The sequence below is a fragment of the Sorangium sp. So ce448 genome (assembly GCF_051520915.1).
In the GTDB taxonomy this organism is placed as follows: domain Bacteria; phylum Myxococcota_A; class Polyangia; order Polyangiales; family Polyangiaceae; genus Sorangium; species Sorangium cellulosum_B.
Genome location: NZ_CP150343.1, coordinates 3,510,993 through 3,626,335 on the forward strand (window position 1 = coordinate 3,510,993; position 115,343 = coordinate 3,626,335).

74 protein-coding genes and 1 pseudogene (1 of these 75 only partly in view) are annotated in these 115,343 nt (G+C 70.7%); 39 read left to right on the forward strand and 36 right to left on the reverse strand.

Going from position 1 to position 115,343, the window contains the following annotated elements; all coding sequences use genetic code 11:
• Positions 1-103 precede the first annotated feature (103 nt).
• From WMF45_RS13610 to WMF45_RS13620, 3 genes are read right to left on the reverse strand one after another with little or no spacing between them, the layout of a single operon-like run.
• On the reverse strand, positions 104-850 hold the full coding sequence (locus WMF45_RS13610; protein ID WP_437717332.1) for a hypothetical protein: 747 nt from the start codon (positions 848-850) through the stop codon (positions 104-106).
• Entirely contained in the window at positions 847-1,416 is a 570-nt protein-coding gene (locus WMF45_RS13615) for an RNA polymerase sigma factor (RefSeq protein ID WP_437717333.1), read from the reverse strand. The genes WMF45_RS13610 and WMF45_RS13615 overlap by 4 nt, the downstream gene beginning before the upstream one ends.
• Positions 1,417-1,451: 35 nt before the next feature.
• Complete coding sequence (locus WMF45_RS13620; RefSeq protein ID WP_437717334.1) at positions 1,452-2,543, reverse strand: hypothetical protein; 1,092 nt, start codon at positions 2,541-2,543, stop codon at positions 1,452-1,454.
• Positions 2,544-2,772: 229 nt separating this feature from the next.
• Here WMF45_RS13620 and WMF45_RS13625 point away from each other — a divergent pair, with 229 nt between their 5' ends.
• The 3 genes from WMF45_RS13625 (at position 2,773) to WMF45_RS13635 (ending at position 8,503) form a co-directional block, all read left to right on the forward strand.
• A complete protein-coding gene (locus WMF45_RS13625; RefSeq protein WP_437717335.1) occupies positions 2,773-4,962 on the forward strand; it encodes a substrate-binding domain-containing protein in 2,190 nt (729 codons plus the stop codon).
• 258 nt (positions 4,963-5,220) lie between these two features.
• Positions 5,221-7,998, forward strand: a complete 2,778-nt coding sequence (locus WMF45_RS13630) for a protein kinase domain-containing protein (protein ID WP_437717336.1) — start codon at positions 5,221-5,223, stop codon at positions 7,996-7,998.
• Positions 7,999-8,176: 178 nt separating this feature from the next.
• Complete coding sequence (locus WMF45_RS13635) at positions 8,177-8,503, forward strand: hypothetical protein (protein ID WP_437717337.1); 327 nt, start codon at positions 8,177-8,179, stop codon at positions 8,501-8,503.
• A gap of 940 nt (positions 8,504-9,443) precedes the next feature.
• On the opposite strand, the gene WMF45_RS13640 is transcribed toward WMF45_RS13635, so the two are convergent.
• Positions 9,444-11,393, reverse strand: coding sequence for a hypothetical protein (locus WMF45_RS13640; protein WP_437717338.1), 1,950 nt, complete (start codon positions 11,391-11,393; stop codon positions 9,444-9,446).
• A gap of 835 nt (positions 11,394-12,228) precedes the next feature.
• Here WMF45_RS13640 and tnpA (WMF45_RS13645) point away from each other — a divergent pair.
• From tnpA (WMF45_RS13645) to WMF45_RS13655, 3 genes and pseudogenes are all read left to right on the forward strand, one after another.
• A pseudogene (gene tnpA, locus WMF45_RS13645) lies at positions 12,229-12,465 on the forward strand (IS66 family insertion sequence element accessory protein TnpA); the annotation flags it as partial.
• Positions 12,466-12,697: 232 nt separating this feature from the next.
• Positions 12,698-16,669: a metallophosphoesterase gene (locus WMF45_RS13650; RefSeq protein WP_437717339.1), complete on the forward strand. Its 3,972-nt coding sequence runs from the start codon at positions 12,698-12,700 to the stop codon at positions 16,667-16,669.
• 74 nt (positions 16,670-16,743) lie between these two features.
• Positions 16,744-16,887: a Mu transposase domain-containing protein gene (locus WMF45_RS13655; RefSeq protein ID WP_437719534.1), complete on the forward strand. Its 144-nt coding sequence runs from the start codon at positions 16,744-16,746 to the stop codon at positions 16,885-16,887.
• A gap of 61 nt (positions 16,888-16,948) precedes the next feature.
• Here the strand turns inward: WMF45_RS13655 and WMF45_RS13660 are convergent, their stop codons facing one another.
• The 4 genes from WMF45_RS13660 to tnpA (WMF45_RS13675) form a co-directional block, all read right to left on the reverse strand.
• Positions 16,949-17,797: a hypothetical protein gene (locus WMF45_RS13660; RefSeq protein WP_437717340.1), complete on the reverse strand. Its 849-nt coding sequence runs from the start codon at positions 17,795-17,797 to the stop codon at positions 16,949-16,951.
• A gap of 1,315 nt (positions 17,798-19,112) precedes the next feature.
• Positions 19,113-20,795, reverse strand: coding sequence for an IS66 family transposase (gene tnpC / locus WMF45_RS13665; RefSeq protein ID WP_437709625.1), 1,683 nt, complete (start codon positions 20,793-20,795; stop codon positions 19,113-19,115).
• Between the two features lie 42 nt (positions 20,796-20,837).
• Positions 20,838-21,209: an IS66 family insertion sequence element accessory protein TnpB gene (gene tnpB / locus WMF45_RS13670; RefSeq protein WP_437709627.1), complete on the reverse strand. Its 372-nt coding sequence runs from the start codon at positions 21,207-21,209 to the stop codon at positions 20,838-20,840.
• The gene (gene tnpA, locus WMF45_RS13675; protein ID WP_437709629.1) at positions 21,206-21,547 is read right to left on the reverse strand and encodes an IS66 family insertion sequence element accessory protein TnpA; all 342 of its coding nucleotides are present in this window, start codon (positions 21,545-21,547) and stop codon (positions 21,206-21,208) included. The genes tnpB and tnpA (WMF45_RS13675) overlap by 4 nt, the downstream gene beginning before the upstream one ends.
• A gap of 649 nt (positions 21,548-22,196) precedes the next feature.
• Here tnpA (WMF45_RS13675) and WMF45_RS13680 point away from each other — a divergent pair.
• The 4 genes from WMF45_RS13680 to WMF45_RS13695 all read left to right on the forward strand — a co-directional run bounded on the left by WMF45_RS13680 (position 22,197) and on the right by WMF45_RS13695 (position 24,428).
• On the forward strand, positions 22,197-22,736 hold the full coding sequence (locus WMF45_RS13680) for a hypothetical protein (RefSeq protein WP_437717341.1): 540 nt from the start codon (positions 22,197-22,199) through the stop codon (positions 22,734-22,736).
• Positions 22,733-23,500: a hypothetical protein gene (locus tag WMF45_RS13685; RefSeq protein WP_437717342.1), complete on the forward strand. Its 768-nt coding sequence runs from the start codon at positions 22,733-22,735 to the stop codon at positions 23,498-23,500. The genes WMF45_RS13680 and WMF45_RS13685 overlap by 4 nt, the downstream gene beginning before the upstream one ends.
• Positions 23,497-24,060 carry a hypothetical protein gene (locus WMF45_RS13690; protein WP_437717343.1) on the forward strand — a complete coding sequence of 188 codons (564 nt, stop codon included), beginning with the start codon at positions 23,497-23,499 and terminating at the stop codon, positions 24,058-24,060. The genes WMF45_RS13685 and WMF45_RS13690 overlap by 4 nt, the downstream gene beginning before the upstream one ends.
• A gap of 218 nt (positions 24,061-24,278) precedes the next feature.
• On the forward strand, positions 24,279-24,428 hold the full coding sequence (locus WMF45_RS13695; protein WP_437553442.1) for a hypothetical protein: 150 nt from the start codon (positions 24,279-24,281) through the stop codon (positions 24,426-24,428).
• Between the two features lie 175 nt (positions 24,429-24,603).
• On the opposite strand, the gene WMF45_RS13700 is transcribed toward WMF45_RS13695, so the two are convergent.
• Positions 24,604-25,629, reverse strand: coding sequence for a hypothetical protein (locus WMF45_RS13700; RefSeq protein WP_437717344.1), 1,026 nt, complete (start codon positions 25,627-25,629; stop codon positions 24,604-24,606).
• Here WMF45_RS13700 and WMF45_RS13705 point away from each other — a divergent pair, their 5' ends adjacent.
• Entirely contained in the window at positions 25,630-25,800 is a 171-nt protein-coding gene (locus WMF45_RS13705; protein WP_437717345.1) for a hypothetical protein, read from the forward strand.
• 386 nt (positions 25,801-26,186) lie between these two features.
• Here WMF45_RS13705 and WMF45_RS13710 read toward each other — a convergent pair whose 3' ends face one another.
• Positions 26,187-27,827: a hypothetical protein gene (locus WMF45_RS13710; protein WP_437719535.1), complete on the reverse strand. Its 1,641-nt coding sequence runs from the start codon at positions 27,825-27,827 to the stop codon at positions 26,187-26,189.
• A 20-nt stretch (positions 27,828-27,847) separates the two neighbouring features.
• On the reverse strand, positions 27,848-28,960 hold the full coding sequence (locus tag WMF45_RS13715) for a hypothetical protein (protein ID WP_437717346.1): 1,113 nt from the start codon (positions 28,958-28,960) through the stop codon (positions 27,848-27,850).
• Positions 28,961-29,192: 232 nt separating this feature from the next.
• Here WMF45_RS13715 and WMF45_RS13720 point away from each other — a divergent pair, with 232 nt between their 5' ends.
• The 6 genes from WMF45_RS13720 to WMF45_RS13745 all read left to right on the forward strand — a co-directional run bounded on the left by WMF45_RS13720 (position 29,193) and on the right by WMF45_RS13745 (position 34,503).
• Positions 29,193-30,272: an RNA polymerase sigma factor gene (locus WMF45_RS13720; RefSeq protein WP_437719536.1), complete on the forward strand. Its 1,080-nt coding sequence runs from the start codon at positions 29,193-29,195 to the stop codon at positions 30,270-30,272.
• A 119-nt stretch (positions 30,273-30,391) separates the two neighbouring features.
• Positions 30,392-31,264 carry a helix-turn-helix transcriptional regulator gene (locus WMF45_RS13725; protein ID WP_437717347.1) on the forward strand — a complete coding sequence of 291 codons (873 nt, stop codon included), beginning with the start codon at positions 30,392-30,394 and terminating at the stop codon, positions 31,262-31,264.
• A 57-nt stretch (positions 31,265-31,321) separates the two neighbouring features.
• Complete coding sequence (locus WMF45_RS13730) at positions 31,322-31,882, forward strand: sigma-70 family RNA polymerase sigma factor (protein ID WP_437717348.1); 561 nt, start codon at positions 31,322-31,324, stop codon at positions 31,880-31,882.
• Entirely contained in the window at positions 31,879-32,091 is a 213-nt protein-coding gene (locus tag WMF45_RS13735) for a hypothetical protein (RefSeq protein WP_437296997.1), read from the forward strand. The genes WMF45_RS13730 and WMF45_RS13735 overlap by 4 nt, the downstream gene beginning before the upstream one ends.
• A gap of 1,706 nt (positions 32,092-33,797) precedes the next feature.
• Complete coding sequence (locus tag WMF45_RS13740) at positions 33,798-34,166, forward strand: hypothetical protein (protein WP_437717349.1); 369 nt, start codon at positions 33,798-33,800, stop codon at positions 34,164-34,166.
• 172 nt (positions 34,167-34,338) lie between these two features.
• Complete coding sequence (locus tag WMF45_RS13745; RefSeq protein WP_437717350.1) at positions 34,339-34,503, forward strand: hypothetical protein; 165 nt, start codon at positions 34,339-34,341, stop codon at positions 34,501-34,503.
• A gap of 169 nt (positions 34,504-34,672) precedes the next feature.
• Here the strand turns inward: WMF45_RS13745 and WMF45_RS13750 are convergent, their stop codons facing one another.
• On the reverse strand, positions 34,673-34,912 hold the full coding sequence (locus WMF45_RS13750) for a hypothetical protein (RefSeq protein ID WP_437717351.1): 240 nt from the start codon (positions 34,910-34,912) through the stop codon (positions 34,673-34,675).
• A 212-nt stretch (positions 34,913-35,124) separates the two neighbouring features.
• On the opposite strand from WMF45_RS13750, the gene WMF45_RS13755 reads away from it, so the two are divergent.
• The 6 genes from WMF45_RS13755 to WMF45_RS13780 all read left to right on the forward strand — a co-directional run bounded on the left by WMF45_RS13755 (position 35,125) and on the right by WMF45_RS13780 (position 41,851).
• The gene (locus WMF45_RS13755; protein WP_437717352.1) at positions 35,125-35,343 is read left to right on the forward strand and encodes a hypothetical protein; all 219 of its coding nucleotides are present in this window, start codon (positions 35,125-35,127) and stop codon (positions 35,341-35,343) included.
• A complete protein-coding gene (locus WMF45_RS13760) occupies positions 35,340-35,876 on the forward strand; it encodes a hypothetical protein (RefSeq protein ID WP_437717353.1) in 537 nt (178 codons plus the stop codon). Before WMF45_RS13755 ends, WMF45_RS13760 begins: the two co-directional genes overlap by 4 nt.
• A gap of 277 nt (positions 35,877-36,153) precedes the next feature.
• The gene (locus tag WMF45_RS13765; RefSeq protein ID WP_437717354.1) at positions 36,154-36,798 is read left to right on the forward strand and encodes a hypothetical protein; all 645 of its coding nucleotides are present in this window, start codon (positions 36,154-36,156) and stop codon (positions 36,796-36,798) included.
• An 888-nt stretch (positions 36,799-37,686) separates the two neighbouring features.
• Positions 37,687-37,941, forward strand: a complete 255-nt coding sequence (locus WMF45_RS13770; RefSeq protein WP_437717355.1) for a hypothetical protein — start codon at positions 37,687-37,689, stop codon at positions 37,939-37,941.
• A 107-nt stretch (positions 37,942-38,048) separates the two neighbouring features.
• The gene (gene fxsT / locus WMF45_RS13775; protein WP_437717356.1) at positions 38,049-41,456 is read left to right on the forward strand and encodes an FxSxx-COOH system tetratricopeptide repeat protein; all 3,408 of its coding nucleotides are present in this window, start codon (positions 38,049-38,051) and stop codon (positions 41,454-41,456) included.
• Between the two features lie 8 nt (positions 41,457-41,464).
• Positions 41,465-41,851: a hypothetical protein gene (locus tag WMF45_RS13780; RefSeq protein WP_437717357.1), complete on the forward strand. Its 387-nt coding sequence runs from the start codon at positions 41,465-41,467 to the stop codon at positions 41,849-41,851.
• A gap of 502 nt (positions 41,852-42,353) precedes the next feature.
• Here WMF45_RS13780 and WMF45_RS13785 read toward each other — a convergent pair.
• Both WMF45_RS13785 and WMF45_RS13790 read right to left on the reverse strand, forming a co-directional pair.
• Positions 42,354-42,512 (reverse strand): hypothetical protein, encoded by a 159-nt coding sequence (locus tag WMF45_RS13785; protein ID WP_437717358.1) that lies wholly within the window; start codon positions 42,510-42,512, stop codon positions 42,354-42,356.
• Positions 42,513-42,689: 177 nt separating this feature from the next.
• Complete coding sequence (locus tag WMF45_RS13790) at positions 42,690-42,818, reverse strand: hypothetical protein (protein ID WP_437717359.1); 129 nt, start codon at positions 42,816-42,818, stop codon at positions 42,690-42,692.
• A 287-nt stretch (positions 42,819-43,105) separates the two neighbouring features.
• Here WMF45_RS13790 and WMF45_RS13795 point away from each other — a divergent pair, with 287 nt between their 5' ends.
• The gene (locus WMF45_RS13795) at positions 43,106-46,159 is read left to right on the forward strand and encodes an HD domain-containing protein (protein WP_437717360.1); all 3,054 of its coding nucleotides are present in this window, start codon (positions 43,106-43,108) and stop codon (positions 46,157-46,159) included.
• Between the two features lie 291 nt (positions 46,160-46,450).
• Here the strand turns inward: WMF45_RS13795 and WMF45_RS13800 are convergent, their stop codons facing one another.
• Positions 46,451-48,145 carry a recombinase family protein gene (locus tag WMF45_RS13800; protein WP_437717361.1) on the reverse strand — a complete coding sequence of 565 codons (1,695 nt, stop codon included), beginning with the start codon at positions 48,143-48,145 and terminating at the stop codon, positions 46,451-46,453.
• Between the two features lie 172 nt (positions 48,146-48,317).
• Here WMF45_RS13800 and WMF45_RS13805 point away from each other — a divergent pair, with 172 nt between their 5' ends.
• Both WMF45_RS13805 and WMF45_RS13810 read left to right on the forward strand, forming a co-directional pair.
• The gene (locus tag WMF45_RS13805; protein WP_437717362.1) at positions 48,318-49,826 is read left to right on the forward strand and encodes a hypothetical protein; all 1,509 of its coding nucleotides are present in this window, start codon (positions 48,318-48,320) and stop codon (positions 49,824-49,826) included.
• Positions 49,827-49,923: 97 nt separating this feature from the next.
• A complete protein-coding gene (locus WMF45_RS13810) occupies positions 49,924-50,643 on the forward strand; it encodes a hypothetical protein (RefSeq protein ID WP_437717363.1) in 720 nt (239 codons plus the stop codon).
• A 102-nt stretch (positions 50,644-50,745) separates the two neighbouring features.
• On the opposite strand, the gene WMF45_RS13815 is transcribed toward WMF45_RS13810, so the two are convergent.
• On the reverse strand, positions 50,746-52,050 hold the full coding sequence (locus WMF45_RS13815) for an ammonium transporter (RefSeq protein WP_437719537.1): 1,305 nt from the start codon (positions 52,048-52,050) through the stop codon (positions 50,746-50,748).
• A 230-nt stretch (positions 52,051-52,280) separates the two neighbouring features.
• Positions 52,281-53,933, reverse strand: coding sequence for a 4-alpha-glucanotransferase (locus WMF45_RS13820; protein WP_437717364.1), 1,653 nt, complete (start codon positions 53,931-53,933; stop codon positions 52,281-52,283).
• Between the two features lie 297 nt (positions 53,934-54,230).
• Between WMF45_RS13820 and glgX the strand changes: the two genes are divergently transcribed.
• Together glgX and WMF45_RS13830 are read left to right on the forward strand one after the other, a co-directional pair.
• Positions 54,231-56,579 (forward strand): glycogen debranching protein GlgX, encoded by a 2,349-nt coding sequence (gene glgX / locus WMF45_RS13825; RefSeq protein ID WP_437717365.1) that lies wholly within the window; start codon positions 54,231-54,233, stop codon positions 56,577-56,579.
• A 252-nt stretch (positions 56,580-56,831) separates the two neighbouring features.
• Positions 56,832-58,400: a serine/threonine-protein kinase gene (locus WMF45_RS13830; protein WP_437717366.1), complete on the forward strand. Its 1,569-nt coding sequence runs from the start codon at positions 56,832-56,834 to the stop codon at positions 58,398-58,400.
• Positions 58,401-58,484: 84 nt separating this feature from the next.
• Here the strand turns inward: WMF45_RS13830 and WMF45_RS13835 are convergent, their stop codons facing one another.
• The gene (locus WMF45_RS13835) at positions 58,485-59,135 is read right to left on the reverse strand and encodes a winged helix-turn-helix transcriptional regulator (protein WP_437717367.1); all 651 of its coding nucleotides are present in this window, start codon (positions 59,133-59,135) and stop codon (positions 58,485-58,487) included.
• 98 nt (positions 59,136-59,233) lie between these two features.
• On the opposite strand from WMF45_RS13835, the gene WMF45_RS13840 reads away from it, so the two are divergent.
• Positions 59,234-59,488 carry a hypothetical protein gene (locus tag WMF45_RS13840; protein ID WP_437717368.1) on the forward strand — a complete coding sequence of 85 codons (255 nt, stop codon included), beginning with the start codon at positions 59,234-59,236 and terminating at the stop codon, positions 59,486-59,488.
• On the opposite strand, the gene WMF45_RS13845 is transcribed toward WMF45_RS13840, so the two are convergent.
• The 13 genes from WMF45_RS13845 to WMF45_RS13905 all read right to left on the reverse strand — a co-directional run bounded on the left by WMF45_RS13845 (position 59,476) and on the right by WMF45_RS13905 (position 88,539).
• The gene (locus tag WMF45_RS13845) at positions 59,476-60,450 is read right to left on the reverse strand and encodes a hypothetical protein (RefSeq protein ID WP_437717369.1); all 975 of its coding nucleotides are present in this window, start codon (positions 60,448-60,450) and stop codon (positions 59,476-59,478) included. The two genes, WMF45_RS13840 and WMF45_RS13845, sit on opposite strands and share 13 nt — an antisense overlap.
• A 369-nt stretch (positions 60,451-60,819) precedes the next feature.
• Positions 60,820-61,458 carry a glutathione S-transferase family protein gene (locus tag WMF45_RS13850; RefSeq protein WP_437717370.1) on the reverse strand — a complete coding sequence of 213 codons (639 nt, stop codon included), beginning with the start codon at positions 61,456-61,458 and terminating at the stop codon, positions 60,820-60,822.
• Between the two features lie 50 nt (positions 61,459-61,508).
• Positions 61,509-63,152 (reverse strand): cyclic peptide export ABC transporter, encoded by a 1,644-nt coding sequence (locus WMF45_RS13855; RefSeq protein WP_437717371.1) that lies wholly within the window; start codon positions 63,150-63,152, stop codon positions 61,509-61,511.
• Entirely contained in the window at positions 63,149-65,530 is a 2,382-nt protein-coding gene (hypF, locus tag WMF45_RS13860) for a carbamoyltransferase HypF (RefSeq protein ID WP_437717372.1), read from the reverse strand. The genes WMF45_RS13855 and hypF overlap by 4 nt, the downstream gene beginning before the upstream one ends.
• Positions 65,502-66,530 (reverse strand): hydrogenase expression/formation protein HypE, encoded by a 1,029-nt coding sequence (gene hypE, locus WMF45_RS13865; protein ID WP_437552224.1) that lies wholly within the window; start codon positions 66,528-66,530, stop codon positions 65,502-65,504. Before hypE ends, hypF begins: the two co-directional genes overlap by 29 nt.
• A gap of 87 nt (positions 66,531-66,617) precedes the next feature.
• Positions 66,618-67,208, reverse strand: a complete 591-nt coding sequence (locus WMF45_RS13870) for a cysteine hydrolase family protein (protein ID WP_437329113.1) — start codon at positions 67,206-67,208, stop codon at positions 66,618-66,620.
• Between the two features lie 106 nt (positions 67,209-67,314).
• Positions 67,315-79,848: an amino acid adenylation domain-containing protein gene (locus WMF45_RS13875; protein ID WP_437717373.1), complete on the reverse strand. Its 12,534-nt coding sequence runs from the start codon at positions 79,846-79,848 to the stop codon at positions 67,315-67,317.
• 46 nt (positions 79,849-79,894) lie between these two features.
• A complete protein-coding gene (sbnB, locus tag WMF45_RS13880; protein WP_437717374.1) occupies positions 79,895-80,896 on the reverse strand; it encodes a 2,3-diaminopropionate biosynthesis protein SbnB in 1,002 nt (333 codons plus the stop codon).
• 3 nt (positions 80,897-80,899) lie between these two features.
• Positions 80,900-81,865: a 2,3-diaminopropionate biosynthesis protein SbnA gene (sbnA, locus tag WMF45_RS13885; protein WP_437717375.1), complete on the reverse strand. Its 966-nt coding sequence runs from the start codon at positions 81,863-81,865 to the stop codon at positions 80,900-80,902.
• Positions 81,866-81,966: 101 nt separating this feature from the next.
• Positions 81,967-83,970, reverse strand: coding sequence for a carbamoyltransferase family protein (locus WMF45_RS13890; RefSeq protein ID WP_437717376.1), 2,004 nt, complete (start codon positions 83,968-83,970; stop codon positions 81,967-81,969).
• Entirely contained in the window at positions 83,964-85,205 is a 1,242-nt protein-coding gene (locus WMF45_RS13895) for an acyl-CoA dehydrogenase family protein (RefSeq protein ID WP_437717377.1), read from the reverse strand. The genes WMF45_RS13890 and WMF45_RS13895 overlap by 7 nt, the downstream gene beginning before the upstream one ends.
• 163 nt (positions 85,206-85,368) lie before the next feature.
• Positions 85,369-87,342 carry a carbamoyltransferase C-terminal domain-containing protein gene (locus WMF45_RS13900; RefSeq protein WP_437717378.1) on the reverse strand — a complete coding sequence of 658 codons (1,974 nt, stop codon included), beginning with the start codon at positions 87,340-87,342 and terminating at the stop codon, positions 85,369-85,371.
• A gap of 132 nt (positions 87,343-87,474) precedes the next feature.
• On the reverse strand, positions 87,475-88,539 hold the full coding sequence (locus WMF45_RS13905; RefSeq protein WP_437717379.1) for a sigma 54-interacting transcriptional regulator: 1,065 nt from the start codon (positions 88,537-88,539) through the stop codon (positions 87,475-87,477).
• A 598-nt stretch (positions 88,540-89,137) separates the two neighbouring features.
• Between WMF45_RS13905 and treY the strand changes: the two genes are divergently transcribed.
• From treY to WMF45_RS13945, 8 genes are all read left to right on the forward strand, one after another.
• The gene (gene treY / locus WMF45_RS13910; RefSeq protein ID WP_437717380.1) at positions 89,138-92,326 is read left to right on the forward strand and encodes a malto-oligosyltrehalose synthase; all 3,189 of its coding nucleotides are present in this window, start codon (positions 89,138-89,140) and stop codon (positions 92,324-92,326) included.
• A gap of 1 nt (position 92,327) precedes the next feature.
• The gene (gene treZ, locus WMF45_RS13915; protein ID WP_437717381.1) at positions 92,328-94,172 is read left to right on the forward strand and encodes a malto-oligosyltrehalose trehalohydrolase; all 1,845 of its coding nucleotides are present in this window, start codon (positions 92,328-92,330) and stop codon (positions 94,170-94,172) included.
• The gene (tsaA, locus tag WMF45_RS13920) at positions 94,166-94,975 is read left to right on the forward strand and encodes a tRNA (N6-threonylcarbamoyladenosine(37)-N6)-methyltransferase TrmO (RefSeq protein ID WP_437717382.1); all 810 of its coding nucleotides are present in this window, start codon (positions 94,166-94,168) and stop codon (positions 94,973-94,975) included. The genes treZ and tsaA overlap by 7 nt, the downstream gene beginning before the upstream one ends.
• A gap of 231 nt (positions 94,976-95,206) precedes the next feature.
• On the forward strand, positions 95,207-97,594 hold the full coding sequence (locus WMF45_RS13925; protein WP_437717383.1) for a PAS domain S-box protein: 2,388 nt from the start codon (positions 95,207-95,209) through the stop codon (positions 97,592-97,594).
• A 137-nt stretch (positions 97,595-97,731) separates the two neighbouring features.
• Positions 97,732-101,283: an HAD-IC family P-type ATPase gene (locus WMF45_RS13930; RefSeq protein ID WP_437717384.1), complete on the forward strand. Its 3,552-nt coding sequence runs from the start codon at positions 97,732-97,734 to the stop codon at positions 101,281-101,283.
• Positions 101,280-101,564, forward strand: a complete 285-nt coding sequence (locus tag WMF45_RS13935; protein WP_437717385.1) for a hypothetical protein — start codon at positions 101,280-101,282, stop codon at positions 101,562-101,564. The genes WMF45_RS13930 and WMF45_RS13935 overlap by 4 nt, the downstream gene beginning before the upstream one ends.
• Complete coding sequence (locus WMF45_RS13940; RefSeq protein WP_437717386.1) at positions 101,561-102,175, forward strand: HMA2 domain-containing protein; 615 nt, start codon at positions 101,561-101,563, stop codon at positions 102,173-102,175. Before WMF45_RS13935 ends, WMF45_RS13940 begins: the two co-directional genes overlap by 4 nt.
• Before the next feature lie 912 nt (positions 102,176-103,087).
• Entirely contained in the window at positions 103,088-104,404 is a 1,317-nt protein-coding gene (locus tag WMF45_RS13945; protein ID WP_437717387.1) for a collagen-like protein, read from the forward strand.
• A 221-nt stretch (positions 104,405-104,625) separates the two neighbouring features.
• On the opposite strand, the gene carB is transcribed toward WMF45_RS13945, so the two are convergent.
• The 5 genes from carB to WMF45_RS13970 all read right to left on the reverse strand — a co-directional run bounded on the left by carB (position 104,626) and on the right by WMF45_RS13970 (position 113,061).
• Positions 104,626-107,892: a carbamoyl-phosphate synthase (glutamine-hydrolyzing) large subunit gene (gene carB, locus WMF45_RS13950; RefSeq protein WP_437717388.1), complete on the reverse strand. Its 3,267-nt coding sequence runs from the start codon at positions 107,890-107,892 to the stop codon at positions 104,626-104,628.
• Between the two features lie 3 nt (positions 107,893-107,895).
• The gene (gene carA / locus WMF45_RS13955) at positions 107,896-109,062 is read right to left on the reverse strand and encodes a glutamine-hydrolyzing carbamoyl-phosphate synthase small subunit (protein ID WP_437717389.1); all 1,167 of its coding nucleotides are present in this window, start codon (positions 109,060-109,062) and stop codon (positions 107,896-107,898) included.
• Between the two features lie 357 nt (positions 109,063-109,419).
• A complete protein-coding gene (locus tag WMF45_RS13960) occupies positions 109,420-111,138 on the reverse strand; it encodes a carbamoyltransferase family protein (protein WP_437717390.1) in 1,719 nt (572 codons plus the stop codon).
• Between the two features lie 172 nt (positions 111,139-111,310).
• Positions 111,311-112,528 (reverse strand): molybdopterin molybdotransferase MoeA, encoded by a 1,218-nt coding sequence (locus WMF45_RS13965; RefSeq protein ID WP_437717391.1) that lies wholly within the window; start codon positions 112,526-112,528, stop codon positions 111,311-111,313.
• A complete protein-coding gene (locus WMF45_RS13970; RefSeq protein ID WP_437717392.1) occupies positions 112,525-113,061 on the reverse strand; it encodes a MogA/MoaB family molybdenum cofactor biosynthesis protein in 537 nt (178 codons plus the stop codon). The genes WMF45_RS13965 and WMF45_RS13970 overlap by 4 nt, the downstream gene beginning before the upstream one ends.
• Before the next feature lie 254 nt (positions 113,062-113,315).
• Between WMF45_RS13970 and WMF45_RS13975 the strand changes: the two genes are divergently transcribed.
• Together WMF45_RS13975 and WMF45_RS13980 are read left to right on the forward strand one after the other, a co-directional pair.
• Entirely contained in the window at positions 113,316-114,269 is a 954-nt protein-coding gene (locus WMF45_RS13975; RefSeq protein WP_437717393.1) for a prolipoprotein diacylglyceryl transferase, read from the forward strand.
• A 537-nt stretch (positions 114,270-114,806) separates the two neighbouring features.
• On the forward strand, positions 114,807-115,343 hold the 5' portion of the coding sequence (locus WMF45_RS13980; protein WP_437717394.1) for an RNA recognition motif domain-containing protein. It continues 408 nt past the right edge of the window; 537 of the gene's 945 nt are visible here — the first part of the coding sequence; its start codon is at positions 114,807-114,809; its stop codon lies beyond the right edge, outside the window.

Sequence of the window (115,343 nt, forward strand, 5' to 3'; positions counted from 1 at the left end):
CGATGTCGTCGCCGCCGGCGCAGGCGAGGTGTTCCCCGCTCGTGTGCTCGAACGTGTGTGGAGTTTGCTGGTCTTGCTGGCGGAGCCGCTGTCGTGGAGGCAATCACCGAGCCGCGCCGACGATCCGGCGCAGCGGGTCGGCGAAGGAGCTCGATGGGTACCGCGCGAAGAACGCCCCCGCGCGCGCCCGGGCCTCGTCGGCGCGCCCGAGGCGCACCAGCGCGCGGATCGCGATGAACTCCCGCTCTTCCGCGAGCCGCCCCTTCGGGAACTCGGCCTGGTGCCTCTCCAGCGCGGCGAGGGCGGCCTCCGGATCCTGCGCGAGCGCCGCTCTGGACGCGTCGACGAGGTTGGACTCCCGGACCAGGTCGTCGCCGTCCGCCGCGGCGGCCGCCTCCGGCGCCGGCGCCGCCGGTCGGAGGCTCCGCGGCGCCTCGCGGCGGAGGGCGGAGGGGGTCGGGCGCGGCGCCTCGGCCGCCGGTGACCCGGCCGCCGGCGCTTCGGCCGCCACGCGGCCTTCCGCGCGGGAGAGCAGCCGCTCCAGCGGCAGATCGGTGAGCACCGGAGGCGGCGTGATCGGCGCGGCGGCGCTCGGGGCCTCGCCCAGGACAGCGTGGAGCCCTGCCCCGCCCACCCCGATGCCCGCCGCGAGGATGATCCCCTTGATCCACGCCGGCACCGTCGCGCCGGCGGCCGCGCCCGCGGCCGCCTCGAGCGGCGCCACCCGGGCCGCGGTGCGCGCGAGCTCGGCGGAGGTCATCGGTCGGATCGGCGCGGCGGCGCGCAGCAGCTCGCGTGCGCCGGGCGGGGCGCCTCCTCCTTCCTGGTTCCATCGCTTCGGATCGCTCATCTGGCCCCCCTGCGCGCGCGCTCGGCCTCGGACTTCTTCAGGAGCGTCGCGAACTCCTTCCGCGCCGCGTGGAGCCGCGAGTAGACGGTCCCGACGGGGACGCCGACCAGGCGCGCGATCTCGTCGCACGGCATCTCTTCGATCTCGAACATGACGAACACGGCGCGGCGATCGAGATCCATGGCCTCGAGGATGCCCTCCAGCTGCTGACGCGCCTCGCGGCTGGAGGTGATCTCTTCCGGGCCGCGCGCGGAGTCCGGCACGTCGTCCACCACCTCGCCGAGCCGCTCGCGGCGCGTGTGGGCGCGGCGGCGGTGAGACGAGGCGACGCGGCGGGAGATGGCGAAGAGCCAGGTCGTGATCGGGCAAGCCCAGTCGAAGGACGGGAGCCGCTGCTGGACGACGACGAAGACGTCCTGGAAGGCATCCTCCAGGTCAGGGTGCTGGATGCCGAACCGCTGGAGGGTCGCCCAGACGAAGTTGCCGTGCTCCGCGTGCAGGGCGACGAGGCTCCGCGGCGGCTGCTTGGCGTCGCGCAGGACGTCGGCTCGTAAGCACTGCTCCACGGAGAACTGAATGCCGGCAGCCCGGGGCTCCTTCATCAAAATGTGAGGCCGACCCCCCCGAACACCGCGGCGGCGAGCGCGGCCTGCTCCAGGCCCGTCGGCAGCCCGCCCTCGAGCTGGAAATCGTACCGTGTCAATGGAACGAAGAGGTCGATGCCTGTCTCGATCCGCAGCGGCCCGAGGACACGGACGCCGAGCCGCGTGCCGGCCCCGAGGCTGAGCCACGCGCGGGAGCCGACGTCGGTCGGCAGGATCGTCTGGGGGACCTCGTCGTCCCCCTGGATGACGGCGTAGATGGCGCCCGCCACCGCCCGGCCGCAGAGCCCGAAGGCGACCGAGCGGCTCCGGACCATTTCGATGCACGCGCCGAGCCAGCCCGCCGTGAGCCCGAAGGCGAACGTCCGCTGGGCCGCGTGCTGCTCCGGGAGCCACAGCGCGCCTGTCTCGAGCGTCCACCGCGGCAGGATCGACCACTCGCCCGACAGGGCGACGCCGAACCCGGGCGAGGGGACGATGCCCGTGGAGGCGAACCCGCGCCAGGAGATCGAGAGCCGGGGCGGCGGCGGGCCCTCGGCCGGGGGCGGCGTCTCCTCGGCCTCCGCCGGCCAGGGGAACGGCGGCTCCGGGGCCCGCTCCGCCGCCGGAGGGCGCGCGGGCAGCGGCGGGGGACGCGGCGCCTCGGGGGCCTGCGGGGGGCGCGGCGCCTCGGCGGTCGGGGGGGCGAGGCCGGCCTCGGGATCGGTCGCGAGCAGGATGTGCACCGCCGCGGCGGCCACGATCCCGTCGCAGCTTTGCCGGTCGTCGGAGAGCTCGCGGACCGTCGGCGGGGCGCCGTCGCACAGCTCGGTCCGGATCGTGGCCGACCAGGCCCCGGGCTGCCCCTGCACCACGGCCTCGATCGAGGCGGCCTTGCCCGTCGTGACGAGCTCCCGCCCGAGACGCCGCGAGATCTCGGCGCGGAACCGGGACGCCGACGGGCACCGCCCCTCCGCGCCCGCGAGGCGCACCCAGGACACGTCCGCGGCCGCGCGATCGCACTCCGCCCGCGCGCACGGTACGCCGGTGAGCGTGAGCGCCGCGCAGGCGCCCAGCGCCGAGACGAGCGCTCGTGCGGCCGGCGCGCTCACCGTCCGCTCCCTTCCTCTCGCCCGATCGATCCCTCTCCGGGGAAAGACGCGGGCTCGTACGGGGGGCGCGCCATGACGGCGAGAAGGGTTCGATCGAGGGCCAAACGGATCGGCGATGCTGTACACCCGGACGATTCGAGAGTCACAGGAATTTCTGGCGGGCGGCGGTGAACGCCGTCGGTGAGCGAGACGGAGATCCGGTATTCATCCATTCGCGAGCCCGCAGCCCATGCACTCCCGCCCGACCACCATCGGCGTCCTCACGCCCTTCCTCGACGGCTTCTATTTCACGTCGGTCCTCAGGGGGATCCACCAGGCGGCGCAGGAGCGCGGCCATCGTGTCTTGGTGGTGCGCGGCACGCCGGCGTACGTCCAGGCGCCCTCGCTCGCCCGGGACCAGGTGGACGGGTGGATCGTCGTGCTCGCCACGGATGGCATCGAGCGCCTCGCGCAGGCGGGTCTCCCGCTCGTCACGGTCAGCTCCTGCGCCCCCGAGGCGGGCTGTCCTACCGTCATGCCGGACAACCGCGAGGGCGTCCGGAGCGCGGTGCGCCACCTGATCGAGCACGGACACCGTCGTATCGCGTTCGTCGGTTGCATGGATCAGGACGACATCCGCGCGCGCTTCGACGGGTACATGGAGACGCTCATCGAGAGCGGGATCCCCTTCGATCCCGGCCTCGTCTTCGACGCCGAGAACAACTGGCACTCCGGCGGCCAGCGCGCCGCAGAGGCGCTCATCGCGCGCAGGGGAGAGCTCACGGCCGCGGTCGTCGCCACGGACAAGAACGCGCTCGGGATGATGTCGGCCCTCCAGGCCGCCGGATACCGCATCCCCGACGATCTGGCGATCATCGGCTTCGACGACATCACCGATGCGCAGTGGTCGACCCCTCCGCTGACGACCGTGCGCCAGCGCTTCGACGCACTCGGAGCGCTCGCGTACGAGCTCGTGCTGGCGCGGCTCGCAGGCCAGGTCGTGCCGTCCGGGCCCGTGCTCGCGCCAACCACGTTCGTCAGGCGGCGGACGTGCGGGTGCGACCCGCTCCTTGGCTTGCTCCACAGGAAGGGCGCGGCGCCCGACGACGACCCCGGCTCCATCGAGCGGCAGATGGTCGAGCTGCTCCTCCGCCTGCCGCTGCCTCCCGAGACGCCCCCGACGGCCGTTTGGCCCGGCGTCTCCGCCGTGATCGCTGGATATGCCGCGGCGCTCGAGGGCGCCGCGCCCCCGCCCGCGGCCGAGATCGACGAGGCCTGTCAGCAGGCCGTCCGCCTCACGCCTGACGTGGAGAGCCTCATGGGGATCGCCCGCCTCCTCGGCCGATCCGGAAAGCGACGCCGCGCGCGCCTGGACAGGGAAGCAGCGGAGTCCGCGGAGGAGCGAGCCGAGGAGTTCCAGGAGCGGCTGCGCCTCTCGCTCATGCTGGCTCGCGTCGAGACGGAGCGGCAGTTCGTCGACGAGCTCGGGGCGCTCACGCGGTCCGATCACGAGGTGAGCCTCGCGCTGCTCGGCGGCACCCAGGAAGACTCGCGCTCGCTCTCCTGGCTCGACTCGACCGCCGCCGTCTGGGGCTGCCTCGCGCTCTGGGAAGACCCGGCGACCCGCGCGCGCCTCGTCATCGCCGGCGCCTACAGCCGCGATGGCAGCCCGACTCCCTCGCTCGGCGCCGTCTGCGCGCGGGAGGATTTCCCGCCCGCCGAGCGCTTGCCAGCGTCGACCGCCGGCGGCCCGTTCATGGTGACGCTCCTGCCGATCCGCACGCTCCGCCACGACTGGGGGGTCCTCGCGATCGTCGGCCCGAGCTCGATCGAGGTCGCCGGCGACGAGGGCACCATCGCCATCTGGGGGGCGCTCCTCGGCGCCGCCCTCGAGCGGGACGCGCTCGTGCAGTCGCTCTCCGAGCAGCACGCGAGCCTCCAGGAGGCTTATCAGCGCGAGCGCACCCTCTCGGCCGCGGTGCGCGAGCTCGGCTGCCCGCTCATCCCGCTCCTGCCCGGCGTGCTGCTCGTCCCGCTCGTCGGCGAGCTCGACGGAGATCGCGCCCGGCAGATGCTCGAGCGGGTGGTCGATGGGGTGGGCCGACACGGGGCGCGCTGCGTGCTGCTCGATATCACGGGCGTCCCGAGCATCGACGCCCAGGTGGCCCACGCGCTCGGGCAGACGCAGCGCGCGGCCTCCCTGCTCGGCGCCCGCGTCCACCTCGTCGGCGTGCGGCCCGAGCTCGCGATGCGCCTCGTCGCCCTCGATATCCACCTCGGCGATCTGTCCAGCCACCAGTCGCTGGCGTCGGCGCTCGAGGACCTCGCGTCGATAGGAGTCCCAGCGCTCCGCACGAGACGGAATGACGCGGCGGAAGCGACGCCGCGTTCGTCGCGCAACGCGACCTCGGATACGGGGCGTCGCGGAGGAGCGGAGTGACGCTCCGCGCGTCGCGCTGAGCGCGCGCGCAGCGCCATGGACCGCCTTACCCACTGCGCGCCGCCCGCGCTGGTCTCGTCTGGGGCTGAGCACGTCTCGAACGTGCATGTCGTCTCCCACGGTGCCTGTCGAGCGCGCGACATGTGCGGGACATCGCGAGAGGTTGCGAGATGTTGCGAGCTCTTCGACGATGTGCCGTGTCTACCTGGGCCCCGCCCGCGCTGGACAGGAGATCCGCCGCCGGGCGATACTCGACTCATGCGCGTCGGCGACGTCGTCGGGGAGCGGTTCGAGCTGCTCGCGCTCGCCGGCTCCGGCGGCATGGGGGAGGTTTACCGGGCGCTCGATCGGGTGTCCGGCGCCACCGTCGCTCTCAAGGTGGTGCTCGGGGCGGGCGCGCACGAGGCGCGGTTCGACCGGGAGGCAAGGTTCCTGTCGGAGCTCTCGCACCCTGGGATCGTGCGGCACGTGGCCCACGGGAGGACTTCCTCGGGGAGGTCCTATCTCGCCATGGAATGGCTCGAAGGAGAGGACCTCTCGCGGCGCCTCCCGCGCGGCCGCCTGACCGTCGAAGAGACGCTGACGCTCGGCGTGAAGGCCGCCGAGGCGCTGGCGGAGGCGCACGCCCGCGAGATCGTCCACCGCGATCTCAAGCCGAGCAATCTGTTCCTCGTGGGCGGCCAGATCGAGCAGGTGAAGATCCTGGACTTCGGGATCGCGCGGCGGCTCGACGCGACGCCGATGACGCTGACGGGGGTCACCGTCGGGACGCCGGCGTACATGGCCCCGGAGCAGGCGCGCGTCGGGCACAGCGCGCTCACGCCGCGCGCCGACGTGTTCGCCCTCGGCTGCGTGCTCTTCGAGTGTCTCGTGGGCGCCCCCGTGTTCGTCGGCGAGAACCTCCCCGCGATCCTCGCGAAGATCCTGTTCGGCGAGGTCCCCTCGATACGCTCGCTCCGCCCCGAGGTCCCCGCCCAGCTCGACGCGATCGTCCACCTGATGCTCGCGAAGGACCCGGCGGAGCGCATCGCCGACGGCGCGACCGCCGCCGTGATCCTGAGCACCCTGCGGGCCGCCGGGGCCTCGGCGCGCGGGGCCGAGTTCGAGCGCCCCGAGGCGCTCACCTCGAGGGAGCGGCGGCTGCTCTCCGTGCTGGTCGTGGGGAGGGAGGCCACGCCGGCCACGGCCGACACCGCGCCGCTCGATCAGACGCTCGATGTGACCGTGGGGGCGCAGCTGCGGAAGGTCGTGGAGGCGCACGGAGGGCACATGGAAGCGCTCGCCGACGGCTCCGCCGTGGTCGCCATCGTCGCGGGCAGGGACGCGACCGACCAGGCGTCGCGGGCGGCGCGCTGCGCGCTGGCGCTCCGGAAGGTGGCCCCGACCCGGCCGATGGCGCTCTCGACGGGCCGGGCGCAGCTGGCGAGGCAGCGGCCGGTGGGGGAGGCGATCGACAGGGCCGCGCGGCTGCTCGACGCGTGCGAGGCGAGGCGGGCCCACGCGCGGCAGCCCGACCCGCGCGGGCCGTCCATCGCGATCGACGACGTGACGGCGCGGCTGCTCGGCGCGCGGTTCGAGGTGTCCGGCGAGGGCGAGCGGAGGGAGCTGCACGGCGAGCGCGACGTCGCGGGGAGCGCCGGGACGCTGCTCGGCAAGGCGTGCGCGTTCGTCGGGCGGGAGCGCGAGCTGCTCACGCTGACGACGCTCTTCACCGAGTGCGCCGAGGCGCCGATCGCCCGCGCCGTCCTCGTGACGGCGCCCCCCGGCATCGGCAAATCCAGGATCGCCCACGAGTTCACGCGCGCGGTCCGCGCGCACGACGAGCACGTCGAGATCTGGACCGCGTGCGGCGATCCGCTGCGCGTGGGCTCCGCGTTCGGCCTGCTCGGGCAGGCGATCCGCTGCGCGTGCCGCATCCAGGACGGCGAGGCCGCCGCGGTCCGCAAGCAGAAGCTCCTCGGGCGCGTGGCGCGGCACGTCCCCGGCCCCGATCGCGAGCGCGTGGCCGTGTTCCTCGGGGAGATCGCCGGCGTCGAGCTCGAGGGCGAGGAGAGCGCGCTGCTCTCCGCGGCCCGGGGGGACGCGGAGACGATGGGGCGGCAGATGCGCCGCGCCTGGGAGGACTTCCTCGCCGCCGAGACGTCGGCGCGCCCCGTCGTGCTCGTGCTCGAGGACCTGCACTGGGGCGATCTGCCGACCGTGCGCTTCGTCGACGCGGCGCTCGGCTCGCTCGGCGAGCAGCCGTTCTTCGTGCTCGGGCTCGCGCGCCCCGAGGTCCACGAGATGTTCCCGGCGCTCTGGAGCGGGCGCGCGCTCAACGTGATCCACCTGACGCGGCTGCCGCGGAAGGCCTGCGAGCGCCTGGTCCGCCACGCGCTCGGCGACGACGTGGACGCGGAGACCGTGGCGCGCCTCGTGGCGCACGCGGATGGCCACGCGTTCTACCTCGAGGAGCTGATCCGCGCCGTGGCCGAGGGGATGGACGACGCGCTGCCAGAGACGGTGCTGGCGATGGTCCAGGCGCGGCTCGGGGCGCTGGACGGCGAGGCGCGCAAGGTGCTGCGCGCGGCGAGCGTGTTCGGCGACGTCTTCTGCAAGGGGGAAACAATTCGGAGACGCAAAAATAATCACAAGCAATTTCAATGTGTTGATGGCTGTGCCCGGCAGGGGCTGCCCGCAAGCGCTGCAGGTCGGAGACGGCGCGCACGGGGCGGGAAATGGCGCGCCGGTGCGGTCTTGGGGCGAGCGGGTCGTCGGGGGCATGCGTCCGGCCAGGGGCAATCCCGGGGCAGGGTTGCTGCCGCTGCGCAGCGGCGTGAGGTTGCATCCCCGGATGCCCTTTGGCCGGCGCCGGGAGCATACGGCGCAGCGCGTGGCGCAGACGGGGACTTCCGGTGGAACCCGCCGGGGCGGCGCCCGGCGCCTGCGCCTGGAGAGGACCCGCCCGACAGCGCGCCGGTCACGTACGCGCTGCTGGTCGAGCTGCTGTGGCGCTTGACCGAGCGCGACGCGTGGGTCACCGATCGGCGGCGGTGAGCGACTGCGTATAGCCCTCCCGCTTCCGGCGCCATGCCGAAGGCGATCGGCAACGACGAGGCGCAGACGCTTCAGCCTACTCGCCGCAGCGATCTCGGTGGTGACCATGAAGACGAAGCCCCACGAAGACGCCCGCGCTCCGGGTCGTCGATGGGGCGCTGAACGAGGAGGAGCAACAATGAGCACGCGGAACCCTCCGCACGACTGCGACGTACTGATCCCTGACGGCATCGAGAGCGAACTCCACTGGACGCAAGCCGGCGCGCACCGGCACGTCTGCATCAAGCACGCGTACCGCGCGGGCTACGACGCAGCCGTCAAGGCGGTGCAAGGAGATCGACGCCGGTCGTCGTGGCGCGACACGCGCGAGACCCAGCGCTGCGTGGAAGGCAACGCGGCTCCGGTCGAGGACATCGAGCAGCTCCCGCAAACCCAAGGCGATGGACGGCATCGCTGCGCTATCTGCGCTTGGTGTCGTGGTTGGCGCGACGGTGTGCGTGCCTGAGATCAAGTGACCAGCGCGGCACGACGGCATGACCCGGGATAAGCTGACCACCATGGTCACCGCCCACGGCGCTGCGGGCAGCACGACGCGGCGGGCTCCGGGCTCTTCGACGCCATCTATCGCCTCGTCGCGGAACAACGAGCCACGGGTCGGCCGGCTCCACCGGCGCTAGGATCCCAAGGATGAGTCGCCCGATCCTGAGCCTCGACTCCGGTCCGTTCCGCTATGCGAACGACGAGAGGCTCCGCGCGCTCCGCCTCGCTGGCTTCGACTTGCGCGTGTCTGCCTTCGCGTTTGCCGAGAGCTGGGCGACGGCGCTCCGTAAGCTGAGGGACCGGAAAGACAGGGATCCCGAAGCTGAGCTGCGGCGTTTCTCAAATGCTGCCCCTAGACTCCAGCGACGCTCGCGCGAAGAGACGCCGATCGAGCCGTCGCTGGACGCATCTGGCCGCCGGCAGGATCATCGTGACCAAGGACCTGAACTTCATCAACGCTGTGGACGCCAGCGGAACGCACCTTGCGCCGTGGGTGTGCACGGACGAGCAGATTTTGATAGCGCCGCCACGTGGGCTCCCGATTGGTCCTGATGCTGCCGACCGTGCTTCCGGCTTCGTTCGTCTCCGCGCCGTCGGAGGTACGGTCCCGGCGCGCTGACCCGCGCCAGAGGGTCGGCAGCGCCGGCCGACCCGATGCGCGTCCGCTGCGCGCCTCAAGGAGCAAGAAGGACGATGGCGCGCTCATGCACCCGATGGCCATCGCCGACCCGGTACTCGGATCCCGCGCCCGAGGGCTCCGTCCTCCCATCGCTTGTGCGACGCGGCCGCCGGGGCACGCCGGGGGCGATAAAGTGGCGCGGCCGCCGCCCGGCGACGTCGAGCGCTGCGAGCGAACCCTTGAGCGTCCGGGCACCCGTACGTCGGCTCACAACGAAGTAGCGTGATCACTCTCTCGTGCCTCGCTTGTCTGCCTGTCGTACGTGCACGTTGGCTGGACCGCCCCACTTCACTATTGTTTGTGCGGCTTTGCCGCGCTGCACATCGATGAAACTAGATGGGGGCACGGGAAAGGCCAAGTACTCGCCCAAATCGTTCAACTGCGAGCGCATCCCCGATGCGCCCCCATCCTTGTGCTCAACAAAGTGCCAGTCGATGCATGCGTTGCTAATAAACGCCGCAACTCCGTCGAGTTCCTGCAAAGGTTTCCCTGTCTCCTCATCTAGAATTCTCAGTCGACCCAAGAACGCCAGCCAAGTTCCCTGCCCATCACCATATTGGAGCGACGCGTCGTGCAGGGCATCGAGTTCGACTCGCCGACCATCATCTTGGACCCGACGTGCAAAGTCAGCCAGACGCCCACATCCAGAGGAAACTGATTTTGCCGCTATTGCCAGTCCCACTCCGTCCTTGGCAGGCAGCGGTTCAAGCTGTGCGCGACACCCAGGTCGCAGCAAAAACTGAAACAAGCTCAGCGCGAAAGCCGCAATGGATCGCCATAGGCTGCGATGCGTATCCGTCACAACGTATGCAGTCCAAGTAGACTCATTACGCTCCGCGAGTAGTCGCGCCAGATGGGCGATCAGCTCTAGCCGAGGAAGCCCCGACGTGTATACGTCCACAAGGCTGCAACCCGCATTCGCTCTCTTCGATGGTGTCAGGAGGAAGTTGGCGTCCTGCCAAGCATCGCGGGATTCGAGCCAGTGTTTGACTTCAGCAACCCAACCGATTCCCGCATCCGGAATCTGTAGCCGAACGAAGTGTTTTCGCTGTCTAGGTTCGGAGTTTGGCCAATCTGAGGGTTGATGTGCTAGGCCTTCGAGGCGAGCCTGGAGCGTGTCGTTTGACCGTGATCGCCACCAGTTCTTAAAATCCTTCAGATGTGACAGCACGCGCTCGCTTGCCGTGGGTGACGCAAAGAACACATCGGCATAAAACCGATCCAGCGCATCGACCAAGCCAACAACTGCGCTAGCTGGCTCGTGCTCCGCATCAAGGAAACCAATATCCGAAAACCCCCTTAGCTCGCGAACAGCGGTTGCAACCGGAATAGGAGAAGTTGCAATCTCCCCACCAATCATGCTGTGTAGTCTGGTATACGTGAGCTGACGGGCGCGCGTAAACGCCCACATGAGCTTGCCCCAGCTACGCTCTGAGCTATGTGCTAAGAGGCGCGAAAGCAGCAGTAGCGAAGTGGATCGAATCGACGATGCGGGCCAATGTGATACTCGCCAGGCTCCGATGGCAACGTGGGCTCGATAGAAGTCTCGCCGTCTGATGACCTCTTCGACCGGCCCCCGCACCTCCGCATCTACCTGTCTTAAGAAATCCCTTTCACAAGAGTGGTCAGAATCTAGCGCATACATCAGCCCCCGCTCTGTCGCAAAAGTACCGAAGAGGTGACCGTAGTTCGCGAGCAACGCCCAAGCCTGCGCAATCTCGAGACCAGACAGGGAATTCTTCCCATGAGATAGACCGAAGTTGCTGCTGCCAAGACCAAGGCCAGGCTGGCGCTGCTTTATCTGTAGCAACGTTTTAACCAGTAGACGGACGTAATCCCATCGGCTGGCCGGCAGTCGAGCAAGAGGCGCAAGTGAGCCCAAATGCACGACTCCGGTAGCATGCTGTTCGATCTCCGGATGTTTCTGAAGCAGCAAACCGGCGAATCCCTTCGCAGCCTCCTCGACCCCCTCGGCCTCCCACTCGATCTGCTTTCGATGCAGTAAGGTGGTTAAGTCCTTGATCGCGTCCTCGCGGTCACCGGAACGCCGTGGGACCAAAAGCCTGGACATCGCATCAATCAGTTCGGGGTTCCGCCGAAGGCGGTTCGGCACCGAAATCAGTTCGCGCGCAAGCGCGAGAGCAGTGCTTTTTTGCGTCCTACTGGATTTGCTCATTGGGTCCGTAATGCGTCGAGGTCGGTCGGAATCTCTCTACTGTTACGAAGAACGTGCTCGCGTGGCAAGAGCTCGAGGCTCGGGTAGGAAAAAATCGTGTAATTTCAACGGATTATCAGGGACCTCTCGTCGCTGCCGACGAATCTTCCGGCCCAGACCACCGGGATCTGCACCTTTGATCGGTAGGCCAACGTCGGCCTTGGTTACTGGAGAGTCGCGGAAAGTTGTCTGGCCTTCATTCTGCTTAGGCATTCCGCACGACAAGCACGCTCTCCGGGCACAGGACGGCTCGGCTAACACTCTGCTCTGCCTGCCCTCCCGCGCCACCTCGCTCCAGTCGATCTCGAACCGCGCCAGGCACTCCAGCAGCCGATCCGCATCGTTGCCGTTATTCTCCTTCGCCCGCCACTTAACCGCCCGACCATCGCCATGGGCGTGGTTACTTGAAGCGCTCGCCGGGGTCTACGAGAGTGGAAGCGGGGCAACGTCAGCCCGCGGCCCGGGTGGGCCTGGGCTGGTGCCCCGCGTGGCGTCTGCTCGCGCCGAAGCTTGAGGCCCGCGTCGGATTCAGGATGCCTCGGCGTCTCCGGCTGCCGGAGCGACGAGCGACGCTCTCGTCCAGGCGTCGGGTAGCAGTTCATCGAGCCGGTCGCGCGGACAGCCCGCTCGCAGCTTGCCGGCCCATGCCGCCGTTGGAGGGCGCTGCGGCCGGCCTGCCGATGACGTCGCCAGAACTCCCCGGCGGCGCGCAGGTAGCGCCCGACCAAGGCCAGCATAACCAGTCCGTCGGGGCCGGTTACCTGCCCCCATCGCGAAGTAGGAAGCGAGAGCGGAGTGGGCCGAGCGGGTGGAGCGATGGGACCGGAGCACGCTGAGTGCCGAGAAGTTCGCGCGGCGCGAAGGGTACAAGTCGACGCAGCTGTACTGGTGGCGTTGGAAGCTGCGGGCTGACAGGTCCTCGCCGTCGCCGTCGCCGTCGCCGTCGCCGTCGCCGTCGAGGAGACGTCGTGCTGATGCTGCCGCCGTCGGTGCGTGCTACGTTGCAGCCGAGCCCTTCTGTCACCTGAGGTGAGCGTGGCGACTCGGCCTTGACATCCTCGGATCGTTCTGCCTTCCCCCGTCGCCGACCGAATGAGCTGGAGCGTGGAGACCGAGGATCGGCTGAGCTCCTCCCCCCTACGTACGGGGCAGCTGCATCGCTCGCCGGCCGGGCCTCCGGGCAGGCGGCATCCTGCGCTGGCCACGTCGGAGCATGGTAGGCTCGCCATGCCACCGCCTGCGAGCGGCGTCGGAAGGAGCTCTTCGTGGCGCGTTTCAACTGGCTTCACCTGTCCGATCTCCATTATGGTATGTCCGAGCAGCTCTCGCACTGGCCGAACGTACGTGAGATCCTCTATCGCGATCTGGCTACGATCCACGAGCACTCCGGCCCCTGGCATCTCCTCCTCTTCACTGGAGACCTGACGCAGCAGGGCTCGCGCGGTGAGTTTGGCCGCCTTGACGCCCTCCTTGACGACCTGCTCAGCTATCTGCGCAAGCTCGGCTCGGAGCCGGTGCTCCTCGCGGTCCCTGGCAATCACGACCTGGTGAGGCCGAGATCGATCGCTCCCGCCGTGAAGGCCCTGAAGCGCTGGGCCGAGGAGGACGACATTCGCGCCGATTTCTGGAAAGGCGAGGACAGCGACTACCGGAAGGTCGTCGTCGAGGCGTTCGCGCCGTTCGCGGAGTTCTGGCGCAGGCGTTCCGAGCGGCTCCCGGTGGCGGTGACGCACGGCATTCTGCCGGGCGACTTCTCCACGACGATCGAGCGAGAAGGCGTGCGCCTGGGCGTCGTCGGGCTGAACTCGAGCTTCCTGCAGCTGACCGGCGAGAGTTACGAGAAGAAGCTCGATCTCGACATCCGCCAGCTCCACGCGGCGTGCGGGGGCGACACGACCAAGTGGCTCGAGGACAAGAGAGAGGTGCTTCTCCTGACGCACCATCCGGTCGGCTGGCTGCACGATGAGCGCCGCTTCACGAGCGACATCGCGCCGCCGGGCCGGTTCACCGCGCACCTCTTCGGGCACATGCATGAGCCTCAGAGCGAGCTGTCCTCGCGCGACGGCTCCCCCTTCCAATGCCGGCTCCAGGGAGCCTCCCTGTTCGGCCTTGAGAAGCTCAGCAACGGCGGCGAACAGCGCATCTACGGCTACAGCGCAGGCCGGCTCGAGATCCACGAGGAGGCGACCGCTCTGCGTCACTGGCCGAGGCGGGCGATGCGGAAGAGCCTGGGGCACTACCGGCTGCAGGCGGACCCCGCGATGGAGCTCTCGGACGACGGATCGATGGAGCTCCGTCTGAAGGAATCGGCCCCTGCGAAGCGCGGCGGCGCGACCAGGGCCGCCGCGCCCAACGCGTTCGACGAGCTCCTCGGGTCCTACCGGCGGAGGCTCCAGCCCATCTACGAACGATGGCCCCGGGAGCCAGCGTTCCGCGCCGCGACGCCCGATCTGGTGGCGGCCGCGGACGTTAGGTTCGAGGACGCGTATCACCCGCTGCGACTCGGCGAGGCCGGAGACGGAGGACAGAAGCGATCCGACGCCGCCGACGAGCTGCGCAACCTCATCAACAGCAAGCCACGGATCCTGGTCGAGGGTGCAGGAGGCACCGGCAAAACGACCTGGCTGCGCTGGGTGTTCCAGACGCTCCTCAGGACGGAGAGCACCCTGCCCATCATGGTGGTCCTGCACCGCCTCGGCATGCAGTGGCAGAGGCCTGACTGCGTGGGCGAGCCGCGCTCGCTCGACGCTTTCATCGACGACTGCGGCGCGCAGTACGGCGTCGAGGGGTGGAAGGGCCGCTGGAGAGAGCTCCTCGGCGAGCGAGGGGCTCCCGCGCCGATCCTCCTCCTCGATGGATGGGACGAGCTCGGCCACCTCGGGGGTGAGCTCAACGGCAAGCTCTCCGGGTTTCTGAGCCAGTATCCGCGCGTCCGGGTGATCGTGACGAGCCGCGGCTACGGAGAGGGCGTCCCCTCCGAGGCGGACGGCTTCGAGCGGCTCGAGCTGAGTCCGCTGTCAACCCAGGATATTCGCGGGTTCGCCCACAGGTTCTTCGAGTCCTTCGGCATGTCCGGCGAGCGCAACGCGAGCACCGAGACAGCGTGCTTCTTGCAAGCGCTCCGCGACTCCCCGGCGGCGGCGGAGCTCGCGAGGACGCCGCTCCTGCTAACGCTGATGCTTCAGGTCAACCAAGCGCATGCGCTCCCCGACAAACGGCACCTGCTCTACGAGCTGTGCATCGATCGCCTACTCAACGCCTTGCCGGACCGCAAGATCGCCGACGGCGCCGTCCACCTCCGGTCCCAGTGGCGCCCCGCGGACAAGGAGGAACGAAAGTGGGTCGTCGCCGCGCTCGCCGCGAACCTCAAGAGTCTGAGCGATAGCGACGGGGGCGCGCCCGCGGCAATCGCCTGCTCGATAGAGCAGATGGAGGCCCTCTTACCCGGCGCGTGGCCGGCAGACGCCGGAGCGGCGAGTTCGCAGCAGGAGAGGCGGCGCGAGTTCCTCGCCTGGCTCGCGGGGCCGGCCGGGCTGCTCCTGCACCAGGCAGGGACCCTCTCTTTCACGCACCTCTGCTTTCAAGAGTACCTCACCGCATGGCACCTGAACCAGAGCATCGAAGGAGACGAGGATCGGGTGCGCGCGTTCTTGGAAATGTCCGAGCACCCCGACGCGTGGGAGACGCTGCTTCTCTGGGCCTCCATGCTCCATGGAACGAACCAGGAGAGGAGCCGACCGCTCCTCGCCGCCCTCCTGGACAATGCTGTCCTGCATGACAGGCGCTCGCTCGCAGGGATGATGCTCGCCAACGGCGTGGGGGACGAGAGAGCGTTTCGACGCTGGCTCGACGATTTCGTGTTCCGTGCCAGCTCCACGCAGACCTCCACGCTGAACCTGTGCATGACGGCCTGGGCAGGTAGCCGGCAGCACACGTGGAGGAGCGCCCTCAAGGCGCGCCTTAGCGAGGAGGCTGAGCGGGGTCACCTCCTGGCTCGAATTCGCATCCATCAGACCGCGCGGCGCTGCAGGATCGACCTCGACACGCCCCCACCGCAGGAAGGGACGGTCGCCCGGGATGTGATGGAGGTGTTCCGGACGGGCGTCGTGGCCACGGCGCGCGCGGTCCCGGCGTGCAGGATCCTATGCGAGGTTGACCCGGAGGTCATGGGGTTGAACAGGCAACCCGAGATCTTGCTGCTCCATGCGCTGTGGCCATCGGTCCGCCGGACAGCGGCGCGGCACCTCCTGCTCGCCGCGGCGGCGGGAGCGGATCGGCGCGGCCTGCGCTGCCTCGCCTCGTATGTACTGCATCCGCCTGAGCCGAGCCCTACGCTGGACGCGGTGCAGCGTCATTTCATCGGGCTGCTCGCAGGCGTCGAGAGCGTCGCTGCCAAGTACTCTGACGAGGAGAACGAAGCGACCAAGGGCATAGGCGCGCTGAGGAAAGTCATGGGAGACGTGTTCGCCGAAGCGCGAGCCCAAGGGAAGCCAATGCAGCCCTGGAGCTCCAGATCAGGATTCAGCTTGCGTACCCTCGCGGGGTCGCTGCTCCGCGAGGGCCCCGCGATCTTCGTGCAGACGTACGGACGAAGACCCAGCCCCAGGCCGCTCGACCTCACTGTCCAGGTCATGGAAACATTCAACGACAGGGCGGCGGCACGGCAGCTGGAGCTCGATCCGGAAGAGCCCTGGTTCGCTGGCTACCAGCGCCTCGTCGGAGCCCAGGGGTTCATGTCGACCAAGGTAGAGCTCATCTCGGGTGAGCTCGGGGCTGCGCTACCGACGCTGCTCGGCTCCGCGTACCAGCTCTCGAAGGACCCCGCTGACTCCGCCAAGCTCATGAGCTTCGATGCCCTTACGAGGGCGATCACACCGCACTACGATTCGCTCTGGCCTGCGTTCGCCAGGCATGTGGCGAGACGGTCGAGCGAGGAGGACAGGGCGCTGCTCACCGAGCTCGCCGCTCGACCGGAGATGCGGGAGCCGCCGCTTTCCTGGATCCTTAAGTATGTCGTTCGAGGCGACGTTCCCCTGAACGACGGCTCGGAGGTCACCCTGGACGAGCTGTCCGTGGAGCTCGGGTATCCAACGCTGCCCTATCTCGAGGAGATGCCGGATTTGCCGGATACCGACCCCGATCAGGCGAAGACGACACGCAGGTATGTCACGTGGGTGGATCGGGTGACTGGGGTGGCGCGCCGCGCCAAGTCGTGGGTAGATGACGACGATAGCTAGAGTTAATCTCGCGAGGACGTGACCCAAGGCGGCGCGCTGTCCTAGCAACACGCGCTTCTGCTCGGCACGGCGGAATAGTCCCCCCGCTTTCCTTCGACGGCAACCGCTACTCGGTCCCTTCTGAGGCCGCGGACACGACGCTGCGGCTGGTCGCGACCGACGTCGAGGCGCGCCTGATCGACGGCAACCGCGTCGTCGGGCAGCACGCGTGCTCGTGAGCGAAAGGTCAGGTCATCGCAGCGCCCAAGCACCGCGCCGCTCTGCTGGCAAATACCCGAATCATGCACTTCCTGGTGGGGCCAGTTTGATATCCGGGAGCATCGCCACCGTTTCCCCACCTGAAGCGAAGCAAATTACCGGGAACTCGCCTCCTTTGGGCCACCAGTTCTCAAGGATCGCAACGAGATGCGGAAGGTTTTTTTGCACTGCTCGAGTCACAACGTCGCGCTGCTTACCGACGATCAGAACGGGGAGGCCACGCTTTGCGGCTGCGGAGGCAATCATCGCTTCGATGGAGGCGGTTGTCTCGCCGCTCGACAGTGCCACGCTTCGCCCCGTTGGGTCGCGCACGTCGGCGACGAGGACCACGACATCCGCCTTTCCGGCCTCTACACTTTCCTCTCTGGCTCGGTAAATTCCGTACTCGCTTTGCTGGAGGATTTCCGCTCGGAGGCGTTGGGCGCCGGCTTCGTAGCCCGTTCCGAGCTCCGCGACTTTGATGCCACCGGCCGCAAAGCACATCACGAGGATCCTGCCCGTGTCGGGCGACCATGCTCGCAGATCGCGAGCGATCAGAGGAGCGCGCTCTTCGGCGAGCTGAGCAAAGTCATCGCGGCTCGTTGTGAAGATGACGGTCGGTCGTTGTCCGTTGCGGGCTCCAGACGCAATAAGTGCGTCGAGTTCCGCATCGCTTTTGACGCGGCTGGAGACGATCCGACCTAGCGGATCGCTGGGATCCGCGACGACAACGACGACATCGTCTCCATGAGTCGAGCGAGCTGCCTCGTGCGAGCGCCGGATCTCGTCTTCGTGCCGTTGCATCAATGACATGCGCTTCGCATCCGCCGTGGCTGGGGTGCCCTTTGCGCCTGACTGCGCCTTGGCTGCTCGTCTCTGGTTCCGATTCATCGCACGTCCTCCGTGGCGGCTCGAGCGAGCGCCTAGTCCGTCGACTCCCAGAGTTTGAGGCGCCCGTCAAGCGGGTAGCGATGGCCGGTGCAAACAGAATGCGGCCGCCAGCATCCATCCGCGATCGCAGTGTGTGCCACGCGGGACCTCGCCGGGCGTGCGCTGTCGCGGCGGGCTACCCTTCGCGCCGGACGAAGTACCGCTCGATGGCGTCGAGGATCTGGGATGCGGCCGTGAACGGGCTCGTCCAGCGTTGCCTGGCGTACGCGGAGAGGGTCTCGGCTGGTCGGCGGCCAGCAGGAGCTCACGGTGGCGCACGAGCAGCTCGTCGGGCGCCCGAAGCAGATGGCGCGCTTCGAGCTGCGCATCCAAGCTCGGTCCAACGACGCCGCGGAGCCTGCTAAGAGCGGCTGCGGATCCAGGATGAAGCGCCGCACATACGCCGAGTCCAGGTACTTCGCCGCTTGGCGCCAGGCGACCCCATGCATGAGCTTGCGGAGCGCGTCCCGGGGCGTGTCCTTCGCGTCGGGTCGGTACCGGCAGCGCTTCAGCGCGCTCCAGGTGCTGATGATGACGGCCTGCTCCACTTCGGCGTGGTCCCGCTTCGGGATGCCGGCGACCGCGGCGAGGATGATGCTGCGCTCGGCAAGGATCGCCTGCATCGTCGGCTTCTTTCTGGGATGTCGTGCGACAGGCGGGCGGCCAGCCCCCGTCCGCGGCTTCCGCGGGTCGGTGCCGCGGCCTGGTCAAGCGCGGAGCGGCCGCAGCGTCGGCGAGGACGCCGGGGAGCTCGGGGCTGTCGATGCCCTGGCCAGCGCGGAGCGCCCACGCAGGGCGAGGCCACGTCGGGTGCTCGTGGCTGGCCGTTCGTCGACCAGCTGGTTGGCGAACACTCCCGCCGCGTAGCCGCCTGCGCACCTGCGCACCACCACCGCGGCGAAGCCCTCGAGCAGTGGGTATGCGTTCTGTAGACCCCATCCTCGCGTGGTGCGCGCCGTCGCCGTAGATTCGCGGCGCGATGCGAGAGCAAGAGCGGCCTGCGAGGAAGGGTGGCTGGACCCAGCAGCGAGCGGAGGAAGCGGCGGTCGACGCCGAGGTCGCCGCCCGCGTGCACGTCGCCCGCAAGCGCGCCGCGGCGAAGCCACGTGCCACCGATGCCTCGGCCGAGTCGTCGACAAGGCGCCGGAAGCCACGCGTCGACCGCGCGAGCATCGACGAGGCGTCGCCAGCGCGCCAAAGCCGGCGAGCGGCGCGCCCGGCGGGCGGCAAGGTGGCGTCCGTGCCCGCCACATCGGACGGCGACGCTGAGCTGCGATCAGCTGGGCGCCGCGGCCGGCGCCCGGGGCCACGGACTGGCCGCGAGCCGCTGCCGAGCGTCGGCGTTCTCGAGGGTCTGCTTCCAGGACTTGGGAGCGAGCTCGATGATCCGCTCAGGCGGCCAGGTGGGCAGCAGGATCAGCACGTCGCGCAAGTAGGCCCAGGGCTCGATACCGTGCAGCGCACAGGAGGCGATGAGCGACACGATGGTGGCGTTCCACTCGGCACCGTCCTTGCTGCCCACGAAGATCCAGTTCTTCCTGCCCACGGCCTCACGGCGGAGCTCAAGCTCGCTCCGGTTGTTGTCCAGGCGGAGCCGACCATCCTCGAGGAAGCGATTGAGCGCGGTCCATTGGTTGAGCGCATAGCCGATGGCGCCAGCGATGGGGCTCCTCGGCAGGACGAGCAGGTCCTCTGTCTCAAGCCACACGCGGAAGGCCACGAGCACGGGCTCGGCATCCGTTCGGCGCTGCTCGGTTCGACGGCTCGGAGGCAGCTCCTTCGTCGCCTTGTCGATCGCGTAGAGCTTGCGAATGAAGCCGATGGCTACCGTCGCGCGCTCCCGGTCGGAGGTCATCGCCTCGAAGAACTTCCGCCGGCAATGCGCCCAGCAACCGACCTCGGTCACCTGCTCGGTGCGGAAGAGCTGCTCGTAGACATTCGAGGCGTCGGCCTGGACATAGCCCTTGTAGCCGCGAAGGAACTCCTTCGGGCCATCCTGGTTGTGGTGCGGCGTGAATCGGAACAGGACGTGCTCTCGGTCCGCCACCAAGACCCAGAAGTGGCCCCGCCGGCACTTGTCCTTTGCTTGCACGAGCACGCCGGTGGCATCGATGGCGATACAGTGCGCGTTCAGGGCGTCCTTGGCCATCGCCCCGACAAGGATCGCGAGCTTGTTGGCGCACGATTCGACCCAGCCGCACAGCGTCGAGCGCGAGAGGTGAAGGCCCCAGCGCTCGAACATCTTCTCCAGCCGGTGAAGCGGCAAGTGATCCGCGTACTTGCTCACCAGCACGTGCGCGAGCAAACCCGGACCGGCGAGGCTGCGCGGAACAGGGCTGTCGGGGACGTCGGCGATCGTGATGCCTTGCTCGGGCTCACCTTTGACCGCGAACTTCGGCCTCACGATCTGCAGCCGCACGAAGCTCGCGGGCCGCCACTCGAGCGTCTCCGATACCTCCTCGCCGATGCGGACAAGCGCGGTTGCGCGCTCGTCCTGCGCCTCCGGCGGCAACAGCTCGATCCGCTCGACCGGCAGATGCTCGGGCAGGCGTTGCCGCCCGTGCGGGCGGGCTTGACGCCCCTTGTCCCCGCTTCCGGAGGAGCCGTTCGGCGCCGCGCCATCGCGCCCGTCTGGCGAGCCGGTCGCGCCCGCGTCCGGCTGCGCACCGGCGCCCGCGAGCATCTGCAAGATCGCGTCGAAGGCGAGCTGCATCTGCGCTGGGTCGACGTGCTCGGCCTTCTGGCCGAAGATGTGCCGGCGAAACCGCTCCAGCTCGATGCTGGCGAGCTCGTAGAGCTTGCGGTACTCGTCCCGCTCGTGGGCAGCGCGTGCGAGCTTGTCCTTGAGCTCGCGAATCTGCTCTTCGACCGGCTTGCTCACGGCGCTGTAAGTACTCGTGAGCTCCTGCTTTTTGAAGGGGCTTGTTGAGGAAAATTTCCGCCGCTCGATGCAATGCAACCGTGGGTGCTACCCGGGAGCGTGCGAAGCTGTCAGGTGGGATCAGAGCGCCGGAGGCGATGCGGTCTCGGCGAACGGGACCGCTCTCCGCAACTTCGAAGGCGCAAGGGCGATGCCTTCAAGGATCTTCGCGAGCTCGGCGGCGTCGATGATGACGCTCGTGGCTCCCGGAGTGACGGCACGCGGGGCTCGGAATGCCCCGCGCTCAAGCCTTTTGTAAAGTAGACAGTACCCGCTGCGGTCCCACCAAAGGGCCTTGCAGCGGTCGGCCGCCCGGTTGAAAAAGAGGAACAGGGCTCCGGAGAGCGGGTCCTGTCGCAGCACCTCGCGCACGACGGCAGCGAGACCATCGAACGAGCGCCGCAGATCGAGCGGCTCGGTGGCAACGTAGATCGAGACGCGGCCAGGGATCATCGCGCCCCCCCGAGCGCACGAACAACGCGCGCCAGCGTAACCTCGTCGAACGACGGCGGGACGCGGACGACCGCGCCGTCGGGCAGGACGACCTCAAGCGGTGCGCCCGAGGAGAGCGCCGTCGCCTCCGGGGAGGCTACCACCACCGGGAGGAATGAAGGCAGCTTCGCCGCGTCTGGGCGCTGCCGGCACTCGCTCCGCTTCATCCCCAGTCGGCGGCTCCAGGAGTAGAGCGTCCCGGCGTTGACGCCCTCCTGCTCCGCGAACACGCGGGCTGAGTGCCCGCTCTTGTGCCAGCGCGTCACTCGATCGCGCCAGGTGCTTCTGCTTTCGTCCATCGACACCTCCGGCGCAGGGTTTTACGCAGCGTTTGGGCCTCAGGACAGCATGCAGGTCGCCGAACGGATACAGCAGTGGCGAGGGCCGCGGAATGGTCGGGGCTGCGGGGCCTGCGGAGCCCTATCGGCCGATTCGTAGCCGGTCTCGTGGCCGCCCGCCGATGGCGCTGCGACGTGCGGTGCTCGCGGCCGGCACGGACGCGAGCGCGACGTCGTGCGGCTCCAGGCGCGTGAGCGCTAGCGCGTCGTCATCGTTGACCGTGCAGGCCATCGCCAGGCGCCGCGCTCGCGGGCAGCGCGGCCGCGCGAGCGACGTCGCATGGTGCCACGCGCGTGGGCGTCACGGCGCGCGGTCACCGCTGCCTGGGCACGGTGCCGCGCTGGGTCGGGCTTGCAGCCGACATCGTGCAGCGCGGGGCGCGTGGCCGGTCGCCCGCACCCGCGGCGGCGCGGCCAGGCAGCTGGCGCCAGCACGTCGACACGCGCTGGCGCCGCACGGGTAGCTGCTCGCTGGCGCACGCTCTGGACGGTACGACCCCTGGCCAGTGTAGTGTGCTCGCCTAGATTCCGTTTGACGCCGATCCTCTGATCAGAAGAATGCCCCGCGTCGGCACGTTGCTTACGAGTTGCGGAAGACGGGAAGGGGACGATGGGCACAAGAAGGCGGCGGATCCCATGGGCGATCCTGATCATCCCGCTGCTCGTCGTCGTACCGACGCAAGGAGACGCCTCCGAGCTGAGCGCTGGTGTGAGTCTCGGGTGGCTCCAGGCCGGTACCGTTCCGCGCCTCGCGGTGGGGCCGCACGCGGGCATATCTTGGCCCATCCAGCGAGACATCCTGTTCACGGTGCACGACCTGTGCACGATCCTACCCCCGATCCAGGAGGACGGGCTCGGGATCTACAACCAGACCTCGGTGGACATCGGGTACGCGTGGAAGGACGGCAACGTCAGCGCGGGGCCGTCTGTCGCGTTCTACCTCATGCCGGCGTGCGGCGTCACCCTGTGCGGACGCGTCGGTGGCTTGGCCGTGGGCGGCCACGCGCAGACCAACACGTACGTCGCCGGACCGCTGGGGGTGTCGGCGAGCGTCAACGTGGATTGGGTCGGTCGGGGCAGTCTGGTGCTCCCGGGCTATGTGTCCGTCGTCATTGTTGCTGGTCCTGTGCTTCGATGGAGTGAGAAATGAACGTGAGAAAAGTTCTATTTTTGATCTTGACTATCGCGGTTTGGGCGCTGGCGGCGTGCAACATGACGTTCGGCGACTGCTATCCTGTCGGGGAAGGAACTTCGGGTGCAGGGGCCGGTCCGGGCTCCGAGCCACGCCCCGTCTTCACCTCCTCCGCATCCGGTGACTTCGGGGCCGACCCCCAAGGCGGCGGCGAGCGCAAGATCGCGTGCAACGAGTGGGAGCTCGAAGACGAAGAGGAGAGACCGAGCGACAGCTCGGAGACCCCAACGACATACCGCCCGGAGAGCCCGCCAGACGCGTGCCCCGGAGCCGGCGATGTAGCGGGAGCCGGAGCGACCTTCTTGAGCTGTAGCGGTGCATGCAGCTCGAAGTGTCCGAAGCCTGGGATGGCCCACTTCGTCTGGGTAGATTTCGATTCGTCGTTCTTTACGTTTGTTACCATTGTCGAGGATGACGGCCGGGGGAAGGCGGGCGGGTGGCAACAGGCCAAGACAAACCTGAATTTCAAGCACGTATTTTCAGGCGGCACCACCGAGTGGTCCTGCGCTGTCACCATCAAAATGCCGATCCGGACTGAGTTTATGGGGAAAATCGATCCACTTCGTGCAGCCAGCCTCAGCGAAGAGATCACGGAGGATGTTGCCAACGTCATGGACTACAACCTGCCGCCAGGGATCTTTTGCACAAGATTTGCCACTCAGGCAAAAGCCGCGTTCAAATCCAAGTACCCGCTACTCGGCGCGTCGGTGACGAGTCCATGAAGACAACTCGCTCCGAGCTGCTCGACGTTATCTACCGATTCTACCCGCGGGGTGTGCAACAAATCATGCGCATCTATGTGCCTCCGGGCGAGCCCGTCTACGAGGACACGGAGGAGCACGGCCGCCTGGTGGAAGCCGCAAACCGCGGGCGAGCGGAGTACCCGAGGTGGGAAGCGATGATCCACCGTATGTACGAACGATACGACCTTCAAAACGAGTCGCTCAACCTGTTTGCGGGGGGGATCGACCCGGCGTACTCGGCCCGCATCTATCGCCCCAAGGACTTCGAGCCCGCTCCTTCGCTCAGCAGCAGGGCTTCGCTCAGCTTCCACGTGAGCCTTCTCGGGCCTTATTATGGAATCCACAGCAGGGGCGAGCCCGACGAGATACCGGCGGCGGTCGCAGAAGAGATCGAGGCCACCTACCCCGGCTACCAGCCGATCCCGCCGGAGCTCGGGAACGAAGTGGTGCCGGATGTGGACATGGACGGGGTGATGATGGGCGAGGCGACGATCTACGTGTGCCTCTTCTCGGACGTCTGGACTTGGGTGGATCCGTAACCACAGCCCCGGGCGGCTGCCGTCCACGTGACCGCATTCGGCGCCACGGTTTGCGGAGCGGCCGCGCGCGTCGAGGTCGACGCCCGCGGGCGCGCGATGACGCCGGCGTCGACCATGGCGCCGGAGCAGATAGCGGGGCCGCGGCGTCAAGGAATATCGCGGCGTGGTCCGCACCTTCCGGCGGACCGGCGGCGGTGGTTGATGAAAAGGATGGGTGCATGATGAAAAGAGCGTGTTCTCCCGGGTGCGGCGCGGGGGCTGTCTACTTCAGCGCGGAGCCCCGGGATTGGGTGTGGGTCGCCGTGGCCCTGCTCGTGCTCGTCGGCATGGGCGCGGCGCTCGTCCTCGGCTTCACGCGCCGTCGCTGAAGCGGTAGGCCGCCCGCACCCCGGAGGGGCCCGCTCCCTTGTCCTTCCGGTCGGCAGTGGCCGTCGCCGCAATCGGCTGGAGCGCGGCGATGGTTCCCGCGATCACGCCATGGCGGATCGCCCGAGGCGTATGCGCTTCACACCGTTTGCAGGGTTCGCCTGAAGTGTCGTGATCCTATTCAGGGAAACGCAGCGTCTCGACCCGGGTGCCGTCCTCCCCTCGGATCTCTTCACCAGACCAATCCCAGCTCACGCCGCCCTTGCCCGGCGGTCCCAGCTCGTACGTGACTCGCTCGAGCGTGAGCTGGTCCTCGTCGAGGTAGGCGATGCCGATCGAGTCGCCGCCGCGGCCGGGTCCGCCGTAGCCGCCGTCGCCGCCTCGGCCTCCCTCGCCGCCGCCACACGACCATGTGCCGTCCCCCACCGCCCCGCCCGGTGCGCCTCGGCCTCCTTCGCCGCCTCGCTCTGGCGCCCCTCCGTCCCCACCCGGCCCGGCGTCGAGCGTCTTGAGCAGGCTGTCCCGCACCGTCAGCTTGGCATGAAGCACGGCGATGCCGATGGTGGGCTGGCCGTTCCCGCCCCCTCGGCCGCCTCGACCGCCGCAACCCCCCGCGCCTCCGGAGCCGCCGCCGGCGCCTCCCTTGGAGGCCACGTCGCACACGGCGAGTCCGCCGCGACGCCCGCCGCCTCCGCCGCCGCCCTGGCCCGGCATGCCGCGGATGCCCTCGGCTGCCCTGTCGCCCTCCCATCCGGTCTCAGTGAGCCGCCCGATGCCCTCGCCAGGTGCGCCGATGGCGCCCCACCTGCCGCTGTTCCCGCTGACGCCGCTGTCGCAACCAACGTCTTCGCGGTTGCCGCGTCCTCCTTGCCCAGCGTGGCCGGGGTCCGGCGCGGGTGCGGGCTCGCCATCCTCCCCATCTCCAGCGCCGTCGACGCGCCCGTCGCCTCCCTTGCCACCCACGCTCGGGATCCCTCCCTCACACGGGTTCACCACCGCGGGCCCGCCGGCGACGGTGGCTGCCGTGCAGGCATCCCCGCCGTAGATGCCGTGCGGCCCGTCGGGTGCCTGATTCAGCCCGGGCCACCTCTCGCCAGGGCGACCCCCGTTTCCATAGGATGTGCCGATCTCGCTCCGGGTGAGCTCCACCGCGGTACCCGACCGAACGAGCATCCCGATATAGGTTTCGCTCAGGAGGGTCACATGGTCGATCCTCGAGACTCCATCTGCCGCCCCGGTGTCGCCGGCGCCCGCCGGCTCGACGGTCAGAACAATGGCGAATGGCCTCTCGCGGGCGATGAGGCCGGTCTTGATATTCTCCTTAAAGCGTTCAAATGTTTGGCAATTAAGGCCTCCGTAGAGGTCCACACCTGACGGTAGGACGACGGCTTCTTCGAAGGTGTCGTTGCACGCGAACACCCTTCCTCGGCCGATGCGTGCAAGATCAATCGCGCGCCGGAGAGAGCCAACCGGCTTGACCTTGGTGCCCGGATTCGCATCATCACCGCCATAGAAAAAAGTGTTGACAAATATCCCACAGCCGTCCTCGAACCGATCGGCCGCAAGGTGTTCGAGACAGACGGATTCCGGCGGCGGTTCGTCTTGGCACGACGATGTGAGCGCACACGGCGGTCCACCGGCATCGATGGGGCCTGGCGCGCTCTCGCAGGCAATCGCAGCGAGAGAGAGAGCAAGGAGCGGGACAATCGCGCGTTTTGATGTCATCGGCATTCCTCGACCGCTGCGTCGCGATGGGCGACTCAACGGGGCGGCTCGCTCGGTGCACCGAAAGGATAGAGATGACCGTATGGGCCGGTCGCGCCTCGCCCCACCTCGTCATCCATACTGGCGTTGCCTGCGGGGCCGCCTCTTCCGGGCTGTCCAACCTCGAAGATCGTGCCGGGCAGGATGGACAGATGGGGGACCACGTACGCGATTCCGATGGCAGCGCCGCCGAGCCCACCGCCGGCATCACCGCCGCGGCCACCGTCCCCGCCGAGGCCGCCCTCGCACGCGCTCCACATGTTGGTTCCAGTCAAGCCCTGGCCACCGTGCCCGCCAAACCGCCCGATGCCGCCTGGTTGGCCCGTTCCGCCGACCCCGCCGTTGCCGCCATTGCCCGCGACAACCTTCGTGGCGTCGAGTTCCAACTCCGAGTCCTCCAGCGCAACGATGGCGATGCTCGCGCCGCCATAGCCGCCGCCCCGACCTCCCTCGCCGCCGCAACCCCCGCTTCCGCCCGAGCCGCCTGCCGCACCGCTTTGCGGGCGGCCTACAGGGCACGCAAGCATGGGTCCGCGCGATTTGCTCCCGCCACCGCCGCCCCCCCCTTGGCCGGCGCCGCCCTTCTTCCCATCCCTACCCTGGACGCCGACCCATCCGTGGATGTCGAGGTTGCCTTCGCCTACCGCACCGTCGGCGCGGCCACTGCTGGCACCGAGCGCGCCGTCTGTCCCCCTCGTGCACGGACGGCTGCCCGCGCCGGCCCCGGCAAGGCCTTTGCCATCCGGATTCTCCCCGGGCTCCGGCTTGCCTGGCGCGCCATCGCGGCCGACGTCAAGCCCGCCGTCGCCGCCGTATCCGCCCGTCGACTCGATGCCGTCGTCGCAGAAGTTGACAACCGGCAGGGCGCCCACGGCGGCGTCCGCGGTACACGCGGACACGCCAGCGTTCCCCTCCACGCCATCCATCGCTCGATAGCTCGGCGCGTCCTTGCCCGGCTCCCCATCCTTGCCGTCGCCCGCGATGACATCGCTCGACACCACCTTCGCCTTGGCCCCCTGGCTCAAGATCATCGCGATCGACGACTTCCCATCGCGCGCGGAGGCGTCGGCCGCCACGGCGCGCACGCCGAAGATCACGGACGTCGCGTCGTCCCCTGCGATGACCGCGTCGTTCCCCCCGAGGACCCGCAGAGGGATCCCCCCCGGTGGAGCGATGATCGTCGGGTGATCCGGTCCGTCGAACGACCCCTCATACGACCAGTCGCCGCCGTCACACCGGCGGGCGCCCCAGATGTCGACCCCCGAGGGCAGCGTGATCGCCTCCTCGAACGACCCGCCGCACGCGTACACGCGCCGGGTCGGCTCCTCGTCGTGGCCTCGTCCGTGCGCGGCGAGCCCGATCGCGTGTTGCAGGGTCTTCACCGGCGCGTCCTTCGTTCCGGGGTGCCTGTCGTCACCCGACGACGCGCTGACGAACACCCCGCAGTCGTCCAGCGCCGGCGCGGTACCAGGCGCTCCTGCGCAGGGGTCGGGCGGAGGCTCCGGATCGGGGGCGCAGTCCAGCCCTTCCCAGCAAGCATCGGAATAACGGCACGCGGTCGACGCGCCCGCGCTCCACGCGCACAGCACCACGGCGAAAACGGAAGCTCGAGCGCTTCGGCCGCCCTGCGAACGCATCTCCACCGCCCCGCCTGACCTCACCACCGTCCCTCGATCCTCACGCCGGTCTCGCGCCCGGTCGCCACGGGCGAGACGTGGATCCGCTCCTGAGCCGGCGAGCGCCCCAGGAAGGAGAAGTCGGTGAAGAAGGACGCGGCCGTCGCTGCGCCGAGGACACCCCCCGTGATGAGCAGGGCCGTGCCCAAGCCGTCGGAGAGGTTGCGCTCGTCGAGGAGGCGGCGCAGGGCGCCGCACGAGGAGCGCTGGGACGCTTGCCAGCACATCGACGAGCTGGACGTCCGACCACGCGTGAGCCCGTCGCGTTGCTCGCTCGCGTCACCATCCAGCGTGCTGGCCCTGATCATCAGGACGGCGCCCGCCGACAGGGTGGCCGTCGTGGCGGTGATTCCCGCGATACGCAGCGTCCCCGGCCAGGAAGCCCACGGGCTGGGGGCCTGCGCGCGCACGACGGGTGAAGAGCGCCTGGTCTTCGGCGTTTCCTTCGGTGACCCCGGCGCGCTCTCCGGAGCTTGGCTCACCGCCATACGCGCCAGCGGCATTCTGACGTTGTACGCCGTTGCGGCCACAGCCCCGAACTCATGGAACCCATCCAGGCGGCCCGGGGCGCTGGCCCGCACGATGCGCTGGCCGGGCTCCAAGAACAGCTTGTACGTCCGCGCGACCCGGCCTACCCACTTGCCGTCGACGAGCACCTCGGCATCCGGCGGATCGACCGAGAGCACGAGTGTCGCGACGTGCGATGTTGCCTCGCGCTCTCCTTTCTCGAATCGCAGCTGAAGCGCGAGCGGCAGCGCCGTGCGCTGCTCGAGGCTAAAGGCCAGGTGCTCGGCGGCATCGCGGTACTTGCGCAGCGCGAGCTCGCAGAGGCCAAGCTCGCCGGCGAGCTCCGCGCGCTCTCGCTCCGTGCTGGACGCCGGGTCTGCTGCCTCGAAGGCGGCCTTGTAGGATGCGTATGCCTCGGTCCACTGCCCGGCGTTGCGCGCCCTGCGACCGCGGCGAACATGGTCCTTCACCGTTGCGCCGTCACGTGGTCCTGACTCCGGATAGGCGTCCTCTGCGCTGGCCGAGCTCGCAGCGCCGGTTGCGGCGAGGAGCGCAGAGAAGAGCAGAGCGCGTGCGGAACATCGCATGGTTGGACGGTACTCGCGCCAGCCGCGCGGCGTCAACGGGAGCGAATCGATGCAAAGTGACCCTGGCAGTGGCAAATTGCGTTCGGGTGCGGCAATGCGATCGCCTGTTCGCGGCAGCGTAGCAAAGACTCGAGCACCTGAACGCATGTATCAGTGCTACCTGGTGCTACCAAAGTTGCCGCTCCTTGCACTTTCCTGCACCGTTTCGAGCGGCTCAGGGATGCTACCTACCGTGGGCAAGCCAGCGACCCATCTCCTCAGCTTCAACCGCTTCCGGCGCCTGGCCAGGCTTCACGGCGTGCCGGCGCGCGACGCCGAGGACGTCGCGCAGAACGCGCTGCTGCGGGGATTGGAAGTGGCGAGGCGGGTCGAGCTGAGCGGCGATCCGGCGCGGTACTTCGTCACGATCGCCCTCAACGAGGCACGGAAGCACAGACGGAACGAGCGCCGCCGCGGAGAGGTGCTGACGTCGTTCGAGGAGCGCGATCCCCGAGACGAATGCCCCACGCCGGAGGAACTGCTGCGCTTGCGACAGCAGGAAGAGCTGGCCCGGGACTTGCTCGACCGGGTCGGCCCCAAGGACCGGGATCTCTTGGTCAAGCACGAGCTGGAGGGGACACCGCTCTCCACGATCGCCGCCGAGCTGAACGTCCCGTTGGATACGGTGAGGGCGCAGCACCGCCGGGCTTGGGATCGACTCGTTGCGGCTTTCAAGCGGTGGACGGCCCAGCAACCCGCGCACGGTAGGGACGAGAGCGCCTGCGTCCCGCTGGTGCTCGGGCTGGACCGCCGTGCGTCGTGGACGGCCTGGCTGCGCCGGCTGGGCGTAAGGATCGTCATGCAGGGTGCGTTCGTCGTGTTGACCGGCGCGCTCCTCTCGGCGGTGCCGCCGCTGCCCAGCGCGGAATCGTGGCTGCACCCGGCGGCATTCCGCGCACCGGGGCGCGCGCCCGCACCAGACGACGTCACGGCGCAAGGCTCACGTGCCAGCGCGCATTCCGCTGCCGCGCCCGCCGCGCACGAGAGCTCGTCGCCGGCGGCAACAGGCAGCGTGCGCGCTGAGGCTGTGGCGAGCAGCACGCCCGCGCCCTCTGTGGCGACAGCACCTCGTATCTCGTCCCCGGGGCGCCCCGTGTGGCCAGCGGTCACCGCACGCGAGATGCGCCTGATCAGCCAGGCCCGAAGGGCCATTGAGGACAACGACGGAGAGGGCGATCACGAGGCGCGCCTGCTGCTCGAAGCCCATGCGCGGGAGTTTCCGCGCGGTCGGCTCGCAGCGGAGCGCGAAGCGCTGTTCAGGCACATTCGCTGAATCGTCAGCCGTCGATCGACGGCGAGCTGATGGTGACGCTGATGGTGTCTTCAGACCGGACAGCACAGGGCCGAGATCTGTCTTGCGTAGGAATGCTTACGTCCAGGAGGAGAATTGCTATGGAGGACATGCTGGGGGCGATGTGGCTCGTGTCGCCGCTCGGGCTCGCGATGATCGCGTGCGTCGCGATCGGCTTCGCGGTCACCGCGCGCGAAGCGCTGGGACGAGAGCGCGGGCTTCGCGAGGCGCGCGAGCACGCGCATGATGACGAGGAGGCAGCCCTCACCGATGCGAAGGAGCAGGCCGTGGGGGACCGGGATCGATACCGGCGCCTTCTGGACTGTCACGTCGACGCGGCGCTCGCGGAGCTGAGAGACGCCCGAGGGCGCCCCGTCCCCTGGCCGGGAAGGGTCCTCGAGTCGTTCTGCGCGACGACGCCTTCGTGGAGGAGAAAGCTGGCCGAAAGCACGGGGTTGGAACCGAGGGAGGTGGAGCGGCTGATGAGGAGCGACCTTCCCATGACGCCCGGCCTCGCGCGGCAGCTGGAGACCTTCACCGGCACGCCGGCGCGGTACTGGGAGCGCCTGTGGCAGCTGCACGACGACTACCGGACGGACGCAGAGGAGACCGTGGTGATCCAGGTCGGCGAGCCCGTCACCAAGCGCGAGAGCTCGGCGCGTCCCGCGTCGTCGCCGGCGCCGCCGATACCTCCCCGCGCGCTCGACGTTCCTCCGCCTGTGGTGCCGTCGCCCGAGCTCGCGGCCATGAGCCCGCGCGCGAAGCTCCCGCCGCCGCCGCAGTTGCGCCTTAGGTCGCCGCTCCCTGTCCGCGCCGCCACGGGGACTGAGCCCGCCCGGCGCGCTGCCACGCTGACGAGCTTCCCGCTACAGCGTGACGAAGGCGGGCCGGGTTCCGCGAACATTTCCGATTGGGAGGACCTAGAGCGCTCTCCGCTGAACACGACACTTCCGGGAGTAGGGAGCCATGGGTGAGCGCAGCCGTGCCTCGCATTCATCATAGGGTGCGATTTCGCAAGGGGGGGTAAAGTCATGGATTGTCCGGATGAAGGAAAGCGCGCTGCGGCGTACGCGCGCTTGTTTTGCCCGATGCTGGTTCGTGCGGTGTTGCTCTGGTTGGAGAGGATGGGGGTCCCTCAGTGCCAGCGTGGCGACGTCGCGGGCCAGGTCTGGCTCAACGCCTGCGAGAGCTGGCCCAGGTTCGATCCGAAACGCGGCAGGCCGGAGCGCTGGTTGAACGCGATCACCGTACACGTTGCCTCCCACTACCACGAGCGTGCGCGAACGCGGAGGGAGGAATTGGTCAGTTCGATCGAGGTGCTTGATCCAGCGCCGGATGCTGCTGCTGTGATGGAGTCCGACAACGTCAGGGCCAGCACCATGGATGCAGTGAATGAGCTCGATCCGGTGCTGCGACTCGTTCTCGTGGCACACGATTTGGGCGGAGTTTCGATGGCCCAGATCGCCCAAGATGCCGGGCTGCCCCTCTCGACGCTTTACAGGCGACGCGCACGGGCCATGGGTGAGTTGCGTAATATCCTTATGCTTCGGGAAGCCGGCGAGATCTCTTCGCGGGGAGTGGGACTGCAATGAGCGTCAAGGGCCTGGTTGTTCACTTCCGGCGCGACCTGGATGACGACGAGGCGGAGCGAATGATCGACGCTATGATGATGCTGAAGGGCGTCGCCAAGGTATCATCTGTCAAGGCCGGTTACGAAGACGAACTGAACCGGCAGCGGGTCAAGCGAGAACTGCTGAGCAAGATTGATGGGCTTCTGAGAGATGACGAGGTCCCGATCTAGCTGCCGACGAACCCGCGTCGTCGTGGTGTCGACGCAAAAGGCCCGCGGTGCCGCCATCGGGCCGCGCTCGCGGGCGACGCTGGCGCCCGGACGACGTCGTGCCGCTCCAGGCGTGCGCCTCTGATCACGATGCGCGAGCCGAGCGCGGCGAATCGGCATCGTGTGGGTTTTACGCGCACATGCAAGGGGTCGCGCTGGATTCCATTCCCACAAGAGATGGTGTTCACCGTGCGCAGTTGAAGCCGAGCGGACGCGAGGGAGCTCGGCGAGCCTGCGACGTCGACCGGCAGCCCCATGGTCTCGTACGCGATCGACGGGTGCAGGGCCCCAACGTGGCGCCGGCGTTCAGCGTCGCCATGCGCGGCCCGGATCGGCGCGCGTGGACGTCCGCGTGCGAGGCGCCCTGGGAGACATTTTCTCGGGAGACAGTCGGAGGCGCCAAGCTGGCCGATCGCGCGCGCCATCGTCCGGTCTGCCCGGTCTGACGTGAAGGGCCGCCGCTGGCGCTTGGCCTCGCGCCCGTCACGGGCGCGGGGAGCGTGGGCGGCGTCACGGAGGCGCGCGCCGACCGCCGCGACGCCGGCCCGCTGGCGTGGCGATGTCGCCGTCCGTGCGCCAGCGTTGTCCGCCTCCGGCTCGGCGTGACGCCGTGGGCAGGACGGCGCTCGACGGCGTTGGCGGAGTGTTGGCGACCACGCGGCTGGAGCTACACGACGTCGCCGATGCGTGGCCGTGCCGCGCGCGGGCGGCTCGTCGGAGCGCGCCGTGGGGCAGGTCGCGGTCACCGCACGCTGACGGCCGAACGCCTGGGGCTGCGCACGATGCCGCCCGTGCAGCAGCGTCGCCCGCCAGCGCGGCCCGACCGCGCGTCGGGGGCCGCCAGAGCGCGAGGGTAGCTGCTCCTGCCATATACAAACCTCGGTTGTTGTGCGTTTCGGGTTCGGGACGGAGCCTGAACGAGAGCCCGTGAGGAGGCCCGAAATGGTAATTCTGACGATCCGGTATCTCGTCGCGAGTTACCGGGATCTGGTCAGGTGTGGAAACCGCTCTGGTGACGCGCAGTTAGACCGGTTCGAGGGAGCGCCCGAGGGGCCAATTTGGGGGGGTCGCGAAGGGGTCGATTTGGTAATTTTGCGCGGGGTCGGCTGAGGGCCTCCGGCGAGCCGCCCACCTCCGTTTTGTTGCGTACGCGTGCCACAGGGCGACGCGCGACGGGCACGACCGCGGGGCGGAATGACGCGGGGCGCGAACTCGGCGCACGAGGCCGAGGAGCTCGTCCAGGCGGGAGGCTGGCGCAGGCGCCAGGCGGAGCTCGCCCAGGTGGATGCCAGCGCGGCTCGCGACCGCGGCGCCGGGCGAGCTGGCCCCGCTCGACGGCCGGGCCGTGGGACCGGCCGGGGGGGTCACCCAGCACACCGAGGTCACGTGATCGGGCCCCAGCGAATGCCAGTCAGGTCACAATGCCACGTGAGAACCGGCGTCCTCTTGGTCGCACGCTACATCAGACTTTAATGCCGTCGTCCTCCCCAGGAGCCGACTCTGGTACTGTGCTTTAACGCTCTTTAAAGTTGAACGGAAAATGAAGGCTTCGCTCTGGCAGGTTTGTGGTTCGGTGCTTTTGTAGACGCATGAGCTCGCGGCGCTGGTACGAGCTCGCGTGCGGAGTTGTCCGCGCGCCGAGCCACGTCCTGGAAGAGTGTTTCCAGATGAACAAGCAGACCCGGTGCCACCTGCGTGCGATCGCACGGCTGCACCCCGAGATCGGCAACCTCTGTGATCTGCTTGAAGCGCCCAGGAACGCCGTGCGAAGGATCGCGCACGCGCCGGGGGCGGCGGCGCAGTGGGAGCGCGCGGAGCAGGTGCTCGGTGAGCTCGTGGAGAAGCGCCGGGCGACCGCGCCGCGCCGGTCGAGGCTGGAGGCTGTGCGCCTGGAGGCGCTGAAGCGAATGGGACCGCCGATGGAGGGGGGAGGAAAACTCGAAAGCAGCCTGCGAGCCGCGTGGGAGGCCGCGGAGCGCGGGACGCCCGCGGTGCCAAGCCCACGTCCGGGCGATCAGCAGGCTCGTCTACGGTGAGGGGCTGCCCGGCGGGAAGCGTGCCGGTCGAGCACATGAAGCGGCGTCGCGTTGGACTTTCGCCGCGTACCTCTCCCGTGCATGCGCTACCGCGCCCGCTCGCCGATCCTATTCAGGGAGCGGGCGACGCTGGCGCACGGGCGACGTCGTGCAGCTCCAGGTGCGTCAAGGAGTGCTGTCACAGCGCCGGTATGGCGCCGCGCTCGGCCGGCTGGACGAGGCCGACGGCGCAACGCGCGCCGACGTCCGCCTCGATCTCTGCGACGGCGTCGCGCTCGCCCGGGGTGGGCGACGGTGGCCCCCCGAGCTCATGCTCGAGGATCTCGTTGCCGGCTAGTACTACAGCCGCACGTCGCGGGCTCTCCGCGGATTTCGATGGGCGGGCGGGCGATCGTGACGCTTGGCTCGTCCGCACACAAGTGAAGCCCAGCACGTTCGGCGTTCACCGACGTGCGGCTGTACTACTAGAACGCCGACCATGTTGAAAATCGTCTAATTTCGACATGTTATCCAGCCTCGTGGATAAGCCGCTGGGCCGCCACAAGATTCTGGATGGCTGCGGCGCGCCGGAGGTCGAACAGATTTCTCCTGGTGCCGATGTAGCGCGCGCTGTACCCCTTCCGCGCCGCGATGTGGGCGAGCGCATGCTCCACAGCTGTCCGCTCCAGGAGCACGGCGCGTCCTGGCCCGGTCTGCTGCAACCTCCGGAACTTGCTCTCCAGAGCTTCATCCTCGGCGATGGACACGGTCCGCCTCGCCCTGACGCAGCTTGCGTGCACTTGGCTCGGAGGGGGCACGCACCACACTCGTCAGGATTGAACTCGACCGTATCGCTCGGTTGGAACACCTCGATCTGCGCGGCTGGACACGTGATTGTCTTGGCGCGCAGATCGATCTTGAAGTCGCGCTTGCTGAATAACTCGGGGCTGCGAGCCCGGGGCTCGGAGAGCGGCAGGCGGTGAGCTACGGCCTGCGGCGAGAGTACGGCGGCGTCTGGCAGACGCCGGGCCGCGTGCACGACGATGCCCACAAGGATTGGTCGCAGCTCTGGGCGCCGGTGCACCGCAAAGCGACCCGAGACGGCGACGAGGTCGACCTGCTGGACGAGCTCGCGCGGGGCTCGGAACTGCTTCTCGGCGGCGCGTTGCCGCCGTGGCTCGTGGAGGTGCTGCGATGAGCAAGGACGAAAAGGACGACGTTGGCGTATGGTGGGTCTTGAAGCAGGCGAGGGCGACCTACGCGGAGCTCCGGCGGCGCTGGGACGCGCTCCTCGCCTGGGGCGTGGGGGACACGCTCCCGAACGTGCGCCGGCAGCTCGACGCCTGGCGGGAGTTCTCGGCGAGTTGGGAGGCCGGCGACGAGGACACGAGCACGCTCTCGGCCATGTCGGCCGACCTCCAGGTGGCCGAGAGCTACGCGCGAGAAGGGCTACACGGGCGGCGGTCCGCAGGTGCGCGCCCCGGACGTCGAGGACGCGACGGGGCCTCTGACGGGAAGCAGCGGCCGTCGACCGCGCCGCTACGGCCGTGGGGCTGCCGTCGTCGGTCATCGGTGAACACCCTCCCCGAGATGGCGCAGGGCGCGGTACGGGCGTTCCAGGAGCTTCCGCGGGGCGTACAGCTCGGCGCCGGGGCGGCGGCGGGTGGGCTCGCCCTCTACGGGGTCCACCGGCTCGCCGAAGCCACGCGGCGCAAGCGGAGGCCGCGGTGACGCGCTTCGCCCCGCTGCCCCCGCCGCGCGCGCCCCGCGAGGCGCGTGAGCGAGACCTGGGCGCGTCGCTTCCGCGCCTTGGTCGCCTCGTCTGCGACGGCACACAAGCTCGCGCGCCACCGGATCGAGGTCGCCGTGGGCGGGATCGCGTTCGCGACGGGCGTGATCGGGGCCGTCATCGCGATGCGTCGGGGCCACGATGCGCCGTGCGCGGCCGAGCCGCCCGGCGGCGCGAGCTCTGTCCATGCGCGGCCGCGCCCGGTCGCCATCGCATGGCTTGGGCCCGTGCGCGCCGCAGGTCGCCGGTGCGGAGCTCACCGGCGTGCCCGTGGTGCACCGGACGTGTACGGGCGATGGGTCGCCCTCGTGCAGCCAGATCGGGGACAGCTGGCTCGACGGCGACGGGGGGCGCCTCCCGGGCTGCCGGCGCGCGCTCGGGCTACCGGCGGGGCCGCTTGTGCTCGCGGCCTGCAGCGCCGGGGGGCACATTGTCAAGCGCCTGCTCGCCGACCCGCGCGACCGGGCCGAGGTCGCGGCCGTGGTGCTCGCGGACGCGACCTACACGACCGAGTGGACCGAGCGCGCGCAGGCGCTCGCGGCGCCGATCGGGTCGCTCGTGGACTACGCGGCCGAGGCGGCGGGCGGCGCACGACTGTTCGTGGCCACGGCGAGCAGCGCGCCGAACAAGCAGCACCCGACCGGGGCGCAGACCTTGGCCGCGGTCGCCCGTGAGCTCGGAAGCCAGGTGCGCTTGGACGAGGGTGCCTTGGCGGGCCTACCCGCGCCCGAGCGCCGCTGGGGAGGCAGCGGGGTGCACCTGTTCGACTACGGCGCCCGCTACAGCCACGCGGGGCACGCCACCGAACTCGCGCCGAAGGTGTGGGCCGCCCTCGTACGGCCCTGGTTCGAAAGGGTAAACTGAGCCGAGGAGGCATCATGGAGGATCAGTTGCCGATGTTTGACGGGGGAGGAGGGGGAAACGCCGCCGCAAGGGAGGGCGCGGGCGTACGCTCGTGGTGCAGGCCGAGGTGAACGAGCGCCCGGCGCGGCCGTTCCGCCTGCCGCCAGGACGCCCGACGCCGCTGCTCCTGCCGGCGGGAACGCCTGGAGCGACGGGCCGCGGGCTGGTGCGGATGGGCACCAGGCCGCTCGCGGGTCGTTCGGCAGCGCCGAGGAGCACGACCGAGCGCGCGACGACGATGACCGTGCGGCCGAGGCGCACGCCCAACCGGAGGTCGACACCGAAGCGCAGCGCTCCGCGGAAGGCGACTACGCGGGGCGCCACCGAGGTGGCGCCGACGGCGCGTGTCGCGACGGTGCCCGTGCCCACCCGGACCGCACGCGCGGGCGCTGTAGCGCCGAGGCCGGCCAAGAAGCGCGCCCTTCGGAAGAAGCGCACGACGGCGCCGAAGCTCCGGCGGCAGGTGACGTAGGGCGTGACGTACGTCTGTCGTCCGGCGAGGGCGGAGTCCGCCCTGGAGCGCGAGGTGAGGGAGATGGAGCGTTTTCTCGGGACGAGGAAGCCCAAGAAGGCGCGGAGGAAGCGCGCATCCTCGCGCCGCACGAGGTGATGGTGAACCACGCACGGGTCGCTCCGACGCAGCTGAAGCGGGTGCTCGCGTGCGACGCTGCTGCTCTGGCGCGCCTGCGGAGACCAGAACGCTATCCGCGGAATTGACTGGCCCGCGCCTGGCAGCGCCACGGGTAGGAGTGCAGCTGACGCGCTTCCTTCCACGTCGCTGCTGACGGCCGTTGCCCCCGCTGAAGACGCCGCTTGGACATCCGACCGTTTCGGCGCTAGGTGGGGGCCATGCGCTATCACGTCACGACAGACCCGAACGGAACGCTGCGGGATGCAGAGATGGCGACGTACTTGGAGGTGCTGCACCGGCTGGGCCACAGCACGGATCGTGAACAGATCCGCGAGCCCCAAACCGATGGCACGGTTTACCTTCGAGGAGGGCGGATCGGCGTCGTCGAGACCGAGGCAGAGGCTGAACAAATCAAGCTGGAACTGGAGAAGGAGCTTCCTTCCCTCGTATGGCGGGTCGAGCTTGTGTCTTGAGTCGCGCCTCCGATCTCCATCCTATCGGTAGGCACGAGATCCGCGCCGGCGAGGTCCGGACCGGATACCCGCAGCGTCGCGCACGATCCGCGGTATCGTGATGGCCGATGGATGACGAGATCCTCGAGCAGCTGCGCGAGCGCTACACGTCAGGGAACCTCATCGCCTTCGCCGGGGCGGGCGTCTCGGCCGCGGCGGGCATGCCCACCTGGAAGCAGCTCGCCGAGCAGTTCCTCGGCCGCGCGCGGACGAAGGGCGCGGACGCCGCCGCGCTGGAGGAGATCCAGCACTACATCGCGTCGAACCAGCTGATCCACGCGCTCTCCGCGGCGAAGCTCGCCCTCGGGCCGCAGGACTTCAACGCGAGCGTCGACAAGGCGCTCGACGACCGCGGCCGCGACATCCCCGAGGCGGCGCTGGCGATCGCCGCGCTCAGGCCGAAGCTGAAGGCGGTGCTCACCACCAACATCGACCGGTTCCTGGAGCGCGCATTCGCGGGCGAGTGGCGCCCCGTGGACCGGCCGACCGGCGACCTCGCCATGGACAGCCACTACATTCTCAAGCTGCACGGGACGCTGCGCGCGTGGGACACGTGGGTGTTCTCGCGCGACCAGTACGACCGCGCGATCTTCGGCTCGCCGCTCTTGCAGGACGCGTTCGGCGCCCTGTACCGCACCCACTCCATCCTGTTCGTGGGCTTCGGGCTCGCCGACGACAACATCGACGAGACGCTCTCCCGCGTGCGCGCGCTCTCCGGCGGGCAGCCGTCCACGCATTTCGCGCTGCTCCCGAAGGGCGTGCCCCCGTTCCGCCGCCGGCTGCTCGAGGAGTCGGGCATCCGGCTTCTCATCTACGAGAACGAGGCCGGCGACCACGCGGAGGTCGCGCGGATCCTCCGCAGCCTGGGGCCGAGCGCGGCGCTGCCATGTGCCTCGACGTCAGCCGTGATCGGGGGCCACCCAGGGCTCGGCGTTGAGCTCCCTCACCAGCACTCTGGCCGTGCCGCTGTCGATTCCTGTTTTCACCACGACGCGGCAGAGCAGCTCCGACGGTCGAGCATCAAGCTGGAGTCACAGAGCCAATGTCCGGTGACTCCGCGTATGCCGCCGAATAACCTGCCGACGCAGCTCCGCAACTTTGTAGGTAGAGCTGCCGAGCTCAAGGAACTCGAGGGGCTGCTCGCTCGTGAGCGCGAAGCTAGCGTCGTCCAGAGTCGGCACGCATCCGTGTACGGACTTGGCGGAATCGGCAAAACAACGCTCGCTATCGAGTATGCGTACCGCAACGCGGATCGATACCCCGGTGGAATCTGGTGGATTAACGCCGAGGACGATCCGCTGACCAGCATCGTTGCGCTCGCGGACGAGCTCCGAACGGTGGGACCTCCGACGCTGCAAGTGATGCTGCGCGATCTTCCGGACGCACGGGATCGAATCGCGGCTGTCGTGCGGGTAGCGCTTCAGAACCAGCAAAGTCCGTCGTTATTGGTACTGGATAATCTTGTAGATCTTGCCTGGAAGAGGTTCTTGCCCGCTGGCTCAGTTCACGTTCTGGTGACCACACGAGACGAACGCGTGGCGATCGGTCGCCCTGTTCCACTCGACGTCCTGTCCTGCGACGATGCCAAATCACTCGCCGTGTTGCGTGCCGGAGAGCCAGCGAACTCGGAGGAAGCACAGGCTATGGGCCGTGTCGTGTGCGGCCTACTTGGTGGTCTCGCCGTCGCCGTGGAGATGTCGGCTAGAGCTGTAGAGCAGTGGGCATACTCCTGGGTTAAGTACGAGCGGTATCTAGAATTGCACCCGTCGTCACTGCTGAACCAAGAGGAGCCGCGCAGCGACTACCCACGCAGTGTATTGGCCGCACTCAGGCTTTCAATTGATCGCTGCAAACCTGGTTCGCCCGAGCGACAGCTTCTCGATGTCGCTGCGTACTTGGCGCCGGATCATATCGCTGTTGAGCCTTTAGTGGCGGCGCTGTCTCTCGACTCGGTGGACGCGGCTAAGGCGCTCGCAATACTTGACGGGCTTGGCCTGGCTAAGATCGATGAACATGTCGACTACATGTCGATGCATAGGCTGGTCCAAGAGGTCGTGAAGACCGTAGTTGGCTCTGGTGAAGCGGTTGCCGACCTTGAGATAGCGTTACGCATCGTTAATGACGGGTTCCCAGAAAGCAGCGACGAGGTGGAAACCTGGCCCTGGTGTGAGTTGTGGCTTCCACACGCAAAGGCCGTGACTCGCCAAGCTGAGATCTACGATGTCGCGAAAGATGTGCGCGGGCGGCTCCTCGCCCGGTTCGCCGTGTACCTGCAAGGGCGAGCGGCGTTCGCGGAGGCGAAGGGGTACCTGCAGCGAGCCCTCGCACTCCACGAGGCGGTGTTCGGCAACGACGACCCGAAGGTCGCAGCCGTGCTGCGCAGCCTCGGCAGCGTCCTCCACGACCTCGGCGATCTAGGCGGCGCGCGGGCCCACCTGGAGCGAGCGCTGACGATCGACCTTGCGCACTTCGGCCCCGACCACCCAGACGTGGCCCGCGACGTCAACGATCTCGGAAGCGTGATCATGGATCAAGGCGACCTGCCGACTGCGCGTAAGCACCTGCAGCGCGCCCTCGCCATCGACGAGGCGACGTACGGCCCCGACGACCCAAGCGTCGCGATACGGCTCAACAACTTGGGCGCGCTCCTCCGCGACACTGGGGACTTCGCGGGCGCGCGCGTGTACCTCGAGCGGGCGCTCGCGATCGACATCCGCGCCTACGGCCCGGACCACCCGACGGTCGCGATCGGGCGCACGAACCTCGGCCGGCTGCTCCACGACCTCGGCGACCTCAAGGGGGCGCGCGAGCAGTTCGCGGAGGCGCTCAAGATCGACGAGCATAGCTACGGCACCTACCACCCGCGCTTCGCCCTGGCGCTGAACAACCGCGGGCGCGTGCTGCGCGACCTCGGCGATCTCGCCGGGGCGCGCGCCGACTTCGAGCGCGCGCTGGCGATCGTCGAGGACACCTACGGGCCGGATCACCCGGACGTGGCGCGCGACATCAACAACCTCGGCAGCGTGCTGCGCGATCTCGGCGACCTCGAGGGCGCGCGCGCCCATTTCGCGCGCGTGGTGAAGATGGCGGAGGTGACCTATGGCCCGGCTCACCCGGCGGTGGCGATCGGCTGCAACAATCTCGGAAGCGTACTGCAATCGCTCGGCCAGCTAGCCGCAGCGCGCGAGCAACTCGAGCGGGCGCTCAGTATTGCGGAGGCGACCTACGGCCCGGCTCATCCGGTCATCGCGAGCATCGTGAACAACCTCGGCCGCGTGCTGCAGGCCCTTGGCGATATCCCAGGCGCGTGGCAGCAGATCGAGCGCGCGGTCTCGATCGCCACGAAGGCGCTCGGGCTGACGCACCCATCCGTGCAGATTTTCTCGCGTAACCTGGCGCGCATCGGCGAGGTGTACCCTGCGGCTCTCCTCGACCACGATTTAACTGAAGGCCCCGGTCGCCGCCGCTCGCACTGAGCTCCAGGATGCGATGCAGGAGACACGTCGACCCGTACTATAAATGGACCGACCGCGCGCAGGCGCTCGCCGCGCCGATCACGTCATTCGTGGACTACGCGGCCGAGGCGGCGGGCGGTGCGCGCCTGTTCGTGTCCACAGCGACCAGCGCGCCGAACAAGCAGCACCCGACCGGGGCCCAGAACTTCGCCGCGGTCGCGCGCGAGCTAGGGAGCCGAGTGCGGCCGGAGGAGGGCGCCGTCGCGGGCCTGCCCGCGCCCGAGCGGAGCTGGGCAGGCGGCGGCGTGCACCTGCTCGACTACGGTGCCCGCTACAGACACGCGGGACACGCCACCGAGCTCGCGCCGAAGGTGTGGGCTGCCCTCGTGCGGCCCTGGTTCGAAGGGGTCAGCTGAGCCGAGGAGGCCTCATGAAGAAGCAGTTCGGGGCGAAACGCCGCCGGAAGGGCAAAGGCAAGGCAGGGCGCGGACGCACGATTGTCGTGCAGGCCGAGGTGAACGAGCTCCCGGCGCGGCCGTTCCGCCTGCCGCCCGGGCGCCCGACGCCTCTGCTCCTGCCGGCGGGAACGCCTGGAGCCCCGGGTCGCGGGCTGATGCTCGTGGGCAGCAGGTCGCGCGCCGGGCGGTCGGCGGCGCCGAGGAGCTCGGCGGAGCGCCCAACGACGACCAAGGCCAGGCCGAGGCGCACGCCCAAGCGGAGCACGTCCTCGCGGAGCGCCACGCGGAGGGCGACCACGCGAAGGGCCGTGGAGGTGGTGCCGACGGCGGGCACTGCGACGGTGCGCACCCAAACCGCACACGCGGCCCCCGCGGCGCCGAAGCCGGCGAGGAAGCGAGCTCCGCGGAAGACACGCGCGACGACGCCCACGCGCGCCCGGCGCGTGGCCCGGGGAGTGACCTACGTCTGCCGCCCGGGGAGGGCGGAGTCCGCCCTGGAGCGCCAGGTGCGGGAGGTGAAACGCCTCCTCAGGACGAGGAAGCCCACGAAGGCGCCGAAGAAGCGCGCGCCGTCGCGCCGCAAACGGTGATCGGTGGACCCGGTCAAGACGCGGCTCATGTTCGAAGCGCTGATCCCGCCGACGCGGCTGGATCGAGTGCGCCGGGCTGCAGCGCGCATCAATGCGCGGTGGAGGTGCAGAAGAAGCGCCAGAAACCGCGGAAAGGAGCGGCAGCGTCGAAGAAGCGGGTACCGGCGCAGCGGCGCCGGGCGGGAGCCTGACGAAATTAGCGCCGGTCATGCCTCGCCCAGCTCGATGAGAGCCCACCAAGCGCCGCAGCGCCAGGACGTGACGAGGACGCCGCCGCCGTCGTAGACCACCTCGAGCAGCAGCCTCGGCGCTCTCGGGTGGTGCAGACCCAGCACCTCGACGGGTTCGGCGAGGGCGGCGTGGGCGATGGCAGCAGGTCTCGCGGGTCGCTCATGTCAGAGGGGTCGAGACCTGCGTGGCGCCGGTTGCGCAGCACCTGCTCGTTAGCGTTGTCGGATCGGGCAAGACTAGCGAGCTGTTCCGGCGGCTGAGCGCCCGCCAGGTCGAGCTTGCGGGCTGGGCGCCGCCAGGTCGAGCCTACGGACCGCGGAGGCGTTGCTAGACGGGTACGTAGAGCGGCGTGCGCGGCTTCTGTCCGTGGTAGCCTTCGGGAGAGAGCGCGATGAAGATCCCGAACCGACTCAGTCGCAAGCTAGGGCGTGGCGAGTTACACGGCGCCGTCGAACAAACCCTTGATCGTTTTGAGATCTGGCTCAAGGACAACAAGCTCGTATTCTTCGAAGGTTACACCGACCACGGTCCCGATCACGTTGAAGCCGTAATGAACAGCGCCGAGTGGCTTATAGTCGACCACGCGTGGAGAGTACTTACTCCACCGGACGCCGCGGTGCTCGTTCTCGGCATTCTTCTCCACGACTGCGCCATGCACCTGAGCGAGGACGGGTTCCTTCGCTTGATTAATCCTTCTTTAGACTGGGCGCCGTGCTCTCCTTACATTCTGGACAAGCTCCAGGACCGCCCCTGGCCCGAACTGTGGACCGCCTTCGTGCAGGAAGCATCTCGGTTTGGTGAGCAGAAGCTCGTCCAGGTATTCGACGAGCCGCGGCTGCCCGATCTGCGCCTTCTGCGCGATCCCCGCGAGTGGACGTCGCGCCACCGCGCCCTGATTGGTGAGTTTCTTCGCCGTCACCACGCGCGTTTAGCGCATGAAATTGCCCTCGTTGGTGTGCCTGGTCCCACCGACCGTTCCTCCCTAGTTTTCGCCGAGATGCCACCGTGGCTGCGTGACACAGCCGGCTTCGTGGCCCGCAGTCACAACATGGATCTCAGGCGCTGCGTCGACCTCTTGCCCAGGGAGCGAAAGAAGGAGTTTAGAGGCGTTCACGTACCGTTCCTCATGGCCGTGTTGCGTGTCGCCGACTACCTCCAGATTGACGCTCAACGGGCACCAGAAACGGTGTTGAAGATACGGAGCCTCCGTAGTCCTCTTTCCCGGAGTGAGTGGCTGAAGCACCTTGCAGTGCCCCATGTCGCTGAGCACGAGAACGATCCAGAAGCTCTCTCAGTCGACGCGGAACCATCAGACGTACACACGTATCTCGGACTTCGTCGTCTGTTTGACGACATCCAGCGCGAACTCGATCAGTCATGGTCCGTCATCGGTGAGGTCTACGGCGGTCACCAAACATTTAGCCGCCTCGGGCTGCGAGTCCGGCGTTTGCGCACGTCGATTGACGACGTGGGAGACCTCGCCAAGAGAGTGGACTTTGTTCCAGTTCGCACGCACTTTCGCACAGCGAGCGGTGAATTGCTTAAGTTGCTAGTCGGACCTCTTTATGGGCATCATCCAGCCTACGGAGTCCGGGAGCTGATACAGAATTCGGTTGATGCTTGCCGTGAACTCGCTGATTACGCGGAACAAAACGGTACGCTCAAGGACGAAGTGTCCAAACTCGAAGACAAAGTCGACGTGATCGCCGTTCTCGAAGAGTTGGAGGACGGTACTGGCTGGTTTACAATCAGTGATCGCGGTATCGGTATGACGCCTGAAGTCATCACAGAGTACTTCTTCACCGCGGGCGCCAGTTTCCGCAACAGCGACGCTTGGCATCGGCTGCACGACCGTAAGGACGGCAGCTCGCGCATTTTTCGTACCGGCCGGTTTGGCGTCGGAGTACTTGCCGCATTTCTGCTCGGGGAAGAAATTGAGGTCACAACGCGTCACGTTGAGGCAGAGTACGGAGTCCGTTTCAATTGCCGGGTAACGGACTTTGAGGTGGAGTTGCGATATTGCGAGTGTCCGGTGGGTACCACGATAAGGATCCGAGTGCACGAAGCTCGGGTGGTAGAGACGTTGATCCAGGAGGAAAAATCCTGGGACTGGTACTGTCTCGATCGTCCACGCGTTGTTCGCGGAATCAAGGCAGCTCATAGCCACGAACGCGAAAGAATGCCACATCTTCGGCCACTGACCGTGGGAAAGATCACTTGGCTTGAACAGTCTGAGTGTCTATCTAGTGCTGGAGAGCCGACCCCGCCACACTGGGCCCGACTTGCGAAGGTGTCCGGGTACGACGATGTTCAGTGGTCATGGCTGAGTGGGTTTCCTCTCTATCTAAACGGATTCAAGGTCTACTCACCACACGAAGACGACATCAAGCCAGCTATGACGGGTTATCTTTACGATCGGGTTCGTGGTCGGTCGGCAATGGTGCCCGCTGGTGCTGCTTCTCTAAAGCGTCCACATTTGTCTGTTTTTGACAGCGCTGCCAACTTCCCGGTCAATGTGCTGCGCACTGAGCCGGCTGGCTGGGATCAGAATTTGGACGACGAACTTGTGGAGCCGGTGTGTAGAAGCATGTTGGCGCTGTTGATTACATTTTTGCCGACGTCTCGTCGTGACGCCATCGTGTCTCTGTGTAAACGCTCGCCGGAGCGCTGGAACGCCTTGAATGATCTATGGCGGCCTTTTGGAAGCCGCTCCGAGTGCCCCATAGCGTTTGCCCAACACGGTGTTTCTCTTGCCGAGGTGGAGATTCTCACTAGATTACGTGCCAACTACCTGTGGTTCCTTGCTGGAGGCCTACCTCACAAAGAGAATGCGGTGCCTGGAAGATCACTTTTGCAGCGCCTGTCGGAAAAAGACCTGGTTCTAGTGCATTTTGATGCTGGCGGGTACCTCGGCACCCCGGTCGGACACTTGTCGCAATGGGTGCGTTCTGCACTGGCGCTTGACCACGTGCGCGATGACGACTGGGAGCCCCCGGTTACTTGGTTCGACTCCGTTTCAGCACTGCGGCCGAGTTCGCGCGGTGTGTACCGGTCGGTTTCGAGCGCGTCTCAGGCTGATGTAATGGATGAGCTTTCCGCAGCCAAAGAGGACGTTAATTACTGCCAACTGAACGAGAGATGGTCTGCGGTGTGGACGGGTACCGGACCTCACCTCGACCCTCACGTTGCGGAGGTGCTCTCAGACGCACGTGTGACGCCTGCGGCGGTGGCTGTTTGGGTTAACGATAAAGCCGCGAGCGTTGTGCCGCCGCTCAGCTGCCTTGGTGACGCGTGGGTAAGACACATTCGCCATCCATACATTCCTTATGATCTCGAAGAGCGCCGGAGCGTACTTGCGCACGCGTACCGAGGGCTCGAGGCGGAAATCAGGCAGTGGGAGTACTTTTTGCAGACCGGGATTGCGGTTCGTGAGGTTGAGGATTAGTACTGCGGCCGTAACGGCCCGTCCATCGCCATGGGCGTGGTCCCTTGCGGCTCCCGCCAGGGTCGACGATGCTGGACGAGGGACGGCGCCGACCCGCGGCCGTCGTGGGCACGGGGGGACGCCGGGTGAGTTGATCTGCTCCCGCGTTGGAGAATGAGGTTCGCTTCGTTCAGGGCTCGTCGGCGGCGGTCGGAGCAGAACTCGACGATCTTGCCGAAGCGTCGGGCAGCAACTCGTCCAGCCGGTCGTGCGGCCAGCCCGCCTGCGACTTGCCACCCGCCGAGCGGCGCGTCAGCTCTGCCGACGCTCGACCGGAGCGACGGCAGGTTCCGGCGAGCCGAGGCAGTCACGCGCCGACATGGTCGGTGCAGGGAGCGCAGCGACGATCGGCGACAGCGAGGCGATGGGCGAGGGGGCTGGCAGCGCAGCAACGTTCGGCGCAGGGCGGAGAGCTGGCAATTCCTGCGCTCCATGCGCCGCTGATATCTGAGATGGATCCCGCCATGCGGTCCTGACCTGCTTGTCCTTCGTTGCCTCGACTTTGGAGGAGAACGAGCGGATCAGTGCTCGTTGGATGTCTAGCGGCAAAACATTCCACTCGTCGACTATCTGCTGGACATAGGCGTGTGCGTGCTTCCGAGTCTCGACGGTATCGTTGCCTGCCGTCTCCTTGAACTCGGCTTCCTTTGCCTCGATCGCTGCAAGCGCGTCGTCGAGCCGATTCAGTTCCATCTTCACGTCATCGACGGTGAAGAGACCCTTTGCGACAAATTCCACGACTCGCTGTCGCGACATCTTGATCTCGCGGCGCTGGGCGGCAAAGTCTGGCTTCTCGATCTGACGCGGCGGTCTAGTTAGCGAAGTGAGGAGCGAGCGGGCAAACGTCAAGAATTGCTCGCTTGCGGCGGCGTCCGCGTCCGGCTGGCGAAGCCATGCGCTGAGCTTGCATCGGACGCCTTTCTCCTTCTGCTCCACATGGCCACGGCAGACGTAGTAGCCCACCTTGTGTCGGCCGCTGCGGTCCACCGGACGGGCAGCGACGCTACCGCCGCATTCCGCGCAACGGCAGAAGCCGCGAAGCAGGTAGTTGGCTGTCGCAGACGCGTCCTGGGGTTTCCTCCCGCGGCGCCGGCCTCTCAGCGCAAGCTGAGCGTTGTTGAATGTCTCATCGTCGATGATCGCCTCATGTGCAGGGATCCACTCGGCCGGAAGTTGCACGACGCCGCGCGTGGCGCTCGGCCGCACGCTGGTCTTTGCGACACGGCCCGTGTAGGTTCGGTTGCGCAGCGCGGTAACAACCCAGGCGCGCCCGAACGCTTTGATGCTGCCGTACTCTTGACGGAGCCGTTTAGCGGTCGCGAATACGCTATAGCCTTCAAGGCAGAGCGCGAACATGCGACGCACCACTGCGGCGTGTTCCGGAACCACGCGGAGGGGGAGCGGCGTTTTCGTCCCTTTGGGCTTCGGCTGGCGTTCGTAGCCGAACGGCGGATGCCCTTCGACGAAGTGCCCTTGGGCGCGCAGGTGCTTCCGCCCCCCTTCGGTTCGCTCCTTGATCCGACGGCGCTCCTGCTCCGCCCCGACCGCCCAGTTGGCGAGCGTGTCCTCTGCCATCGGCGAGCGCGAATCGAAGCCCTTGTCAATGGCGACGAACACGGCGCCCTTGCGCATGATCTGACGAACGTTCTTGACAATGAAGACGACGTCGCGCCCGAAGCGGTCGATGTCCGTCACGACGACCATGTCCCCCCGGCGGACGTCCGCCAGGAGCGCGGCAACCTTCTTCCGGTTCGCCTCGTTCTCCTCGCCACCGCTCTCCACCTCCGGGAACAGGATCGGCTCCGGCAGCGAATGGAGCCGGCAGTAGCTGCCGATCCTCTCGGCCTGGGCGTCCAGGGAGACGCCTGCGATCTCTTGCTCCCTCGTGCTGACGCGCGGGTAGCCGAGCGTCCGCCGGATCGCGGCGTTGGGGGTTGCGTCTTTCATTTGTTTCACCTGTCCGAAAGGATGATCATGCTCCAGCCCGCCCGGCTGTGCAAATCGCCGGTTTTGGCCGCAATTTCGGCCTCTCCTGTGTGTACTAAAAGTTCCGCCACTCTGGCGCGGCGGCGTCGGCGCCCTCCTCGGGAGCGCGGCGCCGTGGGTCTCGCCGCACGACGTGCTCGCGGAGCTGGTCGACGGGGAGGTGATCGTCCGCCGCAAGGAGAGCCGCTTTCCGGGGGACGAGGAGTTCATGTTCCGCCACGCGCTCCTGCGGGAGGGGGCCTACGAGATGCTCACCGAGACGGATCGCGTCCTCGGGCACCGGCTCGCGGCCGCCTTCCTGGAGGAGCGAGGCGCGAGCGATCCCGCGATGCTCGCCGAGCACCTCGAGCGCGGGCTGGACCTTCCGCGCGCCGGGAGCTTCTACCTGCGCGCCGCCGAGCAGGCGCTCCGGGGGAGCGATCCGGACGCGGCGATCGCGCGCGCCCGGCGAGGGCTCGAGTGCGGCGCGCCGGACGCGGTGCACCTCAGCTTGCTCGGCGTGCTCTCGGAGGTCCACGCGTGGCGCAGCGAATGGGACCAGGCCTTCCTGTACCTCGACGAGGCGCAGCGCCTCCTGACGCCAGGGAGCATGCCCTGGGTGAGGACGGTGCCCGCGAAGATGACCGCGGACATCCACCTCGGCAGGCTCGACGAGCTCATGACGACGGTGCGCACGCTGCAGGCGGTCGAGCTCTCCCCGGAGGGGGTCGCCTCGGCGGCGTTCGCGCTCGCGGCCGGGAGCTACTACGCGGCGCAGCTGGGCGAGTTCAGGCTCGCCGACGCGCTGACCAGGCGGGTGCGCGAGGTGACCGAGCCGGTCGCGGAGCGGGACCCCGTCGCGCGCGGGTGGCAGCAGACCGCGATGGCGTTCCACGAGGCGTGGAGGGACGGGGACCTGTGGACGGGCCTGTGCATGGCCGAGGCGGCGCGCGCGAGCTTCGTGCAGGCGGGGTACTGGCGCGGCTCGATCGTCGGGCAGGTGGCGATCGGGATGAACGCCCTGCTGCTCGGCGATCTCCGGCGGGCGGAGCGCGAGCTCGGCGAGACGATGCCCGCGGGGGAAGAGCTCGGGCCGGTCTCGTGGCTCCGGACGTTCCTGTGCATCGAGGTGCAGATCGACCTCGGCGCGCTCGACCGCGCGCGCGCCGAGACGGGGAGGATGCTGGGGGTGGGGATCGAGCGGCGCACCCCGCTGCAGCAAGGGTTCGCGCGCTGGGCGCTCGCGAGCCTGCTCCGCCGCGAGGCAGACCTCGAGGCCGCGGAGCGCGAGGCGCTGGCCGCGATCGAGCTCCTCGCGTCGTTCCCGCTGGAGCAGGTGGGGGCGAAGGCGCTGCTGTCCTCGATCCTGCTCGCCGCGGGCCGCGCCGCGGACGCGCTCGCCACGGCGCGGGAGGTCGCGTCGGCCCACGAGCGCTGGAGCGCGCCGGGGTACAAGAGCACGCTGGCCGAGCTCGTCCACGCGGAGGCGCTTCACGCGGCGGGCGATCGGGAGCGCGCGTCCGCGGTCATCGCCGGCGCGCGCGAGCGGCTTCTCGCGCGGGCAGAGGCGCTGCCCGCGGCGCACCGCCCGAGCTTCCTCGACATCCCCGAGAACGCGCGCGTGCTCGATCTCTCCCGGCAGTGGCTGCGCGCCGCGAGCTGACGCGCCGCGGGCGCCAAGCAGCGGCCGGCGGGCGGCCGCTCCGCCGGACCGCCGCGCCCTGGCGCGCAGGCACGCCGGCGTATGGTAAAAATGCCCTGTGCCTTCCACGAACCCGGTGCGCTCCCCGCGGCTCCGCCCCGTCTCGGCGGGATCGCGGCGATGGCTTCCCCGGGCGCTGGCCGGGGCGTGCTGCGCCTGGGCGATGGGCTGCGCGGAGAGCGCTCCCTCCTCGACGGCGCCGGCGGCGCGGGTCGCCTCACCGGCGCGGGCCGCTGCGCCGGCGCCCGCCGCGAGCGCCGCGCCCGCCGGCACGCCGCCGGCGTCTCCGCCGACAGCGGGGGCGCCATCTGGCGACGCACCGGCGCGCGAGCGCTGGGTCGGTACGCTGGAGCTGACGAAGGGCTCGCAGCCCCTCATCGCCGGGAGGATGATGTCGAGCGAGGACGCCGAGCGCTGGCTCGGCCCCGAGTGGCGCGCGCTGACCGGGCAGCGCGTCCGCGTGATGGCGGTGCTGCGCGACCACGTCTGCGAGCCTCACGCTCAATGCATGATCGGGGGGATCATCCCGCTGCTGGAGCAGGTCGCGTCCGTCGAGCTGTGCAGCAGAGCGGGCTCGTCCGGCGGGGCGGCGGTCGTCGATTGCGCGCCGTCGCCCGCCCAGAAGGAGCGCTGTCAGGACGAGTGCCGCACGTTGAGCGAGGACTGCGGTCAGCGCGCCGACGGCGACCGCGGAGGGCTGCGCCGCTGCGGGTGCGCCAAGGTCACGTGCGAGCACGGCTGCGAGGAGACCGGCGAGCCCGCCTTCACGTGCAGGTGACCGTTCCCTGCCGGGAAGGGCAGGGGGCCAAGGGGACAAAACGACGAAGGCCGCCTGGCACCCGCCAGGCGGCCTCCGCAAACGAGCCTCCGCTGCGCTGGATCAGGCGCCTTCGCGCGCGAGCACAGGCGCCGGCGCCGGCCTGGCCGGGGGCTCGCTCTCGACGGCGTGAGCGCCGCCCTCGCCGAGCGAGTAGGCCTCTTCGCCGTGGAGGGCGACGTCGAGGCCCTCGTCCTCGATCTCCTCGTCGACCCGGAAGCCCATCACCGCGCTGATCCCCTTCACGAGAACGAAGGTGACCACCGCCGCGTAAGCCGCCGCGACCGCGGCCGCGATCGCCTGCTCGGTGAGAAGCGCCGAGTTGCCCTTGATCAGGCCGTCCTGGCCGGCCGAATTCCACACCTTGGAGGCGAACACGCCGGTGAGCAGGGCGCCGAGCAGCCCGCCCACGCCGTGGATGCCGAACGCGTCCAGGCTGTCGTCATAACCCAGCTTGCCCTTCAGCATCACGGCGCCGTAGCACACCGCGCCCGCCGCGAGCCCGATCGCGACAGACGCCATCGGGCCGACGAAGCCCGCCGCCGGGGTGATGGCGACGAGGCCCGCGACGAGCCCCGACGCCACGCCGAGGAGCGACGGCTTTCCGAAGCGCACGGCCTCGATCAGGGCCCACGCGAGCGCCGCGATCGCCGCGGCGATGTGCGTGTTCACGAACGCCACCGAGGCGAGCCCGTTCGCCGCGAGCGAGGAGCCGCCGTTGAAGCCGAACCAGCCGAACCACAGGAGTCCGGCGCCGAGCAGCGTCATGGTGAGGTTGTGCGGCACGATCTTGCGCGTCGGGTAGCCCTTGCGCTTGCCGAGCATGATCGCCATCACGAGCGCGCTCGCGCCCGAGGCCAGGTGAACGACGGTGCCGCCGGCGAAGTCGAGCGCGCCGCGCGCGAGGAGCCACCCGCCCGGGTTCCAGACCCAGTGGCAGATCGGGCTGTAGACGAGGAGCGACCAGAGCAGCGTGAACACCACATACGACGAGAACTTGATGCGCTCCGCATAGGCGCCCGAGATCAGCGCCGGCGTGATGATGGCGAACATCATCTGGAACGCCATGAACAGGAGGTGAGGCACCGTCGTCCCGGCGCGCGGCTCGGTGCCAACGTTGTTCAGGAACGCGTAGTCGAAGCCGCCAATGAACCCGCCCTTGGATTCGGCGAACGCCATCGAGTACCCGAGCGTCACCCACGCCAGGGTCACGATCCCCATGGCGAAAAAGCTGTGCATGAATGTGCTGAGCGTGTTCTTCGTTCGGACCATGCCCCCGTAAAACAGGGCCAGCGCTGGCGTCATCAGCAGAACCATTGCCGACGAGACCAGGAGCCAGGTGGTGTCCGAGGCGTTGATTTCGTTCACTGGTGGCCTCCTCGACGGCGACACTAAGAGAACGCAGTTTTCCGGAATGTTTCGCCGGCATATACTTCGCGACAGCACGAAACATACCGCGACGACGCAGCGAGTCAGCGCGTGGGCGCCTCCGCGGTCAGCGTGCCGGCGGACTCGCTCCTACAGCGGGTCGATGGATTTGCAGTGAGACTATATCGCCGGTGGGCCCGAGGGGCCCTGAGACGGCGGGAGATGACGCGTTATCCGCGCCCGCTGGACTCGATGCTCTCGCGCACGCGATCGAGCGCGGCCCGCACCTCGGGATCGCGATCGAGCGCAGCGGGCGGCGCCGGCAGCCGGATCGACCAGTTCTGCGGCCCCACGGTCCCCGGGACGTTGATCCGATCGCGCGTGGCGAGCACGTCCTGGAGGAGCAGCAGCACGAGCTCGCTCGTCGAGCCGAGGATCAGGTCGAGCAGCGCGCGGTGGGTCTCCTTCGTGAACTGCGGGCCGAGCTCTTGCCGGCGCGGCGCGAGCTGCGGCAGCTCGAGGACCCCGGCGCGCTCCCGGTCGTCCCGCGACTCCCACCACACGACCACGGAGTCGGTGTCGTGCGTCCCGAAGCAGGCCACCGAGAGCGCCGGATACGTCGCCGGATCGCGGAACACGACGTCGTTCTTCTCCCAGATCAGCACCTTGTAGCCGGGCACCCCGAGCTCCGAGAGCGACTCCCGGACCCACCCCGGCACCGCGCCGAGATCCTCCGCCACGAGCTGCGCCCCGGTCTCCGCCGCCCCCGCCAGCATCGCCCGCACGACCCGATTGCCGTGGTCGCGCTGCTCCGCCTCCTCCGCGGGATCGAAGGTCGCCCTGGGCCGCTCCCCCCCCGGGGGCGTTTGCCCTTGCTCCGGGAAGATGTACGTCCGGTAGAAGCCGACCAGGTGATCGATGCGGAACCGGTCGTAGAGCAGCCCCGTGTAGCGGCAGCGCCGCCTGAGCCACGCGAAGTCGTTCTCGCGCATCCGGGCCCAGAAATACGGCGGGAGCCCCCACCGCTGCCCCTCCGTGTCGAACTGGTCGGGCGGCGCGCCGACCGTCATGTCGTGCCGGAACTCGCCCTGGTGCGCCCACACGTCGGCGCTGTCGCGCGACACCATGAACGGGAGATCCCCCATGATCTCCACGCCCTTGCCCCGGAGATCCGCGCGCGCCGCCTCCCACTGCGCGTGCGCGAGCCACTGGACGTACTCGTAATAGAGGATGTCCCGCGCGCGCTCGCGCCGCAGCGCCTCGAGCGCCTCCGGCCTGCGCTCGCGGATCGCCTCGGGCCAGTCCCACCACGCCCTGCCCTCGAAGGCGTCCTTGAACGCGCGGAACTGCGCGTAGTCGGGCAGCCAGTCCGACTGCCGCTTCACGAACTCGCCGAGCTCGGCCGCGCGCGGCGTCTGCTTCGCGTGGTGCTCGCGCTCGAACACGTCGAAGGCGAAGCGCAGCGCCCGCCCCTTCACGCGGCGCACGAGATCGTAGTCGACGCGCGCGCTGTTCCGCGCGCGATCGAGCGCCCCGAGGTCGTCGCCGAGCGCCTCGCCGAGCCGCTCCGCCGGGAGCTCGGGCACGGCGGACAGCGAGATGAACATCGGATCGATCCCGAACGCGGAGAGCGCCATGTACGGCGACGTCTCGCCCCCCGACACCTCGCCGAGCGGCAAGAGCTGCACGAGGCGCAGGCCCGCGGCGCGCATCCACGCGGCGAACTCGGGGAGATCGCCGATCTCGCCGATGCCCCACGAGCGATCGCTGCGCAGGGAGAAGAGCGGCACCGTCACGCCGGCGATGCGGCGGCGCGCGTCGGAACCGGGACCGGAAGGGGACGGTGAGCTCTGGGACTTATTTTCTGCAGAGGGGGAAGACATGGGCGTTTTTCGCTTGGCTCCAGGCGTTCGGGGGCGAAGTCTATCGCGGGTCGCGCCGCCCTGGATGCTCCTTCTGCGACCGTGCGGTAGCGCCTCCGCCGCGCCGCCATCGAGGCCGCGGCCGCTGCCGAGCTCGCGAGGAGGGCCGCGACGTCGCGCGCGGCGCGGGGGCGGGCCCGCCGAGCAGCCGGGGGGCGGGAGATCCCGGGGGCGGCGACCGAAAAATCAGGCCGCGCGCGCTTGTGTCTCGACAGCGGCGCCGATCTCGCGAATAGGGCGGCTTCACAGGTTTTTCAGATGACCAGACGCATATGGCCCGGCACGCCCACCCCACTCGGCGCCGTCTTTGACGGCGAGGGGGTCAACTTCACGCTCTTCTCCCAGTCCGCCACCAAGGTCGAGCTCTGCCTCTTCGAGGCCGTCGACGACGTCGTGGAGCGCGAGCGCATCGAGCTCCCCGAGCGGACGGCCCACGTCTTCCATGGCTACGTGCCGGGGCTCAAGCCCGGCCAGCTCTACGGCTACCGGGTGCACGGGCCCTACGACCCGCGCTCCGGGCAGCGCTTCAACCCGGCGAAGCTCCTCGTCGATCCCTACGCGTACGCGCTCTCCAGCGAGCCGAACTGGAAGGCGCCGCTCTTCGCCTACGACCGCGGGGGGCACCCCGAGCGCGGCGAGGGAGGCGCCGGCCGGCCCAAGGAGGCGGGCCGGGACGGCGCGGCGCCCGAGAAGGGCGAGGGCGGGCGCGGCGGCAAGACGGCGAGCGATCGCCGCGCCGCCGAGGCGCGCGGGAAGGACTCCACGCCGCCGCCCCCGCAGGCCCCGCCGGCTCCGCTCGACGATCTGGAGATCTGCCACCGCGACAGCGCCTGGGGCGCGCCGAAGTCCGTCGTCGTCGACCACCGCTTCGCGTGGGACGGCGACCGGCCGCCGGCGACGCGCTGGCAGGACACGATCATCTACGAGGTCCACGTCAAGGGCTTCACCCAGCGGCACCCGGGCATCCCGAAGGAGCTGCGCGGCACCTACGCCGGGCTCGCCTCCGAGGCGGCGATCGCCCACTTCAAGAAGCTCGGCGTGACGGCGATCGAGCTGCTCCCCGTGCACGAGATGGCGAGCGAGCGCGAGATCTGGGAGCGCGGCCTCGTCAACTACTGGGGTTACAACACGCTCGCATACCTCGCGCCCGCGGGCCGCTACTCGTCGAGCGGGCGGCTCGGCCAGCAGGTGACCGAGTTCAAGGCGATGGTGAAGGCGCTCCACGCGGCCGGCATCGAGGTGATCCTCGACGTCGTGTACAACCACACCGCGGAGGGGAACCACCTCGGCCCGACGCTCTCCCTGAAGGGGATCGACAACTGGACCTACTACCGGCTCGTGCCGCACAACCCGCGCTACTACATGGACTTCACGGGCTGCGGGAACACGGTGAACACGCGCCATTACCAGACGCTCCAGCTGGTGATGGACAGCCTGCGGTACTGGGTGACCGAGATGCACGTCGACGGCTTCCGCTTCGATCTCGCGTCGGCCCTCGCCCGCGGTCACCATGACTTCGACCGCCTGAGCTCGTTCTTCGACATCATCCATCAGGATCCGGTCCTCTCGCGCACGAAGCTCATCTCGGAGCCGTGGGACGTGGGCGAGGGCGGCTATCAGGTCGGCAACTTCCCGGTCCTCTGGACGGAGTGGAACGATCGTTACCGCGACTCGGTGCGCCGCTTCTGGAAGGGGGATCTGCTGGCGGCCGACCTCGGCTATCGGCTCACCGGGTCGAGCGATCTGTACGCGTCCAGCGGGCGCCGCCCTTACGCGAGCATCAACTTCGTGACGGCGCACGACGGCTTCACGCTGAACGATCTCGTCTCGTACAACGAGAAGCACAACGAGGCGAACGGCGAGGGCAACCGGGACGGCACGAACAACAACCACAGCTACAACCACGGCGTCGAGGGCCCCTCCAGCGACCCCGCGGTCGTCGAGCTGCGCGAGCGCCAGAAGCGCAACCTCCTCGCGACGCTCCTCCTCTCGCAGGGGGTGCCGATGATCAACGCCGGCGACGAGATCGGAAAGACGCAGCTCGGCAACAACAACGCCTACTGCCAGGACAACGAGCTCTCCTGGCACGACTGGGACCTCGACGAGCGGCGGAAGCAGCTCTTCGAGTTCACGTGCCGCCTCATCGCCCTGCGCCGCAGCCAGCCCGTGCTGCGCCGGCGGATGTTCTTCTCGGGCGGCTACGTGCACGGGAGCGGGCTCAAGGACATCGTGTGGTTCCGCCCGGACGGCGCCGAGATGACGCCGGAGGACTGGACCCACCCGAACGCCCGGGCGGTCGGCTACCTGCTCGGGGGCGACGCCCTCTCGGCGCTCGGTCCGCGCGCCGAGCCGATCTCCGGCGACACGCTGCTCGTGCTCATCAACGCGAACCACTCGCCGCTGGAGTTCGTGCTGCCCGCGATCGAGTTCGGCGAGCGGTGGGAGGTGCTCATCGACACCCGCACCGCCGGGGAGCCGGCGCGCACGGTGCCCGCGAGGGCAGGGGGCGAGCGCTACCTGCTCGTCGACCGGTCCGTGGCGGTGCTGCGGCTCCTGGAGCGCAAGGAGAAGAAGAAGGTCAAGCGGGTGAAGGCGCAGCGGGCGTAGTCGTCCCGACGCTGTGCGGCTGGCTGAGGTCGCACGAGCAGGCATACAAGCTCGCAAGGCTTACCCTGGACCTCTGCGCGTACCCTCGGCGCCGACCATCAACAAGTACAGCAGCGCTGCGCCTCGCGACGCTGCCGCGTGGGCCAACAGGCGCACGTGCGCGAGGAGGGCGGGGGGTTCGCCGTTCAAAGGCATCCGCATTCGCGATACGCTGAGATCATGTCGTCGCCTCTCTCCTCAGGTCGTTGTCCCATGGACGCATCGACCGGTCCGGGGAACGGCGGCGGCACGAAGATCACCGGCGTGTTGCAGCCGCCCTCCCTGGGTCGACCGCCCGATTCCGCGGCGAGAGACGCCGCGCGCGACGCGACCACGCTGGGCGGGCAGCCTGCGCCGCTCGGTCCTCCGGCTGCGGGCGGCGCAGGGCGGGACGAGGCGCGCCCCGCGCTCCTTCCGGGCCGCGTCGTGGCCGGGCGGTACCGGCTCGTGCATCCGCTCGGCCAGGGCGCGATGGGCGAGGTGTGGCGCGCGCACGACAGCGTCCGGCGCTTCGATGTCGCGCTCAAGTTCCTCGTGCTCCCCCGCCAGAACCTGGCCATCGACGCGATGGAGCGCTTTCGCTTCGAGGCCCAGGTCGCGGCCCAGCTCGGGCGGAAGACCGATTTCATCGTCACGGTGCACGACGCCGGTGAGGATTCCGAGGCGGGCCCGTACCTCGTCATGGAGTACGTGCGCGGCCGGTCCCTCCGGCAGCTGATCCACGAGCGAGGGCCGGTGCCCGCGGCCGAGCTGGCCGCGCTCCTCCGTCAGATCGGAGAGGCCCTCTCCGTGGCGCACGGCCTCGGGATCGTGCACCGCGACATCAAGCCGTCGAACATCCTGCTCCGCGAGGGGCGCGACGGGCGCCTGCGCGCCAAGGTCGCCGACTTCGGGATCGCCAAGTGGATCCGCCAGGATCTGGCGGCCGATTTCCCCCGTCAGACCGCGGAGGGCGTGGTGCTGGGCACGCCGGGCTACCTCAGCCCGGAGCACACGTGCGACGGGCACGCGGACCCGCAGCTCGACATGTGGGCCCTCGCGGTGGTCGCGCACGTGGCGCTCACCGGCGAGCAGCCGTTCGCCGGCCGAACCATCGCCGATGTGCTCGCCTCCATCCTGGAGAGCGCGCGCCCGCCGCTGTCGACGCTGTGCCCCGGCGCGCCGCCGGAGCTGGAGACGTGGTTCGCGCGCGCCTTCGCGCTGGATCCGGCGGAGCGATTCCCCTCCATCGAGCCGATGATCTCCGCCTTCGTGGCCGCGGTCGGCCCCTCGGCTGCGCCGCTCGCGCCGGCGCCCGCTGCGCCGGCGCGGCGGACCGGGCTGCACCTCGCGGCGGCTGGCCTCGTCGTGGCGCTCGGGCTGGGGCTCTCGCTCACCACCGCGCTGCCCGCGCAGCGCCTGGAGGCCGCCGCCGAGCTGCGGGCGATCAGCGGCGAGGTGCTTGCCGCCACCCGCGGCGCTCTCGTGGCGCAGGCGCCCGCGGCGCCCCAGGCGGGCACGACCTCGACGGTCCCCGCGGCCGGGCCCGCGACAGCGTCGTCCCACGTGGCGCCGCCTCCGGAGCCCGCACCGCCTCCAGCCGCGGCGCGCCCCGTCCCGACGTCTCCGGCGTCCACGTCGCGGTCAGCCGCGGCGCGCCCCGTCTCGGCACCTCCTGTGCCCGCGCCGCGGCCGAGCGCGGCGCGCCCCGTCCGCGCGTCCGGCGCGCCGGCGAGCACCGGCAAGGCGCCCTCACGAAAGCGGACGACCGACGCAGGCACGGGCAAGAGCGCGATCTTCTGAGCGTCGACCGCGAAGGGCACCTCGGCGCCCGCTGGGGGATCCGCGCGGGGGCCTCCGGCGCGCCGTGATCGCCGGGTGGATCTGTCAGCCAGCGGGCGTGCTGCCGGGGGTCGACCGCGGCCGAGCGAAGAGGCGGAAGAACGTTCGAGCGATGCGCCTGTCGCCCTGGAGCTCTACCGGCGCGTCCGCGAGCTTCTGATCCCCGAAGACGACCGCCCGCAACGTGGCGGGGTCGGTCGCGATCACGGCGTCCGGCGTGCGCGGAGCGCCCCGCGCGAGGGTGATGGTCGCGCGATCGACCTCGATCGAGAACCGCTCCTCGCCGAGCCGTAGCTCGTAGGTCGCGCGGAGATCGGCGGCCTCGCCCGCGACGAACGTCGCCTCGAGCGCGATCATCAGCGCATCGACGCTCAGGGCGCCCGCGGGCCGGACGGGCGATCGCGCGCCCCAGCGGCCGAGCTGCACGAGCAGCGGATGGAGCTCGCGGCCCCAGTCCGTGAGCTCGTAGGTCGGCGCGCCGACCTTGTGCCGCCGCACGACGCCGCCGCCCTCGAGCTCGCGGAGCCGCTGCGACAGCACGTTGGGGCTCGCGCCGGCCAGGCCGTCGCGGAGGTCCGTGAACCGCTTCGGACCGAGCAGGAGCTCGCGCACGATGAGGAGCGCCCACCGCTCGCCGACGAGATCGAGCGCTCGCGCGATGCCGCAGGGATCCCCGTAGCTTCTCAGACCGGTCATGGCGGCCGCATGCTACAGCACTTGCGCAGTACTTGCGAAAGAGGACCAAATGGTCCTAGAGTAGGACTAACGCAGACGCGGACACCAGGAGGAACAGCATGCGCAAGCTCACCGTCTTCAACCAGATCTCGCTGGACGGTTATTTCTCGGACGGCCACGGCGACATGAGCTGGGCACACAAGGCGGACGCGGAGTGGCGCGCGTTCACCGCGGAGAACGCGCGCGGCGGAGGAGAGCTCGTGTTCGGGCGGGTCACCTACGAGCTCATGGCGAGCTGTGGTCTGGAGGAAATACGCCGAGGCGGGCACGTCGTCGCTCGGATCTGTCTGCCGGACCGAGCTCAGCGCGGCTGAAGGTTCCTCGGCAGCCGGAACAACGTCACCGTATCCTGGAAGAAGGCCGGTGCTGCGACCACTCTCCGGGTCGGATCGAGCCCGAGATCGTTGATGGCGGTGAGCCCGTCGTCCCTGAAATCACGCACCAGGGTCGAGCTCGTCGACGTGACCCAGTAGATGGCCGGGGGCGCGTTCACCGAGACGAGGTATCCCCCGCCGTATCGCTCGATGCCGTCCAGCTTTGCCTCGAGCGTCCCGAACCGCGTGAGCTCCTTGCTCTCGAGATCGAGCATCCAGACCTTGCCCAGCGACGAAGGAACCTTGAACGCGCCGAGCGTGACGATCGCCAGCTTGTCGCCGTCCACGAGCAGGCCGTTTGGAACGTCGAGGAGCGGGGACCAGAAGAACGGAGCGCATCGCTCGTCCTTGCAGCGCCACACGGTGCGGGTGAAGCTATCGCTCACATAGACGGTGCCATCCTCGGCGATCGCGAGATCGTTGAGGAAGATCGCGCCGAGCGCCGGGATCTTGCGCACGTGCTTGGTGGCGAGATCGATGATCAAGAGCTCATCCATGTCGGACGTGTAAAGCTTGCCCCGCGAGACGCGGATGCCCTTGGGCGCGTTGAGCCCCGAGACCCACTGCGCCTCCACGACGTTCCCGCACCGGTCGAGCTTGCTGATCCAGCCGACACCGTCCTTGAACCTGGGCCTGTCGAGCATCTCGTCAGGCTCGCCGGCCATGTTGGCGATGTACCATGCGTCCGTTCCCTCGTCCCAATAGGCGCTCTCCGGCGTATCGAAGCCGCTCACCGTGCGCGGGAAGCGCAGGCAACGGTCGTCCGAGGCATCGCCGTGCGAGAGCGGGGCAGCGGCGGGCGGATCCTCGGTGCGGGCAGGCGGAGCCTCGGCAGAGCAGGCAGGGAGAGCGAGCAGCGACAGGAGCGCGATCGCGGCGGGCGCAGAGCGGTTCGCGGGCATGAATTGCCTCCTTGAAACGACGCATCGTCGCGAACAGCCGCGGCGAGAGCGCCATCGCAACGCCCGCCAGGGTAGGCGACGCGACATCAACACACCTGTCGGGATGGACCGCAATCCAGTCTAAGGAGCGCCGCTGTGACGTCAGCCTTCGTCGAGGGTGGAGTCGCCGCCGTTCGTTGCGCCCTGGATACCGCACGTGGCGGCGGACCAGCGCTCGAAGGTGCGCTCGGACGGGACATCGAGCGCGGCGGAGCTCACCGGCGCCGGAGGAGCGCAGCCGCGCTGGGCGGCGCTGGAGGGATCGTCTGCCGCCTCGTGCGATCGTCGCGGTTCAGCCTCGACGTCCTCGAGCTGATCCGGCGACGGGTGCTAGCCGGCCAGCGACTCCGTCTGTGCAGCCGCGACCCACTCCGCGAGGCCAGGGTGCCGCCACATCGTCTCGGCGTACGCTGCCGCGGCGCCCGCGAGCGGGACGGCGTACGTGCGGAAGCGCGTGACCACCGGCGCGAACATGGCGTCGGCGATCGTGAAATGCCCGAAGAGGTACTCCCCCTTCTGGCCATGGGCCCGCCGGCACTCGGTCCAGATCGACGTCACACGGTCGATGTCCGCGTCCACGGCGGCGTCGCGCGCGATCGGCGCGATCTCCCGGCGGAGATCCATGGACATCGCGTTGCGGAGCGCCGTGAACCCGGAGTGCATCTCGCTCGACACCGACCGGGCGAGCGCGCGCGCCGCACGATCGCTCGGCCACAGCCGCGCCTCGGGGAAGAGCTCGGCGACATACTCGCAGATCGCGAGGGAGTCCCAGAGGACAAGGTCGCCGTGCCGCAGCGCTGGCACGCGCCCCGAGGGGGAGCGCCGGAGGAGCGCCTCGCGTGACCCCGCCTGGTACAGGGCGATGACCTCCTCCGTGAACGAAGCGCCGGTGTGCTTCAGCGCGAGCCAGGCGCGGAGCGACCAGGTCGAATACGTCTTCGTACCAAGATACAGCACCAGCGGTTCCATGACACCTCCCGTCGGCTCGCCGTCGGACGACGAACGCGCCGGTTTCTAACTCAGGCGCTGGCGTATGTCTCGTCCGATCTCACGGTAACCTGTGCGTCGCCCACGAGCTGACCGAAGTCCATCTTGAGGACGCGATCCGCCAGCCCGAAGTACTTGTCGTCGTGGCTGATGACGAGGATCGTCTTGCCGCTGGCCCTGAGCTCCGGGAGGATCTGGCGGTAGAAGACGTCCTTGAACACAGGATCCTGGTCCGCCGCCCACTCGTCGAACAGGTAGACCGGCCGGTCTTCCAGGTAGGCCGTGAGCAGCGCGAGGCGCTTTCTCTGTCCCTGCGACAGCGACGTCGTGGAGAGGACACCCCCCTCGACAGACACCTTGTGATCGAGCTGCAGGCGAGAGAGGTAACCCCGCGCGCGCTGGGTGAGCTCGGGAGAGTCGAGCCCGATCAGGCTCTCGAACAGGTGGAAATCGAAGAACACCACCGAGAAGAGCTCCCGGTACGCCTGCCGGTTCCGGTCGGTGATCGCCTCGCCGTCGAGCCGGATCTGGCCCGACTCGGGCGCGTAAAGGCCCGCGATCAGCTTCGCGAGGGTCGTCTTGCCGCTGCCGTTGCCCCCGACGAGGAAGATCAGCTCTCCGCGCCGCACGCTGAGGTGGATGGGGCCCAGCGTGAAGGTGTCGTCCTTTCCCTCGGACCTGTAGGCGTGCGTGACCCCGGCGAGCTCCAGCCGCTTCCACCTCTCGGGGAGCGGGGCCCCTGCCTCTGCCTCGCTCGCCTCGACCCTGAGGCTCGCGCCGAGGTCCTCGACCTTCTGCACGGCGATGCCCGCGCGGCTCAGGGCCGGGAGCGCGCCGATGAGGACCTGCATGGGCGTCATCAGGTAGAGGAGGACGAGGGCGTAGCCGATCGACGCCTCGGCGCTCGCCTCCTGGAAGAGCGGCACGACGAAGAGCGTCACGCCGATGATGGTGAACACCATCGCCTGGCCCCACCCGTTCGCGGCGGTGAGCGCGACCATGCCGCGCAGGTTGCTCGCCTGGACGACGCCGGCCTCCCCCTCGAGCGACGTCGCGAGGAACGCCTCGCGGCGCCGCGCGTGGAGCTTCAGCTCCTTCACGCCGCGCGTGAGCGCGCGGAAGGTCTTCATCAGCTCCTCGGTCGCCTCGCGCGCGCGGCGGAAGTGCCGTGTCGCGCGGCTCATCGGGAGCTGATACCCGACGATCCCGAGGACGATGAGCGCCAGCACCGAGGCCAGCATGACAGGAGACATCCACCCCATGTAGAGCAGGCCTCCGACCACGATGACCAGGTTGATGCAGACGATCGGGATCTGCATCAGCGCCGTGGTGATCACGGGGACGTCGTCCGTGAGGGCGGTGAGCGCCCGTGACGGGCCGATCTCCTCGATCTGGCGGAGCGGCGCGCCGAGGATCTTCCGGCAGATCTTCACCCGGAGATCGAAGAGCGCCCCCTGGCTGAGGCGCGTGAGCAGGATCTCCGAGTGGTAGCGGGCGAACGGGAGCAGCAAACACACCGCGGCGAAGCTCCACATCACCGCGCCGCGCTTGCGCTGCAGCGCCTCGTTGATCAGCACGAGGAGCGCCGTGTTGCAGGCGCCGCAGAGCGTCCCCGCGAGGATCGCGAGGACGAGGATCCGCCGGGAGTAGCCGGCGACGAACGCGAGGAGCTTCATGGATGCTCGGTGGTGGTGGGGCGCTCCCCTCGCGCCGACGGGCCGCGGGCGGCCGCGACGAGGATCTGGCCGAGCGATATTCCGCCGTCGTTCGGCGGGACCAGCCGGTGGCAATACGGGGTGAGCCCCTCGCTCTTCAGGCGTCGGAGCGCGTTGATCAGGACGAACTCGTTCATGAAGACTCCGCCGCTCATGACCACGCGGCGCACGTCGAACTTGTCCGCCAGGCGCAGGCACATTGCGGCGATCACATCCACGATCGTCGAGTGGAACCGGCGGCTGAGGTGCGCGGGCGTGGCGTCCGGCTCGTCGAGCGCGCGCAGGAGATCCCGGACGAGAGGCCGGTAGTCGACCACGAGGCGGCCGTCCCGCTCGTCTATCCCGTACTGGAGCGGTGGCGCCGTCCGGAAGTCCCTGTCGAGCAGCGCCTCCATCTCGATGGCGGCCTGCGCCTCGTACTCGACCTCGTGGCAGATGCGGAGGAGCGAAGACACGCCGTCGAACAGCCGGCCCATGCTCGTCGTGGCCGTCGCGTTCAGCCTCCGCTGCGCCATCTTCACGAAGACGTCGCGGCGCTCCTCCGCGACGTCCATGAGCGCCGGGACGCGGATCCCGCCGAGCTCGTCCCCGAACGTCTCCACGAGCAGCGAGATCGCGACGCGGATGGGCTCCTTGACCGCCTTGTCGCCGCCGAGGAGGTACATCGGCCGGAGGTGGCCGGCGCGCACGAATTCACGGTAGTCGCCGACCAGGAACTCGCCGCCCCAGATGCTGTCGTCGAGGCCGTAGCCGGAGCCGTCGAAGATGACGCCGATCACCCGCTCGTTCAGCCCGTTCTCGGCCATGCAGGCGGCCATGTGGGCGTGGTGGTGCTGCACCGTCGCGACGTCCGCGCCGGCCTGGCGCTTCGCCGCCCGCGTGGAGCGGAACGCCGGGTGCATATCGCAAGCGACGGTGTCCGTCTGCACGGACAGCAGCCGCTGGACGTGCGACGAACAGTCGATGTGCGCGCCGAACGTCGCGTCGTTCTTGAGATCGCCGATGTGCTGGCTGATGAAGACCTGGTTGTCCTTGCCGACGGCGACGGTGGTCTTCAGCTCGCCGCCGAGGGCGACGACGGCGCCGACGTCCTGCGGGAGGTGGATGGGATACGGCGCATAGCCGCGCGAGCGGCGGATGAACGAGACGAGCGGCGCGTCGAGCCCCTCCGCCTCCGTGAGCCGGACGACGGAGTCGTCGACGCGGGTGCGGATATCGCGGTCGTGCAGCACGAAGTAATCCGCGATGTCGCGGAGCTGCGAGAGCGCCGTGTCGTTGTCGAACGCGATGGGGTGTCCGGAGAGGTTCCCGCTCGTCATGACGAGGACGTCGAGCGCCGGGTCCTCGAGCAGGAGGTAGTGCAGGGGCGTCGAGGGCAGCATGACGCCGAAGCTCGGGTTCCTCGGGGCGATCGCCTCGGACAGGGCGCCTGGCCGCCTGCGCAGGAGGACGATGGGGCGCTGCCGGCTCTCGAGCAGCGCCCGCTCCGGGTCGCTGAGGGAGACATGGCGGCTCGCCGCCTCGGCGTCGGCCACCATGATCGCGAACGGCTTGGCGTCGCGGCGCTTGCGCCGGCGCAGCTCCCGCACCGCCGCCTCGTTGCGCGCGTCCGCCACGAGGTGGAAGCCGCCGAGGCTCTTCACCGCGAAGAGCGCGCCCTCGCGGAGCCGCTCGATGGCGAAGCGCACCGGATCGTCCGCCTCGATCGGCGCGCCGAGCCGATCGGTGAGCGTGAGCCGGGGGCCGCATACGGGGCACGCGTTCGGCTGCGCGTGGTAGCGCCGATCCTCGATGTCCTCGTACTCGCCCGCGCAGGCGGGGCACATCGGGAAGCTCTTCATCGTCGTCTGCGGCCGGTCGTACGGCATGTCGCAGATGATCGAGTAGCGCGGCCCGCAATGCGTGCAGTTGATGAACGGGTAGCGGTGACGGCGGTTCGAAGGGTCCCTGAGCTCCCGCAGGCAGTCGGCGCAGACGTCCGAGTCGGGCGGAATGAGCGTGTCGGTGCTGCGCAGATCCACGCTGCCGCGGATCTGGAAGTCGTCGTATCGAGGGGCGGGCTCGGCGAGCGCCTCCTCGCGGACGCCCGTGATCCGGGCGAGCGGCGGCGGCGACTCGACGAGCGCGCGCAGGAACGCCTGGATCGCCTCGTCGCCGGCCTGCAGCTCGAGCAGCACGCCGCGGGAGTCGTTGAGGACCCAGCCGCGCGCCCCGACGGCGCGGGCGAGCCGGTGCACGAAGGGCCGGAAGCCGACCCCCTGGACGATGCCCGAGACCCGGAATCGGCGGGTCACGATCACCGGCCGCGCGTCAGCAGAGTCGGGGGAGTTCGGCTCCATAAAGCTCCTCGAGCAGGGTTTGAGTCCCATCGGGCTCGGTCATGGACACGACGGGCTCCGCCGCGGCCTTGACCTCCCCGATGACCGCCGCGTTGCGGCCGTAGGGGTGCGCGCGGAGGATCCCGAGCACGTCCCCCGCCTTGTCCGCCTCCACGAACAGGCAGAGGCACCCCTCGTTGGCGAGGTGGATGAGGTTGATGCCGAGCATGTCGGCCGCCATGACGGCCTCCGGCAGCACGGGCAGCGCCGCGCGCGCGAAGGAGAGCTCGGCGCCCGACGCGCGGGCGAACTCGTGGAGGACGGCGCACAGGCCGCCGCGCGTCACGTCGCGGATCGCCGCCACGGCGCCCTGGGGCACGCCCTTGAGGACCGCGTCGATGAGCCCGTTGAGCGGCGCGCAGTCGCTCTGCACCCGCTTCTCGAAGCCGAGCCCCTCGCGCACCGAGAGCAGGTGGATGGAGTGGTTGCCGAGATACCCGCTCACGATGATCTTGTTGCCGGGCCGCACGGCGCGGCTCACGAGCGGCGGGCGCTCGAAGACGCCCACGCCGGCCGTGTTCATGAAGAGCCGGTCGGCCTCGCCCTTGCCGACGACCTTCGTGTCGCCGGCGACGATCTTCACGCCGGCCTCCCTCGCCGCGTCGCGCGCCGACTCGAGGGCGCGGAGGAGCAAGGGGATCGGGAAGCCCGCCTCGATGATGAGGCCCAGGGTCAGGTAGAGGGGCCTCGCGCCGCTGACCGCGAGATCGTTGACGGTGCCGCAGACGGCGACCTTGCCGATATCGCCGTTGCCGAAGAACAGCGGCGTGACCACGAACGAGTCCGTGGTGACGGCGATCCGGCCGGTGGGGACCTCCAGGATCGCGCTGTCCTCCATCGCGCCGATGTACGTGTCGCCGAGCGTCGCGGCGATGCGCTCGACGAGCTCCCGGCTCAGGCGGGCGCCCGTCCCGTGGTCGAGGACGACCTCTTCGTTCTCTTTCGCGTGTTCTTTCGTCATGTGAGGCTCCAGCGTTGGCACCGCAGAGCTGCGGTGAGGTGGTGAAAGAGACGAGGCCGCCCGGCTGCGCGGCCTCGTCGTGCCTTGTCAGCCGAGCAGCTCTTCCCGGCTCGGCAGGTCGTCGCTCTGGCGCAGGCGCTTGATGATCTCCGCGCCGGGGGCGATCGCCGCGCAGTACGACGCCATCCATTCGAGGGAGCGCTTCTTGTCCTCCTCCTTGAGGGAGAACACGCCATCCTCGGGGACCCACACCTTGTACCCGCGGAAGAAGCCGTCCGCCGCCGTGGTCTGCACGCAGATCTGGGTCTGGATGCCCGTGACGAGGATCGTCTTGACGCCGAGCTCCTTCAGCTTGTCGTCGAGAGGCGTCTCGTAGAACCCGCTGTCGCGGTGCTTGACCATCACGATGTCGGACGGATGGACGAAGTCCTTGATCAGCTCGGCGTTGGGAGTGCCCTTGATCGCCGGGATCTCCTTGCCGCGGAAGCGGCGCTGGATCTGCGGATCGGCCGGATCGTTGATGAGCTGGAGGTGGACGACGACGTGCCCCAGGGCGCGGATGGCGCCGAGGAACATGTTGAACTGCGGCGCCACCCTGGAGAGGAGCTCGCGACCTCCCGGCATCTTGTCGATGAACTCGTACTGAAGGTCGTTGGTGAGCACTGCGATGTTGGGCATGATGGTCCTCTTGGATTCGGTTGATGGATTCGAGACGAGTCAGTCAAAGGCCCTTGCCTTGCAACGAGCGCGGCAGGGCGGTGAAGCGCGGCGGCAAGAGCGCCGATCACCCCGGCGGCCGGACGGCTCCGGCGCCTTTGGGCGGCGCGCCGGGGTCCGCCTCGAGCAGCGCGGCCCGGATGCGCTCGGCGAGCGCGCCGACGTGCGGTCTTCGGAGCAGCGTGTAGTGGTCGCCGGCCGCGACGTGGCTCCGCAGGCCGGGGGCCCACTTCGCCCACGCGGGCCGCGGATCCCTCCGCGGTGAGGCCTCGGCGCGGAAGAGCTCCACGCGGGCCGAGACCTCGCCAGGGGCGTAGCGCGCGAGCAGCGCCGCGTTCCGCTGGAACGCGTCGAGCAGCGCTTCCAGCTCGCCGAGCGTCGTCCCGCGGGGCAGCGCGCCGAGCTCCTGCGCGCGCTCCAGCAGCCACGCGGCGTCGGCCGCGGCGCCGTCCGGCCAGGCGAGCGCCGCGGTGGCCGGCGCGCCCGCGATCCGCGCGAGATCCGAGGCGAACTGCGCGATCGGCGGGACGTCGTCGCCGGGCTCGTCGAACGGGGGGAGGTACGCGTCCAGGAGGACGACGGCGGCCACACTGCGCCCGCCGCCCTCGAGGACGCGCGCCATCTCGAACGCCACCACGCCGCCCATCGACCAGCCGCCGAGCAGGTACGGCCCCTCGGGCTGGACGCGGCGGAGCTCCTCGCAGTACGCCTCGGCCATCTCGCCGACGCTGGCGAGCGGCCGCGGGGGGGTCTCCAGGCCGAACGCCTGGATGCCGTAGAAGGGCCGATCCCGCCCGAGCTCGCGCGCGAGATCCGCGTAGCAGAGGACGTTGCCGCCGATGGGGTGGACGAAGAAGAGCGGCGCGCGGGCGCCCCCTTCGTGGAGCGGGACCACGACGGAGGCGCGGCCCCGCGGCGCTCCCCGATCCTCGCGCAGGAGCGCCGCGAGGCCCTCCACGGTCGGCGCGCGGAACAGGCTGGTGAGCGGCAGATCGCGGCCGAATCGCCCGCGGATCTCGGCCATGAGCCGCACCGCGAGCAGCGAGTGCCCGCCGAGCGAGAAGAAGTCGTCGGTCACGCCGACGCCGCCCTCGCCGAGGAGCTCCTCGAACAGCGCGCAGAGCTCCAGCTCGAGCCCCGTCCTCGGCGGGACGCGCGCTCCGCCCGCGAGCGCCGCGAGCGCCGCGGGCACGGAGGCGGCGAGCGCCCGGCGATCGATCTTGCCGCTCGGGGTCTGCGGCCACCGCTCGACCGGCGCGATCACCGGCGGGACCATGTAGTCGGGCAGCCGATCGGACAGGTACCCGCGCAGCGCGTCGCTCGCCGCGGCGCGCCCGCCGCGCGGGATGAAGAAGGCCGCGAGCCGCACGTCGCCCGGGGCGTGCTCCCGGGTGACCACCGCCGCCTCGGTCACGTCGGGGTGCGACGCGAGCACCGCCTCGATCTCGCCGAGCTCGATCCGGAAGCCCCGGATCTTGACCTGCTCGTCGAGCCGGCCGAGGAAGTCGATCTCGCCGCTCGGCAGCCATCGCACGAGATCGCCCGTGCGGTAGAGCCGCGCCCCCTGCGCCTCGGGGAACGCCGCGCGCACGAAGCGCGCCGCGGTGAGGTCGTCGCGGTTGAGGTAGCCCCGCGCGAGGCCGATCCCGCCGATGTGGAGCTCGCCGGGGATACCGACGGGCGCCGGCTGGCCGCGGGGGTCGAGCACGTACGTTTGCGTGTTCGGCAGCGGGCGGCCGATCGTGGGCCGCGCGACGTCGGGCGCGTACTCGGCCGCGGTCGCGAGCACCGTCGCCTCGGTGGGGCCGTATCCGTTGACGAACCGCCGGCCGCGCGCCCACCGCCGCGGCAGCTCCGCGGGGCACACCTCGCCGGCCACGCACAGCACGCGCAGGTCCGGGAGCGTGTCGAAGCCGACCGCCATGAGCGCCGAGGGGGTCAGCGACGCCACCTCGATCCGCTGCTCGCGCAGGAGGTCGACGAGCCCGGGCCCGGGCATGAGCGCCTCGGCGCGCGCGAGGCACACGACGCCGCCCGCGGAGAGCGGCACGAAGATCTCCATCACGGAGACGTCGAAGCTCAGCCGGGTGAACTGGAGGACGCGGGTCCCCGGCTCGACGCCGAGCAGCTTGCGCTGCGCCACGGCGAAGGCGGAGAGCGAGCGGTGCTCGATGAGCACCCCCTTCGGGCGCCCTGTCGAGCCGGAGGTGTAGATGACGTACGCGAGGTCCTCGGGGAGCGACCCGGCGTCGGGGGCGTCGCTCCGCTCGTGCGGAAAGGCGGGCTCGCTCTCCCCGAGCCGCACGACCGGCGGCAGCGCCGCGGGCAGGGCGGCGAGGAGCTCCGGCTCGGCGATGAGCAGCGCGGGGCGCGCGTCCTCGATCATGAAGGCGAGCCGATCGCGCGGGTAGGTCGGGTCGAGCGGCACGTACGCGCCGCCGGCCTTCAGCACCGCGAGGAGCGCGACGATCATGTTGGGCGAGCGCGGCAGGCACACGCCGACCAGCGCGCCGCGCCGCACGCCGCGGGCGCGGAGGTGGTGCGCGAGCTGGTTGGCCCGGCGGTCGAGCTCGCCGTAGCTCACCGCCGCGCCCTCGAAGAGGAGCGCGGCACGCCCGGGCGCCTCCCTGGCCTGCGCCTCGAACAGGCGCTGCGCGCACGCGGCCTCCGGGGCGGGCTGCGCCGATCGGCCCCCGCTGAACGCGTGCAGCACGAGGTCGCGCTCGTCGCGCCCGAGCAGCGGCAGGTCGCCGACGCGCAGCTCGGGCTGCGCGGCGCTCGCCGCGAGCAGGGCCTCGAGGTGGCCCCGCCAGCGCTCGATCGTGGCCCTGTCGAACAGGTCGGCGCTGAACTCGATGCCGCCGGAGACGGCCTTGTCGTCCTCCTCGAGCGCGAGCAGGAGGTCGAACTTCGCGGTCGCGGTATCGACCTCGAACGGCGAGGCGTCGAGCTCGCCGAGCCTCCGCGGGCGCTCCGGCGCGCCCTGGAACGCGAAGGCCGCCTGGAAGAGCGGGGTGCGGCCGAGGTCGCGCTTCACCTGAAGGGCGTCCACGACCTGCTCGAACGGGACGTCCTGGTGCTCCTGGGCCTCGAGCGTCGCCTGCCGGACCCGCCGCACGAGCTCGACGAACGTGGGGTCGTCGTCGAGGCGGACGCGCAGGACGAGCAGGTTGACGAAGAAGCCGACGAGCGGCTCCATCTCGACCTGCGTGCGGCCGCTGACCGGCGAGCCGACGGCCACGCCGGCGCGGCCCGTGTAGCGGTGCAGGAGGGCGACGAAGCCGGCGAGGAGCACCATGAACATCGTCGCGCCCTCGCGCCTGCCGAGCGCGCGGAGGGCCTCGACGAGCGGCGCGGGCAGGCTCACCGGGACGGTGTCGCCGCGGTGGGAGAGGGCGCTGCCGCGCGGCCTGTCGGTGGGGAGCTCGAGCGGCTCCAGGTCGGACAGCTGCCGCTTCCAGTACTCGAGCTGCCCCCGCCACGCGTCGGCCTGGGCGCGCTGCCAGATCGCGACGTCGGCGTACTGCACAGGGAGGGGCGGCAGATCCGGCGCGTGGCCGGCCCGCGCGGCCTCGTAGAAGGCGGACAGGTCGCGGAAGAGGACGGGGATCGAGCCGCCGTCGCAGGCGATGTGGTGCGCCGTGAGGAGCAGCACGTGCGCCTCGTCGGAGAGGCGGATCAGCGCCGCGCGGATCGGCAGGCCCGAGGCGAGATCGAACGGCCGCCGCGCCTCGTCCTCCGCGGCGCGCTGCGCCGCCCGGTCCCGCTCGCGCCGGGGGACGGCGGACAGGTCGACGAGCCGCAGCTCGAGGCGCGCCTCGGGGAGCACGACCTGGAACGGCTGGCCGTCGCGCGCCTCGATCCGGGTGCGCAGCGCCTCGTGGCGCGCGACCACCCGATCGAGGCTCCGCTCCAGGGCGGCGCGGTCGAGCGGCCCGCGGAGCAGCACCCCGATCGGCATGTTGTAGACCGCCGTTCCCGGCTGGAGCGCCTCGATGAACCAGAGGCGCTGCTGGGCGTGGGACAGCGGCGCGTCGCCGCCCCGGGGCGCGGGGCGGAGCGGCTCGGGCGCGCCGCGGCGCCCGTCCAGCCTCGCCCGATCGATGCGCTCGGCGAGGGCCGCGACCGTCGGCGCGTCGAAGGCGGCGCGCAGCGGCAGATCGACGCCGAACAGCCGCCGCGCGCGCGCGATGACCTGGACCGCGAGGAGGGAGTGCCCTCCGAGCGCGAAGAAGTCGTCCGCCGTCCCGATGCCGCCGCGGCCGAGCACCTCGCCCCAGACGCCCGCGAGGGCCTGCTCGGTCGGCGTCGCCGGCGCGCGCCGCGCCTCGCCTGCGATGTCCGGCGCGATCTCCGGTCGACTGGGCGCCGGGAGCGCCTTCCTGTCCACCTTGCCGTTGGCGTTCAGCGGCCAGGCGTCGAGCTCGACGAAGGCGGACGGGACGAACGGCTCCGGCAGCCGCTCGGCGACGAGCGCCCGCAGCGCCTGCGCGTCCACCGGCCGCCGGACGAGGAGGTAGGCGACGAGCCAGCGGCCCGAGGGGCCGTCGTCCCGCGCGAGCACGAGCGCCTCGCGCACGTCCGGGTGCGCGGCGAGCGCGGCCTCGGTCTCCGCCGGCTCGACGCGGAAGCCGCGGATCTTCACCTGATGATCGAGCCGCCCGAGGTACTCGAGCTCTCCGCTCGCGAGCCAGCGCGCGCGGTCGCCGGTGCGGTACATCCGCGCGCCGCGGGCCTCCTCGAGCGGGCAGGGGACGAACCGCTCGGCCGTCAGCTCGTCGCGCCCCAGGTAGCCGCGCGCGACGCCCGCGCCGGCGATGTAGAGCTCCCCGGCGACGCCGACGGGCACCGGCTGCAGCCGCGCGTCGAGCACGTAGACCTGGGTGTGGTCGATGGGCCTGCCGATCGTCGGGCGCGCCGCGGCGGTCACGGTCGCGCCTGTCGAGTACGTCGTTGTCTCGCTGGGGCCGTAGAGGTTCAGGAGCCGCTCGACGTGCGGCAGCGCGAGCACGTCGCGCGCGAGCGAGGCGCGGAGCGGCTCGCCGGCGAGGCACACGGTCCGCACCGACCCGGGGATGCCCGACACCGCGAGGAGCGCCGCCGCGGCGGAGGGCACCGTGTTGACGAGCGTGACCTCGTCGCGGCGCCGGTGCGCGGGCAGCGCGAGCGCGTCGTCGGCGAGGACGATCTTGCCGCCCCAGCAGAGCGGGACGACGAGCTCGAAGACCGAGAGATCGAAGCAGGTGGACGTGGACGCGAGCACGCCCGCGAGCTCCTGGTCCGAGAACGTCCGCCTGGCCCACCACGCGAGCGCGACGGCCTGGCGGTGCTCGATCACGACGGCCTTGGGCCGGCCCGTCGAGCCGGAGGTGTAGATGAGGTACGCTGCCTGGTCCGGCCGCCCCGCCGGCAGCGCGTCGCGCGCCCCGCCCTGCGCGTCCCCCACGTCGTCCGCGCCCGCGACGATCTCGTCGAGCAGGAGCACCTCGGCCGACCCTGCCGGCACGAGCCCCGACAGCGCGCTCTCGGTCACGAGCAGGTGCGCCGCCGCGTCCTCCAGGATCACCTGCAGCCGCTGCCGCGGGTAGCCCGGGTCGAGCGGCACGTGGACGCCGCCGGCCTTGAAGATGGCCCAGAGGGCCACGACCATGTCGAGCGTCCGCCGCACGCACAGGCCCACGCGCGTCTCCGGCCGCACGCCGAGCGCGCGCAGCCGCAGGGCGAGCGCGTCGGCGCGGCGGCGGAGCTCGCGGTACGTGAGCTCGCCGGCCTCGGACGCCACGGCCACGGCCCCGGGCGACCGCTCTGCCTGCGCGTCGAAGAGCTCGTGCAGGCACGCGGCGGGCGGCGTCGGCGCGCTCGTCGCGTTCCACGCGATGAGGAGCTCGCGCCGCTCGCTCGCCGTGAGCAGCGGGAGCTCGGCGACCCGCGCCCCCGGGTCCGAGGCCACGGCGCGGAGGATCGTCTCGTAGTGCCCCGCGAGCCGCGCGGCGGTCCCGGGGTCGAACAGATCGAGATCGAACTCGAGGGCGCCCTCGATCGCGTCGCCCGACTCGGTGAGGAAGAGCGTGAGATCGAACCGCGCCCGCTCCACGTCGAGCGGGACCGGCGAGGCCTCGACGCCCGGCAGCGTCAGCGCGGGCGGTGGCACGTTCTGGAGCGCGAACATCACCTGGAACAGCGGGTTCCGGCTGAGATCCCGCTCCACGGCGAGCGCGTCGACGACGGCCTCGAACGGCAGATCCTGGTGGGCGTACGCCTCGAGCGCGTCCGCCTTCACGCGGCCGACGAGCTCCGCGAAGGTCGGGTCGCCGTCGAGCCGCGCGCGCAGGACAAGGGTGTTGACGAACAGCCCGATGAGCGGCTCGAGCTCGGTCCGCCCGCGGCCGGCCACCGGCGTGCCGACGCAGAAGTCCTGCTGGCCGCTGTACCGGTGGAGCAGCGCCTCGAAGGCGGCGAGGAGCGTCATGAACAGCGTGGCCCCGAGCTCCTGGCTCCGGCGCCGGAGCGCGGCTGCGAGGTCCTGCGGCAGCGCGAACCGGTGCGTGCGCCCGCGCGACGAGCGCGCCGCGGGGCGGGGGCGGTCCGTCGGGAGATCGAGCGGCGGCGCGCCGTCGAGCCTCCGGCGCCAGATCTCCCGCTCGGCGTCCAGCACCTCGGGGGCGAGCTCCTGCCGCTGCCAGGCGGCGTAGTCGGCGTACTGGACCGGCAGCGGGCGGAGCGCCGGCGCCGCGTCTCTCGCGAACGCGGTGTACGCCGCCGTGAGCTCGTGCGCGAGCACGCCGAGCGACCACCCGTCCGAGGCGATGTGGTGGAGCGTGACGACCAGCACGTGCTCGTCGGGCGCGAGCCGGAAGAGCGCCGCGCGCAGGAGCGGCCCCTGCTCCAGGTCGAACGGCCTCGCTGCTTCTCGCGATGCGTCGCTTTGTAAAGTCGTCTCCCGATCGCTCGCGGGGACCTCCGAGAGGTCGACGAGGGGGAGGGGCCACGCATTCGGCGTCTCGCGAGCGCCCTGGAAGCGCTGGACAGGGCGGCCGTCGACCGCGTGGATCGTCGCGCGCAGCACCTCGTGCCGCCGCACGACCTCGGCGATCGCGCGCGAGAGCGCCGTGAGGTCGAGCGCGCCGCGCAGGCGGAGCGCCGCGGGCACGTTGTACGTGGCGCTCTCGGGCTCGAGCTGATCCAGGAACCACAGCCGCTGCTGCGCGAAGGACAGCGGCGCCTCCTCGCCGACGCGCGGCGCCGGCGCGAGGGGCGCCGGCGCCCGGCGCGCCTCGCGGCGGATCGGCGTCGACCGCTCGATGTGCGCGGCGAGCCGGGCGATGGTCGGCGCCTCGAAGAGCGACCGGACGCCGACGTCGACGCCGAGCAGGTCGCGCAGGCGGGCCGCCGCGCGCGTGGCCGAGAGGGAGTGCCCGCCGATCGCGAAGAAGTCGTCGTGGACGCCGACCCGATCGAGGCCGAGGACGGCGCGCCACACGTCGCCGATCGCCTGCTCCAGGCCGGTGCGCGGCGCCGTCTGCGCCGCGAGCTCGCCCGGGGCGTTCCACGCGGGCGCGGGCAGCGCCTTGCGGTCCACCTTGCCGTTCGCGCTCAGCGGGAGGGCGTCGAGGGCGACGATCGCGGCCGGGATCATGTAGCCCGGCAGGCGCGACGAGAGCTGGTCCTTGAGGGCACCCGGGTCGAGGGACGGCGCCTCGGGGACCACGTACGCGACGAGCCGCGGATCCCCCGGAGCGTCCGCGCGCGTGATGACGACGACATCGCGGATCCCGGCGCACCGCGCGATGACCGCCTCGATCTCGCCGAGCTCGATGCGGAAGCCGCGGAGCTTGATCTGGTGGTCGATGCGCCCCAGGAACACGAGCTCGCCGCCGGGCAGCCGGCGCACCAGATCGCCCGTCCGGTACAGGCGCGCGCCCGCCGCGGTGGAGAACGGATTCGTAAGGAACGCCGCCGCCGTGCGCTCCGGGTCGAGGAGATACCCCCGGCCGACCCCGTCGCCGCCCACGTACAGCTCGCCGGCGACGCCGAGCGGCACGGGCTGCCGCCGTCGATCCAGCACGTAGAGCTGCGTGTTCTGGATCGCGCTGCCGATCGGCACGTACGCCGCGTCCTCCGCAGGGGGCTCGGTGATGACGTGCTGGGCCACGTCGTCCGAGCACTCCGTCGGGCCGTAGGCGTTCATCAGCGGGATCCGCGGGTAGAGCGCGAGCCACCTGCGCGCGAGATCGGGGGGGAGCGCCTCACCGGTGAGCACGAGCCACCGCAGGCCGTCGAGGCGCGGCCGCCACGCCGGGCGCGCCTCGAGCTCGTCGAGCGCCCCGCGCAGGAGCGACGGCACGATCTCCAGGACGGTGATGCCGAGCTCCCCCACGGCGTCGAGCAGCCGCACAGGGTCGGTCGCGATCTCGTCCGGCACGAGGCGGCACGTCCCGCCCGCGAGCAGCGGGGAGAGCAGCTGCCACACCGAGATGTCGAAGGTGATCGGCGCGGTCTGCGCGACGACGTCCGCGGGCCCGATCCCGAGGGAACGCACCTTCGCGAAGAGGTGGTTGAGCATCCCCCGGTGCTCGACCATCGCGCCCTTGGGCGCGCCGGTCGATCCGGACGTGAAGATGACGTAGGCGAGGTGCTCCGCGCGCGCGGCCGGAAGCGCCCCGCGCTCCGCCGCGGCGTCGGCGAGCAGCGCGGCGGCCGGGAGCACCTCGAGCGCCCCGGCGCCTGCCGCGGCGATCTCGTCCAGCAGCGCGCCCGGGATCGCGGCACCCACGAGGAGGGGAGGGCCTCCCGCGCGCGCCAGGATGTCGGCGTTGCGCCGCGCCGGGTGCGCGGGATCGAGCGGCACGTACGCGCCGGCCGCCTTGAAGGCGCCGAGCGCGAGCAGCATGAAGTCGAGGTCGCGCCGCGTCAGCAGGGCGACAAGGCGATCGGGCCCGACGCCGCGCGCCGAGAGCGCCCGCGCCACGCGGTCGGTGGCGCGGTCGAGCTCCGCGTACGAGAGCCGCTGCTCGCCGCACGCGACGGCGATCCGCTCCGGCGTCCGGGAGGCCTGCTCCCGGAAGAGATCGTGGAAGCACGCGTCCCGAGGGAACTCCGCCGCGGTGTCGTTGCAGCCCGCGAGCAGGTAGCGCTCCTCCTCGGGCGGGAGCAGCCGGAGCTCGTCGATCGGGCGGTCCGGCTCCGCCCCGGCCGAGCGAAGGAGCTCCCCGAGGTGGCCCGTCATGCGCTCGATCTCGTCGCGCGCGAAGCGGTCCGCGCGGAACTCCAGCGCGGCGGCGAGCTCGCCGTGGAGGCGCGCCACGCTCAGCCCCAGATCGAACTTCGCCGTCCCCTCCACGGCCCCGTCGGGGGCCCAGAGCACGGGCCGCCACAGCGCCCCCTCGACCTCCGCCGGCGGCTCCGAGGCGCTCTCCAGCACGAAGCTCGCCTGGATCAGCGCGTCCCGCTCCCCGTCTCGCCCCGCTGCCGGGGCCGCGGCGCGCGCGACCTCGTCGAACGGCAGCTCGGCGTGCTCCATCGCCTCGGCCATCGTCCGGCGCACGCGGCGGACGAGCTCGCGGTACGTCGGCCTCCCGCCGAGATCCACGCGCAGGACGACCGTGTTCGCGAAGAAGCCGACGACCCCCTGGTGCTCGGGGCGGCTCCGGTTGGCGATGACGACGCCGATCCCGAGGTCCTCCTGCCCGGTCGTGCGGTGGAGCAGCGCCGCGTAGACGGAGGCCAGCGCGACGAAGAGCGTCGCGTTCTCCGCCCGGGCGACGGCGAGCGCCGCCTCGACGTGCGGCGCCGAGAGCGCGAAGCGGACCGTCCCGCCCGCGAACGGCGACGCCGCCGCTCGCCGGCGCTCGGCGCCCAGCTCGAGCCGTGGCAGGCCCTCGAGCTTCGCCTTCCAGTAGGCCCGCGCCGCGTCCATGCGCGCGAGCGCGGCCCGCTGCGCGCGCGCGTAGTCGGCGTACCCGTACGCGTGCGGCGGCGCGTCCGCGCGGCCGGCGCCGCGCGCGGCGTAGCTCGCGGCGAGATCGCGCACGAGCACCTCGATCGACCGGCCGTCGGTCACGAGGTGGTGCTGCGCGAAGAGGAGCACGTGGTGGCGCTCGCCGAGCGAGACCAGGCACACCCGGAGGAGCGGCCCCTCCTCGAGCGCGAACGGCGCCTGGCCCCACGAAGCGGCGAGCTCGCGGAGGCGCTCCTCCGCGCGCGCGGCGTCGTCGACGACCCGCGCGCGCGCGAGGGGCACCGCCACCTCCGGCAGCACGATCTGCCGGGGCTCCCCGGCGATCTCGCGGAACACCGTGCGCAGCGCCGGGTGCCGGCGGACGACGGCCGCGAGGCTCTCCTCGAGCCGCGCCTCGTCGAGCGCCCCGACGATCCGCGCGCCGAACACCACGTGGTAGAGCGGGCTCTCCGGCGCGAAGCGGCAGAAGAACCACAGGCGGAGCTGGTGCGACGAGAGCTCCGCCGGCTCGCCGTCCGCCGCGGCGGGCGCGGGGGCCGGCCCGGCGGCCGGCGCGTCGACCGCCGCCGAGAGCGCCGCCGAGAGCTCCTCGACCGTCGTCGTCTGCCAGAGCAGCTGCGGCGGCACCGCGGCGCCGAGCAGCTCCTCGAAGCGCGCCTGGAGCTCGACGCTCGCGAGCGAGTCGAGCCCCAGCGCCATCAGCTTCGAGGCCGGGGTGACGCTCCCGAGGTCCACCCGCGCGAGCCGGGCGAGCTCCTCGCGCACCACCTCGACGAGCAGGCCCACCCTCCCCGGGGCGGGCACCGCGCGCAGCGCGAGGCGCAGCACCCGCGCCGTATCGGCCGCCGCGCGCGCGCCCTCGGCCCCCGCGGGCGCCGGCGCCGGCGCCTCCTGCGCCACGGACACCGCGAGCGTGTCGAGCGTCCCCTCGCGGAAGCCCTGGGCGCACGCGTGCCGCTGGACCTTGCCGCTCGACGTCTTCGGCAGGGTCCGGGGGCGGAGCAGCAGCACCGCGTGCGGCTGCACGTCGTGCTCCCTTGCGACCGCCGATCGCAGCGCCTCCACGACGTCCGGCGGCGGGTCGCCGCCGCGGCCGTCGAGCTCGGCCGCGACGCCGAGCCGCTCTTCACCGCCGACCTCGATCGAGAACGCCGCGCAGCAGCCCGGGCGAACGCGCGGGTGCGCCGCCTCCACGGTCCGCTCGATGTCGTCGGGGTACAGGTTTCGCCCCCGGATGACGATGAGGTCCTTGATGCGCCCGGTGACGAACAGCTCGCCTCCCGAGAGGAAGCCGAGATCCCCCGTCCGCAGGTACGACGCCTCGCCGTCGCCCTGGAGGCGCGCGCCGAACGCGCGCGCTGTCTCCTCGGCGCGGCCCCAGTACCCCCCCGCGACGCTCGGGCCGGCGATCCAGATCTCGCCGATCTGCCCGTCCGCGACGCGCTCTCCGCGCTCCGGCGAAACGACGGCGACGCGCGCCCGCGGCGCCCCGGACGACACGAGCCGCCGCGCCCCCGCCGCGGCCGGCTCCACCGGGAGCGAGACCCCTCGCGCGAGCGCGCCCGCGTCGACGCTCACGCCGGCGGGCGGCGCGTCGCGGAGGCCCCCGGAGGCGAACAGCGTCGCCTCCGCGAGCCCGTAGCATGGGTAGAACGCCTCCCGGCGGAAGCCGCAGGGCGCGAACGCCGCCGCGAACCGGTCCAGCGTCTCGGCTCGGATCGGCTCCGCGCCGTTGAACGCCACCGTCCACGAACGGAGGTCGAGCGCCGCCAGATCCTCGCGGGTCGCCTTGCGCGCGCAGAGGTCGTACGCGAAGTTCGGCCCGCCGCTCGTCGTGGCGCGGAAATGGGAGATCGCCTTGAGCCACCGGAGCGGCCTCTCCAGGAAGGCGAGCGGCGACATGTGCGTGCACGGAAAGCCGACGAAGATCGGCTGCAGCACGTTCCCGATGAGCCCCATGTCGTGGAAGAGCGGCAGCCACCCCACGCCCGACGAGCCCGCGTCGTGCTCGAAGCCGGCGCGGATGGCGCGCTCGTTGGCGATCACGTTCGCGTGGCTCACCATCACCCCCTTGGGGTGCCCGGTGGAGCCCGACGTGTACTGGAGGAACGCGAGCGTCTCCCCCGAGATGTCCGGCGCGCGCCACGCCGAGGCCGCCCCGGGCTCGAGCGCGTCCGTCGCGATCCAGCGGAGCTCCGAGAGCTCGGGCGCCTGCGCCCGGAGGGCCTCCGAGAGGGAGGCGATCAGCCCGGTCGTCAGCACGAACCTCGCGCCGGCGTCGCGGGCGATCGCGCGGAGGCGCGGCAGGGTGCGATCCAGCTGCGCCGGGTTCGGCGGGTACGTCGGGACGGCGACGACGCCGGCGTAGACGCAGCCCATGAACGCCGCGATGAAGTCGAGCCCGGGCGCGTAGAGGAGCAGCGCGCGGTCCGCGGCGGCCCCCGCCGCCTGCAGCGACGCGGCGATGCCCATCGCGCGGAGGTGGAGATCTCGAAACGTCCACTCCTCGGATCCGCCGTCCACGTCTCCGGTGGTCAGGAACCGAAAGGCGAGGGCGTCGCCCTGGGCCTCCGCGCGCAGCCGGAGGAGATCCACGAGGGTCTCGCAGCGATCCAGATCGCCCAACAACACATCACCGTTCATCGAAGCTCTCCAGCGCCCTGTCGCGCTCTGCGAAGTCCGCCCGGCGTCAGCGCGTCATGTCGAAGAAGTCGTCGATCCACACCACGTCGCCTGCCGCCTCGGCGCGCGCGTAAGCCCACCTCGCCACGGCGAGGTCGAGCGTCCCCATGCCGAACGGCGAGAACACGATCGGCTTCGTCCGCGGCGCCGCGCGCTGCCCGAGGAGCACCTCGGCGAGCGTTCCTGTGACGAACTCGCGCCCGCCGGACTCCTGCTCTGCGAGGTGCAGCGACGTCCCGGCGCTCATCACGTGTTCGACGCTGTCCACCACGTTGAACGAGGAGAGGACGATGCGCGGCGACAGGTCGCGCAGGGACAGGTGCAGCACCACCGGCGCGTGCGAGAACCAGGCCGGGTCGTGGACGTGCGGCGTGGCGGCCGAGGTCGTGAAGACGAGGAGATCGCTCCGCCGCACCACCGACTCCAGGTCCTTTGCCACATGGACGTCGCGGCGCCGCTCCGGCGCGAAGGCGACCTCGCGGAACCGCTCCGGCTCCGCGGGGTTCGTGTCGAACAGGAGCACCTCCGGGATCTCCCAGCCGAGGCGCGACAGGAAGGACACCACGTACCGCGCGATGAGCCCCGTCCCGACGATGCCGAGCGTGCCCGCGCGCCGCCCTCCGGAGAGCGCCCCCGCGGCCGAGACCGCCGACGCCGCGGTGCGCGCCGCCGAGATGATCGAGCCTTCCAGGCACGCGAACGGATAGCCGTTGTCCGCCCGGTTGAGGACGATCACCGCCGACGCCCGGGGGATGCCTTGCCGGATGTTCGCCGGATAGCTGGCGATCCACTTGATCCCAGACACGGGCTCACCACCGCCGAGGTGGGCCGGAAGCGCGATGATCCGCGCGTCCGGCCGGTCGGGGAAGCGGAGGAAATAGCTGTTGGGACAGACCACCTCTCCCCGGTGGCCTGCGAGGTACACGTCCTCGACCGCCTTGACGCACTCTTCGGGGCTCTCCTCGATGAGGCGGCGGATGACATTGCCAGATACCACACCAAAGCGCATCGCTCATCCCTCGGCGTAACGCGACGCCCAAGCAGGGTTGTAAACAGTGTCCAGATAAGGCACGCCGCGGTCCGCGCAGAGGAACAGGACCTTCGGCCTCACGAGGCCGGTCGCCTTGCTGAAATAGCGCTGGATCGCGGCGTAGACCGTCCCCGTCGAGCCGCCGACGAGCAGCTTGTGGCGGTCGAGGAGGGTCCGGCACGCGGCGATCGACTCGACCTCGGGCACGATCACCACGTCGTCGATCAGCGCCTCGCGGAGCAGATCCGGAACGACCCCCGCGCCGATCCCAGGGATGCGCCGCGGCCGCGGCGGGCCGCCGAAGATCACCGAGCCCTCGGCGTCCACCGCGACGATCTTCACGCCCTGGAAGTGCTCCTTCAGGCGCCGCGAGAGCCCCGCGATCGTCCCCGCCGAGCTCACGGCGACGAACACGAAATCGAGGGCCGTGAACGCCTCGCAGATCTCCCGCCCCGTCGTGTGGAAATGGGCCATCATCCCGTCAGGGTTCTTGTACTGGTTGGGCCAGTAAGAGCTCGGGAGCTCGGCGCAGATCGACTGCACCCGGGCGAGCCGCGTCTTCAGGAATCCCCCGGTGTCGTCGCGCTCCTCCACCTTCACGACCTTCGCGCAGAGCGAGCGGAGCACGTGCTCGTTCACCGCGGAGATGTGGGGATCGATCACGGGGATGTAGTCGAGCCCGAGGAGCTGAGCGTACGCGGCGAGCGCGATCGCGAAGTTGCCTGACGACGACTCCACGATCGTCGTCCGCGGGTCGACCTCGCCGCGCTCGATCGCCGTCTTCAGGATCCAGAGCGCGGGGCGGTCCTTGATGCTCCCGACCGCGTTGCAGTACTCGAGCTTCACGGAGAGATCGAGCCGCTCGTGCTCGAGCTTCACGACCGGCGTCTCACGGAGCATGCTGACGAGCGTGGCCGCCCGCGCCAGGAGTTGCTCTTGTTTAAGCATGCAAGCTTCACCACCCTCAAGACAGCGGACAGGCGACGCGCGAGCGGACAGGGCGCTCGCGCCAAAGAATCATCACGAGACGACGGACAGGCGCTCTCGCTCTAGGCTCCTCGCGGGCGCAGGGAGACGAGCCGCTCCGCCCAGAGCCCCTCGAGCTCCTGGGCCGCCTTCTGCGCGCGCGCGGGCTCGTCCACGCCGGCGTCCGCGAGCAGCTCGGCCAGGGAGCGCGCCCCGTCCGCGCGCATCAGCGCCTCGCCCAGGTCGGCCGACACGCTCACCCGCACGCCGGCGTCGTACGTGTTCCGCAGCTCGAAGGCCGTGGCCGCGCGATCCATCGCCACGTAGCGGCGGATCTGGTCCACGCGGACGTGCCTCGGGATGTCGACCGCGAGCGTCGCCACGTCCTCCCACGTCCACGCGCGCTTCTCGACGAAGAAGCCGCCGATCGCGAGGTAGTTGAGCCCGGTGGTCAGGAAGCTCGTTACCACGTCGTGCGCGGAGTCGACGATCGGCTCCACGTTGTTGTTGAACGAGGTGTTGAGCAGCACCGGCACGCCCGTCCTGTCCTTGAACGCCTTGAGGACGCCCCAGAAATGCGGGTTCGAGCCCCGCGCCACCGTCTGGACGCGCGCCGTGCCGTCCACGTGCGTCGTCGCCCCGAGGACGCTCCGCTTGTCCTCTCGGACCTTCAGCACGAAGATCATGAACGGGAACTCGCCCTCACCGGGGGGGAGCTCGAAGTACTCGCGCGCGTCCTCCGCCAGGACGGCCGGCGCGAACGGCCGGTACGCCTCGCGCTTCTTGACCATGGCGTTCACGAGGTCCTTGTTCGCGGCCGGCCTCGGGTCGGCCAGGATGCTCCTGTGCCCGAGCGCCCGCGGCCCGAACTCCGATCCTCCCTGCGCCCAGCCGACGGCGGCCCCGGCGGCGATCACCTCGGCGACGCGCCCCGGCAGATCCTCGGCGCGCTCGTGGCGGAGGAAGCGGGACCACCCCGAGAGCTCGCGCTCGATCTCGGCCTCGCCGCCCACGTCGCGGCCCCAGAACACGTGCTCGATCCGCCGCCGCGACTTCAGCGCTCCGGCGGCGAGCGTCGTGTGCAGCGCCGCCCCGAGCGCGCAGCCCGCGTCGTGCGCCGCCGGCTGCACGAAGACGCGCTCGAACATCCCCGAATAGAGGATCTTCCCGTTCATCGTGCAGTTGTGCGCGACCCCGCCCGCCAGGCAGAGCCGCGTCTTGCCCGTGGCCTCGCGCTCGTGGCGGATCACGTGCAGCGCGAGCGCCTCCAGCGCCTCCTGCAGCGACGCCGCGACGTCCCGGTGCTGCTGGGTGAAGGGCCCGCCCTTCCTGCGCACCTCGATCGCCTGCGCCAGCGCGCCCACGCGGTCGCGGTGGATCTCGTAATCTCCGTCCGGCAAGAGCGTGTAGAGCGAGCTCATCAGCGCGCGGTACCTCGCCGGATCGCCGTAGGGCGCGAGCCCCATCACCTTGTACTCGTCGAACACCCCGTATCCGAGGAGCGCGATGACGGAGACATAGAAGTTCCCGAGCGACTTCGACTCCGGGATCGTCTTCAGCACGTCGATCCTGTCGCCCGAGCCCACGGCCACGAGCCCGGACAGGAAGTCTCCCGACCCGTCGATCGCCACGATCAGGCTGTCGTCGTACCCCGACAGCAGGTACGTGCTCGCCGCGTGCGCCTGGTGGTGCGGCACGAACACGATCTTGTCGCGGTCGATCGGGCGCCCCAGGCCCTGGCCGAGCTTCGCCGCGAGCAGCGTGCGCGCGTCGATCCGCGGCAGCGCGCCCCCCGTCAGGAGCCGCACCCGCCCGAGGAGCGCATTGCAGTACTCCTCGCTCGCGTAGAACGCGATCCGGTCCACACGATCGATGTCGACGCCGCCCCGGGCGAGGCAGAAGCGGATCGCCTCGATGGGGAACTTGTTGGAGTGCTTGATGCGGTTGAGCCGCTCCTCCTCGATCCCCGCGATGACCTCCCCGCCGTCGACGAGCACGGCCGCGCCGTCGTGCGTGAAGCTCTTCGGGATATCGTACATCTCCTCGTGGGCGAAGCTCAACCCGCCGGAAAGGCCCAGCGTCAGCATGTCTCCTCCTTGCCGCTCGCGCTCATCGCGCCATCGAGCCACGGCGACGACGCCGCGCCGTCGAACTCGCCCTCTCCGAGCGCTCGTCGCCCGTGGGCGCGCTCGATGACGGCGTTCACCTCCGGCCCGAGCGGGCCGAAGACGACCTCCTTGCACAGGCGCTCCAGGGCGCCGTCCCCCGCGTACGCGCGCGCGCCGACGATGCCGCGCGCCGCCGCGACGGTCTCCTCGGCGCACCGTGTCCCCGTGTACTTCGCGGCCCCGGCGAGCTCGTAGAGCCCCGGCAGCCGCTCGGCGCGGTCCCTCGCGGAGGCGATCTTGCCCATCGCCTCGCCCGCCTCGCGGACCGCCGCGCACGCGGCGCGGTAGCGGATCACGAGGCGGCCGATATCCACGACCATGCCGTCCAGCTCGGCGAGCGGCGCCCCGTCCCGGCCGCGCACCGCGCGGAGGAACCGGCGCGACTCGTCGATCGCCTGCGCCGCGGCGCCGAGGTACAGCGATGGAATCAGCACCTGGTGCCACACCATCTCGAACAGGAGGAGCTGCACCACCTCCGGCCCGGGGCCGCCGAGCAGGAGGTCCTCGTCCGGCACGAAGAGATCGTGGAACACGATCCGGCGTGTATCGGAGTCGAGCATCGCGTCCGGGAACAGGTACGGGCCTATCTCGACGGCCGGGTTGCCCCGCGGCCGCGTCATGAAGACCGCGGGGAAGCCCTCCTCCAGCGCCGTCGTGAAGATCAGGAGATCTCCCTCGGTCGCGAGGGACGTGTACGACGCGGCGCCGCTCACCACGTGGCCTCCGGGCACCTTCCGCGCCCGCGTCCCCACCGCGTTCACGCGATCCGCGTGCACCCGCGAGTTCGTGTTGGCGACGAGCCGGCGCCCCTCGACGACCTCCGAGAGCAGCGCGCGCCGCCGCGCGTCGAGCCGCGCGTCGTCCGCGATGGGGAAGGTGGCTATCGCGGAGGTCACGTAGAAATGGTTCTCCACCGCGAGCGCGACAGCGGGGGAGATCCCCCCGAGCCGGTGCAGCACGTGCGCGCACGCGCGGAACAGGCCTGCCGCGTCTCCCTCGTAGATGCGCCCCAGAAAGGGCAGATCCGTCGACCGGAACACCCGGTAGAAGGCCGGCAGATCCCGGTCCGCGAGCGCCTTCTTCAGCGCCTCTGCCGCGAGCTGCGTCTGCCGATCGAGGTCGATCCTCGGGCGCGCCTTGCGTCCAGCGCTCATGGTCATGTCATCCGAGCTCACAGCGCTCTTCTCCTTGCACCCGTCGTGTCCCGAGCCCCGCGGCCACCGGCCCGCGTCGTCTCTTCCCTGTGCGCCCGGCCGGCGCGCTCACTGCACGTCCGTCAGGCCGGCGCGCGCCCTTCATGCGCGTCTGGTTCGCTCTTCACCCGCGCTCGGCCGGCGCGAGCCGGACGAGCCGCTCCGTCCAGAGGGCCCAGAGCTCGCCCGCGACGTCGGCCCCCGCGCCGTCGAGCAGCGACGACAGCGGCCGGCTCCCGTCGGCCTTCACCAGCGCCTCGTACGCGGGGCGCGAGATCTTCCGGCGGATCCCGCGGTCGTAGCTCGTCCGCAGCTCCCACGCGTCGCCGATGCGCGCGCCGTCGAGCCACCCGCGCGTGCGGCACACCTGGGTCGAGCGCGGGATCTCCACGATCATGCCGAGTTTGGCCTCCAGCGACGGGGCCTTCTCGCGGACGAGCACGTCGTCCACGAAGGCGGCCTCGAGGCGGCTCGTGAGGAGCAGCGCGACAACGTCGTCGACGGTCTCGGCGGGCGGCTCCGCCCCCTGATCGAGCGACGTCGCGAGCAGCGCCCCGACCCCGGAGATCTCCTTGAACGCGCAGAGCAGCGCGAACAGCCGCGGATCCGCCTCCTTCAGCACCACCTGCGCGCGCACCGTGCCGTCCGCGTGCAGCGCCGCGGCGAGCGCCGCGCTGCGCTCGCGCCTCACGCGGAGGGCGAAGCTCTTCCAGCGCAGCTGCTCGGCCGGGCACGGCAGCATCAGGCACTCGGCCGCGTCCTCGGCGAGCATCGCGACCGACAGCGGTCTGTGCGGCGCGCGCCGCTTCAGCTCGTTCAGCGCCTCCCGCCGCCGCTCGTCCCGCGGATCGGCGACGATCGCGCGGCGCCCGAGCGCCACGAGCCCCATCTCCGAGCGGCCGTTCGCCCAGCCCACGGCGGCGCCGCCGGCGATCAGCTCCGCGGCCTCGCGGGCCGGATCGGCCGGGCGCTCCGCCGTCACGAGCGCGCCCCAGCGCCTGAGCGCCGGGATCACCGCGTCCGCGTTCCCGATGTCCGTGCCCCAGGCCACGTGGTCGAGCGGGGCGCGGCGCGGCGGCGCGTCGCCCGCGAAGAGCGCGGCCCCGAGGGCGCAGCCCGCGTCGTGCGCCGCGGGCTGCACGAACACCTCGTCGAACAGGCCGCTCGCGAGGACGCGCGAGTTGACGGCGCAGATCTGCGCCCCCCCGCCGGCCAGGCACAGCCGCCGGAGCCCGCTCTTCGTGCGGTGGTGGCGCAGCACGTGGAGCACGATCTCGGAGATCGCCTCTTCCAGCGCGGCGATCACGTCCTTGTGCGCCTGCTCCACCGGATCGCCGCGCAGCCTGCCCGGCGCCCTCGAGAGCACGGCCGCGAGGTTCTGGAAGGCGAGATCGTAGTCGCCGTCCGGCAGCAGCCTGTACACCTCGCGCATCGCGCCGCGGAGCGCGGCGGGGTCGCCTTGCGGGGCGAGCTCCATCGCCTCGGCCTCCTCGAACGGGCTGTATCCGAGCGCGCGGATCGTGCGATGGCACAGCTCGCCGAGCGACTTCTGCGGTGAGAAGGCCGCGAGCGACGTGAGGCACGACCGGCTCCCGCTCGCCGACGTCCCGGCGAGGACCCCGCCCTCGTTGTCGATGACGTAGACGAGCGCCTGATCGAAGCCCGACATCGCGATGGCGCTCACCGCGTGCGTCATCATGTGCGGCACGAAGACGAGCCGCGCCGGATCGATCGCGCACCTCATCTCCCGCTGGATGGCCGCGTGCAGCAGCCCGCGCGCGTCCGGCACGCCGGCGAGCTCCGGGAACGCCGCGCGCAGGCGCCCGACGAGCAGATTGGCCGTCTCCTCGCCTGAATAATAGGCGATCCGGTCCACGTCCGAGAGCGCGACGCCTCGCTGTCTCAGGCAGGCGCGCAGCGCGTCGAACGGGAACTTGTTCGTCCGCCGGACGCGGTTCAGCCGCTCTTCCTCGATGGCGGCCACCACCTGCCCGTCCTCGACCAGCACGGCCGCCGCGTCGTACGTGAAGAATTGCGGCGAGTCGTAGCGGCAGTCGTAGACGGGATCCAAGCCCCCTGCGAGGCCCAGAGTCAGCATGCGCTCCTCCATCCTTCTCGGTCGGGACGTCCACCGCCCTCCCGGGTTCCGTCTCAGCCGTTTCGCAAGGGTCGTTCCATCGAACGGCGCGACGGTTCCGGCGGCGCCCTCGGGAGGGGGTGATCCGTTTTGTTAAGATTCTTTAAGAAGCTGGAGAAATGTGGAGCGATAGGGGGCGAGCGCGGCGCGGATCCTCGCCGACGCCCGCTCGAGGATCTCGGCGCTCTGGAGGTCCTTCGGCTTGATACCGAGCTTCGCGAGGCGGCTGTAAACGTACGGCAACGAGCGATCGATTCGCCGCGACAGCTCGCGCGCATTTCTCGTCTCCCTGGCCCACGTCAGGAAGAGGAGGTCGTAGAGCTTCTCGACCTCTTGTGGGTGCACCTGCGATATCGCCGCTGTGTCGTCGTGGGGGGGCGCGCCTTGCTGGGCCAGGAGGTCGAGCGCGCACGCGGCCCGCCAGTTTTGCTCGACGCTCCGCTCCGGGTCTCGCACCAGGAAGTACCGCTCGACGGCGTTGCGGAGCTCGCGGACGTTGCCCCTGTACACTCCGTTGCTCGCGAGGTCGCCGACGGCGCTCACCTCGCGCGCGGGAAGGACCGTGCGGTAGCGCTCGCCGAGCTCCAGGGCGAGGACCCTCGAGAGGCTGCGCAGGTCCTCCCGGCTGGGCGGCGGCACGACGATGGTGAGCACGCTGAGCCGGAAGAACAGGTCGGCTCGAAACGTCTTGTCGAGCCCGGCGGCGAGGTCCCGGTTCGTGGCGGCGAGGACGCGGACGTCGACGCTCCTCTCCTCGCTGCCGCCCACGGGCCAGAACGAGCCGTCCGCGAGGAAGCGGAGGAGCTTCGCCTGCGCCTCCGCCGGCAGCTCGCCGATCTCGTCGAGGAACAGGCTGCCTCCGGACGCGAGCTCCACGACGCCGCGCTTCGAGACGGTCGCCCCCGTGTACGCGCCGCGCGCGTGGCCGAACAGCTCGCTCTCGAACAGCGTTTGCGTGAGGGCCGCGCAGTTGATGGTGATGAGTCGGTGCTTCGAACGCTTGCTGTGCTGATGGATGTCGCGCGCGAGGATGTCTTTCCCCGCTCCGGTCGGCCCGACGATCAGGACCGAGCAGTCTGCGGACGCTGCCTGTTTCGCGAACCCGAGCGCCCTGCGCCGCGCCTCCGAGTGCGCGACGAATCTCCAAGAGCTGGTCATCAATACATCTCCTGATTCTTCATGACGGAAACAGTTGTTGTCTCACTCCGCCCGCGAGTACGGGCATTTGGCAACATATCGTTTCCCGAGCGCGCGCCTCCGGCCGCGCGCCGCCGCGCATGCGCCGATCGAGCCATCTCGACGGCGGGCTCCAGGGACACGCGACGAGCGCGCTCGGGCGGTGCAAACGGACACCGGAGCGGGAATGCGCGCGCCGTGATGTCCGCGGGGGCGGCTCCGGAAACATGCAGTCGGCCGCCTGAACGCCGCTTGCTAGTCGGGTATCGGTGCGGCCATGCACGAAGGGGTGGAACAGCAAAGGAGAACGGCGGCGATGAGGGGGTTCCGCGTTCCCCTGGGGAGCGCAGCGCGCTGACGGCGACTCCTCCGACGACGGCTGAGCCTGGCGCGCGCCCGACAGCGGCTGAGCCCGTCACCCCTCCATGCCTGATGCCAGCGCTGCTGCGTTCCCCGTAGGCGCATCAGGCCATTCCTGCGTGCCGCACGCCGAAACGACAGGAGCCGCGCGAGCTGCGCCGATCCGCGGGTGCTCATCGCTTCGTTCGCAGTAGATTCTGCCGCCGGAGGCAACCGAGGGATGACCGGAACGTCGGACGAACAGCAGACGAGCGGCCATGTGGACGGCGCCAACCTGCAGGCGAATGCAGCGCGGCTCGCCGACGCGGCGTGCGAGGGCGTGGCGCCTCGCCTGCCGCGCGCCACCTACCGCGTGCAGCTCAACAAGGACTTTACCTTCGAGCAGGCGCGCCAGGTCGTCGTCTACCTCGACGCCCTCGGCGTCAGCGATCTCTACTCGTCGCCGTTCTTCAAGGCGCGGCCGGAGAGCATGCACGGCTACGACCTCGTCGACCACAACGCGCTCAACCCGGCGATCGGCGAGCGCGAAGGCCTCGACCGGCTCACCGGCGAGCTCGCGGCGCACGGCATGGGCCTGCTGCTCGACTTCGTCCCCAACCACATGGGCGTCGGCACCTCCGACAACGCCTGGTGGAACGACGTCCTCCAGAACGGCCCGAGCTCGCTCTACGCGCCGTTCTTCGACATCGACTGGGCGCCGCTCAAGACGGAGCTCAAGCAGAAGGTGCTGCTCCCCGTGCTCGGCGACCACTTCGGGCGCGTGCTCGAGCGCGGCGAGCTCAAGATCGAGTTCGACAGCGGCGCGTTCGTCCTCCGGTACTTCGATCACGTCTTCCCGGTGAACCCGCGGACGTACGGCATGATCATCGGGCCGCTCGTGCCCGGGCTCGTCGCCGCGCTCGGCGAGGAGCATGACGCGCTCCTCGAGCTGCAGAGCATCCTGACCGGGCTCCGCAACATGCCGCCGCGGACCGAGACGCAGCGGGCCAAGGTGATCGAGCGGCGCCGGGAGAAGGAGATCCTCAGGCGGCGGCTCGCGTCGCTCGTCGCGGACTCGCCCGACGTCGCGGCGTCGGTGGCCGAGGGCGTCCTGCGCATCAACGGCAAGCCGGGCGATCCGCGGAGCTTCGACCCGATCGAGGCGCTGCTCGAGGAGCAGGCCTACCGCCTCAGCTTCTGGCGCACCGCCGCCGAGGAGATCAACTACCGCCGGTTCTTCGACATCAACGACCTCGCCGCGATCCGGATGGAGCACCGGCCGGTGTTCGCCGAGGCGCACCGCCTCGTCTTCGAGCTCTGCGAGCGGGGTCAGGTCACGGGGCTGCGCATCGACCACCCCGACGGCCTCTGGGACCCGATCGGCTACTTCGAGGATCTCCAGCAGGGCTACCTGATCGAGCGCTGCCGGCGCCGCTTCCTCGCCGAGGCCTCGGACGAGCCCGAGCAGAAGAGCCTCCTCGACCCGCGCCGCCGCCCCGAAGCCCGCTTCGCCCGGCTGGAGCCGGCCCTCCGCGCTGCCCTCTCGGAGCGCGGCGCGCGCGGCTCGCTGAACACGCCGCTCTACGTCGTCGTCGAGAAGATCCTCGCGCGCGGCGAGACGCTGCCCGAGGCCTGGCCCGTCCACGGGACGAGCGGCTACGACTTCACCGCGCTGGTGGGCGAGCTCTTCGTCGACGCCTCGAGCGAGGTGCAGATGACCGCGATCTACGAGCGGTTCATCGGCGAGCACATGCCGTTCGAGGCGCTCGTCTACGAGAAGAAGAAGGTGATCCTCCGGACGGCCCTGGCGAGCGAGCTCAACGTGCTCACCCACGCCCTGAACCGGCTCACCGAGCGCGACCGCCGCTTCCGCGACTTCACCCTGGGCTCGCTCAACGAGGCGCTGCGCGAGGTCATCGCGTGCTTCCCGGTCTACCGCACCTACATCAACGACCGGACGCCGGCGATCTCCGATCACGACCGCGTCGCCATCGGCCGCGCCGTCGCCCTCGCGCGCCGGCAGAACCCGACGATGGAGGGATCCATCTTCACGTTCGTGCGCTCGGTCCTCATGCTCGACGGCACGGATCTCTTCCGCGAGGAGGACCGGCACCTCTTCTGCGACTTCGTGATGAAGTTCCAGCAGCTCACCGGGCCGGTGATGGCCAAGGGGCTCGAGGACACGTCGTTCTACATCTACAACCGGCTCGTGTCGCTGAACGAGGTCGGGGGCGAGCCCGAGCGCTACGGATCGAGCGTCCTCGCGTTCCACCGCGGCAACGTGCAGCGGCACAGGGCGTGGCCGTACTCGATGCTCGCGACGTCGACGCACGACACGAAGCGGAGCGAGGACGTGCGGGCGCGCATCAGCGTGCTCTCGGAGCTGCCGTCGGCCTGGGAGGAGGCGCTCCACCGCGCCGCCGCCGCCGCCGCGCCGCTCAAGGCCGAGATCGAGGGCCGCCTCGCGCCGGACAGCAACGAGGAGTACCTCTTCTACCAGACCCTCCTCGGCAGCCTGCCGATCGAGCCGCTGCTCGGCCCTGCCGACGACCCGCGCGCGCCCGAGGGCGACGCGCTCTCGGCGTACGCCGACCGCCTCGTGGACTACATGCGCAAGGCCACGAAGGAGGCGAAGGTCAACACGTCGTGGATCGACGCGCAGCCCGAGTACGACGCCGCCGTCGAGGCGTTCGTCCGCAAGGCGCTCTCGTCCGCGGAGGTCGTGGGCGCGCTCCTGCCGCTCGCGCGCGTCGTCGCGTACCACGGCATGTGGGGCTCGCTCTCGCAGACGCTCCTGAAGCTCACCTCGCCGGGCGTGCCCGACATCTACCAGGGCAACGAGGTGTGGGACTTCAGCCTCGTCGACCCGGACAACCGGCGCCCGGTCGACTACGCCGTGCGCGAGCGGGCGCTCGCGGAGATCCGCGCGCGCTGGCGGCCCCGCGGCGAGGGCCGCGCGCTCGCGCGCGACCTCTGCGCCGAGGCGCGCGACGGCCGGGTCAAGCTGTTCGTCACGCACGTCGCGCTCGAGCTGCGCCGGCGCCACCCGGCGCTCTTCGGGGCCGACGGGGACTATGTGCCGCGCGCCGTGAGCGGCGAGCGCGAGGCCCACGTCGTCTCCTTCGCGCGCCGCGCGCCGGACGGGTGCTCGATCGTCGTCGTCGCGCCCCGGTTCACCGCGCGGCTGCTCGGCGGCGCCTGCTCCCCGCCGATCGGCGCGGCGTGGGCCGGCACCTCGGTCGACGTGGAGCCCGGCCTCTACACGGATCTCTTCACCGGCGCCGAGCTCGAGGCGTCGCCGTCCGCCGCTCCGCCGCGCGGCTCGGACGCGCCGCCCGAGCCGGGCGACGGCGCGTCGCTCCCGCTCGACCGCGTGCTCTCCGATTTCCCCGTCGCCCTGCTCCTTCGGGCGGCGCAGCGAGGCCAGTGACATGAAGGCGAAGCGCACGATGGGCGCATGGCTCGAGGGCGGCGCGGTCCGCTTCCGCGTCTGGGCGCCCGACCACGATCGGATCGAGATCGTCACCTACGGGGCCGACGGCCAGGAGGTCACGGGCGCGCTGCCTGCGGCCCCGACCGGCGACGGCTACTTCGAGGCGACGGCGCCGGGCCTCGGGGCCGGCGCGCTCTACAAGGTGCGGATCGACGGCGAGGGTCCGTTCCCGGACCCGTACTCCCGCGCGCAGCCGCTCGGGGTCCACGGCCCGTCGGCGGTCTTTGACCCCTCGTTCGCGTGGACCGACGCGGGGTGGCGGGGCGTCGCGCTCGAGGAGCTCGTCCTCTACGAGGTCCACGTCGGCGCGGCGACCCCGGAGGGCACGTTCGACGCGCTCATCGGTCGGCTCGCCGATCTCCGGGAGCTCGGGATCACGGCGATCGAGCTCATGCCGGTCGCGAGCTTCCCGGGCGAGCGCGGGTGGGGCTACGACGGGGTCGACCTCTTCGCGCCGCTCGCGGCCTATGGCGGCCCGGCCGGCCTGCGCCGCCTCGTCGACGCGGCCCACGCCGCGGGGATCGGCGTCATCCTCGACTGCGTCTACAACCACTTCGGCCCCGACGGGAACTACCTCCGCGCGTACGCGATGCGCTACTTCACCGATCGGCACAAGACGCCCTGGGGGGACGCGGTGAACTACGACGGCGCGGGCGCCGAGCAGGTCCGCGCGCTCGTCCTCGAGAACGTCGAGATGTGGATCCGCGACTTCCACATCGACGGCCTCCGCCTCGACGCGACCCACGCGATCGTCGACGACTCCGAGCCCCACATCCTCCGGGAGATCGGCGAGCGCGCGCGGGCGGCCGGCGAGGGGCGGCGCGTCCTCGTGATCGCCGAGGACAGCCACAACGACGCGCGCCTCGTGACGCCCGTCGAGCAGGGCGGGTACGGCCTCGACGCGGTGTGGTCCGACGATTTCCACCACGAGCTGCGCGTCCTGTTCGCCGGGGATCGCGACGGCTACTTCGAGGATCACACGGGCACCGCGGAGGACATCGCGGCGACGATCCGCAAGGGGTGGCTCTACGAGGGGCAGATCTCGAAGCACGCGGGCAAGCCGCGGGGCACGCCCGCCGATCCGGTGCCGCCGCCGCGCTTCGTCCACTGCATCCAGAACCACGATCAGATCGGCAACCGCGCCGTCGGCGATCGGCTCGGGGACAAGGTGAGCCCGGCGGCCTTCCGGACGATGTCGGCGCTGCTCCTGCTCACGCCGTACACGCCGCTGCTGTTCATGGGCCAGGAGTGGAACGCGCGGACGCCGTTCCAGTACTTCACCGATCACGAGGCCGAGCTCGGCCGGCTCGTGACCGAGGGCCGCCGGCGCGAGTTCCAGTACTTCGCGGCGTTCGCGGGCGCGGAGGTGCCGGATCCTCAGGATCCGCGGACGTTCCAGCGCTCGAAGCTCGACCACGCCGAGCGGCAGCGGCCCGAGCACGCCGGCGTGCTCGCGTGGTACCGCGAGCTCCTCCGCCTCCGCGCCTCGCACCCCGCGCTGCAGAGCCGCGCGCGCGGCGCCTTCTCGGCCGACGCGCTCTCGCCGGACGCGATCTGCATCGAGCGCCGCGGCGGCGGGGCCGCCGTGATCGCGCTCTGCGCGCTCCGGGGCGCGCTCTCGCTCGACCTCGGCCGCCCGGAGGCGCGCGCGCTCGCGTTCAGCGAGGAGCCGCGGTTCGGCGGCGCGGCGCGGCGGCCCCCGATCGAGCGCGGCCGGGTGGAGCTCGAGGGGCCGTCGGTCCTGATCGTCGAGGTCCCCGACGCCTCCGGGGCGCCATGCTGAAGCCCGTCACGTTCACGCCCATCGGCGTGGTGCGCACGCCGTTCTCCGACAAGGTGAGCGCGCCGCGGCAGCCCCACGCGGCGGGCGGCGCGGAGGGGACCATCGAGCTCGTGCCGGGCCTCGGGCTGGAGCACGCGCTCTCGGACATCGAGGGGTGGGACTACCTCTGGGTGGTCTTCTGGTTCCACCTCAACGAGGGCTGGCGCCCGAAGGTGCTGCCCCCGCGGAGCGCCGGCAAGCGGCGCGGCGTGCTGTCGACGCGCTCGCCGCACCGCCCGAACCCCATCGGCCTCAGCGCGGTGAGGCTCCTCGCGGTGGACGGGCTCACCCTGCGCGTCGGCGGCGTGGACATGGTCGACGGCACGCCGGTGCTCGATCTCAAGCCCTACGTGCCGTACGCGGACGCCCACCCGCACGCGCGCACCGGCTGGCTCACGCCGCTCGCGGAGGAGCCGGGCGGCGGGGCGCCCGTCGACCCCGAGCCCGGCTTCGACGTCGCGTGGGGCGCGCGCGCCGCCGAGCAGGCCGCGTGGATCGAGGAGGCGCACGGCTTCGCGCTGCGGGAGCGCGTGGACCGGGTGCTCGCGCTCGGCCCGCAGCCGCACCCCTACCGCCGGATCCGCGCCGACGGGGACGCGATGCGCCTCGCCGTGACGTCGTGGCGGGTGCGGTTCAGGGCCGAGGGGCGGCGGATCGACGTGTTGTCGGTGGCGACGGGCTACCGCGAGAAGGAGCTCGTCGGCGGCGAGGGCCCCGATCTCGAGGCGCACCGGCGGTTCGTGGAGCGGTTCGGCCGCGGCTAGCGGCGCGGCTGGCGATCGACCAGCGCGCCGCCCGCTCGCGCTCGCCAGGCACGCGCAGATCGCCTGGTATTCCTCGGATCTCGCGTGACGATTCACGCTCGCGCCGCTTGCAGCATGCGCTCGAGGCGGACAAATGCTGAGTGTGCTCATCGGGGACATCTGGCCTGGGTTTCGAGCCGGCGCGCTCGACGGAGATGCCTGCTGACGGTGCGGTCGGAGGGCTGCTGCGGGTTGGCTGACCAGGCGGTGCGCCCCCTCCTCTGCGCCCCCTCGCCGGTCCCGTACGCGGCCCCGCCTGAAGACGGCCGCGGCGGCAGGGGGCAGGTCGCGGCGGAGCTGCAGCTGAAGGCGGCCCTCCTGGATGGGCTCGGCGAGGCGGCCCTCGCGTGGGAGCTCGGCGGCGAGAGCGCCATCGTGTACTTCGGCGCCGGGGCCGAGCAGCTCTACGGCTTCCAGGCGCGCGACGCCCTCGGACGGTCGAGCCACGATCTCCTGCGCACCGTCCTGCCGGCGCCGCTCGCGCAGATCGAGGCGGCGCTCGCGCGCGACGGCCTCTGGGACGGCGAGATCCGGCGCACGACCCGCGACGGCCGGGAGATCCTGGTCGAGAGCCGCCTGCGGCTCGTCGAAGGGGCGGAGCGCCGGCGGCTCGTCCTGGAGACCGGGCGCGAGAGCACCGCCAAGCGGCGCGCCGACGAGGCCCTGCGCGACAGCGAGGCGTGCTTCCGCAACATGGCCGATCACGCGCCCGTCATGAGCTGGATGACGGGCGCCGACGGTGGCTGCAGCTACGCGAGCCGGGGCTGGCTGGACTTCTCGGGCCAGACCGAGTCGGCCGCCCTGGGCGCCGGCTGGCTCGAGGCAGTGCACCCCGAGGACCGGTCGGCGGCCGAGGAGGCGTTCCTGCGAGCCCACGAGCGGCGCGACGCCTACAGGATGGATTTCCGCGTGCGCCGCCGCGATGGCGTGTACCGCTGGTGCATCGACTCGGCCGCTCCGCGGCTCGGCCCGGGCGGCGAGTTCCTCGGCTACGTCGGCTCGATCATCGACATCACCGAGCGCAAGGAGGCGGAGCTCCAGCTGCAGGAGCGGGAGGAGGGGCTGCGTCGGGCCATCATGGAGACCCCGTTCCCCATCATGATCCACGCCGAGGACGGGCATGTCGTCTGCGTCAACCGCGCATGGACGGACATCAGCGGGTACACGCACGAGCAGATCCCCACCGTGACGGCGTGGTACGACAGGGCGTACGGGGCGACGGGGGCCGCCGTCCGCGCCAGGGTGGCGTCCCTGTTCGATCTCGAGGAGGCCTCGGACGAGAACGAGCTCACCATCATCACGGCGAGCGGCGCCAGGCGCACGTGGGTCTTCAGCGCGGCGCCGCTGGGGAAGGACGCGGCGGGCCGACGGCTCCTGGTCTCCATCGCCCACGACATCACCGAGCGAAAGCGGGCCGGCGACGCCTGGGAGGCGACGCTGAGGGAAGCGGATCAGCGCAAGGACGCTTTCCTGGCGATGCTGGCGCACGAGCTGCGCAATCCGCTCGGGCCCATCCGCAATGCGGTGGAGATCCTGCGCAGCGCCGGGATGAAGCAGCCGTCGCTCCTGCGGGCGTGCGGCGTGATCGAGCGGCAGGTGGCGCACATGGCCCGGCTTGTGGATGACCTGCTCGACGTGTCGCGCGTGGCGCGCGGGAGGATCCAGCTGCGGAAGGAGCGCTGCGACCTGCCCCGACTGCTCCGGCAGACCGCGGAGGACTACCGCAGCACGCTGGAGGCGAGCGGCCTGGAGCTCCAGCTGGAGCTCCAGGCCGAGCCCCTCTGGGTCTCCGGCGATCCCACGCGCCTTTCGCAGGCGGTCAGCAACGTGCTGCACAACGCCAACAAGTTCACCGACGCCGGCGGTCGGGTGACGGTCGCGCTGTCGGCGACGTCGGACGGCTCCGCCGTGATCCGCGTCCGCGACACTGGCATCGGCGTGGAGCCGGCGACGCTGGCGTGCATGTTCGAGCCGTTCAGCCAGGCCGAGCGCAGCCTGGACCGCAACCGGGGTGGGCTAGGGCTGGGGCTGGCGCTCGTAAAAGGTCTTGCCGAACTCCATGGCGGCACGGCGTCGGCCGAGAGCGCGGGCGCCGGCCACGGGACGGAGATCGTCCTCCGCCTGCCGCTCGCGTGCGAGCCCGAGGCGTCCCCGGAGCGCGCCGGGCCGCCGCCGGGGCCGGACTCGAGGTCAGCGGGCGCTGTGAGGTCGCTGCGCGTCCTGATCATCGAGGACAACGAGGACGCCGCCGAGATGCTGCAGGCGCTCCTCGCGATGAGCGGCCATCAGGTCGAGGTGGCCCTGTCGGGGGCCGCGGGGGTCGAAGCGGCCCGCTCGTTCCGGCCGGAGGTCATCCTGTGCGACATCGGCCTGCCCGGCGGGATGGACGGCTGCGGCGTGGCGAGGACCCTGAAGGGGAGCGCGGACGTCGCCCCGTCGCTGATGATCGCGCTGACGGGTTATGGCCAGGAGCGGGACCAGCGCCGGGTCCGCGAGGCTGGCTTCGATATGCACTTCGTCAAGCCGATCGATCCGGGCTCGCTGCAGAGCCTCCTGGCCTCCGTGGCGACGCGGGCGTGACGGCAACGAGGGCGCGGGCGTGACGGCAACGAGGGCGCGGGCGCGCCGCCGCGCCGGCCCGGCGGCTCGATGTGGCTCGCTCGCACACAGGCGCTGGCTCGACCTTTGAAAAGGCCTCCGCCTCAGCGCGGAGGATCATGGAGCGTCGGGGCACGGGCTGGATCGATCTTCGTGGCGGGCGCAGGGGCCGCGGCGGCGGCGCGCGGCGGCGCGCTCGCGCGGATCGCACGCCTGGGCGCGATCTGCACGGGCCCGCCGGGATCGCGCGGGTGCGCGCGGAGGTGGCCGGCCTCTTCGGAGACGCTGCGCGCGCCGCGCGCATCGAGCGCGACCTCGCGGCGATCCCCGGCGTCGTGTCCGCGCGGGCGAGCGCGCGCACCGGGCGGGTGCTCGTGCGCGTGGGGGAGGACGCGGCCGACGAGGCCGCGCTCGTGCTCGGCGCCCACGCCGCGCCCGGCGCCCCGCCGCCGCCGTCCGCGCGCCGCGCCGTGCGGGCCATGGCCGAGGGCGTGGGCGCGCTCGTGCGCGCGGCGCGCCGCTACGCGCGCCCGCGCGAGGGTACGGCGGGCGAGGGCGAGCGCCGTGCGTGGCAGGCGCGGGCCTGGGGGAGCCAGGGCGCGCCGGCCGGGCAGGGTGAGGGCGCGCCGGCCGGGCAGGGTGAGGGCGCGCCGGCCGGGCAGGGTGAGGGCGCGCCGGCCGGGCAGGGTGAGGGCGCGCCGGCCGGGCAGGGTGAGGGCGCGCCGGCCGGGCAGGGTGAGGGCGCGCCGGCCGGGCAGGGTGAGGGCGCGCCGGCCGGGCAGGGCGGAGGCGAGCGCGCCGGCCGCGTCGACGTGGTGCTCTGCGCCCACGCGGAGGACGCGGGCGAGGTCGCCCGCGCGCTCGGCGTCGATCCGCGCGAGGGGCTCCCCGGCGCCGAGGCGCGCCGCCGCCTCCGCGCGGTCGGCCCGAACGAGCTCGCCGGCGTCGCGACCCGCTCGTCGATCGAGATCCTCGCCGGGCAGGTCTTCACGGTGCCCACGGCGATGCTCCTCGGCGCGGCGGGCCTGTCGCTCGCGCTCGGCGACATGATCGACGCCGGCGCCGTCCTCCTCGTCGTCGGCGCGAACGCCGCGATCGGCACGTACACGGAGTCGCGCGCCGAGGAGCTCCTGCACGCGTGGGGCGACCTCCGCGTCGGGTGGGCGCGCGTCGTGCGCGACGGGCGCGAGCAGCGGCTCGCCGCGTCGGAGATCGTGCCGGGCGACGTGCTCGCGCTGCGCGCCGGCGAGCCGGTCGCGGCGGACGCGCGCGTCGTCGACGCGCACGGCCTCGCCGCCGACGAGAGCACGCTGACCGGCGAGAGCGAGCCCGCCGAGAAGTGCGCCGCGAGGGTCGACGGCGGCGCGCCGCTCGCCGAGCGCCGCGGCATGGTGTACGCCGGCACCACGATCGCTTCGGGCGAGGGGGCGGCGGTGGTCGTCGCGACGGGCCGGTGGACCGCGCTCGGCGACATCCAGCGCGCGCTCTCCCGCGAGTCCGAGCGCACCCCGCCGCTCGAGCAGGAGCTCGCCTGGATCGGCCGGCGCCTCGCGACCTTCGCGCTCGCGAGCTCGTCGGCGGTGATGGTCGTCGGCCTCGCGCGCCGGAGGCCGCTCCGGGCGCTCTTGCGGAGCGCCGTCGCGCTCGGCGTCGCCGCCATCCCCGAGGGGTTCCCCACCGTGGGCACCACGGCGCTCGCGCTCGCGAGCCGCCGCCTGCGCGGCTCCGGCATCGTGATCCGCCGCCTCGCCGCCGCCGAGACGCTCGGCGCGGTGAGCGTCGTCTGCGCCGACAAGACAGGCACGCTCACCGAGAACCGGATGCAGGTGGCCGAGATCTTCCTCCCGGGCGAGGGCGCCCTGCGGGTGGAGCGCGCCCCGCGCCGCGGCGGCGGCGCGGGGCCTGGGCGCGGGATCGCGCTGATCGGTGAGGACGGGCGCGAGGTCGACGCCGCCGCCCCGCGCGTGCACGCGCTCGCGCGCATCGCCGCCCTCAACGCCGACGTCGAGCTGAGCGAGGCGGGCAAGGTCGTCCAGGGCAGCGGCACCGAGCGCGCCCTCGTGGAGTTCGCGCTCGCCGCCGGCTACCCCGTGTCGGCGCGGCGCCTCGCGGCGCGGCGCGTGAGCGAGGCGCGGCGCTCGGCCGAGCGGGCGTTCATGGTGACGGTCCACGACCACCCGGAGCTCGGGCACATCGAGCTCGTGAAGGGCGCCCCCGAGCAGGTCGTCGCGCGCTGCGACGCGCCGCCGCCGCGCGAGGGGGCCGGCGACGAGCGCGGCGAGGTGCTCCGGCACAACGACGCGATGGCCTCACGGGGGCTGCGCGTGCTCGCGCTCGCGTGGCGGCAGAACGGCCGGCCGGACAACGACGCTCCGCTCGAGTTTGCCGGCCTCGTCGGCCTCCGCGACCCGCCGCGCCCCGGCGTGCGGGAGGCGCTCGAGGCCCTCTCCGGCGCCGGCATCCGCACCCTGATGCTCACGGGCGACCAGGAGCGGACCGCGCGCGCGATCGGCGTCGAGCTCGGCATCCCGCCGGACGCCGTGCACAGCCGGGTCACCCCGGAGGCCAAGCTCGACATCGTGCGGGCGCTCCAGCAGGGCGGCGCGATCGTGGCGATGACGGGCGACGGCGTGAACGACGGGCCCGCGCTCAAGGCGGCCGACGTCGGCGTGGCCATGGGCAAGCGCGGCACCGACATCGCGCGGGCCGTGGCCGACGTGGTCCTCGCCGAGGACGATCTGCCGAGCCTCACCGAGGCGGTCCGCGAGGGGCGGCGGCTGCACGACAACGTCCGCCGGGCGATCGCCTACTTCGTCGCGACGAACGCGAGCGAGGTCCTCACGATGCTCGTCGGCGCCCTCTGCGGCGCCTCGCCGCTCACGCCGCTGCAGCTGCTCTGGATCAACCTGCTCACCGACGTGGCGCCGGCGCTCGCGCTCGCGCTCGAGCCGGCCGAGGCCGGCGTCATGCGGCGCCCCCCGCGCGACCCTGCGGCGCGGCTGCTCGGCGCGGCCGATCTCCGCGCGCTGGGCGTCGACGCGGCCGCGATGTCCGGCGCGTCGCTGTCGGCGTACGCGCTCGGCGGCCGGGCCACCGCGGGGACGAGGGCGTTCACGGCGCTGGTGACCGCGCAGCTGCTCCACATCCTGGCCTGCCGCGCCGGCGCCGGGGAGGGCGCTGCGGCGGCCGCGCTCCGCCGGGACAGCCCGCACGTGGCCCGCGCGCTCGCCGCCACGTCCGCGCTCCAGGCGCTCGCGCTCGGCTCCAGGTCCCTGGGCCGCCTGCTGGGGGCGCAGCGCCTCCGCGCCGGGGAGCTCGCGCTCGCCGTGGCCGTGGGCGCGCTTCCCGCGCTGCTCCGCGGTCCTCTGGGGCGCTCCGCGAGCGCTGGCCGGGAGATCGTGATCGTCAACGGCAGGCGCGTGGAAGCGGAAGCGGAAGCGGAATTGGAGTCGGAATCGGAATCGGAGTCGGAGTCGGAGTCGGAATCGGAGTCGGGCTCGGAGTCAGAAGCCGAATCGGACGCGTCAGCAGAAGCGGAAGCAGCAGACGCGAGAGCGGAAGCGGAAACGGACCAGGGCGCAGGCGAGGATGCGGGGGCGGCCGCGAGACGCAAGCAAGGCGTGCGCGCCGCGCGCGTCGCCGGGCTGCGCAAGGGAGACATGGCATCATGAAGTTCCATCCACCGTCGTTCGCCCTGGGGGTCGGCACGGCCGTCCTCCTGATGGGCAAGAAGCAGCACCTCCGGCCGGTGGTCGTCGAGATCGCGGCGCTCGGGCTCCACCTGAGCAGGCTGGGCCTTGGCTTGCTAGAGCGCCAGCGGGAGCACGTCGAGGATCTCTTCGCCGAGGTCACCGAGCGTGTGCGGCAGAAGGCCGCGGGCGGGGCGCGCGGTGAGCGGGCTGCGCGCAAGAGCAACGGCGCCTCGGAGCTCCACGGCGAGCCGTCGTCATGACGTCGCCGGCGGTCCTCGTCGTCCACGCCCTGGAGCGGCGCGTCCGCCTGCGCGCGCCGGCGCTGGCCGGCCATCGTCGGGTGTGCGAGCGGATCGCGGAGCAGCTCGCGGCCGATCCGGCCTGCGAGGTCGTCTCGATCCGTCCGATGACGGGCTCGGTGATCGTCGAGCGCTCCGAGGGCGGGCTCGATCCGGAGCGGCTCCGCGCCCGGCTCGCCGGGCTGGTCGACGGGGCGCGCGAGGACGACGGCCACCCGCTCGGCGCGCCGCGGCCCGAGGGGCACCCTGGTCCGACGCGCGTCGCCCGCGCGGTCGCGCACGCCTTTGCCGGGATCAACGCCGACGTGCGCGAGGCGATGGATTACCGCGCGGATCTGGGCACCATCTTGCCGGTCGTCTTCGCGGCGGCGGGGCTCGCCGAGGTCGGGGCGACGCGCAGGCTGCCTGTGCCGGCCTGGTTCAACCTGCTCTGGTGGTCGCTCCGGTGGTTCATGACGTTCAACCCCGGGGCGATCTCGGAGGAGCTGCACAGCGGCGGCGGGGCGCAGGGCCAGCCGGGCGTCGCAGGCGAGGGGCCTGGCGAGGCGGCCCCGGTCTGCGACGATCTTTAGAGCGACGGTCACCCGCTTCGGATACGGGCCCATCTCGGCGTTTTCGGTGCTCAGCGCACCGGAGTGCGCTTGCGCGCCGAAAACGCCGATCTGGGCCCGTCTCCTGTGCGGGTGACCGCCGCTCGGCACGTGGGCGAGGTGGGGCGGATACCGCTGTGGAGAGGCATGTGCGCGCCGCGGACGCACCGCCGGTCGCGGCGCTCCGGGCGCGGCTGAAGGCGGGCCCATCGGCTCGGAGCGCGGGGGCAGCGCTTGGCGGGAGCTGCTACCGCGCGCTCGCGCGGAGGGCAGGAGAGGGTGGGACGAGGGCATTCCGCCGGCGGGGCCAGGATTCTCGGCGTTCAGCTCGCCTCGGACATCGCCCTGCGATCGCGGCGTGAGCGTGTCGGCGCGCTTTCGAGCCCGTGGCGCCGCCTGTCGACCCCGACGTAAAGCGGCGATGTATCACAATGGCTCGGGAATAGATTGAACCTTGGTGGCCGGGCGCGTACCTTCCTGGTCCGGATCGTAAGCCCCGGAAGCAGAGGGGAACACGTTGATGGCGCGACTGCAATTCCCGGTGTGGCTAGGCCTGACTGTTGCATCGCTCGCCGTGTCTCCTGGCTGTAGCTGTGGCAGTCCCGACGTGTCCGTGCCTGGGGCCGGGTCGGGGGGTGAGGGTCTCGGGGGGGCCGGCGGGGCCGGTGCAGGCGATCCTGTGGCTTCGGCGGGCGGAGGTGGGGCAGGTGGGCGTCCCGAGGTGGGGGATCGGGGCATCGCCGCGGGCGAGATGGTCAGCGCGGGGAAGGTCGTGAGGAGTCCGAGCTATCGCATGGTCTTCACGCTCGGTCAGCCGACGCAGAATCAGGGAAAGACGACCTCACCGAGTTACCGCGTGCAGGGCGGTCTGGTCGGGGCGAACGGGAGCGTGCCATGAACGGGATGGGACGGCGTGTCCTCGCGATGGGTGTTCTTCTCGCCGCCTCCGTCGGCCTCGTGCGCGGCGCGGCCGCCGCCGTGCCGATGCAGATCTCGCATCAGGGGCGGCTCTTCACGGCCAACGGCGAGCCGGTCAATGACGTCCTCTCGGTGACGTTCGCCATCTATGCCGCCGAGGACGACGACGAGCCGCTCTGGAGCGAGGTGATCGCGCTCTCGTTCGACGAAGGCTTTTTCTCCACCGTGCTCGACTTCACCGAGGAGCAATCCGCGAAGGTCTTTGACGGCTCGGTTCGCTACATCGGAATCACGGTCGGGGACGATCAGGAGATGGAGCCCCGCGCTTCGATCGGGAGCGTCCCGTATGCGATGGTCGCGAACAACGCTGTTGGTGAGATCACGCCGAAGCTGGTGAAGATCGGCGGCAGGGTCGTCATCGACGAGAGCGGCAACTGGGTGGGCAACTCGAGCGGAATCGCGGGGCCGATGGGACCGGCGGGTCCGACAGGGCCCCAGGGACCGACAGGGCCGGAGGGACCGACAGGGCCCCAGGGACCGACAGGGCCGGAGGGACCGACAGGGCCCCAGGGTTCGACAGGGCCCCAGGGACCGACAGGGCCGAAGGGGCCTGAGGGGCCCGTGGGCGCGACAGGGCCCGAGGGGCCGGCTGGCCTGCCCGGCGAGAGGGGGCCGATGGGGCCCGAGGGGCCGATGGGGCCCGAGGGGCCGATGGGACCGATGGGACCCGAAGGGCCAATGGGACCCGAAGGGCCCATTGGACCGGAGGGGCCGATGGGACCCGAAGGGCCAATGGGACCCGAGGGACCGATGGGACCCGAGGGACCGACCGGGCCAGTGGGCGCAACAGGGCCTCAGGGGCCGACGGGTGTGGTCCTGACGATCGCGATTGCGGGCAACATGGCTCCCCTTTTTGAGGGTGGCAGCGCCGCCTATGTCTTCGTCGGCCCCCCGGGGTCGGTGACCATCACCGGCAACCAGCGCGTGACCGGATCGGCCTCTGCGCCGCTCGGGCTGCAGCCGTCACGCGCTGCGTTCGTCGCCCCGCTCGGCCTCTGTTACCAGCGGCGCGGCACCGGCGAGATCGTCAACTTCTTCGGCGGCACCTTCGCGAGCCACTACTTCACGCCGACCCGCACAACCTACTCGGTCTCTGCCACGACGGTGCTGCCGGAGGGCGAGTGGAATGTCGGCATGTGCGTCCGCAATGAGGGGACCAGCGCGATCCTGGGATCGACCACGTCGACCGGCAACGGCATGGTGAACGGCTGGTTCATCGTCACGAACGACTGAGGGCGAGCCTGCCGTCTGGGTTCGTGCACCCACCTCTGCTCTGATGGAGTCGGCAGGCCCCGTGCGGGGGCATCCGTCGCGGGGCGCGGAGAGGGCCGGTCTTGATTCTGCTCTCGGGAGGGCAGCCGGCCCCATGGGGGAGTGCCCGTCGCGGGGCCGGGCGGCTCGGTACAACCTCCCGAGCCACCCGGAGCCGCTCTTCGCCGCGCCAGCGCTTCAGGTCACCTGAGCGCCACCGGGCTCCGCGCGAGGTACTCGTCGTAGGACAGAGTCCGCAGATCCTCGATCCTCTTCGCGCGCATCGCCCCGATGACCGCCCGCGCGAGCTGGAGGTCCGTGAGGAGCGGGATGTTCGCGTCGACAGCGCGCCGCCGGATCAGGTAGCCGTCCGGGCGGCCGAGCTGGTCGTACTCGCGGGGGATGTTGATCACGAGATCCACCTTCCCCTGCTCGATGGCGCTCATCGCCGTCTCCCCCTCGTCGGGCTGCTTCGCGAGGCTCGTGCACTCGAGCCCGAGCGCCCGGAGCGCCTCGGCCGTGCCCGGCGTCGCGAAGATGGGGAGCTTCAGGTGCTCGGCGATGACGCGGGCCTCGTCGGCGAACCAGTACTTGTCCTCGAGCGGCCCGAGCGACAGCAACACGCCCTTCTTGGGGAACCTGAAGCCGGTCGCGAGCAGCGAGTGCAGGAGCGCCTCGTGCATGTCGTCGCCGAAGCAGCCGACCTCGCCGGTGCTCGCCATCTCGACGCCGAGCATCGGATCGGCCCCCACGAGGCGCGAGAACGAGAACATCGGCGCCTTCACCCCGACGTAATCGAGGTCGAGCCCGCGGTTCTCGACCGGCTGCGACACGCCGAGCATCCTGCGCATCGCCTCCCGGACGAAGTTGTTCCCCGTGACCTTCGACACGAAGGGGAAGCTCCGCGACGCGCGCAGGTTGCACTCGATCACCTTGACCGTGTTGTGCTTGGCCAAGAACTGCATGTTGAACGGCCCGGTGATCGAGAGCGACCGCGCCACCTGCTGGGCGATCTGCTTGATCCTGCGGATCGTCGCGATGTAGAGCGACTGCGGGGGCAGGACGAGCGTCGCGTCGCCGCTGTGGACGCCGGCGTTCTCGATGTGCTCGCTGATCGCCCAGAGGATGATCTCCCCGCGGTCGGCGACCGCGTCGATCTCCACCTCGCGGGCGTGGGTCTCGAACTTGGACACGACAACGGGGTAGGCGGGGGAGACGGCCTTGGCCCGGGCGAGGATGCGATCGAGCTCGTTGGGCTCGTGCGCCACGCTCATGGCCGCGCCGCTCAGCACGTAGCTCGGCCGGACGAGGACAGGGAAGCCGCCGAGCTTGTTCACGATCTCGCCCGCCTGGCCCGCGTCGACGACGTGCGCCCAGCGCGGCTGGTCGATCTCCAGCCGGTCCAGCAGATCGCTGAACTTCTTCCGGTCCTCGGCGGTGTCGATGCTCCCCGGGCTCGTGCCGAGGATGCGCGCCCCCGCCTCGTGCAGCCGGAGCGCCAGGTTGTTCGGGACCTGCCCGCCCATGCTGACCACGATGCCGTAGGGCTGCTCCCGCTCGTAGATGTCGAGCACCGTCTCGAAGCTGATCTCGTCGAAGACCAGCTTGTCGCACGTGTCGTAGTCGGTGCTGACCGTCTCCGGGTTGTAGTTCAGCATCATGGTCTCGTAGCCGAGCTCCGAGGCCGCGCGGATCGCGTTGACGCAGCACCAGTCGAACTCGACGCTCGATCCGATGCGGTAGGCGCCGGAGCCGAGCACCATGATCTTCTTCCGCCAGGACGGCGCGACGTCCGTGGCCGACGCGTGGTAGCTCGAATAGAGGTAGTTCGTCTCGGCGGGGAACTCGGCCGCGAGCGTGTCGATCTGCGCGAGGTGCGGCACGACGCCGTGCCGCTTCCTGGCCTCCCGGATCGAGCCCCGCGGCGCGCCGGTCAGCGTGCCGATCATCCGGTCGCTGAAGCCGAGCTGCTTCGCCTCCCGGAGCGTCGCCTCCTCGAGCGCCGGCTCCTGCGCGGCCTTGTCGGACTGCGCGGGGACGGCGACCTTGAGCGTCTTCAGGTCCCGGTGCATCCGGACGATCGGCTCGATCTGGTTCAAGAACCACCGGTCGATCTTGGTGAGGTTGTGGATCTCGTCGACCGACATCCCCTCCTGGAGCGCGCGGGCCACGGCGAAGATCCGGAGCGGCGTCGCGTTCTGCAGCTCGTCGCGGAGGTCCTTGAAGGTGAACGCGTCGGGGTCGAGCCCCTTCACCCCGATGTCGAGCATGCGGAGCGCCTTCTGGATGACCTCGGGGAACGTCCTGCCGATGGCCATGACCTCGCCGACGCTCTTCATCTCGCTGCCGATCCGCATCGAGGCGCCGCGGAACTTGCCGAGGTCCCAGCGCGGGACCTTGCAGACGAGGTAGTCGAGCGCCGGCTCGAAGAACGCGGTCGTCCTGCGGGTGATCGCGTTGGCGATCTCCGGCATGGTGTAGCCGACGGCGATCTTCGCGGCGACGTAGGCGAGCGGGTAGCCCGTCGCCTTGCTGGCGAGGGCGCTCGACCGGGAGAGGCGCGCGTTCACCTCGATGACCCGGTAATCGGCGCTGTGCGGGTCGAGCGCGTACTGGATGTTGCACTCGCCCACGATGCCGAGGTGGCGGATCGTCTTCAGCGCGACCGAGCGGAGGAGCTGGTACTCCTCGTCGTTCAGCGTCTGCGACGGGGCGACGACGATCGACTCCCCGGTATGGATCCCCATCGGGTCGAGGTTCTCCATGTTGCAGACGGTGATGCAGTTGTCGCGCCCGTCGCGGACGACCTCGTACTCGATCTCCTTCCAGCCGCGGAGGCACTCCTCGACGAGCACCTGGGGCACGCCGCCGGCGAAGCCGCGGCGCACGGCGTCCTCGAGGTCGCGCTCGCTCTCGACGATGCCGCTGCCCTTGCCGCCGAGCGCGTAGCCGCCGCGGAGCATCACGGGGAACCCGATCTCGCGCGCCGCCACCATGGCCTCGGCCGCCGAGCGGCAGGCGCGGCTGCGGGCGGTCTTCACGCCGATCTCGTCGAGGCGCTCGATGAAGAGCCGCCGGTCCTCGGTGTCGCGGATCGCCTTGATCGGCGTGCCGAGCACCCGCACGCCGTACTTGTCGAGGATGCCCGAGTCGTGGAGCTCGAGCCCGCAGTTGAGCGCCGTCTGCCCGCCGAAGGAGAGGGCGATCGCGTCGACCTCCTCCTTCACGATGATCCGCTCGACGAACTCCGGGGTGACCGCGCAGAGGTGGATGCGGTCGGCGAGCCCCTCGCTCGTCTGGATGGTGGCGATGTTGGGGTTCACGAGGACGGTGGCGATCCCCTCTTCCTTGAGGGCCTTGATCGCCTGCGATCCCGAGTAGTCGAACTCGCCGGCCTGACCGATCTGGAGCGCGCCGGAGCCGAGCACGAGGACGCGCCGGGGTTTCTTGGGGAGATACGCGCCGTACATGGCTCAGCTCCTTCCTGCGGTGGGGGTGGCGCGGGGCTCCGCGGCAGCGGCCCCCGCGGTCTTGAGTCGCGAATCGGAGGACCCCTTCATCGCGCCGCAGAGGCGGAGGAAGTCGTCGAACAGGTAGCCCGCGTCCTCGGGCCCGGGCGTCGCCTCGGGGTGGAACTGGACGCTGAAGAAGGGGCGGAGCCGCGAGCGGATGCCCTCGTTGGTGCCGTCGTTGATGTTGACGAACCAGGGCTCCCACTCGGCGGGCAGCGACTCGTGCTTCACCGCGTACCCGTGGTTCTGGCTCGTGACGTAACAGCGGCGGCTCAGGAGGTCCTGCACCGGCTGGTTCACGCCGCGGTGGCCGTACGGCAGCTTGAAGGTGTCGCCGCCGGCGGCCAGCGCGAGGATCTGGTTGCCGAGGCAGATGCCGAAGAGCGGCTTCGTGTAGGTCCCGAGCAGGCCGCGCACCGCGGCGACGAGCTGGCCGAGGTCCTTCGGGTCGCCGGGGCCGTTGCCGATGAGGACGCCGTCGGCGCTCTCGGCGAGCTCGGCGATGGGCGCGTGGTACGGGGCGCGGATGACGGTGACCCCGCGCCGCAGGAGCGAGCGGACGATGTTGTCCTTCGCGCCCGCGTCGATGAGGAGCACCTTCAGGGGGCCGCCCTCGTACGTGATGGGCTCGCGGGGCGAGACGAGGCGGAACACCTCCTCGCGCATGTCCACGGCCTCGGCCGAGCGCTTCACCCGCTCCAGGTCCATCTCGGCCGGGCACAGCCAGCCCTTCATCGTCCCGACCTCCCGGAGCCGCCGCGTCAGCGTGCGCGTGTCGATCCCCGTGATCGCCGGGATGCCCTCGCTGGCCAGCCAGGCGCCGAGCGAGCGGACCGCGGCGTGGTGGCTGTAGCGCTCCACGTAGCTCTGGACCACGAGCCCCTGCACCTGGATGCGGTCGGCCTCGTAGGGCCCGTCGACGCTGCCTGCTTTGCGCGGCGCGGGCACGCCGTAGCTGCCCACGAGCGGGTACGTGATCGTCAGGATCTGACCTCTGTACGAGGGATCCGTGAGCGTCTCGACGTACCCCGTCATGCCGGTGTTGAAGACGACCTCGCCGCTCACCGCGCGCGGGGCGCCGAAGCACCGGCCCGTCATGGTCGTGCCGTCTTCGAGTACGAGCTTCATCCGATTCGCATCCATCCTCTTTGACCGCCTGGGCCGCCGCGGCGCGGACCCTTACGCAGGAGGGGCCGTGAGCGCATGCAGCGCCGTGGGCCCATGGGGTACCAGGTCCGCGCGCACGCCGCGCGGCGGGCCGGCATCATGCTCGAGGCAAGGCGTCCAAGCACCCCCGGTCGTCGGAGCCGGTTGCACCGGCGCTCCGTCGAGGTGGGGCAGGGCGCCCTGCGTCCCGTTCTTCCACATGCCGGGGACGCCCATTTGCCGTCCCCTCGCTCCACGTCAACCACGAACTTTCGGCCGCGCCTCCACGGCCGCTTCCGGCGGGCTTTTCGCGGCCTCCCCGGAGCGCGCGCGGTCTGCCTAGAGGGCCGGCGCGCGCTCGAGGTAGGCCCGCTCGAGCACGAGCACGTCCATCTTGGTCCGGAGGAAGCAGTCGAGCGCTTCCTTTGGGGTGCAAACGATCGGCTCGCTCGCGTTGAAGGAGGTGTTCAGGAGGACGGGCGTGCCCGTCTGCCGGCCGAACTCGCTGAGGAGCGCGTGGTAGCGCGGGTTCTCCTGGGCGGTCACCGTCTGGAGGCGCCCCGTGCCGTCGACGTGGGTCACGGCGGGGATCTCGGCGCGGCGCTCGGGCTTGATCTTGTAGACCTTGACCATGAACGGGTCCGGCGAGGTCTGCTCGAAGTAGTCGCCGACGCGCTCGAGGGGCAGCGCCGGCGCGAAGGGGCGGAACATCTCGCGGCGCTTGATCCGCTCGTTCATCGCGTCCTTGATGTCCGGCCGCCGCGGGTCGCAGAGGATGCTGCGGTTGCCGAGCGCGCGCGGGCCGTACTCCATCCGCCCCTGGAACCAGCCGACCACCTTGCCCTCGCTGATCGCCCTGGCGACGCGGGGGATCAGGTCCTCGTCGGGGAGGGTCTCGAACGCGACCTGCTCCTTCCGGAGCAGCTCGTCGATGGTCTCCTGCGAGAAGGCCGGGCCGAAGTAGCTGTGCGTCTGGTGGAAGCCGCGCGGGTTGTCGAGCTTGTGGTGGTGGACGTAGAGCGCCGCGCCGAACGACGTGCCCGCGTCGCCGGCCGCGGGCTGGATGAAGACGTCGTCGAACAGCCCCTTCGGCCGGATCTTCCCGGCGGCCACGCTGTTGTAGGCGCAGCCGCCCGCGAGGGCGAGGCGCGGCGAGCCGGTGAGGTGCTTCGCCGTCGCGAGCAGCTCGAAGTAGACCTCCTCGAACGCCGCCTGCGTCGAGGCGGCGACCGCCATGAAGCGATCTTCCATCCCGCTCTTCGGGCTGCGGGCGGGGCCGAGCAGGTCGATCAGGCGCTCGGAGTGGATGGGGCCGTAGCGGGGCTCGCCCTCCCAGGTCATCGCGATGCCCTTCGTGTGGTGCTGGAAGTACTCGAGCCCCAGCTCGAACGCCCCGTCCTTGACGCGCACCACCTGCCGCAGCTTGTCGAGCAGATCCGGCTGGCCGTAGGCCGACAGCCCCATGACCTTGTACTCGTCGCCGAACTTGGGGAACCCGAGGTACTGCGTCAGGCCCGAGTAGAACAGCCCGAGCGAGTGGGGGAAGCCGACGTGCCGGAGGATCTCCAGCTTGTTGCCGCGGCCGCGCGCCCACATCGTGCTGACGAAGTCGCCGAAGGCGTCGATGGACAGGACCGCCGCCTCGTCGAAGCCCGAGGGGAAGAACGCGGAGGCGAGGTGCGCGCGGTGGTGCTCGACGCTGTGCGACGCGGCGCGGATGCGCTTCGGGTCGACGCCGAGCGCGGCGCCGAGGTGCACCTTCGGGTCGCTCGCGCCGAGCGAGCCCTTGAGGAGCCCCGCCGGCGAGCGCCGCGTCAGCGCGTAGAGGAGCTTGTCGCCGAGGTGCGCCCTCGTGTCGCGGCTGATCGCGATGTGATCGATGTCCTCGACCCGCGCGCCGGCGGCGCCGAGGCAGTACTCGACCGCCAGCCGCGGGAAGCCCGCGCAGTGCTTGATCCTGCTGAACCGCTCCTCCTCCGCCGCCGCGACGAGCTGGCCGTCGACGAGCAGGGCTGCCGACGCATCGCCGTGGTAGGCGTTGATCCCGAGGATGAGCATGGCTCCGCCATCTTCCGGCGCCCCCGCGCGAGGGTCAAGGTGAGCCCTCCGCCCGAGCGAGGCGTGATGGAGCGCTGGTTCGTGACGTAAATACGCCGGCCGCGTGGCAATGCCGTGCGCTGGAGGCAATGCCGCGCGCTGCGGGCAATGCGCGGCATTGCGCGGCGCGCTGTCAGATCTCCGCGAGGCGGATGGCCTCGAGGCGATCGCCCTCGTCGATGCGCTCCCGATCGGCCGGCACGAGGACGAGCGCGTCGGCCTCGGCGAAGCTCGTGACGGCGCCCGACGCCTGGTTCGCGGCGATGCGGGCGACGAGCTCGCCGCTCGAGGCGTCGAGGCGGGTGCGGAGGAACTCGGCGCGACCGGCCTGGCGCCTGAGCGCGCTGTCCGCGCGGACGATCACCCGGGGCGGCCGCGGCGCCGCGTCGCCCTGGAGCGCGCGGAGCAGCGGCACGCCGAAGAGGACGAACGTGAGCGAGGCCGAGGCCGGATTGCCTGGCAGCCCGAGCACGTGGACGACGCCGCACCGCGAGAGCTCGGCGCGCCCCACCGCGAGCGGCTTGCCCGGCTTGATGGCGACGCGCCAGAAATCGAGCGACACGCCGGCCGCCTCGAGCGCGGGGCGGACGATGTCGTGGTCGCCGACGCTCACGCCGCCGACGGTCACCACGAGATCGGACCCGCGCAGCGCCGTCGACACCGCCTCGGCGGCGCGCGCCGCGTCGTCGGGGACGAACGGCGCGATGCGGACTGCAGCGCCGGCCGCGCGCGCGGTCGCGGCGATGAAGTAGCTGTTCGACTCCGGGATCGTGCCCGCGGGGCCGGGCGAGCCGGGCGCGCGCAGCTCGTCGCCGGAGCACATCACCGTGACCACGGGGCGGCGCGCGACGAGGACGCTTGGGCGATCGAGCGCGGCCGCGAGTGCGACCTTTCCCGGGGTGAGCCGCGCTCCGCTGCGCAGCGGGACGGCGCCCTCCGCGAGGTCCGCGCCCCGGCGGCGCACCCAGGCGCCCGCCCGCGGCGCTTCCTGCAGGGTGATCTCGTCGCCGCTGCGCGCGGCGTCCTCCTGCGGCGCGATCGTGTCGGCGCCGGGCGGCAGCCGCGCGCCGGTGAAGATCCGACACGCCGTGCCCGGGTGGAGCGCCGGCAGCGGGCGGCCGGCCGCGCTCTCGCCGCGGACGGGCAGCCTGAAGGGCCCGCTGCCCGCGAGGTCGGCCGAGGCGATGGCGTAGCCGTCCATCGCGCTGTAGTCGAAGGCCGGCATCGCGTCGGCGGCCGCGATGTCCTCGGCGAGCACGCGCCCAGCCGCGTCGTCGAGCGGCACCCGCTCGGGGCCGACCGGGGCAGCGGTCGCGAGCAGCCGATCGAGCGCCTCTTCGAATGAGATCATCGGCGCTGCTCCTCGCCCTGCACGGGCTGCGGGGGCCGGTGGTGGTGTCCGCCCTTGCCGGACGCCAGCGTGACCGCGTGCGCGAGGACGGGGCCGATGATCTGCGTGACGGCGAGCTCCACCGCCTTCGGGCTGCCGGGCAGCGCGATCACCACGAGCCCTCGCGCGACGCCGGCCGCGGCGCGCGACAGGATGGCGTTCGGCCCGATCGCGTCCCAGCTCAGGCGCCGGAACGCCTCGCCGAAGCCGTCGAGCGTCTTCTCGAAGAGCGGCGCGAGCGCCTCGAGGGTCCGGTCGCGCGGGGCGATCCCGGTCCCGCCTGTGGTGACGACCGCGTCGGCCGAGCCTGCGTCCGCGATCTGAACGATCGCCCCTCGCAGCAGCTCGGGCTCTTCGCGGATGACGGCGTGGGAGGTCACGGAGAAGCCGGCGCGCTTCAGGAGCTCGCCGAGGAGCTGTCCGCCCTCGTCATCGTCGAGGGTCCGGGTGTCACTGAGCGTCAGCGTGGCGACGCGCACGGGGGAGCGGCTCATGCGGCAGGTTTACGCCTGTCCCCCGGGGTTGGCGAACTCTTGACGACACCGGCGCGGCGTCGCGGCGGACTTCGCGCGGGCGCGGTGGCCTCGTGGCGCGGCGGCGCGTTGCTCGACCGGGCGAAGGCGGCCTCGCTGCGTCCCTGGCGCCCCCGCCCCGCTCAGCGCGCCCCGGCGCGCGTGGCGCGGCCTTGTCGCTCCGACGTCATCGACGGCGGATGGCTTTCGCCTCGTCGCTGCGCTAGGGGAGCGACGTGTCAGGCCCTCTGATCCCGTACATCGAGCTCCCCGAGATCCCGCTCGCTTTCCTGGAGCACATCCCGCTCGTGGGGCAGCTCATCGATCCGGCGAAGCCGCCCTCGATCAAGCCGTTCGGCACGCTGGTGGCGCTCGGCGTCTACATCGGCGCCGTGGTCGCCACGCGGCACGCGCGCGAGCGGCGCCTCGACGAGAAGAAGATGAGCGAGTTCATCTTCTGGGTCGTGGCGGCCGGGTTCATCGGCGGGCACGTCCTCGACGCGATCTTCTATCACCCGCAGCGCGTCGCCCGAGATCCTCTCTACCTCTTCGCGCTCTGGGACGGCCTGTCGAGCTTCGGCGGCTTCACCGGCGCGCTGACCGGCGCCTTCGCGTGGCGCTTCTATCGCCGCGAGCGGATCATGCCCTACTGCGAGGTCGTCAACAGCGCGTTTCCGCTCGCGTGGGTGTTCGGGCGCGCGGGCTGCGCGTCGGTCCACGATCATCCGGGCCGTATTTCCGACGCATGGTTCGCGGTCCAGTACCCGCTCGGGACGGGACACGTCGGCCGGTTCGATCTCGGCCTATATGAGTGTGTGCTCGCGATCCCGCTCGCGATCGCGTTCGCGTTGCTCTGGCGCCGGAACCCCCATCGTCCGCTCGGTTTCTACACCGGGATCATGTGCACCGCGTACGCTCCGGTGCGGTTCGCGCTCGATTTCCTGCGCGAGCGGGAGGGCACGGTCGTCGGCGGCGATCCGCGCTATGCCGGTCTCACTCCCGCGCAGTGGGCATGCTTCGGTCTGTTCGCGGTGGGGCTCTATTTCCTGCGCATGGCGGCGCGCGGCGAGCCGTCGAGCGCCGGGGCGAGCCCGCTGGACGGCGCTTCGCGCGTCGCGGACGATGATCCGTCCGACGAGGACGATGAGGCCGAGGCGCCTCGGGCCTCCCGCACCCGGGCCGAAAGGTGACCCCGCACCTGGGCACCTTGGACCGGTCGTCTCGGATTTCGGGCAGATCCACGCCGCGCGATGCGCTCATTCGCCGGGCGGCGCTGGACCGCTCGGCCCTCCCGAGCGCCGGTTTTCCCGAGCGCCGGTCTGGCGACGCCCGCCTGTGACGGAGCGCGCGCTGCGGGGTCTCTGGTCGCCTGGACCGGCGCCCCGGGCCTCCGGACCGGCGCTCGCCTGAGGGGTGAAGGCGCGGAGGGGGCGCGGAGGGGCGCGGAGGGCCACCGACGGCTCCCTCCTGGCCTTCATTTGGCTCGCCCGCCCGTGGCGGGTCCCTTGACGCGCCAGGGGCGCCAGATATCGTGGGGTGGAGTTTGCACCAGAGGGTCGGCCCGCCGACCTTCGCTCGATTAGCTCGGTCGCTCCTTCCGCCGACGGAGGGGCGGCAGGGGCGATCGAGAGGCGCGCTCGCGAAAGGCTCCGTGTCATCGACATCGATCACGGAGCGAGTGGACCAAATAAGAGGGAACGCAGGGGCCAACCCCAGGTTTTTCTACAATGGCTGAAGATTCGCGTAAGTTGTTCGTGGCGGGCTTGCCCGACTCCATCACCGAAGACGTTTTGCGGCAGCTCTTCGAGGCCACCGGCGGCAACGTCGTCGAGGTCAGTCTTCCGAAAGATCGCGCGACGGGTCGTCCGCGCGGGTTCGGTTTCGTCACACTCTCGACGACCGGCGAAGCCAACGCCGCGCGCGAGTCGCTCGACGGTTCATTTCAGGGCGGCAAGTCCATCTCGGTCCGCCCCTTCCAGGCCGAGCCGCCGCGGCGCGAGGGGCGCCCGATGGGCCCCGGCGGTGGCCCCGGCGGCGGCGGTCCAGGTGGCCCTGGCGGCGGTGGCGGTATGGGCGGCGGCGGGCTCGCTGCAGCGCCCGATCGCACCCTCTACGTCGGCAATCTCCCCTACGACGCGAGCGTCGAGGAAGTCGAGGGGCTCATCGGCTCGACCGGCGCCGGTCCGGTGGTGCGGGTCCACCTCCCCATGGATCCTGACGGTCGCAAGCGCGGGTTCGGCTTCGTGACGATGGCGAGCGCCGAG

What these genes read in the sequence shown, in the direction of transcription:
- WMF45_RS13625 (WP_437717335.1), top strand. Translation starts at nt 2,773, where the DNA reads ATGCACTCCCGCCCGACCACCATCGGCGTCCTCACGCCCTTCCTCGAC.
- WMF45_RS13660 (WP_437717340.1), bottom strand. Translation starts at nt 17,797, where the DNA reads ATGAATCGGAACCAGAGACGAGCAGCCAAGGCGCAGTCAGGCGCAAAG.
- sbnB (WP_437717374.1), bottom strand. Translation starts at nt 80,896, where the DNA reads ATGCGCTTTGGTGTGGTATCTGGCAATGTCATCCGCCGCCTCATCGAG.
- WMF45_RS13870 (WP_437329113.1), bottom strand. Translation starts at nt 67,208, where the DNA reads ATGCCCAACATCGCAGTGCTCACCAACGACCTTCAGTACGAGTTCATC.
- WMF45_RS13695 (WP_437553442.1), top strand. Translation starts at nt 24,279, where the DNA reads ATGATGAAAAGAGCGTGTTCTCCCGGGTGCGGCGCGGGGGCTGTCTAC.
- WMF45_RS13635 (WP_437717337.1), top strand. Translation starts at nt 8,177, where the DNA reads ATGAGCACGCGGAACCCTCCGCACGACTGCGACGTACTGATCCCTGAC.
- treY (WP_437717380.1), top strand. Translation starts at nt 89,138, where the DNA reads ATGACCGGAACGTCGGACGAACAGCAGACGAGCGGCCATGTGGACGGC.
- WMF45_RS13770 (WP_437717355.1), top strand. Translation starts at nt 37,687, where the DNA reads ATGCGCTATCACGTCACGACAGACCCGAACGGAACGCTGCGGGATGCA.
- WMF45_RS13730 (WP_437717348.1), top strand. Translation starts at nt 31,322, where the DNA reads ATGGATTGTCCGGATGAAGGAAAGCGCGCTGCGGCGTACGCGCGCTTG.
- WMF45_RS13875 (WP_437717373.1), bottom strand. Translation starts at nt 79,848, where the DNA reads ATGAACGGTGATGTGTTGTTGGGCGATCTGGATCGCTGCGAGACCCTC.
- tnpB (WP_437709627.1), bottom strand. Translation starts at nt 21,209, where the DNA reads ATGATCCCTGGCCGCGTCTCGATCTACGTTGCCACCGAGCCGCTCGAT.
- WMF45_RS13945 (WP_437717387.1), top strand. Translation starts at nt 103,088, where the DNA reads ATGAACGGGATGGGACGGCGTGTCCTCGCGATGGGTGTTCTTCTCGCC.
- carA (WP_437717389.1), bottom strand. Translation starts at nt 109,062, where the DNA reads ATGAAGCTCGTACTCGAAGACGGCACGACCATGACGGGCCGGTGCTTC.
- WMF45_RS13640 (WP_437717338.1), bottom strand. Translation starts at nt 11,393, where the DNA reads ATGAGCAAATCCAGTAGGACGCAAAAAAGCACTGCTCTCGCGCTTGCG.
- tsaA (WP_437717382.1), top strand. Translation starts at nt 94,166, where the DNA reads ATGCTGAAGCCCGTCACGTTCACGCCCATCGGCGTGGTGCGCACGCCG.
- carB (WP_437717388.1), bottom strand. Translation starts at nt 107,892, where the DNA reads ATGTACGGCGCGTATCTCCCCAAGAAACCCCGGCGCGTCCTCGTGCTC.
- WMF45_RS13710 (WP_437719535.1), bottom strand. Translation starts at nt 27,827, where the DNA reads ATGCGTTCGCAGGGCGGCCGAAGCGCTCGAGCTTCCGTTTTCGCCGTG.
- WMF45_RS13970 (WP_437717392.1), bottom strand. Translation starts at nt 113,061, where the DNA reads ATGAGCCGCTCCCCCGTGCGCGTCGCCACGCTGACGCTCAGTGACACC.
- hypE (WP_437552224.1), bottom strand. Translation starts at nt 66,530, where the DNA reads ATGACGAAAGAACACGCGAAAGAGAACGAAGAGGTCGTCCTCGACCAC.
- WMF45_RS13905 (WP_437717379.1), bottom strand. Translation starts at nt 88,539, where the DNA reads ATGACCAGCTCTTGGAGATTCGTCGCGCACTCGGAGGCGCGGCGCAGG.
- WMF45_RS13965 (WP_437717391.1), bottom strand. Translation starts at nt 112,528, where the DNA reads ATGATCTCATTCGAAGAGGCGCTCGATCGGCTGCTCGCGACCGCTGCC.
- WMF45_RS13940 (WP_437717386.1), top strand. Translation starts at nt 101,561, where the DNA reads ATGACGTCGCCGGCGGTCCTCGTCGTCCACGCCCTGGAGCGGCGCGTC.
- WMF45_RS13725 (WP_437717347.1), top strand. Translation starts at nt 30,392, where the DNA reads ATGGAGGACATGCTGGGGGCGATGTGGCTCGTGTCGCCGCTCGGGCTC.
- WMF45_RS13850 (WP_437717370.1), bottom strand. Translation starts at nt 61,458, where the DNA reads ATGGAACCGCTGGTGCTGTATCTTGGTACGAAGACGTATTCGACCTGG.
- hypF (WP_437717372.1), bottom strand. Translation starts at nt 65,530, where the DNA reads ATGGAGCCGAACTCCCCCGACTCTGCTGACGCGCGGCCGGTGATCGTG.
- WMF45_RS13820 (WP_437717364.1), bottom strand. Translation starts at nt 53,933, where the DNA reads ATGTCTTCCCCCTCTGCAGAAAATAAGTCCCAGAGCTCACCGTCCCCT.
- WMF45_RS13610 (WP_437717332.1), bottom strand. Translation starts at nt 850, where the DNA reads ATGAGCGATCCGAAGCGATGGAACCAGGAAGGAGGAGGCGCCCCGCCC.
- fxsT (WP_437717356.1), top strand. Translation starts at nt 38,049, where the DNA reads ATGGATGACGAGATCCTCGAGCAGCTGCGCGAGCGCTACACGTCAGGG.
- WMF45_RS13800 (WP_437717361.1), bottom strand. Translation starts at nt 48,145, where the DNA reads ATGAAAGACGCAACCCCCAACGCCGCGATCCGGCGGACGCTCGGCTAC.
- WMF45_RS13715 (WP_437717346.1), bottom strand. Translation starts at nt 28,960, where the DNA reads ATGCGATGTTCCGCACGCGCTCTGCTCTTCTCTGCGCTCCTCGCCGCA.
- WMF45_RS13735 (WP_437296997.1), top strand. Translation starts at nt 31,879, where the DNA reads ATGAGCGTCAAGGGCCTGGTTGTTCACTTCCGGCGCGACCTGGATGAC.
- WMF45_RS13930 (WP_437717384.1), top strand. Translation starts at nt 97,732, where the DNA reads ATGGAGCGTCGGGGCACGGGCTGGATCGATCTTCGTGGCGGGCGCAGG.
- WMF45_RS13830 (WP_437717366.1), top strand. Translation starts at nt 56,832, where the DNA reads ATGGACGCATCGACCGGTCCGGGGAACGGCGGCGGCACGAAGATCACC.
- treZ (WP_437717381.1), top strand. Translation starts at nt 92,328, where the DNA reads ATGAAGGCGAAGCGCACGATGGGCGCATGGCTCGAGGGCGGCGCGGTC.
- WMF45_RS13630 (WP_437717336.1), top strand. Translation starts at nt 5,221, where the DNA reads ATGCGCGTCGGCGACGTCGTCGGGGAGCGGTTCGAGCTGCTCGCGCTC.
- WMF45_RS13795 (WP_437717360.1), top strand. Translation starts at nt 43,106, where the DNA reads ATGAAGATCCCGAACCGACTCAGTCGCAAGCTAGGGCGTGGCGAGTTA.
- WMF45_RS13685 (WP_437717342.1), top strand. Translation starts at nt 22,733, where the DNA reads ATGAACGTGAGAAAAGTTCTATTTTTGATCTTGACTATCGCGGTTTGG.
- glgX (WP_437717365.1), top strand. Translation starts at nt 54,231, where the DNA reads ATGACCAGACGCATATGGCCCGGCACGCCCACCCCACTCGGCGCCGTC.
- WMF45_RS13690 (WP_437717343.1), top strand. Translation starts at nt 23,497, where the DNA reads ATGAAGACAACTCGCTCCGAGCTGCTCGACGTTATCTACCGATTCTAC.
- WMF45_RS13835 (WP_437717367.1), bottom strand. Translation starts at nt 59,135, where the DNA reads ATGACCGGTCTGAGAAGCTACGGGGATCCCTGCGGCATCGCGCGAGCG.
- WMF45_RS13740 (WP_437717349.1), top strand. Translation starts at nt 33,798, where the DNA reads ATGAACAAGCAGACCCGGTGCCACCTGCGTGCGATCGCACGGCTGCAC.
- WMF45_RS13845 (WP_437717369.1), bottom strand. Translation starts at nt 60,450, where the DNA reads ATGCCCGCGAACCGCTCTGCGCCCGCCGCGATCGCGCTCCTGTCGCTG.
- WMF45_RS13855 (WP_437717371.1), bottom strand. Translation starts at nt 63,152, where the DNA reads ATGAAGCTCCTCGCGTTCGTCGCCGGCTACTCCCGGCGGATCCTCGTC.
- WMF45_RS13760 (WP_437717353.1), top strand. Translation starts at nt 35,340, where the DNA reads ATGAGCAAGGACGAAAAGGACGACGTTGGCGTATGGTGGGTCTTGAAG.
- WMF45_RS13680 (WP_437717341.1), top strand. Translation starts at nt 22,197, where the DNA reads ATGGGCACAAGAAGGCGGCGGATCCCATGGGCGATCCTGATCATCCCG.
- WMF45_RS13890 (WP_437717376.1), bottom strand. Translation starts at nt 83,970, where the DNA reads ATGCTGACGCTGGGCCTTTCCGGCGGGTTGAGCTTCGCCCACGAGGAG.
- WMF45_RS13960 (WP_437717390.1), bottom strand. Translation starts at nt 111,138, where the DNA reads ATGCTCATCCTCGGGATCAACGCCTACCACGGCGATGCGTCGGCAGCC.
- WMF45_RS13785 (WP_437717358.1), bottom strand. Translation starts at nt 42,512, where the DNA reads ATGAGCCGCGTCTTGACCGGGTCCACCGATCACCGTTTGCGGCGCGAC.
- sbnA (WP_437717375.1), bottom strand. Translation starts at nt 81,865, where the DNA reads ATGCTTAAACAAGAGCAACTCCTGGCGCGGGCGGCCACGCTCGTCAGC.
- WMF45_RS13900 (WP_437717378.1), bottom strand. Translation starts at nt 87,342, where the DNA reads ATGCTGACTCTGGGCCTCGCAGGGGGCTTGGATCCCGTCTACGACTGC.
- WMF45_RS13895 (WP_437717377.1), bottom strand. Translation starts at nt 85,205, where the DNA reads ATGAGCGCTGGACGCAAGGCGCGCCCGAGGATCGACCTCGATCGGCAG.
- WMF45_RS13705 (WP_437717345.1), top strand. Translation starts at nt 25,630, where the DNA reads ATGGTCGATCCTCGAGACTCCATCTGCCGCCCCGGTGTCGCCGGCGCC.
- WMF45_RS13780 (WP_437717357.1), top strand. Translation starts at nt 41,465, where the DNA reads ATGCGATGCAGGAGACACGTCGACCCGTACTATAAATGGACCGACCGC.
- WMF45_RS13840 (WP_437717368.1), top strand. Translation starts at nt 59,234, where the DNA reads ATGCGCAAGCTCACCGTCTTCAACCAGATCTCGCTGGACGGTTATTTC.
- WMF45_RS13935 (WP_437717385.1), top strand. Translation starts at nt 101,280, where the DNA reads ATGAAGTTCCATCCACCGTCGTTCGCCCTGGGGGTCGGCACGGCCGTC.
- tnpA (WP_437709629.1), bottom strand. Translation starts at nt 21,547, where the DNA reads ATGGACGAAAGCAGAAGCACCTGGCGCGATCGAGTGACGCGCTGGCAC.